The sequence below is a fragment of the Kribbella sancticallisti genome (assembly GCF_039530625.1).
Taxonomy (GTDB): domain Bacteria; phylum Actinomycetota; class Actinomycetes; order Propionibacteriales; family Kribbellaceae; genus Kribbella; species Kribbella sancticallisti.
On sequence record NZ_BAAAOS010000018.1, the window covers coordinates 241,797 to 357,139 of the forward strand.

Annotated in this window: 103 protein-coding genes (2 of these 103 cut by a window edge); 44 read left to right on the top strand and 59 right to left on the bottom strand. The window is 69.3% G+C overall.

Going from position 1 to position 115,343, the window contains the following annotated elements:
* The 6 genes in view from ABD255_RS11490 to ABD255_RS11515 are tightly spaced (at most 39 nt apart) and all read right to left on the bottom strand, a layout consistent with a single transcriptional unit that may run on beyond the window.
* Positions 1-100, bottom strand: partial view of an FAD-dependent oxidoreductase gene (locus tag ABD255_RS11490; RefSeq protein WP_344212771.1) — the beginning only. It extends 1,394 nt beyond the left edge of the window; the window shows 100 of its 1,494 coding nt (coding positions 1-100); it begins with the start codon at positions 98-100; the stop codon falls past the left edge of the window.
* Between the two features lie 39 nt (positions 101-139).
* A complete protein-coding gene (locus tag ABD255_RS11495; RefSeq protein WP_344212773.1) occupies positions 140-625 on the bottom strand; it encodes a CinA family protein in 486 nt (161 codons plus the stop codon).
* A gap of 28 nt (positions 626-653) precedes the next feature.
* The gene (locus tag ABD255_RS11500) at positions 654-998 is read right to left on the bottom strand and encodes a PRC-barrel domain-containing protein (protein WP_344212775.1); all 345 of its coding nucleotides are present in this window, start codon (positions 996-998) and stop codon (positions 654-656) included.
* Complete coding sequence (locus ABD255_RS11505) at positions 985-1,278, bottom strand: hypothetical protein (RefSeq protein ID WP_344212777.1); 294 nt, start codon at positions 1,276-1,278, stop codon at positions 985-987. The genes ABD255_RS11500 and ABD255_RS11505 overlap by 14 nt, the downstream gene beginning before the upstream one ends.
* A 1-nt stretch (position 1,279) precedes the next feature.
* The gene (locus ABD255_RS11510) at positions 1,280-1,687 is read right to left on the bottom strand and encodes a divalent metal cation transporter (RefSeq protein WP_344212779.1); all 408 of its coding nucleotides are present in this window, start codon (positions 1,685-1,687) and stop codon (positions 1,280-1,282) included.
* Entirely contained in the window at positions 1,684-2,124 is a 441-nt protein-coding gene (locus ABD255_RS11515) for a hypothetical protein (protein WP_344212781.1), read from the bottom strand. Before ABD255_RS11515 ends, ABD255_RS11510 begins: the two co-directional genes overlap by 4 nt.
* Positions 2,125-2,295: 171 nt before the next feature.
* Here ABD255_RS11515 and ABD255_RS11520 point away from each other — a divergent pair, with 171 nt between their 5' ends.
* Both ABD255_RS11520 and ABD255_RS11525 read left to right on the top strand, forming a co-directional pair.
* Positions 2,296-2,748 (top strand): SRPBCC family protein, encoded by a 453-nt coding sequence (locus tag ABD255_RS11520; protein WP_344212783.1) that lies wholly within the window; start codon positions 2,296-2,298, stop codon positions 2,746-2,748.
* Positions 2,749-2,779: 31 nt separating this feature from the next.
* Positions 2,780-3,607: an SDR family oxidoreductase gene (locus ABD255_RS11525; RefSeq protein ID WP_344212785.1), complete on the top strand. Its 828-nt coding sequence runs from the start codon at positions 2,780-2,782 to the stop codon at positions 3,605-3,607.
* Here ABD255_RS11525 and ABD255_RS11530 read toward each other — a convergent pair.
* Complete coding sequence (locus ABD255_RS11530; RefSeq protein WP_344212786.1) at positions 3,599-4,549, bottom strand: ArsR/SmtB family transcription factor; 951 nt, start codon at positions 4,547-4,549, stop codon at positions 3,599-3,601. The genes ABD255_RS11525 and ABD255_RS11530 overlap by 9 nt on opposite strands.
* Before the next feature lie 60 nt (positions 4,550-4,609).
* Between ABD255_RS11530 and ABD255_RS11535 the strand changes: the two genes are divergently transcribed.
* Both ABD255_RS11535 and ABD255_RS11540 read left to right on the top strand, forming a co-directional pair.
* On the top strand, positions 4,610-5,797 hold the full coding sequence (locus tag ABD255_RS11535; RefSeq protein WP_344212788.1) for an MFS transporter: 1,188 nt from the start codon (positions 4,610-4,612) through the stop codon (positions 5,795-5,797).
* Positions 5,798-5,838: 41 nt separating this feature from the next.
* Entirely contained in the window at positions 5,839-5,991 is a 153-nt protein-coding gene (locus ABD255_RS11540; RefSeq protein WP_344212789.1) for a hypothetical protein, read from the top strand.
* A 19-nt stretch (positions 5,992-6,010) separates the two neighbouring features.
* On the opposite strand, the gene ABD255_RS11545 is transcribed toward ABD255_RS11540, so the two are convergent.
* The 4 genes from ABD255_RS11545 to ABD255_RS11560 form a co-directional block, all read right to left on the bottom strand.
* Positions 6,011-7,318: a neutral zinc metallopeptidase gene (locus tag ABD255_RS11545; protein ID WP_344212790.1), complete on the bottom strand. Its 1,308-nt coding sequence runs from the start codon at positions 7,316-7,318 to the stop codon at positions 6,011-6,013.
* Between the two features lie 162 nt (positions 7,319-7,480).
* Positions 7,481-8,107 (bottom strand): CGNR zinc finger domain-containing protein, encoded by a 627-nt coding sequence (locus ABD255_RS11550; RefSeq protein WP_344212792.1) that lies wholly within the window; start codon positions 8,105-8,107, stop codon positions 7,481-7,483.
* 174 nt (positions 8,108-8,281) lie between these two features.
* Positions 8,282-8,755 (bottom strand): GNAT family N-acetyltransferase, encoded by a 474-nt coding sequence (locus tag ABD255_RS11555; RefSeq protein ID WP_344212794.1) that lies wholly within the window; start codon positions 8,753-8,755, stop codon positions 8,282-8,284.
* A complete protein-coding gene (locus ABD255_RS11560; protein WP_344212796.1) occupies positions 8,752-10,122 on the bottom strand; it encodes an MFS transporter in 1,371 nt (456 codons plus the stop codon). The genes ABD255_RS11555 and ABD255_RS11560 overlap by 4 nt, the downstream gene beginning before the upstream one ends.
* Positions 10,123-10,217: 95 nt before the next feature.
* Here ABD255_RS11560 and ABD255_RS11565 point away from each other — a divergent pair, with 95 nt between their 5' ends.
* The 3 genes from ABD255_RS11565 to ABD255_RS11575 all read left to right on the top strand — a co-directional run bounded on the left by ABD255_RS11565 (position 10,218) and on the right by ABD255_RS11575 (position 12,742).
* Positions 10,218-10,820 (top strand): TetR/AcrR family transcriptional regulator, encoded by a 603-nt coding sequence (locus ABD255_RS11565; protein WP_344212798.1) that lies wholly within the window; start codon positions 10,218-10,220, stop codon positions 10,818-10,820.
* Between the two features lie 201 nt (positions 10,821-11,021).
* The gene (locus ABD255_RS11570) at positions 11,022-11,753 is read left to right on the top strand and encodes a SigB/SigF/SigG family RNA polymerase sigma factor (protein ID WP_344212800.1); all 732 of its coding nucleotides are present in this window, start codon (positions 11,022-11,024) and stop codon (positions 11,751-11,753) included.
* Between the two features lie 284 nt (positions 11,754-12,037).
* Entirely contained in the window at positions 12,038-12,742 is a 705-nt protein-coding gene (locus ABD255_RS11575) for a GAF and ANTAR domain-containing protein (protein WP_344212802.1), read from the top strand.
* A 143-nt stretch (positions 12,743-12,885) separates the two neighbouring features.
* On the opposite strand, the gene ABD255_RS11580 is transcribed toward ABD255_RS11575, so the two are convergent.
* A complete protein-coding gene (locus ABD255_RS11580; RefSeq protein ID WP_344212804.1) occupies positions 12,886-14,640 on the bottom strand; it encodes a sensor histidine kinase in 1,755 nt (584 codons plus the stop codon).
* A gap of 165 nt (positions 14,641-14,805) precedes the next feature.
* Between ABD255_RS11580 and ABD255_RS11585 the strand changes: the two genes are divergently transcribed.
* Positions 14,806-15,672, top strand: coding sequence for a universal stress protein (locus ABD255_RS11585; RefSeq protein ID WP_344212806.1), 867 nt, complete (start codon positions 14,806-14,808; stop codon positions 15,670-15,672).
* A 162-nt stretch (positions 15,673-15,834) separates the two neighbouring features.
* Here ABD255_RS11585 and ABD255_RS11590 read toward each other — a convergent pair whose 3' ends face one another.
* Together ABD255_RS11590 and ABD255_RS11595 are read right to left on the bottom strand one after the other, a co-directional pair.
* On the bottom strand, positions 15,835-19,485 hold the full coding sequence (locus ABD255_RS11590) for a hypothetical protein (RefSeq protein WP_344212808.1): 3,651 nt from the start codon (positions 19,483-19,485) through the stop codon (positions 15,835-15,837).
* Positions 19,485-26,255, bottom strand: coding sequence for a DUF6603 domain-containing protein (locus ABD255_RS11595; RefSeq protein WP_344212810.1), 6,771 nt, complete (start codon positions 26,253-26,255; stop codon positions 19,485-19,487). Before ABD255_RS11595 ends, ABD255_RS11590 begins: the two co-directional genes overlap by 1 nt.
* A gap of 278 nt (positions 26,256-26,533) precedes the next feature.
* On the opposite strand from ABD255_RS11595, the gene ABD255_RS11600 reads away from it, so the two are divergent.
* A complete protein-coding gene (locus ABD255_RS11600; RefSeq protein ID WP_344212812.1) occupies positions 26,534-28,567 on the top strand; it encodes a DUF1906 domain-containing protein in 2,034 nt (677 codons plus the stop codon).
* Positions 28,568-28,698: 131 nt separating this feature from the next.
* Complete coding sequence (locus tag ABD255_RS11605) at positions 28,699-29,229, top strand: type 1 glutamine amidotransferase domain-containing protein (protein ID WP_344212813.1); 531 nt, start codon at positions 28,699-28,701, stop codon at positions 29,227-29,229.
* Here ABD255_RS11605 and ABD255_RS11610 read toward each other — a convergent pair.
* The 7 genes from ABD255_RS11610 to ABD255_RS11640 form a co-directional block, all read right to left on the bottom strand.
* Positions 29,222-29,623 carry a VOC family protein gene (locus ABD255_RS11610; protein WP_344212815.1) on the bottom strand — a complete coding sequence of 134 codons (402 nt, stop codon included), beginning with the start codon at positions 29,621-29,623 and terminating at the stop codon, positions 29,222-29,224. The genes ABD255_RS11605 and ABD255_RS11610 overlap by 8 nt on opposite strands.
* The gene (locus ABD255_RS11615; RefSeq protein WP_344212816.1) at positions 29,620-30,240 is read right to left on the bottom strand and encodes a maleylpyruvate isomerase family mycothiol-dependent enzyme; all 621 of its coding nucleotides are present in this window, start codon (positions 30,238-30,240) and stop codon (positions 29,620-29,622) included. The genes ABD255_RS11610 and ABD255_RS11615 overlap by 4 nt, the downstream gene beginning before the upstream one ends.
* A gap of 37 nt (positions 30,241-30,277) precedes the next feature.
* On the bottom strand, positions 30,278-31,495 hold the full coding sequence (locus ABD255_RS11620) for an RNA polymerase sigma factor (RefSeq protein ID WP_344212818.1): 1,218 nt from the start codon (positions 31,493-31,495) through the stop codon (positions 30,278-30,280).
* Positions 31,492-31,833 (bottom strand): YciI family protein, encoded by a 342-nt coding sequence (locus ABD255_RS11625; protein ID WP_344212820.1) that lies wholly within the window; start codon positions 31,831-31,833, stop codon positions 31,492-31,494. The genes ABD255_RS11620 and ABD255_RS11625 overlap by 4 nt, the downstream gene beginning before the upstream one ends.
* A 66-nt stretch (positions 31,834-31,899) precedes the next feature.
* Positions 31,900-32,778, bottom strand: coding sequence for a helix-turn-helix domain-containing protein (locus ABD255_RS11630; protein ID WP_344212822.1), 879 nt, complete (start codon positions 32,776-32,778; stop codon positions 31,900-31,902).
* A 51-nt stretch (positions 32,779-32,829) separates the two neighbouring features.
* Positions 32,830-33,513, bottom strand: coding sequence for a class I SAM-dependent methyltransferase (locus tag ABD255_RS11635; RefSeq protein WP_344212823.1), 684 nt, complete (start codon positions 33,511-33,513; stop codon positions 32,830-32,832).
* Positions 33,503-35,050, bottom strand: coding sequence for an ATP-dependent DNA ligase (locus tag ABD255_RS11640; protein ID WP_344212824.1), 1,548 nt, complete (start codon positions 35,048-35,050; stop codon positions 33,503-33,505). The genes ABD255_RS11635 and ABD255_RS11640 overlap by 11 nt, the downstream gene beginning before the upstream one ends.
* Before the next feature lie 109 nt (positions 35,051-35,159).
* Between ABD255_RS11640 and ABD255_RS11645 the strand changes: the two genes are divergently transcribed.
* Together ABD255_RS11645 and ABD255_RS11650 are read left to right on the top strand one after the other, a co-directional pair.
* Entirely contained in the window at positions 35,160-36,113 is a 954-nt protein-coding gene (locus tag ABD255_RS11645) for a hypothetical protein (RefSeq protein ID WP_344212825.1), read from the top strand.
* 172 nt (positions 36,114-36,285) lie between these two features.
* Entirely contained in the window at positions 36,286-37,230 is a 945-nt protein-coding gene (locus tag ABD255_RS11650) for a hypothetical protein (RefSeq protein WP_344212827.1), read from the top strand.
* Positions 37,231-37,263: 33 nt separating this feature from the next.
* On the opposite strand, the gene ABD255_RS11655 is transcribed toward ABD255_RS11650, so the two are convergent.
* The 3 genes from ABD255_RS11655 to ABD255_RS11665 form a co-directional block, all read right to left on the bottom strand.
* On the bottom strand, positions 37,264-38,232 hold the full coding sequence (locus ABD255_RS11655; RefSeq protein WP_344212829.1) for a Dyp-type peroxidase: 969 nt from the start codon (positions 38,230-38,232) through the stop codon (positions 37,264-37,266).
* Between the two features lie 198 nt (positions 38,233-38,430).
* Positions 38,431-39,753 (bottom strand): pyridoxal phosphate-dependent decarboxylase family protein, encoded by a 1,323-nt coding sequence (locus ABD255_RS11660; RefSeq protein WP_344212831.1) that lies wholly within the window; start codon positions 39,751-39,753, stop codon positions 38,431-38,433.
* Positions 39,750-41,075, bottom strand: coding sequence for an MFS transporter (locus ABD255_RS11665; protein ID WP_344212833.1), 1,326 nt, complete (start codon positions 41,073-41,075; stop codon positions 39,750-39,752). The genes ABD255_RS11660 and ABD255_RS11665 overlap by 4 nt, the downstream gene beginning before the upstream one ends.
* Positions 41,076-41,131: 56 nt before the next feature.
* Here ABD255_RS11665 and ABD255_RS11670 point away from each other — a divergent pair, with 56 nt between their 5' ends.
* Together ABD255_RS11670 and ABD255_RS11675 are read left to right on the top strand one after the other, a co-directional pair.
* On the top strand, positions 41,132-42,856 hold the full coding sequence (locus ABD255_RS11670) for a CPBP family intramembrane glutamic endopeptidase (protein WP_344212835.1): 1,725 nt from the start codon (positions 41,132-41,134) through the stop codon (positions 42,854-42,856).
* Positions 42,857-42,910: 54 nt separating this feature from the next.
* A complete protein-coding gene (locus ABD255_RS11675) occupies positions 42,911-43,630 on the top strand; it encodes an HAD family hydrolase (RefSeq protein WP_344212837.1) in 720 nt (239 codons plus the stop codon).
* A 438-nt stretch (positions 43,631-44,068) separates the two neighbouring features.
* On the opposite strand, the gene ABD255_RS11680 is transcribed toward ABD255_RS11675, so the two are convergent.
* Positions 44,069-45,028, bottom strand: coding sequence for a sigma-70 family RNA polymerase sigma factor (locus tag ABD255_RS11680; RefSeq protein ID WP_344212839.1), 960 nt, complete (start codon positions 45,026-45,028; stop codon positions 44,069-44,071).
* A gap of 381 nt (positions 45,029-45,409) precedes the next feature.
* Positions 45,410-47,485, bottom strand: a complete 2,076-nt coding sequence (locus tag ABD255_RS11685; protein WP_344212841.1) for a S9 family peptidase — start codon at positions 47,483-47,485, stop codon at positions 45,410-45,412.
* Between the two features lie 143 nt (positions 47,486-47,628).
* On the opposite strand from ABD255_RS11685, the gene ABD255_RS11690 reads away from it, so the two are divergent.
* From ABD255_RS11690 to ABD255_RS11700, 3 genes are read left to right on the top strand one after another with little or no spacing between them, the layout of a single operon-like run.
* Positions 47,629-49,476: a patatin-like phospholipase domain-containing protein gene (locus ABD255_RS11690; RefSeq protein ID WP_344212843.1), complete on the top strand. Its 1,848-nt coding sequence runs from the start codon at positions 47,629-47,631 to the stop codon at positions 49,474-49,476.
* Entirely contained in the window at positions 49,473-51,599 is a 2,127-nt protein-coding gene (locus tag ABD255_RS11695; protein ID WP_344212845.1) for an AAA family ATPase, read from the top strand. Before ABD255_RS11690 ends, ABD255_RS11695 begins: the two co-directional genes overlap by 4 nt.
* Positions 51,596-52,426: a hypothetical protein gene (locus tag ABD255_RS11700; protein WP_344212847.1), complete on the top strand. Its 831-nt coding sequence runs from the start codon at positions 51,596-51,598 to the stop codon at positions 52,424-52,426. Before ABD255_RS11695 ends, ABD255_RS11700 begins: the two co-directional genes overlap by 4 nt.
* A 53-nt stretch (positions 52,427-52,479) precedes the next feature.
* On the opposite strand, the gene ABD255_RS11705 is transcribed toward ABD255_RS11700, so the two are convergent.
* Positions 52,480-55,722, bottom strand: coding sequence for a BTAD domain-containing putative transcriptional regulator (locus ABD255_RS11705; protein ID WP_344212849.1), 3,243 nt, complete (start codon positions 55,720-55,722; stop codon positions 52,480-52,482).
* A 335-nt stretch (positions 55,723-56,057) separates the two neighbouring features.
* Here ABD255_RS11705 and ABD255_RS11710 point away from each other — a divergent pair, with 335 nt between their 5' ends.
* Entirely contained in the window at positions 56,058-56,849 is a 792-nt protein-coding gene (locus ABD255_RS11710; RefSeq protein ID WP_344212851.1) for a hypothetical protein, read from the top strand.
* Between the two features lie 33 nt (positions 56,850-56,882).
* Positions 56,883-57,758, top strand: coding sequence for a hypothetical protein (locus tag ABD255_RS11715; protein WP_344212853.1), 876 nt, complete (start codon positions 56,883-56,885; stop codon positions 57,756-57,758).
* Between the two features lie 100 nt (positions 57,759-57,858).
* On the opposite strand, the gene ABD255_RS11720 is transcribed toward ABD255_RS11715, so the two are convergent.
* The 3 genes from ABD255_RS11720 to ABD255_RS11730 are packed head-to-tail and all read right to left on the bottom strand — an operon-like array spanning position 57,859 to position 59,394.
* Positions 57,859-58,662 carry an exodeoxyribonuclease III gene (locus tag ABD255_RS11720; RefSeq protein ID WP_344212855.1) on the bottom strand — a complete coding sequence of 268 codons (804 nt, stop codon included), beginning with the start codon at positions 58,660-58,662 and terminating at the stop codon, positions 57,859-57,861.
* 16 nt (positions 58,663-58,678) lie between these two features.
* The gene (locus ABD255_RS11725; protein WP_344212857.1) at positions 58,679-58,924 is read right to left on the bottom strand and encodes a DUF3817 domain-containing protein; all 246 of its coding nucleotides are present in this window, start codon (positions 58,922-58,924) and stop codon (positions 58,679-58,681) included.
* Positions 58,925-58,926: 2 nt separating this feature from the next.
* Positions 58,927-59,394, bottom strand: a complete 468-nt coding sequence (locus tag ABD255_RS11730) for a DUF2269 family protein (RefSeq protein WP_344212859.1) — start codon at positions 59,392-59,394, stop codon at positions 58,927-58,929.
* 86 nt (positions 59,395-59,480) lie between these two features.
* Here ABD255_RS11730 and ABD255_RS11735 point away from each other — a divergent pair, with 86 nt between their 5' ends.
* Complete coding sequence (locus tag ABD255_RS11735; RefSeq protein WP_344212861.1) at positions 59,481-59,924, top strand: MarR family winged helix-turn-helix transcriptional regulator; 444 nt, start codon at positions 59,481-59,483, stop codon at positions 59,922-59,924.
* Here ABD255_RS11735 and ABD255_RS11740 read toward each other — a convergent pair.
* On the bottom strand, positions 59,921-60,571 hold the full coding sequence (locus tag ABD255_RS11740) for a TetR/AcrR family transcriptional regulator (RefSeq protein WP_344212863.1): 651 nt from the start codon (positions 60,569-60,571) through the stop codon (positions 59,921-59,923). The two genes, ABD255_RS11735 and ABD255_RS11740, sit on opposite strands and share 4 nt — an antisense overlap.
* A gap of 71 nt (positions 60,572-60,642) precedes the next feature.
* Between ABD255_RS11740 and ABD255_RS11745 the strand changes: the two genes are divergently transcribed.
* The 4 genes from ABD255_RS11745 to ABD255_RS11760 all read left to right on the top strand — a co-directional run bounded on the left by ABD255_RS11745 (position 60,643) and on the right by ABD255_RS11760 (position 63,933).
* Positions 60,643-61,527 carry an SDR family oxidoreductase gene (locus ABD255_RS11745; RefSeq protein WP_344212864.1) on the top strand — a complete coding sequence of 295 codons (885 nt, stop codon included), beginning with the start codon at positions 60,643-60,645 and terminating at the stop codon, positions 61,525-61,527.
* Entirely contained in the window at positions 61,524-62,678 is a 1,155-nt protein-coding gene (locus tag ABD255_RS11750) for a saccharopine dehydrogenase family protein (protein WP_344212866.1), read from the top strand. The genes ABD255_RS11745 and ABD255_RS11750 overlap by 4 nt, the downstream gene beginning before the upstream one ends.
* A gap of 113 nt (positions 62,679-62,791) precedes the next feature.
* Positions 62,792-63,184, top strand: a complete 393-nt coding sequence (locus ABD255_RS11755; RefSeq protein ID WP_344212868.1) for a YccF domain-containing protein — start codon at positions 62,792-62,794, stop codon at positions 63,182-63,184.
* A gap of 17 nt (positions 63,185-63,201) precedes the next feature.
* Complete coding sequence (locus tag ABD255_RS11760) at positions 63,202-63,933, top strand: MBL fold metallo-hydrolase (RefSeq protein ID WP_344212870.1); 732 nt, start codon at positions 63,202-63,204, stop codon at positions 63,931-63,933.
* On the opposite strand, the gene ABD255_RS11765 is transcribed toward ABD255_RS11760, so the two are convergent.
* On the bottom strand, positions 63,923-65,161 hold the full coding sequence (locus ABD255_RS11765) for an MFS transporter (protein ID WP_344212872.1): 1,239 nt from the start codon (positions 65,159-65,161) through the stop codon (positions 63,923-63,925). The genes ABD255_RS11760 and ABD255_RS11765 overlap by 11 nt on opposite strands.
* Positions 65,162-65,311: 150 nt before the next feature.
* A complete protein-coding gene (locus ABD255_RS11770) occupies positions 65,312-65,833 on the bottom strand; it encodes a hemerythrin domain-containing protein (RefSeq protein WP_344212874.1) in 522 nt (173 codons plus the stop codon).
* An 87-nt stretch (positions 65,834-65,920) separates the two neighbouring features.
* Between ABD255_RS11770 and ddaH the strand changes: the two genes are divergently transcribed.
* Positions 65,921-66,688: a dimethylargininase gene (gene ddaH, locus ABD255_RS11775; protein ID WP_344212876.1), complete on the top strand. Its 768-nt coding sequence runs from the start codon at positions 65,921-65,923 to the stop codon at positions 66,686-66,688.
* 95 nt (positions 66,689-66,783) lie between these two features.
* Here the strand turns inward: ddaH and ABD255_RS11780 are convergent, their stop codons facing one another.
* Both ABD255_RS11780 and ABD255_RS11785 read right to left on the bottom strand, forming a co-directional pair.
* Positions 66,784-67,737: a tetratricopeptide repeat protein gene (locus ABD255_RS11780; protein WP_344212878.1), complete on the bottom strand. Its 954-nt coding sequence runs from the start codon at positions 67,735-67,737 to the stop codon at positions 66,784-66,786.
* Complete coding sequence (locus ABD255_RS11785) at positions 67,730-69,088, bottom strand: DNA polymerase IV (protein ID WP_344212880.1); 1,359 nt, start codon at positions 69,086-69,088, stop codon at positions 67,730-67,732. Before ABD255_RS11785 ends, ABD255_RS11780 begins: the two co-directional genes overlap by 8 nt.
* Before the next feature lie 57 nt (positions 69,089-69,145).
* On the opposite strand from ABD255_RS11785, the gene ABD255_RS11790 reads away from it, so the two are divergent.
* The 9 genes from ABD255_RS11790 to ABD255_RS11830 all read left to right on the top strand — a co-directional run bounded on the left by ABD255_RS11790 (position 69,146) and on the right by ABD255_RS11830 (position 77,373).
* Positions 69,146-69,904 (top strand): MBL fold metallo-hydrolase, encoded by a 759-nt coding sequence (locus tag ABD255_RS11790; protein WP_344212882.1) that lies wholly within the window; start codon positions 69,146-69,148, stop codon positions 69,902-69,904.
* Between the two features lie 192 nt (positions 69,905-70,096).
* Positions 70,097-71,575, top strand: a complete 1,479-nt coding sequence (locus tag ABD255_RS11795) for a glutamate-cysteine ligase family protein (protein WP_344212884.1) — start codon at positions 70,097-70,099, stop codon at positions 71,573-71,575.
* 373 nt (positions 71,576-71,948) lie between these two features.
* A complete protein-coding gene (locus tag ABD255_RS11800; protein WP_344212886.1) occupies positions 71,949-72,362 on the top strand; it encodes a universal stress protein in 414 nt (137 codons plus the stop codon).
* A gap of 1 nt (position 72,363) precedes the next feature.
* A complete protein-coding gene (locus ABD255_RS11805; protein WP_344212888.1) occupies positions 72,364-72,981 on the top strand; it encodes an HhH-GPD-type base excision DNA repair protein in 618 nt (205 codons plus the stop codon).
* 269 nt (positions 72,982-73,250) lie between these two features.
* Positions 73,251-74,582 carry an RNA polymerase sigma factor gene (locus ABD255_RS11810; RefSeq protein ID WP_344212890.1) on the top strand — a complete coding sequence of 444 codons (1,332 nt, stop codon included), beginning with the start codon at positions 73,251-73,253 and terminating at the stop codon, positions 74,580-74,582.
* 10 nt (positions 74,583-74,592) lie between these two features.
* On the top strand, positions 74,593-74,874 hold the full coding sequence (locus tag ABD255_RS11815) for a DUF6412 domain-containing protein (protein WP_344212892.1): 282 nt from the start codon (positions 74,593-74,595) through the stop codon (positions 74,872-74,874).
* Between the two features lie 63 nt (positions 74,875-74,937).
* A complete protein-coding gene (yidC, locus tag ABD255_RS11820; protein ID WP_344212894.1) occupies positions 74,938-75,615 on the top strand; it encodes a membrane protein insertase YidC in 678 nt (225 codons plus the stop codon).
* Between the two features lie 159 nt (positions 75,616-75,774).
* Entirely contained in the window at positions 75,775-76,626 is an 852-nt protein-coding gene (locus tag ABD255_RS11825; RefSeq protein WP_344212896.1) for a hypothetical protein, read from the top strand.
* Positions 76,627-76,743: 117 nt separating this feature from the next.
* Positions 76,744-77,373 (top strand): SAM-dependent methyltransferase, encoded by a 630-nt coding sequence (locus ABD255_RS11830; RefSeq protein WP_344212898.1) that lies wholly within the window; start codon positions 76,744-76,746, stop codon positions 77,371-77,373.
* 23 nt (positions 77,374-77,396) lie between these two features.
* Here the strand turns inward: ABD255_RS11830 and ABD255_RS11835 are convergent, their stop codons facing one another.
* The 4 genes from ABD255_RS11835 to ABD255_RS11850 form a co-directional block, all read right to left on the bottom strand.
* Positions 77,397-78,908, bottom strand: coding sequence for a sensor histidine kinase (locus tag ABD255_RS11835; RefSeq protein WP_344212900.1), 1,512 nt, complete (start codon positions 78,906-78,908; stop codon positions 77,397-77,399).
* Complete coding sequence (locus ABD255_RS11840; protein ID WP_344212901.1) at positions 78,908-79,609, bottom strand: response regulator transcription factor; 702 nt, start codon at positions 79,607-79,609, stop codon at positions 78,908-78,910. Before ABD255_RS11840 ends, ABD255_RS11835 begins: the two co-directional genes overlap by 1 nt.
* A gap of 64 nt (positions 79,610-79,673) precedes the next feature.
* A complete protein-coding gene (locus ABD255_RS11845; RefSeq protein ID WP_344212903.1) occupies positions 79,674-80,216 on the bottom strand; it encodes a hypothetical protein in 543 nt (180 codons plus the stop codon).
* 154 nt (positions 80,217-80,370) lie between these two features.
* The gene (locus tag ABD255_RS11850; protein WP_344212905.1) at positions 80,371-80,856 is read right to left on the bottom strand and encodes a DUF456 domain-containing protein; all 486 of its coding nucleotides are present in this window, start codon (positions 80,854-80,856) and stop codon (positions 80,371-80,373) included.
* A 41-nt stretch (positions 80,857-80,897) separates the two neighbouring features.
* Here ABD255_RS11850 and ABD255_RS11855 point away from each other — a divergent pair, with 41 nt between their 5' ends.
* Positions 80,898-82,907, top strand: coding sequence for an amylo-alpha-1,6-glucosidase (locus ABD255_RS11855; RefSeq protein WP_344212907.1), 2,010 nt, complete (start codon positions 80,898-80,900; stop codon positions 82,905-82,907).
* Here the strand turns inward: ABD255_RS11855 and ABD255_RS11860 are convergent.
* Positions 82,873-83,499 (bottom strand): LysE family translocator, encoded by a 627-nt coding sequence (locus ABD255_RS11860; RefSeq protein WP_344212909.1) that lies wholly within the window; start codon positions 83,497-83,499, stop codon positions 82,873-82,875. The two genes, ABD255_RS11855 and ABD255_RS11860, sit on opposite strands and share 35 nt — an antisense overlap.
* A gap of 88 nt (positions 83,500-83,587) precedes the next feature.
* On the opposite strand from ABD255_RS11860, the gene ABD255_RS11865 reads away from it, so the two are divergent.
* Entirely contained in the window at positions 83,588-85,066 is a 1,479-nt protein-coding gene (locus tag ABD255_RS11865; protein ID WP_344212910.1) for an aminotransferase-like domain-containing protein, read from the top strand.
* An 87-nt stretch (positions 85,067-85,153) separates the two neighbouring features.
* Here ABD255_RS11865 and ABD255_RS11870 read toward each other — a convergent pair whose 3' ends face one another.
* Positions 85,154-85,402: a DUF7455 domain-containing protein gene (locus ABD255_RS11870; protein ID WP_344212912.1), complete on the bottom strand. Its 249-nt coding sequence runs from the start codon at positions 85,400-85,402 to the stop codon at positions 85,154-85,156.
* A gap of 486 nt (positions 85,403-85,888) precedes the next feature.
* Between ABD255_RS11870 and ABD255_RS11875 the strand changes: the two genes are divergently transcribed.
* Positions 85,889-87,973 (top strand): DNA gyrase/topoisomerase IV subunit B, encoded by a 2,085-nt coding sequence (locus ABD255_RS11875; protein WP_344212914.1) that lies wholly within the window; start codon positions 85,889-85,891, stop codon positions 87,971-87,973.
* Complete coding sequence (locus ABD255_RS11880) at positions 87,970-88,623, top strand: HAD family hydrolase (RefSeq protein ID WP_344212916.1); 654 nt, start codon at positions 87,970-87,972, stop codon at positions 88,621-88,623. The genes ABD255_RS11875 and ABD255_RS11880 overlap by 4 nt, the downstream gene beginning before the upstream one ends.
* Here ABD255_RS11880 and ABD255_RS11885 read toward each other — a convergent pair whose 3' ends face one another.
* The gene (locus ABD255_RS11885) at positions 88,624-89,916 is read right to left on the bottom strand and encodes a hypothetical protein (protein ID WP_344212918.1); all 1,293 of its coding nucleotides are present in this window, start codon (positions 89,914-89,916) and stop codon (positions 88,624-88,626) included. It lies immediately after the preceding gene.
* Between the two features lie 132 nt (positions 89,917-90,048).
* Here ABD255_RS11885 and ABD255_RS11890 point away from each other — a divergent pair, with 132 nt between their 5' ends.
* A complete protein-coding gene (locus ABD255_RS11890) occupies positions 90,049-90,882 on the top strand; it encodes a carbonic anhydrase (RefSeq protein ID WP_344212920.1) in 834 nt (277 codons plus the stop codon).
* On the opposite strand, the gene ABD255_RS11895 is transcribed toward ABD255_RS11890, so the two are convergent.
* The 12 genes from ABD255_RS11895 to ABD255_RS11950 all read right to left on the bottom strand — a co-directional run bounded on the left by ABD255_RS11895 (position 90,875) and on the right by ABD255_RS11950 (position 106,647).
* On the bottom strand, positions 90,875-91,933 hold the full coding sequence (locus tag ABD255_RS11895; RefSeq protein ID WP_344212922.1) for a hypothetical protein: 1,059 nt from the start codon (positions 91,931-91,933) through the stop codon (positions 90,875-90,877). The genes ABD255_RS11890 and ABD255_RS11895 overlap by 8 nt on opposite strands.
* A 31-nt stretch (positions 91,934-91,964) precedes the next feature.
* Positions 91,965-92,579 (bottom strand): hypothetical protein, encoded by a 615-nt coding sequence (locus ABD255_RS11900; RefSeq protein ID WP_344212924.1) that lies wholly within the window; start codon positions 92,577-92,579, stop codon positions 91,965-91,967.
* A gap of 4 nt (positions 92,580-92,583) precedes the next feature.
* Complete coding sequence (locus ABD255_RS11905; RefSeq protein ID WP_344212926.1) at positions 92,584-94,968, bottom strand: glycoside hydrolase domain-containing protein; 2,385 nt, start codon at positions 94,966-94,968, stop codon at positions 92,584-92,586.
* 84 nt (positions 94,969-95,052) lie between these two features.
* Positions 95,053-96,924: a beta-L-arabinofuranosidase domain-containing protein gene (locus tag ABD255_RS11910; protein ID WP_344212928.1), complete on the bottom strand. Its 1,872-nt coding sequence runs from the start codon at positions 96,922-96,924 to the stop codon at positions 95,053-95,055.
* Positions 96,924-97,442, bottom strand: a complete 519-nt coding sequence (locus tag ABD255_RS11915) for a beta-class carbonic anhydrase (RefSeq protein WP_344212930.1) — start codon at positions 97,440-97,442, stop codon at positions 96,924-96,926. Before ABD255_RS11915 ends, ABD255_RS11910 begins: the two co-directional genes overlap by 1 nt.
* On the bottom strand, positions 97,439-98,386 hold the full coding sequence (locus ABD255_RS11920; RefSeq protein WP_344212932.1) for a ferredoxin family protein: 948 nt from the start codon (positions 98,384-98,386) through the stop codon (positions 97,439-97,441). The genes ABD255_RS11915 and ABD255_RS11920 overlap by 4 nt, the downstream gene beginning before the upstream one ends.
* Before the next feature lie 40 nt (positions 98,387-98,426).
* The gene (locus ABD255_RS11925; RefSeq protein WP_344212934.1) at positions 98,427-100,100 is read right to left on the bottom strand and encodes an MFS transporter; all 1,674 of its coding nucleotides are present in this window, start codon (positions 100,098-100,100) and stop codon (positions 98,427-98,429) included.
* Positions 100,101-100,110: 10 nt separating this feature from the next.
* The gene (locus ABD255_RS11930) at positions 100,111-100,821 is read right to left on the bottom strand and encodes an LppX_LprAFG lipoprotein (protein WP_344212936.1); all 711 of its coding nucleotides are present in this window, start codon (positions 100,819-100,821) and stop codon (positions 100,111-100,113) included.
* Between the two features lie 4 nt (positions 100,822-100,825).
* Positions 100,826-103,276, bottom strand: a complete 2,451-nt coding sequence (locus ABD255_RS11935; RefSeq protein WP_344212938.1) for a DNA gyrase/topoisomerase IV subunit A — start codon at positions 103,274-103,276, stop codon at positions 100,826-100,828.
* Positions 103,277-103,576: 300 nt separating this feature from the next.
* Positions 103,577-103,762, bottom strand: coding sequence for a hypothetical protein (locus ABD255_RS11940; RefSeq protein WP_344212940.1), 186 nt, complete (start codon positions 103,760-103,762; stop codon positions 103,577-103,579).
* 120 nt (positions 103,763-103,882) lie between these two features.
* Complete coding sequence (locus ABD255_RS11945; RefSeq protein WP_344212942.1) at positions 103,883-105,880, bottom strand: ABC transporter permease; 1,998 nt, start codon at positions 105,878-105,880, stop codon at positions 103,883-103,885.
* On the bottom strand, positions 105,880-106,647 hold the full coding sequence (locus tag ABD255_RS11950; protein ID WP_344212944.1) for an ABC transporter ATP-binding protein: 768 nt from the start codon (positions 106,645-106,647) through the stop codon (positions 105,880-105,882). The genes ABD255_RS11945 and ABD255_RS11950 overlap by 1 nt, the downstream gene beginning before the upstream one ends.
* A gap of 109 nt (positions 106,648-106,756) precedes the next feature.
* Here ABD255_RS11950 and ABD255_RS11955 point away from each other — a divergent pair, with 109 nt between their 5' ends.
* From ABD255_RS11955 to ABD255_RS11970, 4 genes are read left to right on the top strand one after another with little or no spacing between them, the layout of a single operon-like run.
* The gene (locus tag ABD255_RS11955; protein WP_344212946.1) at positions 106,757-108,073 is read left to right on the top strand and encodes a sensor histidine kinase; all 1,317 of its coding nucleotides are present in this window, start codon (positions 106,757-106,759) and stop codon (positions 108,071-108,073) included.
* Positions 108,055-108,708 carry a response regulator gene (locus tag ABD255_RS11960; RefSeq protein ID WP_344212948.1) on the top strand — a complete coding sequence of 218 codons (654 nt, stop codon included), beginning with the start codon at positions 108,055-108,057 and terminating at the stop codon, positions 108,706-108,708. The genes ABD255_RS11955 and ABD255_RS11960 overlap by 19 nt, the downstream gene beginning before the upstream one ends.
* A gap of 21 nt (positions 108,709-108,729) precedes the next feature.
* Complete coding sequence (locus tag ABD255_RS11965; RefSeq protein WP_344212950.1) at positions 108,730-109,146, top strand: CoA-binding protein; 417 nt, start codon at positions 108,730-108,732, stop codon at positions 109,144-109,146.
* A gap of 34 nt (positions 109,147-109,180) precedes the next feature.
* Positions 109,181-109,603: a TIGR03667 family PPOX class F420-dependent oxidoreductase gene (locus ABD255_RS11970; RefSeq protein WP_344212952.1), complete on the top strand. Its 423-nt coding sequence runs from the start codon at positions 109,181-109,183 to the stop codon at positions 109,601-109,603.
* 82 nt (positions 109,604-109,685) lie between these two features.
* On the opposite strand, the gene ABD255_RS11975 is transcribed toward ABD255_RS11970, so the two are convergent.
* The 5 genes from ABD255_RS11975 to ABD255_RS11995 form a co-directional block, all read right to left on the bottom strand.
* On the bottom strand, positions 109,686-109,934 hold the full coding sequence (locus ABD255_RS11975) for a DUF2630 family protein (RefSeq protein WP_344212955.1): 249 nt from the start codon (positions 109,932-109,934) through the stop codon (positions 109,686-109,688).
* Positions 109,931-110,698 (bottom strand): ABC transporter permease, encoded by a 768-nt coding sequence (locus ABD255_RS11980; protein WP_344212957.1) that lies wholly within the window; start codon positions 110,696-110,698, stop codon positions 109,931-109,933. Before ABD255_RS11980 ends, ABD255_RS11975 begins: the two co-directional genes overlap by 4 nt.
* Before the next feature lie 48 nt (positions 110,699-110,746).
* A complete protein-coding gene (locus ABD255_RS11985; RefSeq protein WP_344212959.1) occupies positions 110,747-112,456 on the bottom strand; it encodes an AMP-binding protein in 1,710 nt (569 codons plus the stop codon).
* 232 nt (positions 112,457-112,688) lie between these two features.
* Positions 112,689-113,066: a transporter permease gene (locus ABD255_RS11990; protein WP_344212961.1), complete on the bottom strand. Its 378-nt coding sequence runs from the start codon at positions 113,064-113,066 to the stop codon at positions 112,689-112,691.
* On the bottom strand, positions 113,048-113,200 hold the full coding sequence (locus tag ABD255_RS11995) for a hypothetical protein (protein WP_344212963.1): 153 nt from the start codon (positions 113,198-113,200) through the stop codon (positions 113,048-113,050). The genes ABD255_RS11990 and ABD255_RS11995 overlap by 19 nt, the downstream gene beginning before the upstream one ends.
* A gap of 109 nt (positions 113,201-113,309) precedes the next feature.
* Between ABD255_RS11995 and ABD255_RS12000 the strand changes: the two genes are divergently transcribed.
* Positions 113,310-115,343, top strand: the 5' portion of a protein-coding gene (locus ABD255_RS12000) for a bifunctional acetate--CoA ligase family protein/GNAT family N-acetyltransferase (protein ID WP_344212965.1). The gene runs 687 nt beyond the window's last position; the window shows 2,034 of its 2,721 coding nt (coding positions 1-2,034); its start codon is at positions 113,310-113,312; its stop codon lies off the right edge, out of view.

Consider the following 115,343-nt stretch of genomic DNA (forward strand, 5'->3'; position numbering starts at 1 on the left):
CGATCCACCCGCCACCGATGACGACCACGTCCGCGCGCGCGTCGGCGCGCAGCGCGTCGTACTGCGGAAGCTGGGCTGTGGCCGTCCAAACCGAAGTCATGACCAGCCGGTACCCGCGAGCCGACCGGATGATGCGACGTCACCGCCGGATGGTCGTCAGCAACATCCTCAAGGCCTGAACAGTGGCAGCCTGAACGACTTCCGCGGGGTCGCCGTCGAAGTGATGCTCGGCCACCTCCTCGCCGTCGCGGGTGCTGACCGCGATGAACACGGTCCCCGCCGGCTTGCCTTCCTCTGGATCGGGGCCGCCGACCCCAGTGGCGGAGACGCCGACGTGGGCGGCGGTCAGCCCGGCGACGCCGCGGGCCATCTGCTCAGCGCACCGAGCGGAGACGACCGGGCCGGGGTCGACGTCGAGGACCTTGAACTTCACCTCTGAGGCGTAGGCGACCACTCCGCCCGCGAACCAGGCGCTCGCACCCTCCGCGGCCCCCAGGTGGGAGGCGACGGTGCCGCTGGTCAGTGACTCCGCCACGGCCACCTGGCGATCGCCGTCACGCAGCACCTCGGCGATCGCCGCGGCGAGGGCGGTGGCTTCTTCGGTCGGTTGAGCAGGACCAGGCATAGCGGTGATTCTCCACCTTCTCGGTCGGTTACTGGTGGCGTGGCATCTCTTCCAGCGGGATCAGGTGCTCGCGGCCCGAGCGGGTCTCGACCACGCCGTCGGAGATCCTGCCGACGTGCTGCCAGGGCAGGTACCAGACGGTACCCAGGCGACGGTGGACCAGACCTCGCAACAGTGCGGGTCCGACGTGGCGTTCGTAGCCGAAGAGCTTGGTGGCGCGTTTCTCCACCACGATCAGGCCATCCACCCGGAAAGCGGCCTGCATGGACGGTTGCAGCGGCCCGTCCTGGATCAGGCGGACGTCGGCGACACCGCCGATCCGCCGGCCCTCGGGGTCGACGACCTGCCGGCCGAGCAGCTCATTCAGTCGCATCGCCGGCTCCGGGGATCTTGTCGATGATGTGCTGCTCGACCCAGTCCTCGCCCTCGGTCAGGTTCAGGTCTCCCGGCACGATCGTCACGGCCGACTCGACCGCCACGATCCGGACGGCGGGAATCCGCTTCCGCCCCGAGATCAGGGCGCTGACCACCGGGACCTCGGCGGCCAGGTCGAGCTCGACGTCGTCGACCTTCCCGAGCAGCCGGCCGCTGCCCTGGTCGACCAGTTGCCGGTCGAGCAGATGGAGCTGGGCGTGCAGAACTCGTCCGGCCATCTCATTGCCCCGCTCTCGTGATGATCACCAGCCACACCGCGAACGCGGCCAGCGGCAGCCACAACAGGTAGCTCACCCCGCTGGCCAGCTCGAAGGCGAGGGCGACACCACCGATCTCCGCGATCAGCGTCAGCAGCGTGACCAGGAAGGACGCGATCAACGCGAACAACCCGGTACGCCGCCCGAGCCGTTCCCGGATCAGGTCGAACACGGGCCGGCCGGAGACCGCGACCACCCGGCCCGCCATCTCGGCGTACAGGCAGATGCCGATCACCCCCAGCACCACCACCCAGGCCAGCCGCATCCCGAACCGGGCGCCGACCAGCGCGTTCGTGACCAGGTCGCCGATGTCGACGAAGCCACCGATGGCAGTGAGGATGCCGAGGGTGACGGCGAAGAGCTTCTTCACTTGGCGCGCTCACCGAGCCGGACCAGTTGGTCGGCGGTCCTGCCCAGCTGGTCCACCTGCTGCGCGACGGCAGCCAGATCGTCACGATGCAGGGCGATCCGCAGTTCGGTGACGCCGTCCTGGGCGGCGACGAGCGCGTCGGAGTACTGGTCGTAGGTCTGTCTGGACTCGTCGGTCCCGGGTTGTCGCTGGTCGAAGGCGGAGGCGACCGTGCCGATGGCCTGCTCGGCGTCGGTGACCACCACTGTGGCGGGCTGCGGCCAGACCTTGTGGTCGAGCAGCGACTGGGCCGCCAGCCGGGCGGTCCTGACCTCGGACGCCGCCTCGCGCGCGGCACGAGCTCCCTCGGTGAGCATCTGCTGATCAGGATCACCGCACCCGGCCGGCCCGGCGAGTACGCCGATCGCCACCGCCGCCGCCGCGATCTTCCGCTTCATCCAGCCACTCCAGGGTCCGATAGTCGTGCGACCGGCTGGTACCCCGGCCGTTGGGCAGGCAATCGTCTGCGGGCTGGGCCGGATCCGGCGGACCGCACAACCTCGGGTGTCGGTACTGGCTCGTGGGGTACCGGGCCGTCACAGACGACAACCACACTGGAGGAAACAGGGATGAGCACCATCACCCAGTCGATCGACGTCGAGGTCCCGGTCACGACGGCGTACAACCAGTGGACGCAGTTCGAGTCCTTCCCGCAGTTCATGGACAGCGTGCAGGAGATTCGCCAGCTCGATGACACCCATCTGCACTGGGTGGTCAAGGTCGGCGGCGCGACCCGGGAGTTCGACGCGACAGTGACCGAGCAGCACCCGGATGAGCGAGTGGCCTGGAAGTCCGACTCCGGACCGGAGCACGCCGGCGTTGTCACCTTCCACAAGCTGAGTGACAGCACCAGCCGGGTCACCGCGCAGATGGACATCGACCCCGAGGGGTTCCTGGAGAAGGTCGGCGACAAGTTCGGCGTGATCGAGGGCCGAGTCAAGAGTGACCTCGAGCGGTTCAAGGAGTTCATCGAGGACCGGGGCGGCGAGACCGGCGCCTGGCGCGGCGACGTACCGCGCTGACGCACGCGGCCCCCGAAGGAGGACACCCCGAATGTCGAGTGTGATCATCACCGGTGCCGGCAGCGGCATCGGCGCCAGTACCGCCCTGCACCTGGATCGCCTCGGGTGGCAGGTGTTCGCGGGCGTGCACGACCAGGGGGAGGACTCCGAGATCCTGGCCAGGCAGTCCTCCGACCGGATGACGGTCCTGCCGCTGGACGTGACCGACCGGTCGTCCGTCGAGGCCTTCGTCGCGACGGTCGAGAAGGAGGTCGAGCCGCCCGGCCTGACCGCGGTGGTCAACAACGCGGGCGAGGGGATCGCCGGACCACTGGAGACCTTGCCGATCGATGAGCTGAGGCATCAGTTCGAGGTCAACGTGATCGGCTTGGTGCGAGTGACCCAGCAGGCGTTGCCGCTGCTGCGGCGAGGACCGGGCGGCAGAGTGGTGTTCGTCGGCTCGATGGGTGGCCTGGTGGCCGTCCAGTTCGCCGGCGCCTACCACGCGTCGAAGTACGCGGTCGAGGCGATCGGGGATGCCTGGCGGCAGGAACTCGCGCCCGACGGCATCCACGTCGCGATCGTGGAGCCGGGGCCGATCTCGACGCCGCTGTGGTCGAAGGCCGCCCATACGCTCGACCGGCTCCCGCCCAACGAGCGCTATCAGGAGCGGTTGGACAAGTTCAGGGAGACGTTGCAGCGGCAGGGCAAGGAAGGCGCCAGTCCGCAGTCGATCGCCGAGTTGATCGAGCACGCCGTCTCCGCTGACCGGCCGAAGACCCGGTACGCCGGAGGGTTCGCCGCGACCGTGGTACCGAAGGTGCGGCGGTTGCTGCCGGACCGGTTGTACGACAAGCTCGCGCGCCGCGCTTCAGCCTGATCCGGAGGCGACTGCCCGGCCGGTAGGTGTCTGCCAGTAGAGCACCTGCCGGCCGGAGCGGCGACGTTGGAGCAAACCCGCGTCGGACAGGATGCGGAGGTGGTCGGCCACGGTGGCCAACGAGAGGTTGGTCGCGGCGACCAGAGCCGTGGTCCTGACCGGAGCGGCGGCCTCGACCAGGATGCGGGCCCGGTTCCGGCCCAGCAGCCGGACGAGTGGTTCCGCCAGGGGCTTCACCGTGGCGAAGATGCCGGTCACGGGATAGCTGAGGGCGAAGCGGTCGGGCAGACGCCAACTGACGTTGACGCCCCGGCTGTGGGTGGCGATGAACATCAGGTCGCGGCCGCGGATGTCGGTGGGCGGGAAGTTCGATCGGTTCACCTGCATCCGGCCGTCGCCGAGCCAGCGGACGTCCGGGCCGAGCCCCCGCAGTACGCCGGACCAGCCTTGCTCGCTCAGGCTGGACGTCCTCGACACGATGTCGGCCTGCAGCACCTGGCGACGCCGGGGCCAGTCCGCTTCGATCGTGGTGGTCCAGATCCAGCGAAGCAGCTCGGTGGCCTCCACCGCGAGTCCGTTGCCGTCAGCAAGGACCTTCGGCAACGGCGTCCGTACGACGGCCAGATCCGCGCGGATCCGGTCGTCCGTGAGCGAGCTGAGCGGGCCGAGCTCGTCCTCGATCTCCAGGTCCGGCGCCAGCGGCGGAACGGTCAGGAAGTCGGCGGTCCACTTGTTGCCGAAGGCACTCTCGATCAGCGCCTTCCGGACCGGGTGTTCCCGCAACTGTTCCTCGAAGGCGGGCAGATGCGTGTCGCGCCAGGACCGGTACCACGGCTGCGACGGCTCCCTGAGCAGCTTCAGGGCCGAGACCGTCTCGGTCAGCTGGGACGTGCCGAACCGGGCGTTGGCCAGCACGTCGGCATCGACGAGGAACTCGGACATTGTTTCGCCTCCATCCGAAACTCTAGGCGACGTCACCGGCCTGGACGAGGCTGGTTCGTCATGAGCACCTATCGCGAGGTCTTCGGTCAGGCGGAGTTCCGCAACCTGTGGATCAGCACTGCCCTGGGCAACGCGTCCGCCACGATGACCAGCCTCACGCTCGCGATCGTGGTCAACGCCGAGACGGGATCCGCGCTGCTGTCGGCGCTGGTCATGTTCGGGCCGTCGCTGGCGCACGTGATCGGCGCGTCCACCCTGATGTCCGCCGCCGACACCGCCAAGCCGCGGCGGCTCCTCGTCCTCTTCGCGGTTGTCTCCACTGCCGCGATCGCCGCCCAGGCAGCCTTCGATCTCGCGGCGACGGCGAGGTTGCTGCTCACGCTGGCGGTCGCCTACGGCCTGTCGATCGCGTCGGGTGTGCGGTGGGGCCTGCTGAACGAGGTCGTCCATCGCGACCAGTTCATCCTCGGCCGCTCGGCGATGAACCTGTCGGTCGGCGCGATGCAGATCGCCGGCTTCGGCGCAGCCGGCCTGCTGCTGCAGGTGTTCGATGCCGGCCAGGTCTTCTGGCTGGCGGCGGCCTTCTCGGCTCTCACGGTGCCCGTACTGCGCTTCGGGCTGAAGGACCGCGCGCCTCGCAGGCTGACCGGGACCAGCCCTGGGGAAACCTGGCGTGGCAATCGCGCGCTCTTGTCCCAGCCGGCCACGCGCCCACTCCTGCTCGCGCTCTGCGTGCCCAACGGCTTGATCGTGGGCTGCGAGGCTCTGTTCGTCCCGTACGCCGGTGCGGCGGCGGGCCTGCTCCTGGCCGCGGGAGCCGCCGGGATGATGCTGGGTGATCTCGTGGTCGGACGCTTCCTCAGCCGGGACCTGCGCAGGAAGGCCAGCGTCTATCTGCGGATCCTCCTCGCCGTCCCGTTCCTCGCGTTCGCGTTCGACCCGCCGATCGGCGTACTGGCGACGCTGGTCGCGATCGGCAGCATCGGCTACTCCGCATCCCTGTCCCAGCAGGAGTTGCTGGTCGAAGCGACCACGTTCGAACTACGCGGCCAGGTCCTCGGCCTCGCGTCGGCGCTACGGATGACCACGTTCGGCATCTGCGCCGTAGTAGCAGGTGCCGTCGCCGACCTCGCCGCGCCGCAACCCACCATCGCAGCCTTCGCTGCCTTGTCGCTGGTCGTCTCGATCGCCCTCACCCGCCCACTCGCCCGCGTCGGCTCAGTGCAGGAAACTGTTAGAAGTGCGTGAGAAACCCACCGCACCGGACCGGCAGTCGCTACATTGCGCCGGTGCTGCCCATCGGACTACTGATCTGGATCGTCGCCATGGCCCTCACTCTCTGGGGCCTGGTCGCGGTACTCCGCTACCGCATCGCTGTCGGCGCCCTACTCCTGCTCATGGGCCTAGCCACCGGCCTGGCAAGCACCGCCTACCCGAGCTGATCCACAACCGACCGGCGGGTCACGCGCAGGTCGGCAGACCTTCGAAGAGGCCGGTGCGAAGGGCCTTGACCCGGTCGAAGGCGCCGGCGCGGTCCATCCGCTGGCCGTCATCGGCCAGGCTGCTGCTGACGATGGTGGCGACCACCTCGTCGAGGTCGCCGGGGGACAGGGGAGAGGATTCGAGATCGCCCGCGGCCAGGGCGGCGACCCAGGCCCCGGTGAAGCAGTCGCGCTGGAGTCCGCCTGTTTGACCAGTCGCGGGGAACCCGGCTTGTTGCTGCACTGCCTGGCCCCAGGCGTCACTGAGCACGGTGCCGGTGCCCAGGTCACCGATCCGCTGATGCACGGTGATGAGCGTCTCGTTCGGCCAGCCGACCGCGCCGTCGCAGTACTGCGCGAGGCTGTCCTGGCCCGGGCAGGCCGGCTCCGGTCCTGGACGGAGCGTGGGGGCGGTGAAGGTCTTGCCCGGCGCGATCCTGGGCAGCGCGGCAGTCCAGAACTGGTTGAGCCGTGTCGTCACGAACGCGACAGCTTGCGCGTACGGGAGGTCTCCGCCGGTCTGCTGCTCCTCGACGGTGCGGAACGGCAGTTCGGTCGTCACCACGCCCTTGGTGGGCAACTCCGCGCACGCCCGCGCGCCACTCTCGTAGCCGGTCTGGAAGGCGTTGACCCGGTCGAACCCGAGTCCGTGGGCCTGCGGGGCACTCGCCGCCTGCCCTGGCTGGTCACGCAGTACCAGGACCGTACTGATCGCGCTGTCGAGCGCGCCCTCGGTCAAGGTCACCGGGTCCTCGGTGGAGGTCTCGGCGTACTTCGTCCACGAACCGGCGAAGCAGTCGGCCTGGAGTTCCACCACCACCGACGGGCTGTCGACCTCGGCGCGCGCCTGGATGGCGTGGCCCATCTCGTGGGCGAGCACGATCGCGGGAGCGATCCCGCCGTACCGGTCGGCGAGTTGGGGGAACAGCGAGGCCGCGTCCCAGGCGATGTAGTCGTCCGATCCGCCGCAGTAGAAGGCGTTGCCGCGCAGGTCGTCATAGGTCTGGCGTTGCCCGCCGCAACTGAACGCCGGACTCCGCGGGGTCTTCGGCTGGAACCCGCCGCGCAACGGGACGAGGTCCCGGCCGTAGACGGCAGGCATCTCCTTGCTCCAGTACCCGTTCAGGCTCGCGACCGCCGCTCCGGCGACGTCGTCGACGCCTGAGGTGGGCGTCGCCTGGTCCGGTACGACGGGGCCAGGGCGGTTCGCCGCGACCACCGCCACCACCGCGACGAGCACCGCCACGATCGCCAGCAGCAACCAGTTTCCGGTCGGTCGACGAGCCATCATCCGTACCTTTCGTCAATGCTGAGCCTTCGGTCGACGACGGTGACGAGCGAGCCGAGGAGTACGACAGCCGCCACCTGCGTAACGAGCCTGGGGCCACGTCCGTTTCGAGGTCACCACGCGCAGGTGCCCCGACACCGCGGGATTGAAAAGCCCGTCAGGTCAGCGCTTCGGCCGGGCGGCTCGTTTGGCGACGTAGCGGTCGATCTTCTGCGCGGTGCCGCAGAGTTCCATCGAGCACCAGCGGCGGCTGCCGTTCCTGGACTGGTCGAGGAACAGCCAGGGGCAGCCCGCACACCGCTTCAGCTTGCTGGTCAACGGGCTGTTCAGCAATGAGTAGGCGCTCTCGGCAACCGGCCACAAGGGCGATTCCAAGTCGGTGAACTCCCAGGCCGGCGCGGGCTGGCTGCCCGGGGACAGCGTCGCCTGCTGAATCGCCGTGGACACGAACGGCCGAAGCCGGGCCCAACCGTCCTCGGGACTGGTGCGATCGACCAGCGCCCCGAAGACCTCATTCAGCGCGTCCCGCAACTCCGCACCACGCCGTACTGCGGCTGCCGCGCGCCGGGGCTGCTCCGCGGCGGCCTGGCGAAGTGCGGTGACGTCCGGAACGACGCCGATCCGCGACGCCCAGCCGAGCAGGCCCGCGTAGTCGATCACGTGGTCGAAGCGCTCCGGCCCGAGCGGATCGTCGACGGTGTTGGCGAAATCGAGCGCGAGGTGGCCGGCCACGATCGGCAGTTCGCGGATCTCGGCGGGCCGGACGCTCGACCTCTGCACTGTTTCCATCAAAAGACAATTTACCAGGAATGAGATCCGCCCCGGCGGGCACCTGTTTCCAGTATGAGTAGGTTGACTGGAAACAGAAGGCTCGGTTTGGCGGTGCTCTGCTGCCGCTCCGATGACCGGCTACCGGCTCGGCTACCTAGCAGCTGGGCTGATAGCCGTCGCCGGAGGGCTGGTCTACTTGCTGCTGGTCAGGAGATCGGCGTAGGCATCAGCCGACCAACTGGCCACGACCTTGGGTCGCAGGGCGGCGCCCAGGCGGGCGTAGAAGCGGTGGGCCTGGACGTTGTCGGGCCGGACTCCCCAGCCGATGGTCAGTTGCTCGGGGAGCGCGTGACGGGCGAGTTCCAGCATCAGCGCGCGGCCGACCCCGGCGTCGCGGAATTCTTCGCGCACATAGAGATCGTCGAGGGCGAGGATGTCCTGACCGGTCCACAGTTGCGGCCGCCGCAGCGCCGAGACGTACCCGGTGGGGTGCCCGTCCCGTTCCGCCAGCAACACGATCACCTCGTCCCGGCCGAGGAACTCGCGCCACTGCTCCGGAGTACTGCGGACGTACTCGCCCTCTTCCTGGTGGTCGGCGAGTTCTCCCAGCAGGGTCCTCACGGTGGCGGCGTCGTCCGGACGCGCACGGCGGATGCTGTCGGTCATGAGGCCGTCTCCGATTCGGTCGGTACCGCGGTCGGTACCGCGAACAGCACGATCACGGCCCCCACGGCGGCGGTGATCGCGGTGAAGGTGAAGGCGCGGCCGAATCCCGTGTCGCTGGTTCCGGCGATGCTCGCGGCCGCGATGCTGGACACCGCCGCCACGCCGAGCGCGGCGCCGAACTCATGGAAGGTGCTGAGCAGGCCCGAAGCCAGGCCGGCCACCTGGTGATCGACGTGCGCGAGGGCGGTCGTGGAAGCGGCCACGAACGCCGCTCCGATGCCCGCCGCGGCGATGCTCATGCCCGTGACGATGACCACCGGCCCGTCCAGGATCGCGGGGATCGCGGTGCCGAGGGCGGCGATCACCAACCCGGCCAGCGCGATCAGCCGGGCGCCGTGCCGTCCGATCACCTGGCCGGCGGACTGTGCGCCGATCATCGTGGCGATCGCGACCGGCAGGAACAGCAGGCCGGTCCGGAGCGCGCCGTAGCCCTGGTGGTGCTGGAGGTAGAACGAGCCGAGGAAGAAGACCGAGATCATCAGCGCGGTGGCGACCAGGATCAGAAAGGTGCCTGCGGCAACCGGTCGGTAGGTGAGGATGCGCAGATCCATCAGCGGAGACCGGACGACGCGCTGCAGCCACGCGAAGACGGCGTACAGGACGACGGCGGCGGCCAGGGTGCCGAGGGTGGCGGCGGAGAGCCAGCCGCGGTCACCGGCGTTGATCAGGGCGTAGATCGCGGCGCCGGTGCCGGCCGTGACCAGCAGCGCGCCCGGTACGTCGAGCCGGGCCTTGCCTGCGGCCGGGCGATCCACCGGCAGGGAGCGGCTGAGGGCGACGAGGACGACCAAACCGATCGGCACGTTCACGTAGAAGACCCACTGCCAGCCCGGCCCGGCGGTCAGCACGCCACCGAGCAGTACTCCGATCGCGGCGCCGCCACCGCCCAGAGCGGACCAGATCCCGAGTGCCTTGTTCCGCTCGTCGCCGTCGAAGATCTTGGTGACCACCGACAAGGCGGCGGGCGACAGGATCGCGGCGCCGATGCCCTGGGCGACCCGGCCTCCGATCAGCAGTTCGGCGTTGCCGGCCAGCCCGGTGGCCAGGGACGCGGCGATGAAGATCGCCAGCCCGGTGAGGACCACCCGCCGGCTGCCGAACAGGTCCGCGGCACGTCCGCCGAGCAGCATCAGGCCGCCGAACATCAACGTGTAGGCGCTCACCACCCAGGTCAGGGTGTCCCGGGCCAGGCCGAGGTCGGCACCGATGTGGGGGAGCGCGATCGCCACCACGGTGACGTCGAGGATGAGCATGAACTGCGCGGTCCCGAGCAGGGCCAGGGTCCGCCACCGGCGTGGGTCGGGCATGCCGGATACCTCCTGAATGCTAAATCGAACACTGATGTACGGGTTATCTGCGCTACCATAACTCGTACACCGGTGTTCGACAAGAGGAGATGCCCGTGACTGCCACGCCGACCAGATCCCCGGCCAAGCGGGCGGACGCGCAGCGCAGCATCGCCGCGATCCTGGCGGCCGCGGTCGAGTGCCTGGGCCGCAATCCCGACGCCAGCGTCAGCGAGATCGCCAAGGCCGCCGGCGTCGGACGGGTCACCCTCTACGGCCACTTCCCGAACCGGGTCGACCTGGTGGACGCGGCGTTCGCGCGTGCGGTCGAGGAAGGCCACGCGGCCTTGTCCGAGGTCGATCTGGAGGGCGACCCCCGCGCGGCGATGGCTCGGCTGATCGAGTCCAGTTGGCTGCTGGTCGAGCAGTCCCGCTCGCTCCTCCTGGCCGCTCAGGCAGTGCTGCCCCCGGGCCGGATCCGCGCACTGCACGCCGGGCCCGCGGAGCGCGTCCAGCGACTGATCGAACGAGGCCAGGCCGAAGACCTGTTCCGCACCGACCTCCCGACCTCCTGGCTCGTCGGCATCATGCACAGCGTGATGCACAGCGCCGCCGACGAGATCAACGCCGGCGGCCTGGTCCCTGACCAGGCCGCCCCCTTCATCACCGCCACTCTGCTGGCCGCTTTCACCCCTCCCGGCCACCGCACACCGGCTTGAACAACTTGGAGCGCATGAGTTTCGGGGGAACGGGTACGGACTGACCAGGCAATTGACCGTGGTCCGGAGATGTGCCACGCCGTGACATGACGTCGCGAGGTCAAGAAAATGCTTTCTTCTGTCAGTACCACCGAAATTCCGACGCAGTGTTCGACTGCCGAGGAGCGGGCCGCCCGAGAAGCAGCTACCAAGGAGCTGCTCTTGCGCAGGGCACGAACTTCCGACGAGAGCGAGCGGCGGGCGCTGCTCGAGGAGGTCGTCGAACTCAACATCGAGATCGCGCGGGGGATCGCCCGCCGGTTCCGGAGCCGCGGAGCCGAGATCGAGGACCTGGAGCAGGTCGCCTGTCTGGGCCTGATGAAAGCCGCTCACTACTACCGGCTGGACGCGGACACACCTTTCATCGGGTACGCCATCCCCACCATCCGGGGCGAGGTGAAGCGCTACTTCCGCGACTGCGCCTGGACGGTGCGGATCCCGCGCCGGCTACAGGAGTTGCAGGGCACGATCGCGGCCAAGCTTCCCGACCTGGTGCAGGAACTGAACCGCGAGCCCACCCGGGCGGAGATCGCGGAGCACCTGGGCGTGGAGCTGGAGGAGGTCGAGCAGGCGATGGCGGCACGGGGCTGTTTCAACGTGCTGTCGCTGGATCGCCCGTCCGACCTGGACGCCGACCTCACCCTGGCGGACGTAGTACCGGCTGAGAAGGATCGGTCGGTCGATCAGCTGGAGGCCGTCGACATGCTGGAGCCGGTGCTGGTGGACCTCGGTCCGCGGGAGCGCCGGATCCTGCAGTTGCGGTTCGTCGAGGGCTGGACCCAGTCCGACATCGGCAAGGAGATCGGCGTCAGCCAGATGCAGGTGTCGCGGATCCTGCGCAAGATCCTCGACGACCTGCGCGAGAAGCTCTCCCCGCTTCCCGCCGCGGCCTGACGAAACCCGTACCGCCGTGCTGTGGCGGTCCCGGTCGGCGGTGTGACCAGCTGTCTGGTCAGCGGCTGACCGGGGCCGGCCACAGCCCGACGATCGCGTCGATCAGGCCGGTCGCCGACGCCGCCGCCAGGCCGGTCGCGGTCGAAGTACCGGCGGTCTGACGGGACGGTCGAAATAGTTATCGAACACCAGGTTCGGGGTGGGCCCGGAACGGTCATCATGGCCTCGTGGGCGATTCCAGAGAAGCGGGTTCCCATGGTGCTCGACCACGCCTGGAGCCTGCTGTGTACAACCACGAAGAGTTGCCGACCGCGGACACGTTCGCGCGGCTCGCGACCGAACTGCACGACTCCGAGGGAGTCGAGGAGACGGTCGACACCGTCGTGCAGTTCGCCGTCCGGGCGCTGGCCTGCTGCCAGGCCGGCATCGTGCTGGCCGTCCGCGGCCGGCGGCCCGAGATCGGCGCGGTCACCGACCCGCTGATCGAGCGGATCCACGCCGTGCAGATCGCGGCCGACGACGGACCGATGATCGCCGCCCTGCAGCGCGAGGAACTGATCCGGATCGCCGACGTCAGGACCGACGGGCGCTGGCCGCACTGGGCCGCCCTGGTCTGTGCGTCGGGCATCCGGACCGTCCTGCACCTGCCGCTGATGGTGGGGAACCGGGCCAGCGGCGTACTGAGTCTGTACTGCGAGACACCGGACGCGCTGACCGGCGACGACGAGGCGGTCGCGCACATCCTGGCCCGGCACGCCTCGGTCGCGGTGGCGTCCGCGCAGCACGAGGCGAGCCTGGCCCAGGCGGTGGACGCGCGGAAGCTGATCGGGCAGGCGATGGGCATCCTGATGGAGCGCTACGGCCTGAGCGACGACCGGGCCTTCGAGGTGCTCAAGCGCTACTCCCAGGACAGCAACACCAAGCTCCGCGACGTGGCGCAGCAACTCATCGACACCAGGAAGCTCCCGGTCAACGGCCAGTTGCGCTGACCGCCGGACGGATCGGTGCGTCCCGCCGAACTGGGTCCATAAGGCTCTCCCGTTTCGGGACTTCCTGCCCTGGAAGGCGGGGGGCACCGCCGATGAGGATGGTGGTAGCCGACAGAGGCCCGACCAGGGGGCGGGGCGGTTGGTCAGCTGGAGGGTGTGTTGAAGGGCGCGCACAACTCCAGCACGGTGCCGTGCGGCTGAGTGGACTCCAGCCGCACGGCACCACCAAGTGAGGCCGCTCGCTCGCGGAGGTTGCGCAGACCGCTCTCGCGGTCGCCGGGACCGATCCCGACGCCGTTGTCGGTGACCCGGGCCGTGACCGCCTCGCCGGTCACCTCGACTTCGACCTTCACCATCGTCGCCTGGGCGTGCCGGACCACGTTCGACAGCGACTCGCGGACGGCCGCGAGGATCTGCGGCCGCACGACAGCCGGTACTGCGCTGTCGAGCGGCCCGGTCAGCACCAGCTGCGGACGGAAGCCGAGCGCGGCGGCGTACTCGTCGACCAGGCCGCGGACGTCGCCGCGCAGCGAGGTGGCGCCCGGCTGGTGATGCAGCTCGAAGATCGCGGCCCGCAGATCCCGGATGGTCCCGTCGATGTCCTCGACGGCACGGCCGATCCGGTCCTGGACGTCGGGCCGGACCATCCGGCGCATCCCTTGCAGCTGCAGGCCGGTCGCGAACAGCCGCTGGATCACCAGGTCGTGCAGATCGCGGGCGATCCGGTCGCGATCCTCCAGGACGGCGAGCATCGACTTCTGCCGCTGCGCCTGGGCCCGGTCCAGCGCGAGCGTCGCCTGGTCGGCGAACATCCGGACGAGATCGGTGCCGGGCGTCACGCTGAGCGGCTCGCCGCGGCGCGCCGCGACCATCAGGATGCCACCCGTACTGTTCGCTCCGGCCGGAAGCGGAGCCAGGATGGTCCGCCCGAGATTCGCGAGCCCCGGCACCGCGGACAGCCGGCCGAGGGACTCGGCGAGCAGCGCGAGATCCTCGATCACGACCTGCTCGTCGCCGTGCAGGACCTCACCCAGGATCGGGCGGTCCCGCGGGATCCGCCGGCCGAGCTGGTCCTCGAACCCGGGCGGTGCGTCCATCGCGGTGATCACCAACTCGTCGCCCTCCACCACCAGGACCGCGCCGACCACCGAGCCGGACACCTCGCGGGCGCGGGTCGCGATCAGCTGCAGGACGTCCTGGGGATCGAAGTCGCCGAGCATCATCTGGGTGATCTCGGTGGTCACCTCGTGCCAGCGGCGGCGACGCTCGGAGTCGGCGTACAGGCGGGCGTTGTCGATCACCACCCCGGCCGCCGCGGCCAGCGCGGTGACGGCGCGTTCGTCGTCCTCGGTGAACTCCGCGCCGTCGGCCTTCTCGGTCAGGTAGAGGTTGCCGAAGGCGTGCTCGCGGGTGCGGATCGGTACGCCGAGGAAGCTGCGCATCGGCGGGTGGTTCGGCGGGAAACCGTAGGACAGCGGGTGGTCGGCCAGGTCCTTCAGGCGCAGCGGCTCCGGCTGGTCGATCAGCAGGCCGATCAGTCCGTGCCCCTGCGGCAGCGGACCGATCGCGGCGATCTCGTCGTCGGTCAGGCCGTGGGTGACGAACCGGACCATCCGGTTGCCGTCCGCGCTGATCACCCCGAGCGCGCCGTACCGGGCGCCGACCAGGTCGCAGGCGGCCTTGGCGAGCCGGTCCAGGATGCTGGTCAGGTCCAGGTCCGCGCCGATCCCGACGACGGCGTCGAGCAGCGCCCGGAGCCGCTCTTCGGACTCCATGATCTCGTCCACCCGGCCGAGCAGTTCCTGCAGCAGCGAGTCCAGCCGGACCCGCGACAGCCCGGCGAATTCGAGCGCCCCCTCGTCCCAGCCTCGTCTCGCGTCGTCCGACCGCCCGCCCATGAGCCCACCGTACGTAAGCACGCGCCGGTTGGGAACAGCTCCGGTCGCTCTGCGTGATCGGCCAGGGCGGGGGGGGAAGGGACGAAAGTCCCATCGATCAGAGCCGCCCGGCTCTGCCGCCGGACCGGGCGCGCGCGGGAGGCTGAAGAACGTTGGGAGGGCGGGATGGAGAGCTGGACCAGGACCGGACCTGTCGTCGTCGAGGTCGACGGCCAGGTCGACGGGCGCCGGATCGTGGACTACGCCTGCCGTGAGGCGATGCGGTCCGGCGCCGAACTCGTCCTCGCCGCGCCGTACCAGCCGTACGAGCTGCTGACCTCCGATCGGCAGTCACCCCGCGACGCCCTCCGTACTGCGACCGCCTGGGTCCGCCAGCTGGCCGGGACCGATCTGCGGCTGGGGGCCGTCGCCGTCGAGGGATCACGGCTGCAGGTGCTGGCCCGGGTGGCCAGGAACGCGCGGCAACTGGTGGTCGGGCGCACGCCGGTCCGCCGTCCGCAACGCCTCGTCACGGCGCACGGCAACATCTTCCTGACGGCCAGGACGGGCTGCCCGGTGGTGGTCGTGCCGACCAGTTGGCGGCCGTCGGAGCTGGACCAGAAAGTCGCTGTCGGCATCGACGGTACCGAGCTGTCGCTCGAGGCCGCGGAGTTCGCCTTCCAGGCCGCGGGAGAGCGACGCGGCGAGCTGACCGTGGTGCACGCCCAGCACACGCCCCGCGATCACCGCGATGGCGTCGGGCTGAGCGTGCAGGAGACGCTGGCGGGCTGGGCCGAGAAGTATCCGCGGGTCAAGCTGACCCGGTTCCTCACCTCCAGACCTGTCGTCGAGGCGCTGGTCCAGGAAGGGGCTCAGGCCGGCCTGGTCATCGTCGGCGCTCCGGCCGGGGCACTGCCGATCGGTGATCCGGTGGCTCGCCAGGCGGTCAGCGGACTGTCCTGCCCGGTCGCGGTCGTTCCTCATCACGTCGTCGCGCCGGAGCGGATCGTGCTCTCGGCGCACGCCGCGCAGTCGGCGGAGAACCCTGCGTGACGGTGCGCCCCGGCGCGCGGCTCGAGCTTGAGGTGGCCGGCCGGTCGGCGCGGTCCGGCGATTGGCGGCGGGGGAGCTCGACATGGAACGCCGCACCGAGGCAGCCGTCTACGCGGTCGAACGCGCCAGGCGCCATCCGCCGCGGTGAGAGTGGACTCGTGCTCAAGCGCTGACTTCGGCGACCACCTGGGTCTGGGCGCCGGTGGGGGAGCGCATCGTCAGGGTGACGATCATCGGCGGCGCCAGCCGGATGAGCAGTTGGTACTCGTGCGGCGGGTCCTGCGTGGCGCGGAGGGCCTGGATCAGGTCGGCGCTCGGGAACGGGCCCGAGCGGGTCGGGATGTCGTCCAGTTCGAACCGCGCGCGGACGGGAGGCGGCAGCGGGCCGATCGGGAACGGGCGCCGGGTCTGCTGAGCCTGGACCGCGAGGACGAAGGGCGGCTGTGCCTCGATGTCGGCGTCCGAGCGGAGCCGGATCACCACCCCTCGACCGATGATCTTGATGATGTCGAGCAGGTCGAGCGTAGGCGGGTCGGCGACGAACGCCGGCACCGACACCTGTTGCTCGGTGACGCGGCCGAGGGGGTCGACCAGCCGCATCGTCACAGCGACCGGCTGGCCGCTGTCGGGCCGAGTCAGCCAGACCGCCAGTGGAGAGCGCCCGCCCGTCCGTACTCCGCGGACGAGCGCCGCCCCCGGGTCCGCGTTGGCCGGTGGAGCGCCGGCCACTGAACCCTCGGGCACCAGTTGCAGCGGCAGCGGATCGACGCCGGCCACTCCGGCCGCGCCGGAGATCTCGACCGACACCCGGTGGTTGCCTAGCGCAACCTCTCGCGCGGGGGCCGAGGTGGAGGTCGTCACCAGGATCAGTTCGCCCGTACCGATCGGCGTCGCCACCAGCGGCGCGAGGTCGGGCGCCGATCCGGGCAGCACCGTCAGAACCACCGGCTCACAAGCCGTCGACGGCAGACCACGAACCGCCTCCACCGGTACCGCGTCAACCGGTACTGCGACCGCCCGCACGAACCAGTCATCCCACGAAGGCCCAAACGCGCCGGTCCAGCCGGCCGTGTACATCAGCTCACCGGTGACCGGATCAGGCGGCTGTCCGGCACCGGGCGGAACCGCGGGCACCACCGCGAAGGCCGGTCCCATCGACTCGAAAGATCTCGCCGCCACCTCAGACCGCGCGCGGAACAACCGGAACTCCCGCACCGGCACCCGGCTCGCAGCCGTCAGCGACAACGCCACACTCCCCGCCACACCGATCACCGAGCTGACGACCGGAGCCGCCGGACGACGCAACCGTGGCGCCGCGACCGCCTGCAAGTGCTCGTGGGCCGGCACCCCGCCCGGCCAGGCCGACTCGACCCCCGAGGTGGACAGCGTCGTGACGGTGAACAGGTGGATGTCGGTCGAACCCTTGGGCAGAGTCACGTCGCTTTCGCGCGCCGAACCCGGAAGGACCATCAACCGACGGAAGAATGCCCGACGGCGGTCAGCCGGGAGAGCGTCGTACGAATCCCACAACTGCTGCAGCCGTACGCCGGGGAGCGTGCCCTCGGCGGCTCGCGGCGGTAGGCCGACCGACTGGCGCAGAGCCGTCTCGGCGACCTCCCAGACGATGATTCCCTTGTCTGCTTGAAGCTGTGCTCCGGCGGGCACGGACCAATGCACCCGCGCGTGTGAACAGCCCTGAGCATCCGGGGCGCTGCCCATCGGCACGCCGGGTGGCAAGGGCGGTGGGATGGGCGCGACCGGCACCGGCGTCGCAGTACTGGTCAGGGCCGGGCTCGCGGCGGCCGGACTCAGGTCGGAGGTGATTCCGATCAGCAACTGGGTTCGCGTCCACAGGGCAACGCCCCAGCGCGCGGTCGCCCCGAAATCCAGAACCGGTATTGCGACCCGCAGCCGGTACCGGCGTCCTTCCTCGCCCTGCGCCGGACCAGCCGGTACTGCGTTCTCCCCGGCCGAGTCCAAGTGCTCCACCTGTACTCCGGCGCCGCCCTGCAACTCCTGGCCGACGAAGGTCAGCGACACATCCCGCCGGAAGCACCCGGCGGGCGCGGCACCGAACGGCGTGACCCCGGCCGGTGGCGCGCTGGTTGACGACGCCATCGGGAACAGCACCACGCGCAGGTCGACCGCGACCGGCGTCCGCTCCTCCCAGTTGACCGCCAGCTCCACCTCGAGCGTCGCCGGGCACAAGGTCGAGCCGGCGAACTGGGAGCTCAACGCCATCGCGATGATCCGTGGTCGTGGCGGCGCGGGCTCGTTGCCGGCGTAGAGGGCGTCCTCCCACTTCGACCAGACCCCGAACACATCCTGTACTGCGACCGGATACCCCGGGCTCCGGCCACCACTTCCGATCGGGATCTCGGCGATCGCGTCGACGATGCTCGTCCGGCGGAACTCCGGCTCGTCCTCAGGCCCATCCGGAACCGGTAGCAGCGGGCGGAAGTCACCCGCGGGGCGCAGTGGCAGCAGGCACTCGGCAGTGGTGTCTGCCGGGGACTCGAATCGCGCCAGCGAGCCGCCGGTGCCTTGGCCGAGTGCGGCGGTCGCCTCGGGCCGGAACCAGGAGATCCGGACCGTCTCGCGCCACGGCCTGTCCGGAGCCTCGGGCGCCACCAGCCCGTCGCGAACGGCGGAGACGTCGACCGGCGTACGGGTGTTGGCGTGTTGCGGGGCAGAGGGGACGTAGGCCGCCAAGGTGGCGGGTCCTGTGCGGCTCGGGGTGTCCGAGTACTCGGCAGTGACCATCAGGTCGTCACCACCGACGGCGGGCAGGTCGAAGCGTGGTTCCTCCAGGTAGCTCGTGCCGAAGCCGAGTGCCAACGCAAGGAACGGATCCGCGCTGGCAGGCAGTGTCAGCAGCGAGAGCAACGGCAACTCCGCCGTAGCCGCCAGAGACGAGCCGGTCGGGCCGTCGACGGGCCCGGAGTCGAGCACGTGCTGCTGCTCGTAGGGCGGAGTCGCCGGACGGTAGATGCGTTCGATCCGTGGCAGGGTCTCGTTGCGGATCTCCTTGAGCAACATGTCGTAGTCAGGGGGAGACCAGGCGGGCGCAGTACGGCTGGTGGCTGTGACCGGGTACCAGCCGACCGGCGGACCGCCACGCTTGAGCCGCCGGAGTGCAGCCTCGACTGGATCCACCGGGTCATCGAACAAGCCCTGCGGGCCGGTGTCGTACGACGTACCGGGCCAGGGCGAGTCCACTGGCAATCCAACCCGCTCAAAGGGCTTCCACGCGTCATCGTCATCCAGCACTTGCTGAAGAAGCTCGATCCGTACGTCGGGGCTGTGCCCGTTCACCAGCAGCGCGCGAGTACCACCAGGGCAGCGCACCACCAACCGCACCCGCGCACCCCCGACACTGCTGATCGCGTCCGCTCCGACGGTGAACGGCAGGGCGAGCGCTCCGCGGGTGACGAGGAGTCCAACAGGACGAGCCGGGTTGATCGGATTGCACTCGACCTCGACGTACGCCGCGGTCCGGCCGCCCCAGAACAACCCCAGGCCGCCCTTCACCGGCTGCTGCTCGACGTCGACGCCTTCCGGCCGGTCCCGGCGCGGCCGCCGCCAGACCACGAACGGCTCAGCCGGTACGCCGAGCTCCCTGGCGCAGCTCCACCGCAGATTGATCTCGGTCGGCCGCCTTTCCCGCAGGGACTTCAAGTGCTCCAGCAGCCGGTCGTCGATCACGACGTGGTGCTGTCGCACGAGCTGGAGATGCTGCTCGGCGATGACCGGCCAGGGGATCTTGGCGGATTCGGCCCGGAACCAGTACGGCCAGGCGATGCGACGAGCCATCAGTCCTCCACCTCCCAGGGCGCCCGGTGCAGGGCGATGCGCAGCGCTTCGGCCCGCTGCGTCGGAGTACCGGCGAGAGCGTCACCGGCGACTACGAGATCGAGCCGCAGCTCGGAACCGCGGGATCCGGGGGCGAGCAGCAGGACGGCTCGCGTACCGCCCGTGCCCTTCACCAGCTTGGTGATGCCGGCTCTTGGTGGATCGCCCGCCGCAGGGGGTGCTGCGCTCGGCTTGAGTGACAGCCAGTCGCCCTCGACAGCAGCCCACCACTGGTGGCTGGGACCTGCCGATGGGTCAGGTGGACCGGCCACAACGGTTGGCATCGGCCGCGAACGCCACATGGCCTCGCTGCACTCCACCACGACCGCGACCGGCTGCGGCACGGCCTCACCGGACCACAGCACCTGGACCCCCGGATAGCGCGGCACCTGCGGGATAGCGAGTCCTGCGCCCTGATAAGCCGCATCCAGTACGTCGCCCGCCGGGGCCAGCGGCAGCGTCGACAGTGCGGCCGGCGTCGACACATGCCGGTGCTGGCGAGGTGCGAGTCGGACCAGCTCAGCGAGGTCGTTGACGGTGTCGAAGCGGGAGGTGGTGAAGCCGACGCGGTGCACCCGTCGTCCGTGTGCGTTGGCCGGAGCTCCCTTCGGCACGGCCTCGATATCGACCAAGTAGTCCGTGAGCGGTTGCAGCACATAGGGAAGCGTCAGGATCGTGCCATGGGTGCTGCTGCCGCTTCCATTGGTGCAGGGCAGCTCATCGAGCAGCTCGGTCACGGCCTGCTGCCATGGGGTCATCACTGCACCCAGCTCTGGCGTCAGAGGACCCCCGACGCCAGTGAGGTCGTAGGGCAACGTCAGCGATGCTCCAGGAGGCCCGCCACCCGGCGGCTCGGGATGGAAGCCGGACGAGGCCTGGACGCTGACCCGCAACTCCTCGCCGTAGGCGTCGAAGAGCGCGGTCACGTTCTGGGTGGCGAGCGCGATCCGGATCGGCTCGGCGCAGAAGATGCCGGTCTCGTTCATCGCCGGAGCCGTCGCGAGCAGCCAAGGCCCGAGATCGGCCGGTACCTCGCTCGGCCCGTCCGCGGCGAACCGGAAGTCCCGGGTCACCTCCGCCTCCCAGTTCTCGGGTTCGCTCGGCGGCGGCTTGGTCTCGCCCGGCACGAACTGCGCGCGGTACTTGACCCGGACCGTGTAGTTCACCGACGGGACCAGCAGGGCGACGTCGGTCGGGTCCTGCGAGAGGGTGGATTCGAGCAGGTCGCGCTCAGTCGTGATGACCTGGGTGTCGTAGTCGAAGCGCCGGCGCTCGGCGATCGTGACACCGGCGGCGGCCACCACCCAGTACGGCGTACCGGAGAGGAACCGCTCTCGGCGGTCGGCGCCAAGTTCGACCTCGGCCACGCTGCCGGGGACGTCGACGACAACCCGGCACAGCAACAGATCCCGCTCCTCGGCGGCCACGCGGGCGGCGATCCGTCCAGCGCGTTCGAGGGGGTTCGCCCACGGGCCCGTGGAGTCGGTCCACTCGCCCGGCAGCGGGTTGGACGAGGTGACCATGCTGTCCGGTGTCACCGGTTGCTCGGCGACGATCGAGCCGTCGCCGTCGCGGCAGGTGATGATCAGGCCCTCGTTGAGCATCCGCTCGGAGACCAGCAGCAGCAGTTCGAGCGCCTCGAGGCCGCCGTCGACCCGCAGCAGCAGGGAGTTGCCGAACTCCGACGGCTTGAAGCCCGTCTCCTCCCAGACCTGCCTGACCAGTTCACGTTCTTCCTCGCTCCCGTACGGCGCTGGGTCCGGCTCGTCGCCCGACGGTGAGCGCAGGATCCGGCCCTGGCACTGAAGGGGTTTGCCGGCCAGGTCCTTGTCCCACGCAGTGTCGACCCAGTGAGCGCCGAGGTCGGCCAGCGACGTACCGGTGGCCAGCAGGTCGACGACCTCTTGCAGGGCTTCACCGCTGGTCGGCAGTGCCGTGTTGCCGAAGGTGAGCGGGTTCCCGTCCTGCCAGACCTGGATGGAATCGACCTCCTCGATCCGACCGGTCGGGCACGGTACGGCGTCCCCCACCACGACAGCGGGGTCCGTGCCCTGCAGCAGGTCGGCCAGGACGTTCCCGGTGCGCCAGGTCTCGGTGACACCGAGCTTCGCGTCGACCGGAGTACTGCGGAAGTCGCCGGGCTCGTCAGGCCAGGGAATCCCGGCCAGTTGCCAACCCGTCGGACTCGGACCGGCTGGCTTCTTGTCGAACGTCCACATCACCGGAGCCGGTCGTGCGGGCGTGCTGCAGATGTGGCCCCAGCGTTCCTTGACCGTCGTGGTGAGGCTCTCGCCGTACGGGACAGCGCGTGGCGCCGGGGTCGGCAGCCAGCTCAGCAGTGCGAGGGCTGGGCCGAGTTGCGACTGCCCGGGCGCACTGCGAGCCCACCAAGTCGCAGGAGTCTTGCCTGCCGGCGGATCAGGCTGCAGATCGCCGAGCAACTCGACGCTGGTCAACTGGAAGCGCCACCAGTTGTCGCCGCGGCGTACCCAGGGGTCAGTGCCGACGCCGGAGACGCCGCGGGCCTCGCCACCCAGGATCACGTTGCCGGGCATGACCGTCGGTGGGGTCTTGAACAACACGACGGGCACAGCGTCCAGCGGCACGGTCGGGACCTCGTCGCCGGCGCTGGCCGCGGCGTCGCCCAACGCGCCGTCGACGGCCCGGTCGGTCGCACTGCCCTCGACCAGGGCAGGGGAGCGGCTGACCAGCTTGACGCCGGCCACGAGTTCCGGCGGCACCGGCGGATCCGGCGTGCCGCCGCCGATCTGGAGCTTCACGCAGCCTTCGACCGAGAAGAAGAAGAACTCGACCTTGCCGCAGACCCGGCCGGTGATGCTGGTCGTGTCGGTGGTTCCGATCTTGCCGATCAGCACGGTGAGTTCGGCCCGGGCCGAGATGCCGACGATCCACAGCCGCAGCTCGCCGCGGGCGTAGATCATCCCGCCGAGACCGAACGGCTCGAACGAGATGAGCGCGTCGAACCCGGCCGCGACCTCGAAGTACAGGCCGACCGCCTTGCTGCCCATCAGCACGCACTGCAGGTGGAAACCGACGGCGATGGCCAGGCCGTCGGTGGCGATCGGCAGCTTCGGGTTGGCCAGCGTGGTCCCGTCGCCGTGGATCATCAGGTAGCCGGTGCCCCGGAAGACGTCGAGCACGGAGACCGTCACCGGGTCGGTGTAGGTGCCGAGGTCGATGAACCAGTTCTGCGCCTGCGACAGGTGGAAGAAGGCCGTCACCGGCACGCGGATCTTCAGCAGCTTCAGGATCGTGTACTCCGCGACCACGCCGATGGTGATCGTGCCGCGGCCGAAGTCCAGGTCGAGCACGGCCAGGAACGTCGCGCTGCTCTGCGCCTTCAGCACCGGCGGCAGCTTGAGTACGTCGGCCTTCATCATCAGCATCAGCCGCGGACCGGGAACCTCGACCAGCACGATGCCCTTGAGGTGCAGCAGGAAGCCGCCCTCGGCCGTGCCGAGCATCATGCCCGCCGCGATCGCGAAGCTGCCGGGGTTGAGCTCCCACCCGGCCGGATGCATCACGTTGAACCCGCGCGCGGGCGTTAGCTGACTCTCCAGCCACTTCAACGCCGGCGCCTGTACTCCGGACTGCTCCAGCCGGCGGTAGTTGACCCCAACCCCGCCGAGGAAGCCGAAGATGCCCAGGCCCGAGTTGCCCAACGGCAGCGGCACGGGGAACTCGACCTCGGCACCGACCAGTACTCCGGTCGTCCCCGCGCGGCTCTCCAGCGCGAGCGTGGCGCTGGCGCGGAGGCCGACAGACGGGAAGGTGAGATCGAACGCGCCCTTGAAACCGAGGTCGGTGATCTCCAGGTAGCCGGTGCCGTGGATCGCGCCGGGGATGTCGAGCGTGGCGCCGAGCTTGGTCAGTTGCGGCGCCTCGAACGCGTCCAGCCGCAGGCGCACCCGGACGGTGTCGACGGTGACGATGCCTAGGTCGACACCGAGCCCGACCTCGACCTCGAGGTACGTCGGGTTCAGCCGGCTCACGCGGACGCCGAGCACCCGCAGCAGCGAGTCCAGCGGCGGCGCGGCCATCAAGGACCCGGCCGGTACGTCGAGGGTGTAGCCGCGCCTCGGGTCGAAGACGGGCAGCGGTACATACTCGACCGGCCCGTCACCGTCGTCCTCGGTCGCCCACGTACTGCGAATGCCGACCGCCTGGTACCGCGTCACGATCGGCTTCTGCGGATCCACCTTGATGAAGCCGAGGTCGAACGAGAAGGCGGTCTCCAGGTCGAGCAACACGCTCACCTGGGTGGTGTTCGGCCCGCTCCCGGTCGCCGGATCCACCAGTCCGTCGGTGACCACCAGTTGGCCGCCGCGCAGTACGACGTACTGGGTCTGGATCTGGCCGCCGGCTCCGAGGCCGACCGCGGCACTGCCGAGCACGACGAGCGGTACGAGTTCGCCCGCTGCCGGACTGGGCGGGGTGGCCGCGGCGAGAAGCGGGGACAGGGCCGCGACGGCACCGAGAATGTTGAGCGCGGTGTTGGACCCGGCGGCCGATCGCTCGACCTTGGCGAGGCCGTCGAGATCGCCTTCGATCGCGCGGAACTCAGCACTGGTCTCCCACGACGAGCGGTCCTCGGCGACCTTCAGCCGGACCAGGAAGGTGCAGATGCCGTCGCTCGGATTGGTCCGGGCCGGGAGTTCCTCGTCGGTGTGCTCGTCGAGGCGGGCCTCGGCCGCGGTCCGGACGTCGAACTCGCCGTAGATCTCGGCGCGCACGAACGTGCCGCGGATGAGCTCGACCCGCACCCCGAGCTTGCGGAAGCAGTCGGGCGTGAGTTGGCGCTGCGGCTCGGGGTCGACCTCTTTCGTCTCGACCTCCTCGCGCTTGAGTTCGGCCGTGACGGTCTCCGTGCTGGGCGTCGCGAGCGCCGGCGTCGCGGTCGCCCGCCGCCAGGCCGAAGAACCCGGCGCCGGCAGGCCGGGGCCGCCGAGCGCCGCGGCGGCCTGACCGTGCGCCGTGCCGGCGCTGACGTTGGTGAAGCCGAGCGCGGAATGGTCTTCGAGTAGGTGGATCAACGCGTCCCGTCGTCGCTCGCTCAAGGCCAGGTTGAAGGAGACATGACCGGCGTCGTCGAAGCCCTCGTACGACGCGAACCCCTCGACCGTCAACGGAGTCGCCTTGGGGAGTTGCGCGAGCCGGGCGATCGAGTCCGCGCCGAGGAACGGCTGCGCGCTGCCGAAGCCGTTCCGGGAGGAGGCGGGGGAGTCGGCGAGGCTCGCCGGATTCATCGACCAGTCGGTGCTCTGACCGGGCGGGAACTCGGCGGCGGTCGGCCGCTCGAACAGCGTGTAGGCGCTGAACGGCTCGACGGCCGCGGGCGTGACCGTCCTGGTGGCCGTGACGGTCACGGTCGCGCCGGCCGCGACCGGGATCTCGGCCGAGGAACCGTTGGCGGTGCCGCCCGGCCAGGTCCAGACGATGTCGCCGCCGCCGTCGGGGCTCAGCTCGACCGTGGCGTGTGTGGCCGTCTGCGCGGTGACGACCAGGCGGTGCCCTGTACTGGTCGTGGTCCTCGGGACCACCTCGCCACCGGCCGTCGGCGTCGGAGTGACCGCGGCTGTCGACTTCCGGACGGTGAGGTTCCTGATCAACTCGTGCAGCCCGGCGTCGGTGACCTTGATCTCCAGCGCCATCGTGCCGGTGCCGGGCAGCAGGATCGTCCGTCGATCCAGCGTGGTCGGGTCCGCGCCGTTCACGGTGACGCGATACGTGTACGGCGCCAGTCCGCCGCCGGCGCCGATGTACAGCGTCGCGCTGTCGGGGAGTTCGACCGGATTGAGGACCGGGTCGCTGTCCTGCACCGGATACCACTCACCCGCGGGGCCCTGGAACGCCAGCCGCACGGTCGGCGACTGGCCGCGATTCACCACCTCCGCCTCGAACAGGCCGGTCACCCCCGCGTGCCGGCCGAGCCCGATCCACAGATCCCGCACCCCGGCGCTCACCGCGAGACCTTCGAGACCGGTCGGCGCGACGAACAACCTGACCTCGGGCAGATACAACCCCTGCCAATCGGTCGGCTGCGTCCGCGCATTGGCCGGTACTCCGGCCGGGCCGGCCTCACCGGTCAGGTCGAGCGTCGCGCTCCGGAAGGCGAAACCGACCACCTCGCCCGGGCCGATCAAGGCGTGCGGCGGCTCCATCCGGATGAAGTCGAAGATCTGGTCCTGCGGCGGCGCCCCGCCGACCGTGCTGCTGAGCAGCTTGACCTCGAGCCCTTGGCCGGCCGGGCGCAACAGCCGGACCCGCAGCGCGGGGAGGTGAAACCGGACATCAGGGTTGGCCGGGTCGGCCCGCAGTTGACCTTGGGCATCGAGCAGCGCACCCCGCAGGAACGGCAGCCGCGCGATCGCCCGGGGCGTGTCGACGACCAGCCGGACCGTCCCGTCCGGATCACCGCCTGGCGCGTCCAGCCGCAAGGAGAACTCGACCCCGACCCGTGGATCGGGGAACGAGATCGGCGTCCCGGTGCTGTTCACGGCGGCCGGGCTCCGGCTGAACGAACCGGTCGCCGGATCGAGACTGAGCGGCAGGTCCCCACCCACCGTCGTCTTCCACACCCGCCAGCTGAACCCGTCGTCCTCGACGCGTTCTTCCTGGGTCGGCGTGTCGACGCTGTCGAGCACCGGCTCGAGCGCGTCGAGCCCGCCACCGTTCTTCAACGACGCAGGCGTGTCGTCCCAAAGACTCATGTCGTTCCCCCCAAAGCCCCTGGGAATCAGGACACCAGTTCTCGCCGGATTTGGTAACCCTTCGGACACGGTGAGCCGCTGATCACCGGCTCTGCAGGAAGTTGCAATGATCCGGCGGGTGCCGCCGGGACAGGCGCCGATAGCATCCGTGCATCAAGGCGAGTCGCCGGAGCTATTCGACAGCTTCGTGGGGCTCGCCTTGGATGAGGTCTGGGGCTGGGGACATGGGGCGGGCGGTCATGTTCTGGAGCAGCCGTCCGTCGTTGTGAGGAGTTTTGGTGAGGCTTGTCAGGCCTGTTGTGGTGGCGTCGGTCGTGGCGTTGGTGGGAGGAGTGGCCGCTGGAGTGGCGGCGCAGGGAGCGGATGAGCAGACCGTTTCCTATCGCGGATACGAGGTGACCGTCCCGGCGAGCTGGGAGGTCGTGGATCTGGCGAAGGACCCGAAGGCTTGTGTGCGGTTCGACAAGCCGGCGGTGTATCTGGGACGCAGTACTGCGAACGCGGACTGCCCGGCGCACCTGGTCGGACGCAGCGAGGGTGTCATCCTCGAGCCGCTGACCAGGGCGGCCAAGTCGGGTGACGGCGAGTTGCAGGTGGCTGTGAAGGACGCCGGCGTCCTGGCGACCGCGTACTACGCTCCAGGCGCGGAGCAGGTCGCCGCCAAGATCATGAAGAGCGGCAAGGTCAAGTCGAAGGCCCAGGCCCTCCAGGAACCCCGTCAGGCTCAGGCCGTCGCGACGCCCACGATCGTTGCCACCGGCAGCATCGGCGCTCCTGGCTTCGACACCTGCACGGCGCCGAGCCAATCCGCCATGGACGCGTGGAAGTACCCGTCGTCGATCTATCGGGCCGTCGGTATCTACATCAGCGGCGGCCTCCGCGCCTGTGACCAGCCGAACCTGACCCCGGAGTGGGTCGCCGCGAACGCCGCCAAGGGCTGGCAGTTCCTGCTGATCGATGTCGGCCTGCAGGCTCCCTGCAGCACGCTCAGCAGCAAGATGTCGGCTGTCCCCGCCACCGCTCTGGCCCAGGGCAAGGCCGCCGCGGTCAACGCGGTCGCCTCCGCCCAGGCGCTCGGCTTCGCGCCGCGCAGCGCGATCTACAGCGACATCGAGAACTACGCGTCGACCGCCTCCTGCAAGGCGGCCGTCCTGTCCTACCTGAGTGGCTGGACGCAGGAACTCAACGCGCGCGGCTACGTCGGCGGCACGTACGTCGGTGCCGGCTCGGGCGGTGTCGACCTTTCCAGCGCCTACACCAGCACGGCCTACACGCGGCCCGACAACATCTGGTTCGCTCACTGGGGCTCCACCCCGGTCGGCACCAGCCGGTTCATCCCGAGCACCTACTGGCCGAACCACCAGCGGGTGCACCAGTACGCCAACGTGAAGGAGACCTACGGTGGCGTGACGATGAGCATCGACAGCAACGCGCTGAACCTCACCGCACCGCCGGTCCCGGTCACCGGCTTCGACGCCAACGGCTCGAACACGGCCGCCGCACTGCGTTGGACCGTGCCGACCGGCACCAAGCTGGCCCAGGTCATCGTTCGCCGCAACACCGGCGCGACCCCGCCGCCGCTCCCGACCAGCGGCACCGCGGTCTACGCCGGCACAGCCAGTACTGCGACCGCCGCGGGCCTGCTCAATGGGACCAGCTACACGTTCCGCGCCTGGATCAAGGACACCACCGGCAAGATCGGTCCCGGATCGGACACGTACCTGGCCGGCACCAAGTCCACCATCGCCGCGAGTGCCTCGTCGATCATGTACACCGGCGGAGTCACCCTCAGCAGCAGAGCGACTCGGGCCGACACCGGGGCAGCGGTGCCCGGCGTACCGATGACGCTGTACTCGAAGGCGAAGAACGCGACCAAGTGGACGACTGTCACCACTGTCACCTCGTCGGCGACCGGCGACGCCACCTCGCTGCAGAAGCCCCCGGTTTCCACCTACTACATGTGGGGCTACAACGGCTCGCCCGACCTGCTGGGGTCGCGGAGTACCGCAGTACTGGTTGAGGTGCGTCCGGCGATGTCCGGCTACCTGACTCCGGCCGCGATCAGGCTCGGCGCGAGCTCGGTGCTGTACGGCTACCTCAACCCGCCGCACGCCGGGATGACCGCCTACCTCCAGCGCAGGTCGGGAACCACCTGGGTGGCAGTGACCACCGGCAAGCTGGCGACGAACGGCAAGTTCGCCTTCGCCATCAAGCCGGCCACCAGGGGCATCTTCACCTACCGAGTCGTCTGGCTGGCCGACGCCGACCATCAGGGCACCCAGACCCCCTCGAAGGTCCTCACCGTCAGCTGACCCGGTTCGGGCGCGCACCTCGCCGGTGCGCGCCCACCGGGATCGGTCAGCCGCGGCTGGTGGTTCGCGTGTGCAAGGGATCGGCGTGGGTACCCGGCGGGGTGTACATCCACTGCTGAAAGGGGTTCGAGATGGCTGACAGCAAGAAGATCGCCTTCCTGGTCGCCGCCGAGGGAATCGAGCGGGTGGAGCTGACCGAACCGTGGAAGGCAGTCACGAAGGCCGGCCACCAGCCGGTGCTGCTGAGCCCCGAGACGGGCGAGGTGCAGACCTTCGACCACCTGACGGCGTCGGAGAAGTTCCCGGTGAACCAGGCGGTCGGTGACGTGTCGGTGGAGGACTTCGCCGCGCTGGTCCTGCCGGGCGGCGTCGCCAATCCCGACGCGCTGCGCACCGACGAGAAGGCGGTCGGCTTCGTGAAGTCGTTCGTCGACTCCGGCAAGCCGGTCGCGGCGATCTGCCACGCGCCGTGGACGCTGATCGAGGCCGATGTCGTCCGGGGCCGGACGGTGACGTCGTGGCCGAGCCTGCAGACCGACCTGCGCAACGCGGGCGCGGAGTGGACCGACGAGACCGTCGTCACCGACGGCAACCTGATCACCAGCCGCAAGCCGGATGACCTGCCGGCCTTCACCAAGACCCTGCTCGAAGCGCTCAACTGACGAGACTCCAAAGGTGGCCGTCGGGGTCGGCGAAAGTGGCTGTATAACCCCACGGCTGCTGGGTCGGCGGCGTGACGGCTTCGGCACCTGAGTCCACTGCGCGCTTGAAGGCCGCATCGACCTCGGCCTGCGTGCTCAAGGTGATGCTCAGCAGACATTCGCTGACGTCCTTGGCCGCGGTCTCACGGCCCGCGGTCACCCAGCCGAAGCCGCCGGTGGGAATGAACATCAGGTTGACCCCGTCACCGAGCACGAACTGCAGCGGCTCGGGGATACCGTCATCCGCCACCTCGCCGACGGGTTCGAGGCCTAGGGCCGCCTGGTAGAACTCGAACGACGTGGGCCGGTCGTGGATCGGCAGGCACAGCGTGTACGTGCTCGTCGTGAACGTCATCGGTTCTCCTTGGTGAAGTGGGCGGCGCCATCCAGGCGGCCCGCGGGGAGGTCGCGGCCGCAGATGGCGAGGAGTAGGTCCTGGGCCGTGCCCGACACCGGCCGCCCGGAACCGTAGGTCCAGTCGAGGTCGGTGGCCCGGAGTTGGATGCCGGTCAGGTCGGTGCCGAAGAACTTCAGCTGCCGGCTCGACAGCTCGCCGAGCACGACCTCGATCCGCTCCGCCGGTACCTTCCGGTCGTGGCCTAGGGCAACGGTGATGTCCAGGCCGTGGATCACATCGTGCGACAGCGCTCCCTCGAACCCGCCACCCGGTGGCTTCCACGGATGGTTCACGTTGGCCGCCAGCGACTCGACCAGGTCCGTCGGCGAGAGCTCGGCCGCGTCCCGGCGGGCCAGGCGGTCCGCCATCGGGTTGAACCTGCCACCGGACTTGGCCAGCTCCAGCAGGAAGCGCGGAGCGGAGTACCGGAACGGCATCGTGATGTGCGCGACCACCTCCCGCACGCGCCAGCCTTCGCACAGTGTCGGGTGGTTCCAGCCGTCGGCAGGCAGTTGCCGGAGGAATTCCGTCAGGTCACTCCGCTCCCCGGCGATGAGACTTCTGATCTCTGTCATACCCCACCGACGAACGGGCTGGGAGCAGACAGACACCTCAGTGACCGATCTCCTCGATTCTTCTGGTCAGGAAAGCTCGCTCGGCGTCGGTCGGCGCCTGGCCGAGCGCTTCGCGGTAGGCGGCGACCGCCTCGGCGTCTCGACCCGCCCGGCGGAGGAGGTCGGCCCGCGTCGCCGCCAGCAGGTGATAGCCGGCGAGCGCCTCGGCGAGTTCGTCGACAAGGAGCAGTCCCGCCTCCGGTCCCTCGGCCATGCCGATGGCGACGGCCCGATTCAGCGTGACCACCGGCGTCGGCGCGATCAGGCTCAACCGGTGGTAGAGCCCGGCGATCTGGGCCCAGTCGGTGTCGGCGGCGGTCTTGGCGGTCGCGTGGCAGGCGGCGATCGCTGCCTGAATCTGGTACGGCCCGGCCTGCCGCCGGGGGAGTACCTCGTCGAGGATGGCGATTCCTTCGGCGATCTTGTCCGCCTCCCACCTCGTGCGGTCTTGCTCCTCCAGCGGAATCAGAACTCCCGCCGGGTCGAGTCTGGCGGCGCTTCGGGCGTCGTGGAGCAGCATCAGCGCGAGCAGCCCGAACACCTCGGGCTCGGCCGGCATGAGGTGCACCAGGACTCTGGCAAGGCGGATGGCCTCGGCGCTGAGGTTCCGGCGTACGAGGTCGGCTCCGGCGCTGGCGGAGTACCCCTCGTTGAAGAGCAGGTAGAGCACGGCCAGTACGGCAGGGGTGCGCTCGGGCAGGAGGTGCGCGGGTGGCACGCGGTACGGGATGGCGGCGTTCTTGATCTTCTGCTTGGCCCGGGTGAGCCGTTTGGACATGGTCTGCTCGTTGACGAGGAAGGCCCGCGCGATCTCCGCGGTGCTGAGTCCGGCGAGCGTTCGCAGGGTCAGCGCGACCCGGGCCTCCAGCGCCAGCGCGGGATGGCAACACGTGAACATCAACCGCAACCGATCATCCGGTACCGCGCTGTCGTCGGCTACTGCCGGTTCGTAGGACATGGCCGCCACCTCCCGCAACTTGGCAGCACCTACCGCGTCACGCCGCAGCCGATCCATCGCGCGGTTGCGAGCCGTCGTGGTCAGCCACGCGCCCGGGCGGTCGGGGACCCCGTCGCGGCGCCAGCGCTCCAGCGCCGTGGCGAACGCGTCCTGGGCGCACTCCTCGGCCAGATCCCAGTCGCCGGTCACCCGGATCAAGGTGGCGACCACCTGGCCCCACTCGTCCCGGAAGGCCCGCGCGACGGCCTCCTCGATCACGCGACGCCGGGTGGCGGTCCCGCCAGCAGCGGACGGATCTCGATCGTGCCGTAACTGGCGGCCGGATGCTTCGAGGCGATCTCGATCGCCTCGTCGAGGTCGGCGCAGTCGATGATGCAGAACCCGCCGACCTGCTCCTTGGTCTCGGCGAACGGGCCGTCGGTCAGCAACACCTCGTGCTCGCGGACCCGCACGCTGGTGGCGTCGCTGGGCGGGGCGAGTCCGGCGCCGCCCTGCACCACCCCGCGGCGTTCCATCTCCTCCGACCAGCCGCCGCATCCGTCGTTCGCGTGCTCTGCCGCGGACTCGTCGCCGCAGATCAGCAGTAGGTACTTCACGATTCCTCCTTACACCCGACCGACGAACGGCGCCGCCCGATCCGGACACCTCCTGAAATCTAGCGTCTAGGGCCCGGAGTCGAGCTTGCGGAGGATCGCAGTGAGTTGCTCCTCGGCCTGCTGCGGCGGCGGGCCGGAGACGGCGAGGTTGTCGAGAACGTGGGTGTAGGCGTCGATGTCGTCGTTCTTGTCGAGGTACAACGCGCTGGTGAGGTGCTCCAGGTACACCACGTCGGGCAGGTCGTGCTGTGGGAAGCGCAGCACACTGAACGCGCCACCGGTCGCCGCGTGCCCAGCGCTGCCGAGCGGGATGATCTGCAAGGTGATGTTGGGCCGGCGGATCGCCTCGATCAACGAGGTCAACTGGCTCCGCAACACCTCCGTGCCACCGATCGGACGCCACAGCACGGACTCCTCGACAACCGCCCAGAGGCGCAGCGGCGGATCACGGTCGAGCACGGCCTGGCGGGTCTTGCGCAGCGCGACGACCTTGTCGATCTCGGTCTCCGACCGCTCCGCGCCGCTGGTCAGCCGGGCGACGGCCCGGGTGTACTGCGGGATCTGCAGGAGCCCCGGCACGAACTGGATCTCGTAGGTCCTGATCAGCTCCGCGGCGGCCTCGAGCCCGAGGTAGGCGTCGAACCAGTCCGGTGTCACGTCGCTGTAGCGATGCCACCAGCCGCGGTCGTTGGCGTCGCGGGCCAGTTCCAGCAGCCGAGCACGCTCGCCGGCCTCGCTCACGCCGTACAGGCTGAGGAGGTCCTCGACGTCCCGCTCCTTGAAGCCGACCCGGCCGAGCTCCATCCGGCTGATCTTCGACTCTGACGCCCGGATCGCCCACCCCGCATCGGACCGGGTCACCCCGGCCCGCTCCCGCAACCGCCGCAACTGGGCCCCGAGCAAGATCCGCAACACGGTGGGCCCAGCCTCACTTCGCCCAGCCATACCTCCATTCTAGCTTCTTTTCGAACATATGTTCTAGTCGGGTTCGAACGCTCAGTCGCGCAGGTACTCGGCGCGCCACCGGAAGAGGGCGGGGTCCGAAGGGCTCGGCGACTTGTCCAGCTGGATGAGGCGGAGCTCGTCGGTGGCGAAGGCCTCGATGGCGGCCTGGGTCAGGGGCCAGGGAGGTCCCTCGACGGCCGACTCCGGGGTGTCGTCGTCGCGGGCGGCGGCGATGACCAGGAGGGTGCCGCCGGGACGGACCAGTTCGCCGACCTGACGGGTGGCGGTGGGTTGGAGCGGGATGGGCAGGGCCTGGACGGTGTAGATCTCGACGACCAGGTCGAAGGCGCGGTGCCACTCGGCCGGCGGGTTCAGGAGGTCGGCCACCTGGTACGTCGCCTTGGAGTTCGGGTGGGCTCGTTTCGCGGTCTCGACGGCCGTGGGGGAGATGTCGAAGGCGATCGTGTCGAAGCCCGAATCGGCGATCAGTTCCGCGTCCCAGCCGGTGCCGGCGCCGACCACGAGGGCACTCTTGCCGGCGCCGTCGGGCTCTGACACCTCCACCCAGTCGGTGAGCAACACGTGCGCGGTACCACGGTCCCACGGGACGACGGCCTGGCCGTTCTGGGCAGCGGAGTACAGGCGCTCGAACCAGCCGGTCGCGTCGTCCTGCTCGAGAGACGCCCGGGCCAACTGCCGGGTGGCGACGTCGGGATCGACCGGTTCACTGCTCATCGTCAGGCCCTTCGGTGGGTTGATGGATTGCCCGGACTGCCTGCACAGTGTCGACCTGCGCGGGGGTCTTGTCGTCGCGATAACGCAGCACCCGGGCGAACCGCAGCGCCATCCCACCGGGGTACCGCGTCGAGGTCTGCACCCCGTCGAACGCGATCTCGACCACGATCTCCGGCCGCAGGTAGACCGTGTACTCGTCGCGCCGGGTCTCGAGCTGCTGGAACCGCTCGGTCTGCCAGCGGAGCAGTTCGTCGGTCAGCCCCTTGAACGTCTTGCCCAGCATCACGAATTCGCCGGTCTCCTCGTCCCGGGCGCCGAGATGGAGGTTCGACAACCACCCCGTACGCCGCCCGTGGCCCCACTCCGCGGCGAGCACGATGAGGTCGAGGGTATGCGTCTGCTTGACCTTGACCCAGCCGGACCCGCGCCGGCCGGCCTCGTACGGCACGGTCAGCGACTTCACCATCACGCCCTCGTGGCCCCGCTTGACCGCGTCGGTGAAGAAGGCCTGACCCGCCTCCGCGTCCTCGGTCACGAAGCGGGGGATTCGGCGCTCCTCGGGCACCAGGGTGCTCAGCCACTCGTGCCGCTCGGTGCTGTCCAGGCCGAGCAGGTCGTGCCCGTCCAGGTGCAGGATGTCGAAGAAGTACGGCGTGAGCGGCACCGTCTCCGGGCCGGTCGCGGCGCGCGTCGCAGTACGGGAGCCGGTGATCTGGAAGGCTTCGGGTCGGCCGTCGGGGCGCAGCGCGATCAGTTCGCCGTCGAGCACCACCTTGTCCGCCTGCAGCTCGAGCACGGCGGTGACGACCTCGGGCACGCGACCGGTGATCTCGTCGAGCGTGCGGGTGTAGACGACCACCTGGTCGCCGTCGCGGTGGACCTGGATCCGGATCCCGTCGAGCTTCCACTCGATCGCGGCCGGCGTGCCGGTCTTGGCCATCGCCTCGGCGACGGTGGTCGCGGACTGCGCGAGCATCGGCTGCACCCCGCGCCCGACCTCGAGGCCGAACTGGTCGAGCCCGGCCTCACCCTCGGTCAGGACCGCGACCGCCACCGGCGCCGCGGCGCCCCGCAGCATGGTCGCCGCCCGGATCTTGTCCAGCGGGATGCCCGTCGCCTTGGCGACCGCGTCCGCCATCACCCCGTCGAGCGCGCCCTGCCGCAACTCGCCGCTGACGAGCAGCCGCAGGAAGCGCTGCTCATCCGCGGTCGCCCGGCCGAAGAGCGCGTCGACCGCGGACCGCCGCTTCGCCTGCGACCCGGCGCCGGCGAACTCGGACAGCTCGGCGAACGCCTGGTCGACCTCCTCGATCGTCAGCGACGGAGTGTCCGCCGGCCCCGGCGCGTCGGTCAGCGTCCGCCAGCCCACGCCCGTACGGCGCTGGCGCAGCTCGCCGGAAAGGTACGTGACGACGATCTCCGTCTCCACCGGATCGGTCGCGGTGGTGAGCAGCGTCGCGATCAGGTCCGCCTTGGCCCGGCGCGACCTGGTCTGACTCAGCGAGGTCGAAGTGGCGACCACATCTGCGAGCAACATGCTCCCAGTCTCACCCACGCCACCGACAGATCCCGGCACAACTTTTCCGCCCGTGTCCGCATCAAGGCGGGTAGGAGCTTGACCAGTACTGCGAACGAGAGGCTCGGCGATGTCCGGTCGGAAGCGTAAGGCGGGAGCAGCGGTGGCGGCAGCCCTGCTAATAGCGGGAATCATCCCTGGCACCGCGGCAGCGAAGACGACCCGGGCCGGCGCTGTCGCCGAGGCCTGCTTCCTGGTGCTGGGCTCGGTGACGCCTGGCGGTGATCACACCTCCACCGTGTTCAGAGCGACGTCGCCGATCACCGTCGAGCCGCGCCGGGTGTACAAGGACATCTATCCGGACGGCCAAGTGCGGCTCAGCGCGTCGATGGCGTCCGACCCGGACGTCACCGGCTATCAAGGCGCGGTCTCTGGCAATGTCGTGATGGGCTCGACGATGTACAACAGTAGCTACCGCGTCGGACTGGACGGCACGGTCAAGTCTGAGGACAAGGGCCTCACCCCGGTCGGTGGTGGCTGGGGTGACATGACCGCCTTCGAGACGGTCAGGTACTACCCGTTCACGCCGAACGGCGTCTTCGGCGTGACGACGCAGTACGCGCTCCGCGCCGACGGCACGCTCTTCCGGTGGGTGGTGGACCACAAGAACGGCGGGACCTGGACCCAGAAGCAGACCGCGCCGGGGTTCGCCGCCGTGAAGACGATGGCGATGATCAGCCAGACGGCCACCTACGACACCTTCCTGGCGAACACCCGGGGAGGCGCGCTCTACACGATCCGCATCCCGCGGACCTCGCCGATGAAGCCGATCGTGAAGCAGGTCCGCAGCTCCACCTGGCAGGGGTTCGAGTCGCTCCAGCTCGAGAAGTGCGGCCAGTACGGCACGCTGCTCGTCGGCATCGACAAGGACACCAAGTCCGCCTACCTGTACGCCGTCGGCCACGCGAACGGCACCGCCACGGTGATCAAGGGCCTCGGCAAGGTGCCCGGCACCTTCGCCGACCCGGTCTACTTCCGGCACGCCCTCAGGCCCAACGACGCACCAATGCTCTACGGAGAGTGAGTGCGGACGTACGACACGGTGGTGGCCGAACCGTGCGGCGCCAAGGGCTCGCTGGTGCTGGGCATAGACAAGGCGACAGTCCCCAGGCCAGGAGACTCTTCGGCGAGTAGAGCTGAACTTTCCTTCCCTGGCAGGCGTCTCCGATACAGGACTACTACTGGGGGTGTTACTGATGAACAAGCTTCTTCGGTCGAGAGCGACGGCCGCCCTGGCCGTCGGTGTGCTGGGGGCGGGGGTTCTTCCAGGACTGGCGTACGGCGCGACCACGACTACCACAACGAGCAGCGCGGCCTGTGGGATCTCGGCCGGGTCGATCACCGCGGCGGGTGACCACCGGATCCAGAGCTTCGTGGCGACCCGGCCGATCACCCGGACCGAGAACCGCTTCGTTGCTCGAGGCATCCACCCCGCCGGGCAGGCGAAGTTGACCAGCAGCTGGATCCACGGTCCGGCCGAGGAGGGCAACAGCATCGGCCACGACGGCAACGTCGTACTGGGGACCGTGCTCTACGAGAGCGGGTACCTGGTGCCGCGCGGCGGGGGAACGCCGCACAAGTACCAGACCCGGATCGGCGGCGGCTGGGGCGCGTTCAAGTCCCTCGAGCATTCGGAGGTCCTGCTGTCGTCGACCAGCCTGCGGCAGAACGAGTACGGCCTGCGCACCGATGGGACGCTGCAGCGCTGGAACCGCGGCAGCGACAGCCTGGGGCGGCCGGTCTGGCGGGCGAGCGGCTCGGCTCCGGGATTCTCGGCCGTGAAGACGATGGCGTTGATCAGCCAGACGAAGACCTACGACACCTTCCTGGTGAACACCCGCGGCGGCGCCCTCTACACCGTCCGGATCCCCACCGTGTCACCGATGAAGCCGGTGGTGAAGAAGGTCCGCGCCGCCACCTGGCAGGGCTTCGAGACGATGATCGCCGCGCGCTGCGGCGCCGCCGGCACGCTGCTGCTCGGCATCGACAAGGACACCGGGTCCGGCTACCTGTACGCCATGGGTCACGCCAACGGCACGGCCACGGTCATCCAGGGCCTGGGCAAGGTCCCCGGCACCTTCACCGACTCGCTGGACTTCGCCTGGCACGGCTACTCCGACCCCAAGCTCTTCGGCGAGTAGCGAGGAGCCCTGCTCCCTGGCGCTTCGGGTGCGTCAGGGAGCGGGGGGCAGGTCGTCGAGGAAGGCGGCCGACGGGGTGAAGAAGAGCGTGCCGGTGACGGCTGTGGAGAAGTCGAGGATCCGGTCGTAGTTGCCCTCGGGCTCGCCGAGGAACATCCGCCGCAGCATCAACTCGGTGACGGCCGGGTCCTTGGCATAGCCGATGAAGTACGTGCCGAACTCCTGCGCGCCGACCGAGCCGAACGGCATGTTGTCGCGCAGGATCTTGAGCTCGTTGCCGTCCTCGTCCTCGATCACGGTCAGCGCGATGTGCGAGTTGGTCGGCTTCACGTCGTCGTGCAGTTCGATGTCCTCGAGTTTGGTCCGGCCGATCACGTGCTCCTGCTGCTCGACCGTCAGCGAGTTCCACGCCTTCATGTCGTGCAGGTACTTCTGCACGATCACGTAGCTGCCGCCGGCGAAGGACGGGTCCTCGGCGCCGATCACGACCGCCTCGTCGGCGTCCGAGCCACTCGGGTTCTCCGTCCCGTCGACGAAGCCGAGCAGGTCGCGCATCTCGAAGTACTTGAACCCGTGGACCTCGTCGACCACGGTCGCGGCGCCGTCGAGCTCCTTCATGAACTGGGTGGCCAGCTCGAAGCACATGTCGAGCTGGTCGGCGCGGATGTGAAAGAGGATGTCGCCCGGCGTCGACACCGCCCGGTGTTTGGCGCCCTGCAGCTCCTTGAACGGGTGCAGCGCGGCCGGCCGAGGCCCGCTGAAGAGCCGGTCCCAGGCGTCGGAGCCGATGCTGGTGACGCAGGACAGGTTGCCGGCCGGCACGCGGAAGCCGACTGCCCGGGTCAGGCCGGTCGCCCGCTCCAGCAGCGACCGGGCCGCCTCCTCGCCGCCCGGCTCGACCCGGACCACCAGGAAGATGGCCGCACCGGTCAACGGGGTGAGCACGGACTGCGGCAGCGCACGGGTCGAGGCCGCGGGTCCAGGAGTCGGATCAGTCACCATCGAGGGTCTCCTTCGAGAGGCGTCGCAGCTGGATCGGGGCTGCCGGCGACATCTTGGCAGCAGGTTGTTCGTGGGCGGCTTGGAAGGGTCGCCTCAGTGCGGCGGGCAGTTGAGCTCAGGACGGTCGCATCAGGCGGTCGAGGAAGGCGATCAGCAGTGCCTCGCGCAGGCGTGGGGGAGCGACGTCCAGCAGCGCGTTCACCGGCGCCATTCGCTCCGGCAGCGCCTCACCCGTCCCGAGACCGGCGAGCTCCAGCAGACCGTCGAAGGCGGCGTCGTCCAGAGTGGCCGGATCGAGTGCCTGGGCCGCCGCCGCCAACTCTTGGGGACCTGCACCGGCCCGGCGGCTTGCGCAGTACGGACTGAGGCTGTGAGCGCCTCGATCAGCTCGTCGAGTCGCGGAGCGGTGGCTGCGCTCATGGAGAGGTGCAGCGACGGCGCCTGGTCGCGGAAGCTCAGTTGCGGCTGGACGAACCACCCCTGCGCGGCCATCTCGTCGGCGATCGTGAAGACGTCCGCGCGCTCATCGCTGCGCAGAGCCACCAGCGTCGTCTCCGGGGGAGCGAGCACCGTCAGCCCGTCGATCGCTCCGGCCGCCGCGGCCAGCCGGAGCGTCGCGTCGTACGAGGTCCGCGCGAGGCGCTGGTAGCCGTCGTCACCAATGTGCTGGAGGACGGCCCACGCGGCGGCCAGGGGAGCGCCGGACTTGGTGGACTGCATCGTCGAGTTGAGCATCGTGTAGCCGGGCCAGTCCGCGTGGGCGAAGTACTGCGGTCTGCGCAGTCCCGCCGTGCGATGCAGCAGGATCGACGCGCCCTTCGGGGTGTACGCGTACTTGTGCAGGTCCACCGAAACGCTCGTCACCCCCGGTACTGCGAAGTCGTAGTCCGGCACGTCCACACCATCAGCCCGCAGATACGGCAGCACCCAGCCGCCGATACAGGCGTCGACGTGGAACCGGATCCCGCGCGCGGAGGCCGCCTCGGCGATCTCGGGAACCGGGTCGACCACCCCATGCGCGTACGACGGCGCGCTGGCCACCACGAGCACGGTCGTGTCGTCACAGGCCGCCGCCATCGCGTCCGGCCGGGCACGGTAGCTCCCCGGCTCCACGTCGACCACCACCGCCCGTACGCCGAGGTAGTGCGCGGCCTTGTGGAACGCGGCGTGTGCGGTGGACGGCAACACCATGCTGGGCGACGCCACCCCCGGCGAGGCGTCCCGAGCGGTCTGCACAGCCAGCAGGATGGACTCGGTCCCGCCGGAGGTGACGGTGCCCACCGCATCCGGTCCCTGCATCAGCCGCGCCGCCCAGCCGACCACCTCGTTCTCGAGGGTGCGCAGGCTCGGGAACACCGTTGGGTCGAGCCCGTTCGCCGAGCCGTACAGGGCTAGCGCCTGCCGGCCGACCTCGTCCGCCTCGGCGAGGCCGGAGTCGTACACATAAGCGAGCGTGCTGCCGCCATGGGTCGGCAGATCCCCTTCCTGCAATGCGCGCAGCCGGTCCAGTACGTCGCTCATCGGGCCTCCAGTACTTCGTCCGCGGTCAGCCGGTATCGCTGCAAGGTGAACAAACTGACGGCGATCAGCAAAGCAGGCACCACCGACAGCCCGACCACGATCGCCGTCACCGCCGATTCGGGCTGTACCGCGTCGCGATTCGTGGATGAGACATACCCGCCGGCTGCGAGCACCAACGCGTAGACGCCGGGTCCCAGCGCGAGACCGAGCGTCTCACCGGCCGTCCAGATCCCGGTGAACACCCCTGCCCGGCGGATCCCGCTTCTGGCCGCATCGACGGCGGCGACATCCGGCAGCATCGCCAGTGGGAACACCTGCGCGCCGGTGAAGCCGATGCCGACGACGGCGATCGCCAGGTACACGGTCCAGGTCGGCACCTGCTCGGCAGCGGTCAGCCCGAGCGCGCCGAGTCCGAGGATCACCGAGGCCACGGTGAATCCGGTCTTCTTGCCGTACCTCTGGCCGAAGGCGAGCCACAACGGGCTGACCAGCAGGGCAGGGCCGACCACGCAGACGAATCCGATCGACGCGGCGCCGGGATCACGCAGTACGTAGCGGGCCAGGTAGTCGATGCCGGCGAGCATCGAGCCGATGCCGAGCGCCTGCAGCATCAACGTGATGAGGAGCCAGCGGAAGTCCGCGGCCTGCGCGACCACCCGCAGTTGCTCGCGCAAGGTGCCGGTGGTCTCGGCCGGGCGACCGATGGGGGCCGCGCGCGTTCCGTAGTACGCGCCGATGGTGCCGACGGCGAGCAGGACCGCGATGGTCAGCCCCATCACGCGGTACCCGTCGCGGCCGCCGATCGCGTCCCGGATCGCCGGCGCGCTGCCGCCGCTGATCAGGATCGCGACGGTCAGCACGGCGACCCGCCAGCTCATCAGCCGGGTTCGCTCGGCGTAGTCGTCGGTGATCTCGGCCGGCATCGCGATGTAGGGCACCTGGAAGAACGCGTACGCCGCCGCGCAGCCGACGAACGCCACCAGCACCCAGGTCGCGTCGACCACCCGCGAGCCCAGATCCGGCGCGGCGAACAGCAACGCGAAGCAGCCCGCGAGCGCCAGCCCACCGCGCAGCAGGAACGGCCGGCGCGGCCCGAGCGGCGACTCGTACCGGTCCGAGATCCGCCCCGCCACCGGATTGAGCACCACGTCCAGGGCCTTCGGCAACAACACGATCGCCCCCGCCAGCACGGCCGCGATCCCCAACGTGTCGGTCAGATACGGCAGCAACAACAGCCCCGGCACCGTCGCGAACGACCCGGTCGCCACCGATCCCACCGCATACCCCACCCGAACCGACCGACCCAACGGCGGAACACCCATGCCCGGAAGCATGCCAGCACCCCCACACTTTTGCCCCCATCTCATAAAGTCACCCCATGGATCCCCACCCGGACCAGCCCACCCCCGCTGCCGACCCGCCGCCCTCCTCAGGCGACGGTCAGTCACCGCCTGCCCAGGACGCCACCCAGGAGCAGCCCGCCGGCGCCCGCCCCCAGGACGACGACCTCAACGCCGTCCGTCCGCAGGACGAGCCCAACGGCGGCTGGCACGCCCCCGGCCAACCCCCGTCGCCCGAGCCCAGCGGCCAGTTGCCGGGTCAGCCGCCTTACCCGCAGCCGGGTCAGCCGTCCTATCAGCAGCAGCCGGGGCAGCCGCACGCTCAGCAGCAGGCGGGTGGCGGACAGGTACCAGGCCAACCAGGCTTCTGGTCACCCGAGCAGCCGCCACCGTGGGGAGCCCCCCAGCCACCACAGGCCACGCAGCAGCCACCGCTCTACGGCACACCACCACCCCCGCCCTACGGCGGCCCACAGCCCCCGCAGTACGACGGCACCCAGCCCTCGCCCTACGGCGGGCCGCAGCCTCCGCCCTACGGCGGCCCGCCGCCAGCGCCGTACGGGCAACCACAGCAGTACCCCCAGCAGCCCTCGCCATATGGCCAACCGCAGCAGCCCCCGCCATACGGTCAACCGCCAGTGCCGTACGGGCAACAGCCCTACGGCCAGCCTCCGTACGGCCAGCCTCCGTACGGCCAGCCTCCGTACGGCCAGCCTCCGTACGGGCAACCGCCGTACGGGCAACCGCCGTATGGCCAACCCCCGTTCGGCGCCTACGTTCCGTACGGCGTCCGGGAGCCTCAGGTAGTACCAGCCCCACCGAGCACCCCGTACCACCGTCTCGCGCGGACCGCCAAGCACACCTGGTGGCGCCCGATCGTCAGCGGGTTGTTCCTGATCGCCGGCGCGATCCTCGCGACGGTCTGTGTCGTGTTCGCCTGGGAGCTCATCCACGCGTTCGTCACCGGCGAATTCTCCGAGCCCGAGGGCAACGACTTCTTCGACAGCGACCTCGAGAACCTGTCCCTCACCCTCGTGATGCTCGCCGCCCTCACCCCGGTAGTCCTGCTCTCAGCCCGCTTCGTCCAGCGTCGCCCCGCGCTGAGCCTCGCCTCGGTCCTCAACAAGATCCGCTGGCGCTGGCTCCTGCTGTCCTGCCTGCCGGCCGCCGGCTACCTCCTGCTCAACTACGCCCTGAACATCGCCGTCGAAGCGATCTTCCCCGCCGACGACACGATCCTCGCCGACGAAGGATCCTGGGTGGGTTTCGCCAGCTTCATCGGTCCGGCGCTGCTGATCCTGCTGCTGGTCCCGTTCCAGTCCGCCGCCGAGGAGTTCATCTTCCGCGGCTGGGTGATTCAGGCGATCGGCGCGTACGGCCCGGACAACACCCGCGGCTCCCGCTTCGTCCAACTCCTGAAGCAGGTACTGCGTACGCCGTGGCCGGCGTTGCTGGTCAGCGCGGTGCTGTTCTTCCTGGCCCACGGCTACACCGGCTGGGCCCGGCTGGACATCTTCCTGTTCGCGATGACGATCGGCTGGCTGACGATCCGCACCGGCGGCCTGGAGAGCGCGATCTCACTGCACGCGCTGAACAACATCATCGCCTTCATGTTGCCCGCGGCAACCGGTCAGCTCAGCGGCTGGGACGACCAGGGCGGCGCCCCGTGGACCCTGGTCGCGATCGACGCCCCGTGCCTGGCCCTGTACGCCGTCGTCGTCCTCTGGCTGGCCAAGCGCAAGAAGGTCGCCCACCTCAGCTGACCGGAACGAAAATCCGGAGGAGTTCTGTCGGTCGGATCTGGCAGGGTTGCCGCCGTGACGAACGTGAAGAGTGAACCGATCGAGGCCGTCCTGTTCGACTGGGGCGGCACGCTGGCGACCTGGCACGACATCGACCTGTACTCCGTCTGGCGATCCGTCGCGGAGCTGATCGACGACGCCCGGGCCGAAGACCTGGCCGCCCGGCTGGTGCGCGCCGAGGAGTCCGTCTGGCTGCGCTCACGCGACGAGCATGTCAGCAGCACCCTCGAGGAGGTCTGCCTACTGGCCGAGGTCGAGCTGACGCCGGCCGCGCTGACGGAGTACGAGCGTCAGTGGCATCCGCACACCGAGCTGGAGCCGGACGCGGTGGACACCCTCAAGAGCCTGCGCGACCGAGGCCTGAAGATCGGCGTCCTGTCGAACACGATCTGGTCCCGGCAGCGGCACGAGGACATCTTCGCCCGCGACGGCGTCCTCGACCTGATCGACGGCGCCGTCTACACCAGCGAGGTCCCGTGGACGAAGCCGCACCCCGAGGCTTTCCTGGCCGCGATGCGAGCCGTAGGCCTCGACAACCCAGCCCGCTGCCTCTTCGTAGGCGACCGCCTCTTCGACGACGTCTGGGGCGCCCAGCAGGTAGGCATGCGCGCTGCCCACATCCCCCACAGCGCCATCCCGGTCAGCCAGGTGGGCCACACCGAAGGCACCCCCGACGCGACCATCCAGCGTCTATCAGAACTCCCCACCCTGATAGATCGCTGGGACAACAGCTAGTCCGTAGATCGCTGGGACAACTAACCCGCCGTCACAGCGCGTACCCACCCCACCACATCCAGCAGCCCGCCGACACGATCAGCCGCCCTCAACCACACCTGCGAGCTTGCTCGCGGCTTCAACCCGGCACTGGGTATAGGTAGGCAGCGATCCTGGCCGCAGGTCTGTTGTTTGTTCGTCGGCTTCGGCTGAGCACGCGAGCAAGCTCGCAGGTGTGGGTGGGGTGGGCTGACTGGCTTCGGCTAAGGCCGGCCGGTTGGTGTCAGCTGCAGCCGACCGGCGACCGTCCCGTTCCGTTCCGAGTACAAGTAGCCCCCCAAGCCGAACCACCGGCGGGGGGACGAGTGGACCCCCGGCCGGGAGGCCGGCTCGGGGGTACAAGCGGACCCCCGGCCGGGAGGGCGGCTCGGGGGTCCTGGGGGTTTCGGTAGAGGCGGGTCAGGCAGCCAGGGTCGGATCTGCCAGCAGGCGGAGGCGGCCCAGCGCCTCGCGCTCGATCTGGCGGACTCGTTCCGCGGAGATGCCGTGGACCGCGCCGATGTCGGCGAGCTTGGCCTGGCGGCCGTCGTGCAGGCCGTAGCGGCGCCGGATCACATCGGCCGAGCGCGGGTCGAGCTGGTCGACCAGGCTGAACAGGCCCGAGCGGTCCGAGGCGTCGGCGACCAACTGGTCGGGCCCGGGCGCGGTCTCGGCCGCGATCAGGTCGCCCAGCGAGGTCTCACCCTCGTCATCGATCGGGTTGTCCAGGCTGATGTGGTCCCGGCCGATCCGGATCAGGTCGGTGACCCGCTCCACGTCCAGGTCCAGCTCCGCCGCGATCTCGTCGATCTCCGGCTCGCGCCCGAGCTTGCGCTCCAGCGTGCGCCGCGCCGACCCGATCTGGTTCAGCTGCTCCACCACGTGCACCGGCAGCCGGACCACCCGGGCCTGCTGCGCGATACCGCGGGTGATGGCCTGCCGCACCCACCAGGTCGCGTACGTCGAGAACTTGAATCCCTTGCGGTAGTCGAACTTCTCCACCGCGCGGATCAGGCCCGTGTTGCCTTCCTGGACCAGGTCCAGGAGCGGCATCTGGGACCGTCCGTAGCGGCGGGCGATCGATACCACCAGCCGGAGGTTGGCGGTCACGAACCGCTGCTGCGCGCGCTGGCCCTCTTCGGCCAGCCACTCCAGCTCTTCCTCCGTCGCATATTTGGGCGCTCCGCCCTTCTTGCGTCCAACCCGCCCCTCGGCCAGCAGTTGCTCCGCGAGGAGACCTGCCTCGACCGTCTCAGCGAGCTCGACTTCTTCTTCCGCGGTCAGCAAAGGAGTGCGAGCGATCTCTTCAAGGTAGAGACCGACGCTGTCCTTACCGTCGATTCCGTCGTCCGTTGAACGGACACGAGCCGTGCGAGCCACCGAAACTCCCTTCGTCGTTACATGGAGAGCAACGCTCGAGTGAGGTTCAAGATTCCACGATGAGTGTGTAAACAGCCTGAACGTTCCCTGAGATTTCCCGGCATCGCCGACTGGCCGAAACCTCGCCGGATTCCCGCTCCCAGGACCGCTTGTGCGCGCTGCGGGCACGCTCCGCGCACAATCGGCTTGAAGTACAGGGATTTCCGGCCCGGAAAGGCCTCTGAAACATTTCTCAGCTTTCCTGCCGCACACCCGGGAAGCATCGATATCACCGCCTCGAATGTGTTGCAGGACACACATCTGTCGCTCTCCTGAGTGACAACGCTCCGGTTGCCCGCAGCCTTCCCCGGCAAACCCGGAGAAGTTATGCGGACCGGCGGCTCAGGCCAGCCCGAGGGTGTCCAGTTCCCAGGCGAGGGTGAAGGCGATCTCGCGCCAGGCGTCGTACCGGCCGGAGCGGCCGCCGTGGCCGGCCTCCATCTCGGTCTTGAGCAGTACGTCGACCTCGCCGCTCGCGGTGGCGCGCAGCTTCGCCACCCACTTGGCCGGCTCCACGTAGAAGACACGGGTGTCGTTGAGGCTGGTGATCGCCAGGATCCGCGGGTACTGCTGGGCCGTGACGTTCTCGTACGGCGAGTAGGACTTCATGTACCGGTAGACCTCGGGGTCCTCCAACGGGTTGCCCCACTCCTCCCACTCGATCACCGTCAGCGGCAGCGACGGGTCCAGGATCGTGGTCAGCGCGTCCACGAACGGCACCTCGGCGACGATCCCGCCGAACGCCTGCGGAGCCAGGTTCGCCACCGCGCCCATCAGCAGCCCGCCCGCGCTGCCACCCTGCGCGACGATCCGCTCCGGCCGGGTCCAGCCGTCCTTGACCAGGTGCTCGGCGGCCGCGACGAAGTCGGTGAAGGTGTTCCGCTTGGTCAGCATCTTGCCGTCGTCGTACCAGTGCCGGCCGAGCTCGCCGCCGCCGCGCACGTGCGCGATCGCGAACACCACGCCCCGGTCGAGCAGCGACAGCCGGGCGATCGAGAACCACGGGTCCATCGACGACTCGTACGAGCCGTAGCCGTAGAGCACGATCGGAGCGTTCCCGTCCTTCGCGACGTCCTTGCGCGCGACCATCGAGATCGGCACCTGGGTGCCGTCCGGCGCGGTCGCCCACTCCCGGTACTGCGTATAGGCGCCGAGGTCGACCCCGCCGAGTACGGGCTGCTGCTTGAGCAGGCGGCGCTCACCCGTCGCCACGTCCACGTCGTACGTCGAACCGGGGGTAACGAGCGAGTTGTAGCCGAACCGGTAGCGGTTGTCGTGCCACTCGTCGTTCCGGCCAGGGGAGACGGTGTAGATCGGCTCGTCGAAGGGCAGCGTCTCGGGCGCCCCGAACGAGCCGTCCCGCTGCCGGCGCATGATCGCGAGTTCGGTGAGCGCGTCGCGGCGGCGGTAGAGGATCATGTGCTCGGCGAACGCGTCGACGCCCAGCAGCCGGCTCGACTCGTCACCCTCGATCAGCGTGGTCCACTCGCCGGGGGCGTCCAGGGGTGCCGTGGACAGCGAGAAGTTCTTCGCGTCCGCGTTGTGCACGATCAGCAACTGGTCGCCCGCGTGCTCGACGTCGTACTCGATCCCCTCGCGCCGGGGGACCACCACGACGGGCTCACCGGTCGGGTCGTTCGCGTCGAGCAGCCACGCCTCGCTGGTCAGCTTGCTGCCGAGGGAGATCTGGATGGCCTGCTCGTTGCGGGTCAGGTCGACGCCGACCCAGAACCGCTCGTCGGGCTCCTCCATCACCAGCACGTCGTCGGACGAGCCGAGGGTGTGCCGCCAGACCTGGTACGGCCGCCAGGCGTCGTCGACCTTGGTGTAGAAGATGGTCGAGCCGTCCGCGGACCAGGCCGAGCCGTAGTGCACGCCGGGCAGCTCGTCCGGCAGCAGGTCGCCCGTGTTCAGGTCCTTGATCCGCAGCGTGAACCGCTCGTCGCCGGTCAGGTCGACCGAGTACGCCAGCAGCCGGCCGTCCGAGGAGACGTCGACCGTGCCGAGGGAGAAGAACTCGGAGTCGCCGGCCACCTCGTTGCCGTCCAGCATCACCTCTTCGCCGGGGATCTCGCCGTCGGTGGCGGGCGGCTCGTCGCCGTCCACCTTCACCCGGCAGCTGATCCCGTACTGCTTGCCCTCCACCGTGCGGGTGTAGTACCAGTACCCGCCGCGCCGGGCCGGCACGCTCAGGTCGGTCTGCAGGGTCCGGTCCGAGATCTCGGAGAAGATTGCCTCGCGCAACGATTCCAGGTGGGCCGTCCGGGCCTCGGTGTAGCTGTTCTCGGCCCGCAGGTAGTCGAGCACCTCGTCGTTCGTCTTGTCCCGCAACCACTCGTAGTCGTCGACGAAGACGTCTCCGTGGTGGCTGCGTTCGATCGGCTTGCGGGTGGCGACAGGGGGATTCAACTCGGACATGCCGTGAGACTACCCGGGGCCCGCGGCCGGCGTACGTCGTACTCCGGGGCCGGCTGAGCTGTTGACCGGCGGGTGCCCCAGGAGGACGCTGAAAACTGGGGCTAGGGGGTTTCGGAATGACCGGACCGGGGGGTTCTGGTCAGGTGGCGCACGACCGTGTGCTGCCTGACTGCGACGTGATCATGAAGGGCGGGATCAGCAGCGGGATCGTCTACCCGCGGGCTGTCTGCCGTCTGGCCGAGCGGTACCGGCTGCGCCGCCTCGGCGGAGCGTCGGCCGGGGCGATCGCGGCGGTGCTCGCCGCGGCGGCCGAGCACGGCCGGGGGAGCGGGGGATTCGACAAGCTGAACCGGATTCCCGACGAGCTCGGCTCCACGCTGGCCGACCTGTTCCAGCCGTCGGCGGCGACCAAACCGACCTTCACGGTGCTGACGGCGTGGCTCGAGCCCGGCTGGTCGGTACGCCGGAAAGGACGGAGGGTCTGGGGACTCATCGTCCGCGAGACCGCCGGGATCTTCGCGGGGACGCTCGCGCTCCTGCTGCTGCCCGCGATCATCATCACGCTGATCAGTCGCGGCCGGCCCTCAGGCCTGGGGGACTGGCTGGGGACGGCGATCAGTGGCCTGGTCTGGCTTCCGCTGGCGCTGATCCTCGCCACCGCGGTGTCTGTGGTCGTCTTCGGCCGCCGCGCCCTGGCCGCGTTGGAGAAGAACGGCTACGGCCTCTGTGATGGCCACAGCAGGGATCCGAAGGTCGGCAAGCCGCCGCTGACCGACTGGCTGACCGACAAGATCGATGAGATCGCTGCCCGGCCCACAGACGGCCCACCACTGACGCTCGGCGATCTGTGGGGTCAGCGCGCGGTCGAGTTGGAGCAGGCGATCGTCGCGAAAGGCGCCGGCCGGGTACTGCCGGAGGAACGCCTGGCAGCTCGTGAGGCGCGGCTTCTCGAGCTCGAGGTGATGACGACCAACCTGACCTTGCGCCGGCCGTACCGGTTCCCCTTCACGGACCGGATCTTCTACTTCTGCCAGGACCGGCTGCGCGACTACTTCCCCGACCGGGTGGTCGAGCAGCTCGTCAAGCGGTCCACCGCGGCCGAGGACCGGATCGACAGTCGCGAGGGTGTCGAGGTCACCATCTCGATGCGGTGTCCTTGCCACCAGCAACCGGTTCGGCGGCTACCGGAGGCGTGGGATCTCCCCGTCGTGGTCGCGGCGAGGATCAGCCTGAGCTTTCCGGGACTGATCAGCGCCGTGCCGCTGTTCTGCGTGGACTGGTCCCGGGCATTCGGCAAGCGCGGCCTGGTCGAGGTGTGGTTCTCCGACGGCGGCATCTCGAGCAACTTCCCGATGCACTTCTTCGACAGCCTGTGGCCGGCCCGGCCGACCTTCGGGATCAATCTCAGTCCGCCGCACCCCGATCTGCCGGGGCTGGTCTGGCGGGCGTCCCGGGCCGCCAGCGGCGTACTGCCACCGGTGCAGCCGGTCACCTCGATGACGTCGTTCCTGACCGCGATCGTGCGCACGATGCAGAACTGGATGGACACCACGCAGCTCACCCTGCCCGGCTTCCGGGACCGGGTCGCGGTCGTCCGGCAGAAGGACGGTGAGGGCGGGATGAACCTCAAGATGGAGCCCGAGGTGATCAAGGAACTGGCCGATCGCGGCGCGGAGGCGGCGGCGCTGTTCGACGACTTCGACTTCGACGATCACCGGTGGACCCGGTACCGGGTGGCGATGTCCGAGATCGACGAGGTACTGACCGGGATGAACGCCAGGTATGCCGACGGGTACGAGGCGTTTCTGAAGGAGCACGGCCCCGCGACCGGCAGGTACAAGATCGGCGGCGCGGCGCGGACCGCGGCGGAGCTCGCGCTGACGGACCTGCTGATGCGGCAGGCCAAGTCCTCGGCCGCCCAGGACCATCCCGCCGGCGCCGGCGACGTCCCTCACCCGCGGCCGGCCGTCCGTCTGGTGCCGCGCCAATGATCCGCCGCGACCGCCTGAGCCCGCCACCGGCCGTACTCGCCGACCAACGCCTGCGCGCTCTCGGCCAGCTGCGGAATTACCACCTGAGCAAACACATCCAGAGCCGCTACCCCCTGGAGCCCGATCTGGTCCAGCATCCGATGGTCGCCGCGGCGTTGGCCGAGTTGTTCAGTGGCAAGTGCGCGTACTGCGAATCCCCGACGCCCGAGCCGTTCGTCGAATGGCACCGGCCGCCACAGGAGGCCATGGACCTCGACCGGAAGGTGGCTCGCGACCACTACTGGTGGCTGGCCTACGACTGGGAGAACCTCTACCCGATCTGCTCGTATTGCCGCAGCAACAAGAGCACTTGGTTCCCGGTGCTGGGCAGACGCGCCGAGCCGGAGGTTCGCGGGCCCGAGTTGCTCCTCGAGCGAGCGCTGCTCGTGGATCCATGTGTCGACGAGCCAGAGCACTTGTTCCTGTACTCCGAGACCGGCGACATCCTCGGCACTGATGAGCGCGGCACGACCACCATCAACATCCTCGAACTCAACCGAGGCGACCTGGTCAGGGGCAGGCAGGACGCGGCGCGCGAGGTCCTCGCCGCGCTGGAGCCGTTCGGCCTGCCCAAGGGTTCTACCTCGATCGCCGTCGAGCTCAGACGCCTGGTTGCTGACGACCAGCCGTACGCCGGTATCCGCCGCTGGGCGTTACGCAAGCACTTCCTCGACCGTGGTTCCGGTTTGGAGACCCTGCGTCACTACGGGCTCGACGACCCGATCGCGCTGGACTTGGTGGGCGGTGTGGTGGCCAGCCATGAACCCACCGACTATCCGAGTGAGCCGGTGACCTCCTCCGGCGACGAGCAGTTGGACACGGTCCGGCTGGAGCGGATCGACATCCGGAACTTCCGGGCGATCGAGCACGTGGTGCTGGATTTCCGGGCGGCGTTGCCGGACCGGGAGCCGTGGTTGTTGCTGCTGGGGGAGAACGGTGTCGGCAAGAGCAGTCTGCTCAGGGCGGTCGCTCTCGCGATGGCCGGCGAGGAGGAACGAGTACGCCGGGAGCCGGACGCCGGTGAGGTCGTCCGTCGGGGATCACGTGCGGGCGAGGTCCGGCTGGGCTTCTCCGACGGCCGCGAGGTCGTGCTCAGGTTCCGCCAAGGGCAGGCGACCTTCGATCTCCAGGGCGATGTCCCTGCCCTGATGGTCCTGGGGTACGGCCCGACGCGGCTTCCTCCGCCGAAAGGAACTGATCGGCAGCCCACCCGGCGGGTGGACGTGGACAACCTGTTCGATCCGTGGTCGCCGCTCAGCGACGCGGAGGCCTGGCTGGCGGATGTCGCCCAGGTCCCCTCGGACCAGTTCAACCTGCACGCCACCGACCTGAAGACGTTGCTGCCGATGGAGGTCGAGGACCGGCTGCTCCGGCGAAGCGGCCGGCTTTACGCGACGTCGTACGGCGAACGGGCGCCGCTCGCGGAACTGAGCGACGGCTACCGCTCGGTGATCGCGTTGGCAGCCGACCTGATCCTGCACCTGGCGTCGTACTGGCAGAGCATGGCGACAGCCGAGGGCCTGCTGCTGATCGACGAGCTCGAGGTCCACCTGCATCCCCAGTGGCGGATGACGATCGTCTCGCTGCTGCGCCGGGTCTTCCCGCGGCTTCGCGTGATCGCCACTACCCACGATCCGCTGAGCCTGCAGCAGACGGAGCCGGGGGAGGTGGTTCTGCTTCGGCGTACCGGCCGGACCGGGGTCGAGGCGGTTCCGCGCGACGTACCGAAGGGATTGCGGGCCGACCAGTTGCTGACGGGCGACTGGTTCGGGCTCACGACCACCACGGACGCGGAGACGGCCGCATTGGTCGACGAGCACAGCAAGATCCTGCTCGAACGTCCGTCAGCGTCCAAGCAACGCAGGCGGGCCGATCTGGAGGAGCAGTTGCGGGGCCGGCTGGGCCAGTTCGCCGAGACCTCCGTCGAGCGCCTCGCCCAGGACGTCGCCGCCCAGATCATCCGGGAGGAGGCGGTCGAGCTCGGTGAGGCCGGGCCGGCAGAGCGTGCCCGCATCAAGAACAGCGTCGCCCAGGCGGTCCGCCGACGGACCGTCGGGCAGAGGGCTGGGGAGGAAGAGTCATGATGCTGTACCGGCGGCCACCGTGTCCGTCCCAGTTCGGGACCAAGGTGGCCGAAGAGGCCGCGCGGATCAGGGCCGCGGTCGAGCGTGGTGAGAAGCCCGAGATCAGCAAGGGCCTCTGGCAGGACTTCAAGGACGCCTTCAGCCTGGCCCAGCGAGGCAGATGCGGGTACTGCGAGCTGCCGGTGATCGCCGGCCAGCACGGTGACGTCGAGCACTTCGCGCCGAAGAACGAGGTCCGTGAGTTCGTCGACTGGGAGGCCGAGCGCGGCCAGGAGCTGGCCGACCTGGCGAAGCTGTCCGGCCGCAATCCCTCCAAGCGCTGGGAGCTCGGCTACTGGTGGCTGGCCTACGACTGGAACAACTACCTGCTGGCCTGTCAGATCTGCAACGCGGCCTGGAAGGGCAACCTCTACCCGGTGAAACAGCCGCCGGCCCGCGCGACGCCGTCGGAGACCGCGAAGGAGATTCCGCTGCTGCTGAATCCCTTCGGGAAAAGGGATCCGACCCGGCACCTGCGCTTCACCATCGACGGGTCGATCGAGCCGTACAAGAGCAGCGTCTTCGGCCTGGAGACGATCCGGACTTGTGGTCTCGGTCGGCTCGGACTGATCCAAGAGCGATCCCATGCCGCCAACTCGGCCTACGGATCGGTGAACGAGGCACGGCAGGAGCTGGCGAACGGAGTCAAGCCCGAAGACAGCCGCGGATTCAAGGACCTACACCGCAGCGGCCAACTCGGCGCGGCCTTCCCCGGCATGGTCCGAGCCATCATCCGGCAGGAACTGGACGTCACCTGGTCCCAACTCGACAAGCTGTTCGGGCCCTGACAGCGTTACGAGGGCAGCTGTGTCACCGGCCAGGCGGCATCACACCGGCGGAATCAGCCGCCCTCGGCGACTCGGAGTACGGCTGAGGCCTTCTGTTCGAGCAGGTTGAAGCCGCAGGATCCGGCGATCGAGAGGGCCTGCTTGGCAGCGTGGTTCGCCGAGGTCGGGTCACCGTCCGCGAGCCGGGCGGTAGCGAGACCGACCAGCGCTCGTGTCTCGACGAACGGGTAGGTGTCGCCGGCGATCGCCAGACTGTCCTCGAACCACTGGGCGGCCGCGGTTGCGTCGCCGAGCGCGAGGTGGGCATGGGCCACGGTGGCCGCGGTCTGCGCGGTCGCCTTCCTGTCCCGCACCGTGTTCGCCAACTCGTGCGCGGTCGTCGCGACCTGCAGCGCGGTGACGGCGTCTCCCCGCTGCCTGTGCAGCCTGCTCCACTCGTCCAACGTCGACAGTTCGCCGCGAAGGTTGGAGCCCTTTCGATACGCCGCGAGCACCTCGGTGAGCAGTTCGGCGGCTCGCGTCTCCTCACCACGCTGACGAAGCGCGCTGGCCAGATTGCCGCGGTTGGCCAGCGCCGACGTCTCCCTGCCGGTCGCCTCGTTGATGTCCAGAGCCGCGCTGAGCAGGTCGGTGGCCTCCTCGAGTTCGCCTTGGCACAGCCTCATCACTCCGAGCCCGTTGAGCGCGACCGCTCGTACGTGACCCCAGTGGTCGTGCTCGGTCAGCTCCAGCGCACGATCGAGCCACTTGTTCGCGTCGGCGAGCCTGCCTTGCTCGAGGTGAAGCCACCCGATGTGGTGGGACAGGTACGCCACGGCCGTCGTCCATCCCGTGGCGACCGCGAGCTGTTCGCCGGCCAGACAGTCGGACAGCGCCTCCCCGTCGCGGGCGACCGACCAGAGCGCCTGGCCACGGCTGATCAGCATCGCGGTCCGTGCGATGTCATCGCCGGCCTTGGTGGCCGCGGCAAGCCCTGCCTCCGCCGCGGCCAGCCAGCCGTCGACATGCCGCCGGAGCAGGAAGTAGCCACGGAGTTGGTCGGTGATCCGCCAGGACAGGGCCGGGTCGCCGGAGCCGGCCGAGTTGTTGACCACGGCAAGCAACGCCGGTACTTCGGCATCCAGCCAGGCGAGCGCGTCGGTCTCGGTGGCGAAGAACGCCTCCCGATCCGGATGTTCACCGAGCCGTACGAGCTGGGGGTAGGCCCACTCCATCGCTGCCGTCACGGCGTCGGCGTACCAGTCGTACAGCCGGGTGCGCGCGGTGTCCGCCTCGGCATCGTCGTTCAGCAGCCTGCGAGCGTAGAGCCCGATCAAGTCGTGGAATCGGTAGCGATCCGGCGCGTACTGCATCAGCATGTTCGCCTCGAGGAGATCCTCCAGCAGTCGATCGGCCTCGGCCGGCGGCACCGCGAGCAGAACGCCGGTGGCGTCGACGCCGAAGTCGTCTCCGGGATGAACGCTGCACAGCCGGAAGGCGCGTTGGGCCGGCGCGCTCAGGTCGGCGTAGCTGAGCTGAAAGCTGTTGAGCACGCTCGACTCGCGGGTCGACAGCTCGGTGAGTCTGTGGTTCTCGTCGCGCAGTCGGCGGGTCAGATCGTCGATCGTCCACGCCTGCCGGGTGGTCAGCCGCGCACTCGCGATGCGCAGCGCCAGCGGCAGCCCCGTGCACGCCTCGGCGAGCGCACTCGCGGCGCCGGGATCGGCGTCGACCCGATGCGCTCCCGCCGTCGCGGCGATGAGGGTGATCGAGTCCTCCGGATCGAGCGGTTCGAGGTCGACCACGGTCGCACCGGCGAGACCGTGCAGCCGGCGCCGGCTGGTCACGATCACGTCGCTGCCGCCCGCACCTGGCAGTAGCGGCTGGATCTGGTCCGCGTCGAGAGCGTTGTCCAGCAGGATCAGCATCCGCCGGTCGGCCAGCTCGCTGCGCAGCAACGCCGCCGCCTCGGTCTCGTCGGTCCCGACCTCCCTGCTCGGTACGCCGAGTGCGCGCAGGAACCGGCCGAGTACCTGCATCGGTTCCGGCACGGTCGCGGTCGCGCCGCGCAGATCGGCGTAGAGCTGGCCGTCCGGGTACTGCTCGCGCAGCCGGTGCGCTGCGGCCAGCGCGAGGGCGGTTTTGCCGACCCCTGCGATGCCGGCGATCAGGACGATCCGAGCCGAGGCAACCCCCGACTCCTGACCCCGCCGGGAGAGCGCTGCCTCGATCCTTGCCAGCTCACCGCCCCGGCCGACGAAGTCCGACGGTGCTGCCGGCGCCTGCTGGATCGCGGTCCGCCCCGTCGCCAGCCGGACGCCGCGCCGATCCTGCTGCCGCAGTACGGCGAGGTGGGCCGACCGCAGTGCCTCGCCAGGGTCGATGCCTAGCTGGTCCGCGAGTCCCCGCCGGATCCGGTCGTACGCCGCGAGCGCCTCCGCCTGACGGTTGCTCGCGGCAAGGGTCAGGATCAGCTCGACATGCAGCGGCTCGTCCAGCTCGTGCCGATGCGCGAGCGCCCGCAACGGCTTCAGCGCCTGCTCCGGCTTGCCGAGGTCGCGAGCGAGCGTGGCGAACCTCTGGACGGTGGTGACGTACTCCGCGACCATCGCGGTGTAGAGCGGGCTCGACGCCACTCGCTCCGCGTCGATCTGACCACGCCACAACGCGATCGCTTCGGCGAGCCGGGCCGATGCCCTTTCCGGTACGTCGTACGCCGCCCGCGCGGTGAGGTCTCGGAACGCCAGCAGGTCAAGCTGATCAGTGCCGACCACGAGCCGGTACCCGTTCTGGCCGCCGACGAGCACACTGCCGCTGTTCGCGTCGGTCTCCAGTAGCCGCCGCAACCTGGCGACGTGGGTGTGCAGCAGGCTCTGCGCGGGCTGGGTTTGGGCCGGCCCCCACAGAAGCTCGATAAGTTCGTCCTGGCCAACGACCGCACCTGCTCCGAGCGCGAGCCGCGCGAGCAGCGTGCGTTGCCGGTCGGAGCCGATGGCGACCTGGACCTCGCCGTGCCAGACCTCGATCGGGCCGAGCACCCGGATCCGCAGGCGACCGCCGCCGACCGCGGGCGCGTCGACGCGAGCCGCGTAACGGGGCCCGGCGGCAGCACGCAGATCCGCGCCGTCCGGCTCGGTCAACCCGAGTGCGGTGACGATCGCTTGGACCGAGCCCTTCTTCGGGCTTCTCGTCCTGCCCTGCTCCAGATCGCGGATCGCCCCCGGGCTCACGCCGGCCCGGTCGGCGAGTTGCCGTTGTGTCATCCCGATCCGCTGCCGATGGGCGCGAAGCAGTCCGCCGAAGGTGGTCTCCGTCATCCGCACCTGCACGGGGGCGGGCAGACCATCGGCCCGCGATGTCGAGGCACCGGGCGATGCTACTGGCTCGAAGTGTCACTGCTCGGCCACGGTGAGTGCCGAGGCCGGGCGGTACGGGCGCAGTACGGGCAGAGCGGCGCCAGTGACCATTCCTACCCTGGGCGCCGCCAGCGCCCCAACAGCCGATCGACGACGTCCATGGTGACTGGTTCGTCTCTCGGCTGCCGCTGATCCAGAAGGGATCCTCCGCATTGCGCAAAACCATCGTGTCCGTCGCAGCACTTGCTCTCGCCGCGACAGGCGTCATCGTTGTGACCTCATCGTCCGGAGCAGCCGTGGGAGACGTCCCCGCGGAGTGCTACGCCGGTACGACGGCCTACCGCTCCGACGGGCAACGACTCTTGTACCGGTACGACGACTCGAAGCCCAGCGTCGAAGCGATCCAGGGCGACAAGCTGCCCTGGATTCCGACGGCGCAGCAGGTCACCAGCGAGGCCGGCAGCGACACCAGCCTCACCCAGAGCGGGCTCGCCACGCACCCGACTGACGGCTACCTCTACGGCCAGTCGCGCGGGGCGATCCTGACCGACGGTGTCTGGAAGATGAGCAGGAACACCGCCACCCGGATCGCGGCGGGCTTCGGCAACACCCGGATCATCGCGTGGAACCGCCCCTACCTCTATCGCGTCACCGGCAACTCGCTCTACCGCTACACCATGAGCACCGTCAGCAGTGTGCCGACGAACAAGGTGAAGCTCCCCGGTACGCGGTGGGACACGGTCAACACGCTGATCTTCGAGCGCACCGGGGGAACCGGCGCGGCGGCGGTCGACGTGCTGCTCGGCACCAAGGCCAACGGCGAACTCAAGGAATGGCGGGTCAACCGCGCCACTCCGACGAGCGGCATCGCCTCGACGGTACTGCGAGCGTCCGGCTGGTCCTCCATCACCAGCCTCACCACCGGCTACTGCGAGGACCACCCCAACGGCAGGCCACTGCTCGCGATCAACGCCGCCGGCGCCGCCTCGGTCCACTTCGACGCCAACGCGAAGGATCGCAGCGGCACCGACATCAAGGGCGGCTCTCTCGGCTCCCTCGGCTGGACCGCCAAAGCCTACGGCCAGTAATTCCACGTTCGAACTCCCAAAGGATCAAAGACCTTGCGTAAAACCATCGTGTCCGTCGCAGCACTTGCTCTCGCCGCGACCGGCGTCGTCGTTGTGACCTCGTCCTCCGGAGCGGCCGTGGGAGACGTCCCCGCGGACTGCAGCGCCTTCACCTCGGCGTACCGCACCGACGGGCAACGCCTCTCGTACCAATTCAAGTCCTCGAAGCCCAGCGTCTCGTCGTACCCGGGCGACAAGCTGGCCTGGATTCCGACAGCGCACCAGCAGATGGGCGGGTCAGGTAGTACCGATAGCTTCAGCAGCACCGAGTTCGCCACGCACCCGACTGACGGCTACCTCTACCTCCTGTCGCGGCAGGGCGTGCGAACGGACGGCGTCTGGAAGATGACCAAGAACACCGCCACCCGGCTCAAGACAGGCTTCGGCAACACCCGGATCCTCGCGTACGGCTACCCCTACCTCTACCGCGTGACCGGCACGTCGCTTTACCGCTACACGGTGAACGCCTCCACCGGCATGCCGTCGGCAGCGGTGAAGCTGCCCGGTACGCGCTGGGACACGGTCAACACGCTGATCTACGAGCGCACTGGGGGGACCGGCGCTGCGGCGGTCGATGTTCTGCTCGGCACCAAGACCAACGGTGAGCTCAAGGAATGGCGGGTCAACCGCGCCACTCCGACGAGCAGCATCGGCTCGACGGTACTGCGGACGGTCGGCTGGGCTTCCTTCAGCAGCCTGAGCACCGGCTACTGCCAGAACCATCCCAACGGCAGGCCGCTGCTCGCGATCACCGCGGCGGGCGCCGCCTCGATTCACTTCGACGCCAACGCGAAGGACTGGAACGGCACCGACATCAAGGGCGGCTCTCTCGGTTCCCTCGGCTGGACCGCGAAGGCCTACGGTCAGTAACCGAGACGCCGCCAGGCAGGTCATGATCGTTGGGCCCTAGGAGTCACCTGACTGCTAGGGCCTAACACCTGTTCCCAAGTAGTGACGCCCCGCAGCGGACCTAGATCTCGTATGTCGCGACGACAGGTGCGTGGTCGCTCCAGCGTTCGGCGTACGTCAGGGCGCGGTGGATGGTGCAGGAAGTGGCGGCTTCGGCTAGTTCGGGGGAGGCGATCTGGTAGTCGATTCGCCAGCCGGCGTCGTTGTCGAAGGCCTTGCCGCGCCAGGACCACCACGAGTACGGGCCGGGGCCCTCGCCGCCGAAGCGGCGGCCGAGGTCGACCCAGCCGGACTCGAACAGGCTGTCCAGCCAGGCGCGTTCCTCGGGCAGGAAACCGCTTTTCTTGCGGTTCGCCTTCCAGGCTTTCAGGTCGACCTCGCGGTGCGCGATGTTCAGGTCGCCGCACATCAGCACGTGCCGCCCGTCGGCCCGCAACTCGGCCAGCCGGATCGTGATCGCATCCAGGAACGCGTACTTCTCGGCCTGCCGCGGCGGCGTCTCGAACTCGCCGGTGAACACGTACGTGCTGATCGCCGTGAGCGTCGATCCGTCGTCGAGGACCACGTCCGCCTCGACCCACCGCCCGCACCCGGCAAATCGGTCGGGGCCGATCTCGGACCGCTCGGCCTTGATCGGCCGCCGGCTTGCCACCGCGACCCCGGCACGTCCCTTGTGGCCGTCGATGGACGGCTCGGCGTGGGCGATCTGCCAGTCGCCGCCGAGGTGGTCGCGGAGTACTTCGTCGGTCGCGCGGACCTCCTGCATCAGCAGCAGGTCGGGGTCGGTCTCCTCGAGCCAGGGCGTCATCCCTCGCCGGTACGCGGCTCTGATCCCGTTCACGTTCACCGTTGCGACCTTCAGCACCCGAGAACCCTAGCGCTCACCGCAGACTGCGCAGCGCCAGGTAACCCCCGATGCCCGGAACGAACGACAACCACTTGGCCCGGGTCTGCGCGCCCGCCGCGGAGAACGCCGTCACGATCGTCACCAGATAGGCGGTTCCGTGTGTCGGGCCGAGTGCCGACGAGACTGCCGGCCAGTGCACGGTCAGCAGATTCGCGAAGAGAAGACAGACGCTCAGGGCCTCGACAGCGGCCGCGATCTTCAGCGCGGTCAGACTCGTCATCGTCAGACCCCCGTCGTCGAGCCGGGCCGGACGATCATCAGGACGACGACGACAGCCCACAACAACGCGAAGATCCCGGTCGTCATCGACAGCGCCTTCGCCTGCGGCAGCAGATCCTCCCGTACTTCGCGCGACGCGTCCGCCGCGGCCAGCACCCGCCCCTGCCCAGGCAGTACGACGAACGCGAGCACGCCCGCCGCCGCAAGAGTCAGCACCATCGAGATGATCAGCCAGTAGTCGCCGAGCACCCCGAGTCCCGCCCCGACGGCCAGTCCGAACACGGGCACGGTCAGCCCGCCGATCGCGTATCCCCGGCTGATCCGGTGCAGCATCCGCAGTACGCCGGTCTCGGGGTGGTCGGAGGCGAGCGTGCGGCGGGCCAGCGGCGGGAACATGCTCGCCGCGACCGTCACCGGCCCGACGAAGACGATGGCGGCCAGGACGTGCACGCTGAGCAGGAACTTGTTCATCGGTCTCCCCGGAGCGTCGGTTTCAGGCAGACTGTAACTCAAGTATCAGCCAGACTGAAACCAGGTGCTGCTGCGATGATGCTCCGGTGACCCAGCCGCCGATCAGTCCTTCGTTGCTGCTGATGATGCTCGGCCGCCGGCTCCGCGAGCAGGCCGAGACCGACCTGCGAGCGCAGGGGTTGTCGATGCGCCAGTTCTCGGCGCTCGGGCATCTGGCCCATCAGCCCGGGCTGTCGTACAGCGAGCTCGCCCGGCGCGACCGCATCACGACTCAGAGCATGCAGGCCACGCTTCTCCAACTCCAGGAGATCGGGGCGGTGGAGCGCCTCTCGGCGCCGGGACGCGGCCGGACTGCCGATCTTCAGGTGACCGAGTCGGGGCAGGCGCTGCTGGAACGCGGCCGCGCCGTCCTTCGCGCCGTCGACCGGAAGCTGGCCGATGCCTTGGGCAACGAAGAAGCGGGGCAACTGGCGGGCTTCACGCTCCAGGCCCTGACCGCGCTCTCCGAGCAACAGCCGTCCAGCGACTAAGTGGTCGTGCTGAGGATGGCGTCCAGCGAGCGCTCGCAGAGGTCTTCCAGGTCACCGGGGGAGACGGTGGGGTTGTCGATCCAGGTGAGCAGGGTCTGTTCGACATAGCCCTGCCAGCCGTGGCAGGCGAGTTCGACCATGGGGGTAATGCTGATCCCGCGCTGTCCGACCGCGTTGATCACCCACTTGCTGAAGACCTGCCGAAGCTCCGAATGCAACGCCCGTACTGCGGGATCGCCCGCGGCTGACATCAGCAGAGTGGCTCGGTAGAGCTGCGGTGCCTCCAGTACGGCGCGGACGAAAGCCCGGATTCCGCTGCGGAGTTGCTCGTCCGGCGGCAGGGAAAGATCCGGTGCTGTCCGCAGCATCACCTCGGCGGCCGCGGCCTCGATCACGGCGTACTGGAACTTCTTCTTCGAGCCGAAGTAGTGAAACAGCAGGGCGGGGGAGACGCCCGCCTCGGCGGCGACCTGCTCGACGCTCAACTCTCGGTGCGGGTCGGCCTCGAGCACCCGCCGCGCGGCGTCGAGGATCTGCGCCCGCCGCTCATCCGGCCGCAACCGCGGCGACCGCTCCGCCGCGGCCGTCACCGACACGCCGGCCCGGCCATGCTCAGGTGGAAGCTGGGTCGGCGAGGTGTGGGTCATACGGGCAGTCTATTGAGTATTGGCTCAACAGGCACTTACTGTTGAGCGCCCACTCAACAGCGGAGGTCGCGATGGCTGGCAAGGTCGTACTCATCACTGGCGCGTCGCGGGGGATCGGCGCGGCCGTGGCTCGCCGGCTGGCGAGCGAGGGGGCGACGTTGGCGCTGGTCGGCCTCGAACCAGACGAGCTGAAGCAGGTCGCCGAGGACTGCGGCCCGGACGCCGGCTGGTGGGAGGCCGACGTCACCGACACGGACTCCCTGCGCACCGCCGTCGAGGCGATCGCCGAGCGCTACGGCCGGATCGACGTCGTCGTCGCGAACGCCGGGATCGCCGCGCCGGGCTTCACCCGCAGCATGGACCCGGCCGTCTGGGAATGCGTCCTCGACGTCGACCTGTACGGCGTCTGGCGAACCGTCCACCTCACGCTGCCGCATCTACTGGAAAGCAAGGGCTACCTGCTGCTGGTCTCGTCGCTGGCCGCCGTCGTGCACATCCCGGGCCTCGCGGCGTACAACGTCTCCAAGGCGGGCGTCGAGGCGATGGGCAACAGCCTCCGCGCGGAGTTGAAGCATCTCGGCGTCGACGTCGGTGTCGCGCACATGACCTTCGTCGACACCGACATGGTCCGGGGCATCGACGAACACCCGGTGTTCGGCAAGGTCAGGACCGGCTTGCCGATGATCGGCAGGACCTACCCGCTCGAGTTCGCGGTCGACAAGTTCACCCAGGGCATCGGCAAGCGCTCTCGCGTCGTGCACGTTCCCGGCTGGATCGGCCCGCTGAAGATCTTCCGCGCGCTGATCCCGCACCTGGTCGAACTGGGGGCCCGGTTCAACGTGCCGAAGGCCGACCGCGCCGCACTGGCCGACATCGAGGCACGCGGTGCCGCCGCGTCGTCCCGCGCCTCGGGTGCCGGCGGCCGCGCGGACACGGAGAAGGCGGCCAAGCGATGAAACGCGAGTACGACGTGGTCCTCTTCGGCGCCACGGGATTCACGGGCACCCTCACCGCGGAGTACCTCGCCAAGCACGCTCCAGCAGACCTCACCTGGGCGTTGGCCGGCCGCAACCAGACCAGGCTGGAGGCCGTCCGCTCGAAGCTCGGCGTCGACGTGGACCTGCTCATCGCCGACGTCGAGGACCCTGCCACCCTGCAGGCGATCGCCGAGTCGGCCAGGATCGTCGTGACCACGGTCGGCCCGTACATCCGGTACGGCGAACCGCTGGTGGCCGCGTGCGCGGAAGCGGGCACCGACTACCTCGACCTCACCGGTGAGTCCGAGTTCGTGGACCGGATGTACGTCGCCCACCACGCGAAGGCGGTCGAGACCGGCGCGCGGATCATCCACTGCTGCGGCTTCGACTCGATCCCGTACGACCTGGGCGTGCAGTACACGGTCGAGCAGTTGCCGAAGAACGTCCCGATCAAGGTCGAAGGGCTGGTCCGGGCGGGCGGCAAACCGTCGGGCGGCACGCTGCACACCGTGATCACCTCGTTGGCCCGCGGCAAGCAGCACCTGGACGCCCACCGCGCCCGGCGCCGCGCTCAACCCCGCCCCGAGGGCCGCTCGGTCAAGGTCGTCGCGGGCAGGATCCACCGGCTGCAAGGGTTCTGGGCGGTCCCGCTGCCGACGGTGGACCCGCAGATCGTCGCCAACTCGGCGGTGCTGCTCGACGAGTACGGACCCGAGTTCCGGTACTCGCACTACGCCGCGGTCAAGCGGTTGCCGATGGTTGCCGGCGGCATCGCCGGGGTCGGGCTGCTGGCGCTCGCGGCGCAGGTCCCACCGGCGCGGAACGCGTTGCTCGACCGGATCAAAGCCGGCGACGGTCCGTCGGAGCAGCGTCGCGCCAAGTCGTGGTTCACGGCGCGGTTCGTCGGCGAGGGTGGCGGCAAGCGGGTCGTGACCGAGGTCGCCGGTGGCGATCCCGGCTACGACGAGACCGCCAAGATGCTCGCCGAGTGCGCGCTCTCGCTCGCCCTCGACGACCTCCCGACGACCTCCGGCCAGGTGACCACCGCGGCCGCGATGGGCCCGGCACTCCGACGCCGCCTGATGGCCGCCGGAATCACCTTCCGAACGATCGCCACCGACGAGTACTGACCCCGCGCACAGCGTGCGGGTGGTCAGGGGCGGGCACTGGTTGCCCCGGAATGATCCCGGACTCGGCGCTCGATGATCGTGGCGCAGACCCGCCGGGTGGCAGGCTGGCAGGTATGAGGACGATTCTGAACCTGATCTGGCTGGTGCTGGCCGGCTTCTGGCTGGCCGTCGGTTACGTGATCGCCGGCCTGATCTGCTGCATCCTGATCATCACCATCCCGTTCGGCATCGCGTCCTTCCGGATCGCCGGCTTCGCGCTCTGGCCCTTCGGCCGGACGGTGGTGGACCGCCGCGGCGCGGGCGCCGGCTCGGTGCTCGGCAACGTGATCTGGGTGATCTTCGCCGGCTGGTGGCTGGCGCTCGGCCACCTGGTCACCGGCATCGCGCTGTGCGTCACGATCATCGGCATCCCGCTCGGCCTGGCCAACTTCAAGCTGATCCCGATCTCGCTGCTCCCGCTGGGCAAGGAGATCGTCTCCACCGACGAGGCCTTCGGCGTCCGGTGAGCGCTGACAGTGCTCGGATGAGAACGCTGACCGTGCTCGGATCCTGCGGCGCCTGGCCGGAGCCGGGACGGGCCTGCGCGGGGTTCCTGCTCGACTACGACGGCTTCAGGCTCGTACTCGACCTCGGTTACGCCGCGCTGCCGGAGTTGCTGAAGCACTGCCCCGAGGGCGACGTCGACGCGGTGATCGTGACACACCAGCATCCCGACCACTGCGTGGACGTGAGCGCGCTGGCGCGGGTCCGCTACTACCTCGCCCGCGAGGCCCCGCCGATCCCGCTGTACTGCCCGCCCGGCGTTCTCGACGTACTGCGTGCGCTGGAACCGCACCCCGATCCGGCGACGGTGTTCGACGTACGGGACCTCGGCGAGGCCCAGGAGATCGGGCCGTTCCGGCTGGAGACCGCTGTGACGCCGCACTACGTCACGAACCTCGGAGTCCGGCTCATCGCGCCGGACCTCACGGTCGCCTACACCGGCGACAGCGGTCCTGGTCCCGAGGTGGCCACTCTCGCGAAGGGTGCCGATCTCTTCATTACGGATGCGACCTTGCAGGGCCCGTCGCCCGCCACCACCCCGCGGTACGTCATGACCGCGACCGAGGCGGCACAGGGCGCGGCGGGAGCCAAGCGCCTGCTGCTGACGCACTTCTGGCCGGGCTCGGATCGTGCTGTCTCGGTGGCCGAGGCGAGTGAGGTGTTCGACGGCGAGGTCATCGCCGCGGAGGAAGGTCTGGTCCTCAGTCTGTGAGTCTGGCGTGCCGGAACTTCGAGCGATGGATCAGGATCGCCTGCAGGAACATCCCGCCGACGGCGATCCAGAGCGCAGGGCGATGACCCAGGTGGTCCGCCAGCAAGCCGCCGAGTGGTGCGCCGATGACGATCGCCGCCCGGTTCAGCGAGCGCATGGTCGCGTTCATCCGGCCGAGCAGCCGTGACGGCGTGATCGACGACCGATAGCCCATCTCGATCGGGCTGTCGAGACCGATCGACAGCCCGAAGCCGAACTGGGCGAGGCAGAGCAGGACCAGGCCGCCCGCGCCATCGCCGGCCAGCGGGATCGCGAGATAGGCGACCGGCGTGAGCCAGCGGCAGGCGATGATCGACGGCCCCACGCCCAGCCACCGCCCGAACGGGCCGGAGGCGGTCGCGCCGATGACCGAGCCGACACCGCCGCAGGCGAACGTGACCCCGAGCAGCAACGCGCTGAACTGGAGCGTGTGCAGCACGAAGACCAGGTAGACCGTGGTGATCATCCCCTGGCAGAGGAACCACAGGTGTGAGGTCAGGGCGAGCGGTCCGAGGGTGCTGCTGCGGTAGACCCAAGTCAGCCCTGCCCGGATCTCCTGCGTGAGGTTCCGCGGCTGATCGTTGCCGGTAGCAACTTCTGGGTGGAGCGGCTTGACAGTGGCGAGCAGGATCCCGGAGACGAGGTAGGACACCGCGTCCACCAGGATCGCCACCGGCGCGCCGACGAGCTTGATCAGTGCGCCCGCCGCGACCGGGCCGCCGGTCTGGGCCACCGCGCTCGACTGCTCCAACCTGGCGGAGGCGGAGGTCAGCAGCGGGCCGGGGACCAGGGACGGTGGAAACGACTGGTGGGCGGCGTCGTAGACCAGAGACAGCGTGCCGAACACGAGAACGACCGCGATCAGGAGTGGCAGCGTGAGGAGGTCGAGAGCGGCCGCCAGGGGAATCAGCCCCAGCACGACAGCTCGGGCGAGGTCTGTGCCGACAAGAAGCGGCTGGCGGCGGTGCCGGTCGACGTACACGCCGGCGAGCAGGCCGAAGAGGAGGTAGGGGAGCCAACGGGCCGCGTTGAGGATGCCGACCTCGGTGGCGCTGGCCTGAAGGGTGACGACGGCAACCACTTGCAGGGCCAGGCCGGTGACGGACGAACCGACCATCGAGACCGCATCGGCCATCCAGAACCGCACGTACGCCGGATACTTCAGCAACGGATACCGGTCGGCGCTCACCCGCCAGACCCTACGGCCAACCGCGAAGGACCCTGCCGCCGTGGGCACGGGCCAGCCGCACTGACGCCGATTCTGGCGACTGGCCCGTGCTCAAAGCGACAGGGTCCCGGCCCACCGCTCGAAGCACCGCCCGCGCCGGAGGCGCGGAGCCTACTTCTTCTTTTGTGCTTCTTCGACGATCCTGCGGACGTTCTCGATCGAGCCGCAGTCGCTCTCGATCAACCGGGCCCGCTCGGCCGAGAAGTCCTCACCCAGCCGATCCCGCACCTCCTGGCCGACGTCAGTCTTCGCCGGATTGAGCACATCGCGCTCCTCCTCGTCCAAGTGGTGAGAAAGCGCCTCCGAGAGTTCATGCGTTTTCTCGCTGAACTCCTCGCTCGCCGGGTCCTCGACCTCCATCAGCGCGAGCAGTGCCTCGTTGCCCTCGTCGTGCTCGTGCTCGGAGTGCTCGACCTCTTCGGAGTCGATCGCTCGCTTGCGGCTCAGCGCCGGATAGACCTTCGACTCCTCGGCCTCGGCGTGCGCGATCAGCACCGTGGCCAGATCCGCCAGCACCGCGGCCCGGTCGGCCCGCACGTCACGCAGTTCACGCAGGGCCTCCTCGAACCACCGGTGATCGGCGAGGATGATCTCGACGACGTCGCCACCGGTCTGCTGCAGGATCTTCGGCATTCTCGGTCCTCCACGTTCAGGGGGAAGGTGAACGGTTCCGGTACCCGCGCCCGGCGACCTCATGCGCGCCCGGGTTAGCCTGCGCTGATGGTCACTCAACGCGCCCTCGTCCGCCGCCCGGGCTCGCGCCTGGCCGACGGCCTGATCACCCACATCGAACGCGTCCCGGTCGACGTTGACCTCGCGATGACCCAGTGGCAGCAGTACGTCGACGCGCTGGCCGAGGCCGGCTGGGAGTGTGTCGAGGTGCCGCCGATCGAGGAATGTCCGGACAGCGTGTTCGTGGAGGACACGATGGTGGTGTTCCGCGACCTCGCCGTCATCGCCCGGGCGGGAGCCGACGAACGCCGGCCCGAAGCCGCGGAGGCGGAACGCGCCGTCGCCGCGCAGGGGTATCGGATCGCCCACGTCACGGCGCCGGGCACCTTCGACGGCGGCGACATCCTGAAGGTCGGCACCACCGTGTACGCCGGGCTGGGCGGCCGCACCAACCAGGCCGGCATCGACCAGTTGCGCGGATTCCTCGAACCACTCGGAGCCGAGGTCGTCGCAGTACCGGTGCGCAAGGTGCTCCACCTGAAGTCGGCGGTGACCGCGTTGCCGGACGGCACGGTGATCGGGTACGAGCCGCTCACCGACGACCCGCGGGCCTTCCCCGAGTTCCTGGCGGTTCCCGAGGAGGCCGGCGCGCACGTCGTCCTGCTGGGGGAGAACCGCCTGCTGATGGCGGCCTCCGCGCCGAGGTCGGCCGAGCTGTTCCGCGAACGCGGCTACCTTCCGGTCGTCGTCGACATCAGCGAATTCGAGAAGCTCGAAGGCTGCGTAACCTGCCTGTCGGTCCGCCTCCGGGCCTGAATAAGCCCACAGCCAACCGGCGGCAAGCCAGACCGGCGGCGAGCCAGACCAGCGCCCACCGGCGGCGAGCCAGACCAGCGCCCAGCGGCCGCGAGCTAGACCAGTGCCCAGCGGCGGCGAGCGGCGTTGGCCAACTCGCGGTCCTTTTTCCTCCCGCGGGTGGTCGCCTGCTCGCAGATCTCCAGCAGCCGGCCGCGGTACACGCCGGTGTCGGGATGGTCTGCGCCGAGCCCTTCGATGCTGTCGGCAAGCGTCATCTCGAGCACCTGGATCGCCCGGGTGAGCTGGTCGGCGAACATGTGTGCCCGGCCGAGCGCGGCCCGCGTACGCAGTACCTTCGGGTGCTGGCGGCCGAGCAGCATCTCGTCGTGCGTCAGCAACTCCGACAGCAGCTGAACCTCCTCGCGAGGCCCGCCGACCATCAACTGCGCACCGGTGATCGCCTCGATCGCGATCCGGGTCAGCTTGTGGTCCGGCCCGAACACCCGGACCAACTGCGGCGTGACGAGCTCGAACCACGGGATCGCCGCGCCGTAGTCGCCGATCGCCAGCCGAACCTGGGCGACACGCAACCGGACCTGCAGAGTCGCCGGGTCGTCGGCCTTCAGCACCTTCTCGCAAGCGGCGAGCGACTTCTCGTACAACGGGAGCGCGCCGGCCGAGTCGCGGGCGGCCCAGTGCATCTCGGCCTGCTCGTAGTTCGCGTCGACCAGTTCGGGGTGGTTCTTGAACTCCGACGGCGGTGGCTGCTCCGCGGTCGCCGACTTCACCGGCGCCGGCATCGGCTGGTCGGGCACCAGGCGGCCGACATAGCTGCGGCCGCCGGTCTTGATGATGCGATAGCGGCCGAGTCGCGAGACCGGCACCAGCAGGAACGTGGCGAACAAGGTCCGCACCGACGAGCCGCAGTCCAGGCAGACGTCGCGGTGGCCGTAGAAGCGGGTGCCCCGGCCGCTCAGGCCGGTCGTCGTGTCGGGGGTTCTCCAGGGGACGGATGACGCGGTACAAGCTTTGCAGAACGGGTAGACCCCGCCGCGGACCTCACTCATTCGCCCCATCTTGGTCGTTTTCGGTGTCTTTGTCCTCTCCGGGGCTCACGGCTGCCGGTTTTGTCAGCTCCGGATCCTCCACGGCGAAGGTCCGGACCGGCCCGGCCGGCGTCTCGGCCGTCTCGAACCGGACCGTCACCCGACCGCGCCCGGATCCCCAGACCCACCCCGCCCCGTACTGCGAATGGACCACGTCCTGGCCCGGGTAGTACCCGACCTGCCGGTCGCGTGGACGCTCGGGCAGGTCCACCAGCTCGATCGGCGCCTCGTCGTGCTCGCTCTCGGTGAAGAGGTCGTCCTGGATCCAGTCCGCGAGCGAGGACATGCCCACGCCGAGCAGGCGGATCCCGCCGGAGATGTCGCTGTCCTCGAGCAGCCGGCGGGCGACCCGGGCGATCACCCGGGGATCGTCGGTCGGACCGGCCAGGGTCGACGATCGGGTGTGGGTGGTGAAGTCGTGCATCCGCGTCTTCACCGTGACCGTCCGGCCGGACAGCTGGGCCTTCCGCAACCGCTCGGCGACCCGATGGGCCATTCGGTCGCCGATCGCCGCCAGCAGGGCGCGGTCGACGAGGTCGGTCTCGAAGGTGTCCTCGATGCTGATCGACTTCGTCTCGCGATCGCTGACCACCGCGCGATCGTCCGAGGCCGTCGCCAGCCGGTACAGGCTCGAACCGTGCGCCGACCCCACCTGCCGGATCAGCTCCTCCTCGTCGAGTTGCTGCAGGTCGCCGACCGTCCGGACCCCGGCCATGCTCAGCCGCTGCGCGGTGGCCGGCCCGACCCCCGGGATCACGGTCACCTGCATCGGCGCGAGGAACTCGGCCTCGGTGCCGGGCGGCACGACGACGACGCCGTTGGGCTTGTCGAGGTCGCTCGCGATCTTCGCGATCAGCTTCGAGGTGCCCGCACCGACGGACGCGGTCAGCCCACCGCTGGCTTCCCGGATCGCCTCCTTGAGGTCGCCGGCGATCGCCTGCACGTCGTCGACGGTCAGGTTGCTCAGCCCGGCCGCGGCGAGGTCGACGAACGCCTCGTCGAGGGACAGCGGCTCGACCAGCGGCGACAACGCGCGCATCTGGGCCATCACCGCCTGGCTGGTCGCGCGGTACACCTCGAATCGCGCCCCGAGATAGGCCGCGTGAGGGCACCGCGATCTGGCCTCGGCCGTCGACATCGCGGAACGCACGCCGTACTTGCGAGCCTCGTACGACGCCGTGGACACGACGCCGCGCAGGCCGATCCCGCCCACGACGACAGGCTTGCCGCGCAGTGAGGGCTTGTCCCGCTGCTCGACGGCCGCGAAGAACGCGTCCAGGTCGACATGCAGGATGGAGGGATCGGTACGCACCGCCACAGTCTCCCCGGCAGCACCGACAGTTCCGCGCCCGGCTGGCAGGATCACTCCATGAGCTTCCCCGCCCACTGGAACGACGACGACGCCACCGATCACCAGGTCCACTGGTACGACGAACGCACCGCGATCATCCGGCAGGCCCTCCGGACGAACTTCGAAGGCCCGTTCATCTATCTCCTGCTCGGCACCGAGCGGGCGCTCCTCCTCGACACCGGCACCGGCCACGCCGACCTTCGCGCTGTGGTCGACAAGCTGCTGGCGGGCCGAGATCTCGAGCTGGTGGTTGCCCACACCCACGGTCATGGCGACCACATCGGCGGCGACTCGCAGTTCGACACCGTCGTGGGCACGGCACCCGAAGATGTCGCCGCGTACTTCGGCATCACCGCCTGGCCGGAGCAGATCGTCCAGTTCGACCTGGGGGAGCGCGTTCTCGACGTCATCCCGATTCCGGGCCACCACACCGCCGACGTCGCCTTGTACGACCGTACGACGCGGCTGCTGCTGACGGGTGACTCGTTGTACCCGGGCCGGCTGTACGTCACCGACTGGGCCGCCTTCCGGGCGAGCATCGCACGCCTGGCCGGGTTCGTTGCCGCGGGCAATCCGGTGGAGCACGTGCTGGGCGCGCACATCGAGATGACGGACCAGCCCGGCATCGACTTCGAGATGGGCGCGGACCAGCACCCGGGGGAGCACGAGTTGGAGCTGGCGCCCGCAGTACTGGCTGAGCTTGCCGAGGTGCTGGTGGAGGCCGGACCGGTGCCCCGGCGGATCGTGCGGGACCCCTTCATCGTCTTTCCGAAGTAGTCAGCATCGTCTTCCCGAAGTAGTCAGCATCGTCTTTCCGAAATGACCAGCATCGTCTTTCCGCAGTGATCAGCGGGTGAGCCGCGACGCGATTCAGCTCACAGGTCGGGCGGGGTTCAGGCAGACTGAGGCCAGGTACCGGTAGGTAGCAGCGCACCGAAGTACTGACCGTGCTCCACAGGGGAGGCGCAGATGGGCGAGGAAGTCGACCGGGTCGAGTTCACCCGGGCGGATCGGACCGCGTTCCGCAACCAGGTCCATCGCAACCTGGACGCGTTCGCGCGGATGCTGCGCGAGTCGCGGTTCGAGGCCGAGCGGCCGATGACCGGGATCGAGATCGAGCTGAACCTGGTCGACGAGAAGTGCGATCCCGCGTTCAAGAACGCCGAGGTGCTGCACGCGATCGAGGACGACGCGTTCCAGACCGAACTCGGCCAGTTCAACATCGAGATCAACGTGCCGCCCGGCCAGATCGACGGTGCCGGGCTGGAGACGATGGAGTCGTCGATCCGCGACAGCCTGAACGCGGCCGACGAGAAGGCCGCCCGGACCGGCTCGACGATGGTCACGATCGGCATCCTGCCCACCCTGATGACCGAGCACATCTCCCGCGAGGCGATCAGCGCCAACCCGCGGTACACGCTGCTGAACGACCAGGTGTTCCAGGCCCGCGGCGAGGACGTGCAGATCGGCATCGACGGGATCGAGCGGCTCCAGGTCACCGCCGACAGCATCGTCCCCGAAGCGGCCTGTACGTCGACGCAGTTCCACCTGCAGGTGACCCCGGAGGCGTTCCCGCGGTACTGGAACGCGGCGCAGGCGATCTCCGGCGTGCAACTCGCGGTCGGCGCGAACTCGCCGTTCCTGTTCGGCAAGGAGTTGATGCGCGAGACCCGGATCGCGTTGTTCGAGCAGGCCGCGGACACCCGCACGCACGAGTTGAAGACGCAGGGCGTGCGGCCCCGGGTCTGGTTCGGCGAACGCTGGATCACCTCGATCTTCGACCTGTTCGAGGAGAACTCGCGCTACTACCCGGCGCTGCTGCCGGTCACCTCGGAGGAGGACCCGATCGCGGTACTGGACCGTGGTGACACCCCGGCCCTTTCGGAGCTGAGGCTGCACAACGGGACGATCTATCGCTGGAACCGCCCGGTGTACGACGTTGTCCGGGACAAGCCGCATCTGCGGGTGGAGAATCGCGTGCTGCCGGCCGGCCCGACCGTCGTCGACACGATGGCCAACGGCGCCTTCTACTTCGGCCTGGTCCGGGCGCTGGCCGACGACGAACGGCCGATCTGGTCGCAGATGTCGTTCAGCGCGGCCGAGGAGAACTTCCACGAGGCGGCCCGGCAGGGTATCGACGCCGAGGTGTTCTGGCCCGGCGTCGGCACCGCCCGCGCCACCGAACTGGTGCTGCGACGCCTGCTGCCGTTGGCATCGCGCGGACTCGACGAGTGGGGCGTGGCCGCGGACGTCCGGGACCGGCTGCTGGGCATCATCGAGCAGCGCTGCCTGACCAACCGCAACGGCGCCTCCTGGCAGGCCGACGAGTTCCACCGGCTGTATACCAAGGGATCCCACGGCCGCCGTGACGCTCTGCGCGGCATGCTCACCCGCTACCGCGACCACATGCACGAGAACACCCCGGTGCACGAGTGGCCCATCGATTAACCGTGTAAGTCGGCAGACAACGTAGGACAGAAACGGAACCGGGGTCAGCCCGGTGGAACCCGTGCGCGCTTGCCTCCGGCAACGGCGTACCGATCCCTGCGCCTGTTGGGACCTCGCCGGGCGGACGGGAGTAGCGCGCCGGGTCGCAACCCTGCAAAGGTGTGACCGCCGCGAGGTTAGACGGCGCGTACGCGGGTATGGAGTCGTGAACTGCTTGCGGACAGTGCCGACTCGATTCGGTCGTGTTGCGGGCGCAACTGCGGATGCGTCACGGTCGCGACACAGATCGTGCATTTCCACAGATGCCGGAGCGGGTTCAGGGCAGTATCGTTCGGAACGGGTCGACAGTGGCACGCGGAGGTGAGGCAAGTCGATGACGACCATCGTCGTGGGTTATGTGCCGAAGGCCGAGGGGCGCGCGGCGCTCAGACGGGCGGCAGAGGAGGCGACGCTTCGCGACGCCAAGCTGGTGGTGGTGAACTCACACCGGGGCGGGCGCAGCTTCGACAGCGACGAGGCCGCGGCGAGTGATGCCGCGTTGACGGAGGTACGGGAGCAGCTCGACTCGACCGGCGTGCCCTATGAGGTCAGGCAGCTGGTGCGTGGACTCGATCCGGCGGAGGACCTGGTGGCCGTCGCCGAGCAAGTCCAGGCCGAGTTCATCGTGATCGGCCTTCGGCGCCGGTCCCCGGTCGGCAAGCTCATCCTCGGCAGCAATGCCCAGCGGGTGCTGCTCGACGCTCCGTGTCCGGTGCTGGCCGTCAAGGCCGACGAAGGGGAGGACTGAGGTGACTTCGACACGCAGCAAGAAGCTGTGCCTCGCACAGCAGCCCGACGCCGACGAGATGCTGAGCAGAGACCCGTTCGCGTTGCTGGTCGGGATGTTGCTCGACCAGCAGATCCCGATGGAGCGAGCGTTCGCCGGTCCGGTGGCGATCGCGCAACGGATGGACGGCCCGTTCGACCCGTCCACGGTCGCCGCCTACGACCCGGACGGCTTCGTCGAGGTGGTGGCCGGCCCGCCCGCCGTCCATCGGTTCCCAACCGCGATGGCGGCCCGGATCCAGACACTGGCCAAGCACCTGGACGAGGAGTACGGCGGTAACGCCTCGTCGGTCTGGGCCGATGTGAAGAGCGGGGACGACCTGCTGGCCAGGCTCTCCGCCCTGCCGGGCTTCGGCGCGCAGAAGGCGAAGATCTTCGTCGCCCTGCTCGGCAAGCAGCTCAAGGTGCGCCCGCGCGGCTGGCGGGAGGCGTCCGAACCGTACGGCGAGGACGGCGCGTACAAGTCGGTGGCCGACGTGATCGACGTGGCGTCGCTGGTGAAGGTGAGGCAGTTCAAGCAGGAGCAGCAGGTCGAGAAGCGGGTGGTGGCCCGGCCGCTGCGGCAGACCAGGAACAGTTGAGCGCTGAATCGTCGAGGGGCGCCGGTACCAGTACGGAGGGTGGACTGGTACCGGTCATGGCCGGTATGGCACGCCGTTGTGGGGGGTCGTGGGACGTTTGGACTTGGCCGCCGGATTACAATGGAGTGTTGCTGCCGCCTGACCAGCGAGTGGCCACCGACTCGCAGTAGAAATCTGCCGTAGAAACCATGCACCAAACGCACCACAGGCAACGTCGTACCGCCGTACCAGTAACCCTGCAGACTGAATCGTCAGACGAGAGGTAATTCGTGTCGTCCAGCTCGTCCGAGAACCTTCCCGCCGAGTCCACCCGGGCCGTGGCCGCCACCGCCCGGAGCACGACTCAACGGACCAGCGCCAGTGTGTCCGAACCTGCCGCCAAGAAGGTAGGCGTGAAGAAGACTGCCGCTCCCGCCGCCAAGAAGGCCGCTGTGTCCCCCAAGGAGGACGGTATTCCCGCGAAGAAGGCCGCCGCGAAGAAGGCGCCGGCGAAGAAGGCCGTGTCCGAGGCGGGTCTGTCCATCGACCCGAAGACCGGTAAGCCGCGTGCGCTCGACGAGGTCGACGAGTCGGACTTCCAGCCGGACGCCGTGAAGCCGCTGGAGAAGGAGCTCACCGAGGACCAGGGCTTCATCGTCTCCGAGGCTGACGAGACCGACGAGCCCGAGCAGCAGGTGATGGTCGCCGGTGCCACCGCCGACCCGGTGAAGGACTACCTGAAGCAGATCGGCAAGGTCCCGCTGCTGAACGCCGAGCAGGAGGTCGAGCTCGCGAAGCGGATCGAGGCCGGCCTGTTCGCCGAGGAGCAGATCGGCGACGCCGAGACCAAGCTCAAGGACAAGGTCAAGGACGAGTACGAGTGGATCTCGGAGGACGGCCGCCGGGCCAAGAACCACCTCCTCGAGGCCAACCTGCGGCTCGTCGTCTCGCTGGCCAAGCGCTACACCGGCCGCGGCATGCTGTTCCTGGACCTGATCCAGGAGGGCAACCTCGGTCTGATCCGTGCGGTCGAGAAGTTCGACTACACCAAGGGTTACAAGTTCTCCACCTACGCGACCTGGTGGATCCGGCAGGCGATCACCCGCGCGATGGCCGACCAGGCCCGCACCATCCGGATCCCGGTGCACATGGTCGAGGTCATCAACAAGCTCGCCCGGGTGCAGCGCCAGATGCTGCAGGACCTCGGCCGCGAGCCCACTCCGGAAGAGCTCGCCAAGGAGCTCGACATGACCCCGGAGAAGGTCATCGAGGTGCAGAAGTACGGTCGTGAGCCGATCTCGCTGCACACCCCGTTGGGTGAGGACGGCGACTCGGAGTTCGGCGACCTGATCGAGGACTCCGAGGCGATCGTGCCGGCCGAGGCCGTCTCGTTCACCCTGCTGCAGGAGCAGTTGCACGCGGTACTGGACACCCTGTCCGAGCGGGAGGCCGGCGTCGTCTCGATGCGGTTCGGTCTGACCGACGGCCAGCCGAAGACCCTGGACGAGATCGGCAAGGTCTACGGCGTGACCCGCGAGCGGATCCGCCAGATCGAGTCGAAGACGATGTCGAAGCTGCGGCACCCGTCGCGCTCGCAGGTGCTGCGGGACTACCTCGACTGATGAGTTCCTGATGGGCAGGGCACTCGCCGGCGTCTGGACGCTGGCGATGCCTGCCCTCGGGCCGCCTGGCAACCTGCACGCCGGCGGCCTGCTGGCCGTCGCCGTTCTCACGGCGGCGGCCGTTGTGTTCGCGGTCCTGCAAGTCTCCCGTACGGCGGCGCACCGCCCGCTGTCGTCGCCGTTGCCGGCGCGTGCCAGCGCCACCCGGGCCAGTTCCCGCCGTACCGCCTATCTGCTGCTCCGCGATCCCGACGCCGCCGGCCGGCCGCGTCCACGAGCACCGGGAAGGTAGCCGGCCGCCAGTTTCTGGCGGCCTCCCGAGCTAACCCTTCCTTCTCACTCGTGGAGTACTGCCATGCCTTCCTTCCTCGACCCGCCGATCAGCGGCGCCTACCACCTCGTCAACGGCCTCGCGACCGCGATCGAACCCCTCACCGGCCCGTACGCCGCCGCCGTGGCGATCGTGCTCTGTACGGTCCTCGTCCGCCTGTTGCTCCTGCCGCTCAGCCTCGCCGCGATCCGCGGTGAGAAGTCCCGGGCCACTCTGATGCCCGAGATCCGCAAGATCCAGGAGCGGCACAGCAAGAACCCCGAGCGGATCCAGCGTGAGGTGGCCAAGCTGCAGTCCGAGTCCGGCACGACTCTGCTGGCCGGGTGCCTGCCGATGTTCGCGCAACTGCCGTTCTTCTGGGTGATGTACAGCCTCTTCACCACGGCGATCGTGGCGGGTCAGGCGAACCAGTTGCTCGCCGGCACGATCTTCGGCGCGCCGCTGGGTCTCCACTGGCCGCTGTTCGCGTCGACCCCGGCGTACCTCGGCCTCGCGGTACTGCTGGTCGTGGTCGCCTTCCTCTCGTCGCGCCGGCAGGTGCGGCACTTGGACGAGACGGCGTCGCCGATGGCACGGCGGCTCGCTCGGCTGCTGCCGTTCGGGACCCTGGTCACCGCGGCGTTCATCCCGATGGCTGCCGGCCTCTACCTGCTGACCACGACGACGTGGACCCTGGCGGAGCGCACAATCCTGCTGCGTTAGCCCTTGAGGCGAGCCTCGAGGCCGTCGAGGATGCGGTCCAGGCCGTACTTGAAGTCCGCCCGCCTCACCTTCGCTGGGGCCACGTCGAGCAACTTCCTCACCAGTCGTCACCGCGCTCTGAACTCAACGTCCGGGTGGTCCGGGCGGTACCTTGCTGCGGTGGAGGAGGATTCTGTGCTCGAACCGCTACCGGGCTCGCCGGCCCCCACCACCGTGCTGCCCTCCGTTCTGCAGGCAGCCGCTGAGCGGGCCGGCACGACCACCGAGTCCTGGCCCGAGTTGTTCCAAGGACTACTGTCGCCAGACCTGGTCCAGCTACTGCTCGTCGCGTTTCGGCACACCGAGGTAGAGATCATCGGCCGTCACGGGTTCGCGGAACTGGAGCGACTCGACGCGGTGACGGTGAACGACGGACTGCTGCGGTTGACGCCGTTGGGGGTCCGCGGCCTGTTCGCCGGCGGCCGCTGGGCGGACCCGTCGGCGTGGTTGCTCGACCCGGGGGAGTGGTGGGCCAACCTGTCGGCGGCGGACCTCGCCGCTTTCCTCGAGGCCGCCGCTCAGTTGAGGTTGGTCGACCAGGCCTGGACCGTTCAGCGCTGGTTCGACCAGGCACCGCCGCTGCAGTTCGCGTTCCAGTTGGTGCTGGCCGGCCGGATGGTCGAGGGTGCCGCCCGAAATGTTGCCTTCGGCTACTTGTTGCGGATCGGGCTGGCGGCGGCGCCGGCGGTCGAGGAGTGGCTGGTGGTGCCGGCGATGGCGGCCTGGGCCCGGCTGTGGTTCGACCTGATGGGCGCGCCGCGGCCCGGCGTACCGACTGATGAGGAGCGCGGCTCTGGCCGCCGATCAGATCCGGGCCGTCGACGATCTGCGCGCGCTGCTCGATCGGTATGCGGCGCGACCGCCCGAACCGCCGTTGCCCAGCACGACGATCGACGAGTTGATCTACGCCGTACCGGTGCGGCTCGCGACGGTCCGGGTGGGCGATCTCCTGCAGCGGCTGCTCGATCCTGAACTGCCCGGCGAGCCTGGGGATCGAGACGAGCTCGAAGAGCTGCTGACCACCTGAAGGATTTGCCGGACTGGCAACAAAACTTGTCGGACTGGATATTCGGGTGGACCATCGGCGGTATGACGACGGATGAGGAAATGTGGAACGAGCGGTACTCCGAGAGCGCACAGATCTGGAGCGGGCGGCCGAACGTGGTACTGGTGGAGGAAACCGACGGGCTGACGCCGGGGCGGGCGCTCGATCTCGGGTGTGGTGAGGGCGCGGACGCGATCTGGCTGGCTCAGCAGGGGTGGCAGGTGACCGCGGTCGACATCTCGACGGTCGCTCTCGAGCGTGCGGCCAAGCATGCCTCGTCCGCGGGTGTCGGGGATCGGATCGACTGGCAGCAGCACGAACTCGGCAAGTCCTTCCCTGACGGCACCTTCGACCTGGTGTCCGCGCAGTTCCTGCACTCGATGGGCAACCTGCCGCGCGAGGAGATCCTTCGTACGGCGGCCAGGGCCGTCGCGCCGGGCGGGATCCTGTTGATCGAGGGTCACCTCGGCTTTCCGAGTTGGGAACACGACCACCACCCGGAGATCCACTTCCCGACTCCCGCTGAGGTGATCGCCGACCTTGACCTTCCCGACGGCGAGTGGGAGGTGCTGGTCAGCCGCGAGCACGAACGCGAGCAGGCTGATCCGGAAGGCCGGATGACCACCCGTACCGACTGCACGGTGAAGGTCCGCCGGCTCTCCGGCGTCAACTGAAGCGGGCCGGCGGGCGGTCCGCCTCAGTTGAAGGATGCCAGCGGGAGGTGGACGGTGAAGGTCGCGCCGTGCTGGGGGGTGTCGGTGACGGTGACCTTGCCGTTGTGGGCGGCCACCAGCGCGGCGACGATCGACAGGCCGAGGCCGGAGCCACCGGTGGAGCGGGTGCGGGCCGAGTCCGCTCGGTAGAAGCGTTCGAAGACCCGCGCCTTCTGCTCGTCGCTCAAGCCGGGCCCGGTGTCGGCGACCTCCAGGATGGCTTCGTTGTCGCGGGTTCCGACCGAGATCGTGATGGGTGCCTCCACCGGCGTGTGGTGCAGCGCGTTGCTGACCAGGTTCCCCAGCACCTGCCGCAGCCGAGCCTCGTCACCGGCGACGACCGGCGCACCCGAGCCGGGCAGGATCCGCAACTGCACCGATCGCCCAGGCTGGACGGCCTGTACGTCGTGCACGGAGTCGCCCGCCAACGTCAGCAGATCCACCGGCTGATGCTGCAACGGCCGCTGCTGGTCGAGCCGCGCGAGCAGGAGCAGGTCGTCGACGAGCAGCCCCATCCGCTTCGCCTCGTCCTCGATCCGCTTCATCGTCGCGGGATCGGCCGCCGCGCCCCGCTGCCTGGTCAACTCGGCGAACCCGCGGATCGACGTCAGCGGAGTACGCAGTTCGTGACTGGCGTCGGCGATGAACCGCCGCATCCGCTCCTCCGACTGCCGGGCGTTCTCCTCCGACCGCAACGCGATGTCCTCGGACCGGCGGGCAGCGTCCTCGGACCGCCGGGCCGCGAACTCCGACGCGGTCCGCTGCGCGAACGCGGTCTCGATCTGCCCGAGCATCTGGTTCAACGCCAGCGACAACCGCCCCACCTCGGTCCGGGGGTCGCGTTGCGGCACCCGCCGACTCAGATCCCCACCGGCGATCGCCACCGCCGTGTGCTCCACGTCTTCGAGCCCTCGCAAACTCCGCCGTACTACGTACGTCCCGACGCCCGCCAGCAACACCAGCAGGATCACCCCGGCCGCGATCTGCACGCCGACCAGGCGCTGCAACGTCCGGTCGATGTCCCCGAGGCTCTGCGCGACCATCAGGTAGCCGCCGTCGCCGCTGGGGGAGGCGATCACCCGAAAGGTCTCGCTACCCGAGGCCGCGGGCACGTTGAACGGTTTGTCGTCGCGCGCGACGACCTGGGCGAGCGTCAGACTCGGCAGGTTCGGCTGCGCCTCGGTAGGCCGGAGGGGCTGCCTGAACGGCGGGTCGATCTGACTGCCGTTCGCGTCGAACCGCTGGAAGACGAAGGCACTGGGCAGCTTCGACCCACGATTCCTGTCACCGATGGGGCCCCTGGGCGGCGGGTCCTCCTTGAGTTGCGCCGCCGCGGCCTGCAACTGGGTGTCCGTCCGATCGAGCAGGTAGCCCCGCAGGATCGTCGTCGCCACCAGGCCGGAGGCCAGCAGGGCCGCGGTCACCAGCGTCAGCAGGACCAGGACGATGGTGATGCGCAGCGGGTACCGCTCGGTGAAGCGACGGTGGCCCTGCATTAGGCCGGGCCTCGTGGGGTGCGCAGGACGTAGCCGACGCCGCGGACCGTGTGCAGGAGTTTCTGGTCCCCGGTATCGACCTTGCGGCGGAGGTAGGACATGTAGGACTCGACCACCCCTGCGTCGCCGGCGAAGTCGTAGTTCCAGACCGCGGACAGGATCTGGCCCTTCGACATCACCCGTTCGGCGTTCTCCAGCAGGCAGCGGAGCAGCTTGAACTCGGTGAGGGAGAGTTGCACGGCCTCACCCGCCTTGAACACCTCGTAGCTGTCCTCGTTCAGCTCGAGGTCTGCGTACCGCAGTACGGCGGGTTCGGTGGCCGACTGCTCGCGGTGGCCCGAGCGGCGCAGCAGCGCGCGGACGCGGGCGACCAGTTCGTCCAGGCTGAACGGCTTGGTCACGTAGTCGTCGCCGCCGGTGTGCAGGCCGAGGACCTTGTCCTCGACGGCGTCGCGCGCGGTGAGGAACAGCACCGGTACGTGCCGGTCCTCACCGCGCAGCCGGCGGACCACCTCGAAACCGTCCAGGCCGGGCATCATCACGTCCAGCACGACCAGGTCGGGCTCGACTTCCCGGGCCTTGCGCAGGGCCTCGGCGCCGTGTGTGGCCGTGGTCACGTCGTACCCGGCGAAGCGCAGGCTCGCGGACAGCAACTCGACGATGTTCGGCTCGTCGTCGACCACCAGGAGATGCGGGCTCATGACCCAAGTCTTACCCCCGCACCCGTGGTGTCGCTGGGAGGTTCCTGGCAATCCGCTGTGAGTGTCAGCGCGGCCCGCGCCCGTGGCCCCACTTCTGCCGCGCCGCGTCGCGCTGCGTTCCGTCGCTGACCCTGGTCGCGGTGGCCTTGCCGTCGGCCACGACCGCCGACACGGACACCGTGTTGCCGGTCTTGATGCTGGTGATGCCGTCGCGGGTCGCGTTGACCAGCGTCTCGGTCGTCACCTCGTAGTCGCGGCTGTAGCCGTCGGCGCTCTTCACCGTGATCGAGTCCTTGCTGACCGCGGTGACCTCGCCGGTCTGGGTGGCGACGGTCTGGTAGCCGCCGCCCTCCTTCTCGACGGTGAACTCGCCGTGCAGCGACCGGCCTACGCCGAACTCGCCGTGCCGGCCCTTGCCTTCGGGCTTGGCCGGATCGGCCGAGTTGGGCGCCGACGGCGACGCGGACGGGCTCTGGCTCGGGCTCGGAGTCGGGTCCGCGCTGGTGGTGGCCCAGGCGACACCGCCGGCGGTCGTGGTGACCGCGACCGCGGCTACTGTGCCGGCGATCCGCCAGCGTCTGTCGGTGAGCTTCTGGTTGGACGCCATGCTGTACTGCCTCCCGGTACTGCGCGCCAGGCGGTCACCTGGCGCTGGTCATCCCACGATCCCGGGCGGACCTGAGACGAGCCTGCGCCGAACCTGGCAAAACCCTGGCAACTCGGGCCGGCTTGGGAGCGGTTCAGGCCGGCTTGGGAGCAGTTCAGACCAGGAACAGCACCGCGCCCAGCCAGACGGCGGCGGCGAGCGACGTACCGATGAACTCGATCAGGATGGACAGCCCGGTTGCCCGGAGCGCGTGTTTCGTCGAGGCCCAGGCGTGCTGGTGGGTGCCGAGGCGCTGCCGCTCGGACAGGTAGACGCCGAGCGGGAACCCGGCGAACATGCCGACCACCGGGATCACGAAGAACCCGACGAGGCCGAGCAGGACGCCGACCAGCATCGATCGTCGCGGCACCCCGGATTCGCGCAGCCGCCGCTCCGGCACGATGTACTTGACCACCTGGCTGGCTCCGATCAGCACCACGGCCGCCGCCAGCACGGTCCAGCCGGTGGGGCTCTGTTCCTCCAGGGACCAGACCAGGATGGCCGCGAGGCTCAGGATCGCGCCGGGCAGCACCGGGATGACGATGCCGATGATGCCGACGAAGATCGCCACTCCGACCAGTAACGTCGCAACGCTGTTCACGCGCCCACTCTGCCGTACATCGCCGGTCTTAGGGTGGACGCATGCCTTATCTGCACGAACTGGTCACCGCAGTCGCCGCTCCCTGGGTCGTGCTGTCGCCGCGCTCGGGGCAACTCACCGGTGCCGGCGCCGAGGGCGTCTACGCCCGCGACCGCCGCATCCTGTCCCGCCTGGAGGTGACAGTCGACGGCAGACAGCCGCTGCCCGCGCAGTTCGAGGAACCGTCGACCGCGACCACCCGGTACTCCGCTGTGCTCGAAGGGCTCGGCGATTCCGGCCACGACCCGACGGTGACGCTGCTGCGGACCCGCGAGGTGGATGGGGAGGGGATGACCGAGCGAATCACCCTGGTCAACCGCTCGCACGTCACCGTCGACTGCGAGCTGGTGGTTGCCATGAGCACTGACCTGGCAGGCACCGCGGCTGTCCGCAGCGAGGCGGCGGCGGACCTCCCCGCGCTCGAGGCGATCACGGACGACGAGGGCGTGCACTGGGAGGACGGCTCGGGAACGCGCGTGAGCGTGACCTTCGACCCTGCCCCGAACCTCAACCAGAGCTGGAGGTTGAAGGTCGAGCCCGGCCAGGAGACAACCATCACCCTCACCCTGACCGCGACCTTCCCACCCGCCACCGGCTTCACCATCCAGCCACCCGAAGCACGACCGAGCTATGACGGCATCGGCATCGAGTGTGACGACCTGCGCGTCGTGCGCTGGTTCCGCCGTTCCCTGGAAGATCTGGCCGGTCTCCAATTGTCAGCTGACGAGGGAGAGCGGTATCTCGGGGCTGGGCCGCCTTGGTATCTGACCTTGTTCGGGCGGGACTCGCTGATCTCCTCGGGCATGCTCATCCCGGTCGACCCGGAGCTCGCTGCAGGGACGCTCAAGGCTCTCGCGAGCTATCAGGGCACCCGCGTCGACACCAGTGCGGCGGAGCAGCCCGGCAAGATCCCGCATGAGCTTCGCTCCGAGGTCGCCGACCACGGCGGCGGGCTCGTCCTCCCCGCGGCGTACTACGGAACCCACGACGCCACGCAGCTCTGGATCACCACCCTCCACAAGGCGTGGCGCTGGGGTATGCCGAGCGACGAGGTCCGCCGGCTACTGCCCAACCTGGAGAGGGCACTCGCCTGGATGCGGGACTACGCCGACCCGGACGGCGACGGCTTCCTCGAGTACATCGACGAGTCCGGCCATGGACTCGCCAACCAGGGCTGGAAGGACTCCAGCGACTCCGTCCAATGGCCCGACGGCACGGTCGCCACCGCCCCCATCGCCCTCTGCGAGGTCCAGGGCTACGCATACGCCGCCGCGATGGCCGGCGCGGACCTGCTGGACGCCTTCGACCTGCCCGACGGCGACGCCTGGCGTGCGTGGGCGGCGAACCTCAAGGAGCGTTTCCGCAGCAGCTTCTGGGTCGACGGCTACCCAGCGATCGCCCTCGACGGTGAGAAGCGACCCGTCGCAGGCCCTGCCTCGAACATGGGCCACCTGCTGGGCACCGGTCTCCTGGACGAGTCCGAGGAAGCCGCCGTCGCCGATCACCTGGCCGGCGCCGACCTCGACAGCGGCTTCGGCCTCCGCACGTTGTCGAAGTCGATGACCCACTTCAACCCGCTCGGCTACCACACCGGAAGCGTCTGGCCGCACGACACCGCGATGACCGTCCAAGGCCTGTACGCCTCCGCCCACGCCGCCACAGCGACGTCGTACGTGCGAGGGCTGGTTGATGCGGCTGAGGCTTACGACTATCGACTGCCTGAACTCTATGGCGGCGCAGGCGCCGAGCAGGAGAGCAAGCCGACGCCGTACCCGCTCTCTTGTCGTCCTCAGGCGTGGGCGGCAGCCTCGGCAGTGGCAGTGCTGGTCGCAGCCTTGGGGATCGCTCCGAACGTCCCAGGGGGCACGCTCGACATCACCCCGGCCCCTAACCTGCCCTGGCAGCGACTCCGCCTCGACGGCCTTCGGGTCGGCGAAAGCACCCTGTCCATCGACCTGAGGGATGGCGCGCTCACCGTCAGAACGCACCCGCCACGGCGAGCAACGCGATAGCCAGATAAATGCCTGCGACAACAAATTTCTGGAGCCGCCGGTGCCGGCCGGTACCGCGGAAGCGACGGCCGATGGCGTCGGCGCCGACGGCGTAGCACAGGTCGAGCAGCAGCCCGATCGCCAGCACCGCCAGACCGAGCAACAGCATCTCGTTGCGCACCTGCTCGGTGCCGGCGTCGCGGCTGGTGAACTGGGGGAGGAAGGCAAGGAAGAACAACGCGGCCTTCGGGTTCAGCAGGTTGACCAGGACGCCGTCCCGGAAGACCCGCCCGAGCGAGCTGACCTCGATGGTGCCGACACCGCCGGATTCGGTCGAACGAAGCGTCCGTACGCCGAGCAGCGCCAGGTAGGCCGCGCCGGCCAGCGAGATGACGGTGAAGACCACGGGCGACGCCTGCACCACAGCGGCCAGGCCGAGGGCGGCGAGCAGGATGTAGACGACCGAACCGGTCTCGATCGCGAACGCCGAGACCACCCCGGCGCGGCGTCCCTGGGTCAGGCTGCGCAGCGAGATGTAGATGTTGTTCGGCCCCGGCATCCCGACCAGCACCACTGTCGCCCCGACGAACCCGAGCGCCTGCCCGATTCTCATTCCGTTGCCTCCACTCTCGAACTGGACTGCCTTGTCCGGCTAGCCTGGCGAGATTGGAAGCAGTCCACACGAGCCAATAGGGGGAGAAGTGGACCGTTCTGCGGATCCGGCCGCCCTCGCGGACCTGATCGGGCACCGGTTGACCGACCACTCCGGCGGGTTGTACCGCCGCCTGGCCGACGCGATCGCCGCTCTGATCGGCTCGGAGGAACTCCCCGTCGGCGCCCGGCTCCCGGCCGAACGCCCGCTGGCCGAGGCCCTGGCGATCAGCCGGTCCACCGTCGTCGCGGCGTACGACGAACTGCGGGCCCGCGGCCTGGTCGAGAGCCGCCGCGGCAGCGGTACGACGGTCGCGCGGTCCGCAGGGCGCGGGCGGTCCGGCGCCGACAAGCGAATGCCCACCGGCTACGGCGAATCGCTGTTCCACCGGATCGCCGTCGGCGCGGGCGAGGTGATCGCGATGACGTACGCCGTCGACCCCGGCATCCCCGAGTTGGCGGCCGAGGTGGAGGACCTGGCCAGGACCGACCTGCCGCTGCTCCTGCAGGGCGTTGGCTACCACCCGCGCGGTCTCGAAGTACTGCGTGAGCGGGTCGCCGACCACTTCACCGCGTCGGGTCTGCCCACCAACGCGGACGAGATCGTGGTGACCAGTGGCGCACATCAGGCGATCGCGCTGGTGACCCAGATGTACCTGCGCTCGGGAGCGGCCGTGGTCATCGAGCAGCCCAGTTGGCCGGGATGCTTCGACCTGTTCGGGGCCGCCGGCGGACGCGTGGTCGGAGTACCGCTGGATGACGCCGGGATCCGGCCCGACCTGCTGGCGGCCGCGTTCGCCGAGCATCAGCCGGCGATGCTTTTCGTGATGCCGACCTTCCACAATCCGACCGGTCGCCTGATGTCTCCCGTACGCCGCCGGCAGGTGGCTGAGTTGGCCGCCAAACATGGTGTCGTGGTCGTCGAGGACAACGCGTATTCGGCCTGGGATCCGTCCGGTCCGCGCATTCCACCACCACTGGCCGCGTTCGCTCCGAAGAATGCCGAGGTGCTGACGATCGGGTCGGTGTCGAAGGCCGTCTGGGGTGGTTTGAGAATCGGCTGGATCCGGGCGCCGCGGCCGCTCGCGGAACGGCTGGCCCGGCACAAGGCGCTCGCGGACCTCGGGAGTCCGGTGATCGATCAGGCACTCACCGCACGGCTGCTGCCGCGACTGGGCGAGCTGACCGCGGCCCGCGCGACGGCTGCGACCGAGCGGAGGCGATTGATGGGTCAGTTGCTGGCGGAGCAGTTGCCTGAGTGGCGCTGGGAGGCCCCTGAGGGCGGCTCAGCGCTGTGGATCCAGCTTCCGGACACCGACGCCCGGATCTTCGCGCAGGTGGCGCTGCGGCACGGCGTGGAGGTGGTGGCAGGCCGGGCGATGGATCCGACGGGGGAGCACGACGATCACCTGCGGCTGCCCTACAGCTATGCCCCGGAGGTGATGGCCGACGCGGTCGACCGGCTGGCCCGGGCCTGGCAGGAGTTCCGCCGGCACGGACCGGCGCCCGCGGTACCGGTGATCGTCTGACATGACGGATGGCGGCCACCCTGTCCGGGTGACCGCCATCGAAGCGTTAGGTGCGGGAAGCGCCCTCGTTGGCGCCGCGAGGCCGGGTTACCGGTCGCCCTCCGCAGGGACCGACTCGGCGGGAGTGGCTTCGAGCCGGCCCGTCTCGTCGTGGATGGTGATCGCGATGTTGCGCAGCTTCTCCGCGTGCTCCCGTCCGTGGTGGGCGCAGAAAAGCAGCTCCCCACCGCTGGTCAGGGTCACCCGAACGTAGGCCTGCGCGCCGCAGCGGTCACAACGGTCCGCAGCCGACAGGGTCGAACTCGGGGCGAGTGCTGTAGTCACTTGAGGCCTCATCTCATCTAGTTCCGTACTCACCAGATAGCAACATCCTGACATGCGGATCGCTTCCCGGTAGGTGCAGCGTGTCCGAATGTGAGACGAACCACCTGTTCCCTTATGACGCATATTGACGGGGAATCGTTTCGGATTCGGGTGATCTGCTGTTTCCAACGTGGGTCGGGCGTGTCTACTTTCACTGTGCGCTACGTGGCGGTCACTGGGTGCGCACGAACGGAGTGTCGGAGAACACGTCGATCGAGTCCGGATCGATATCTGCTGGAACACCTTTCTGTGCAACGGTATCCGTCCCCGCAACGGGATCCGTTGCTCGGGCAGTACCCAGCCGCCAATGCGATACACCAGTGCCGATACACCAGTGCCGAGACACCGGCGCCACCGGGCGGCCTTCGCGAGTTTTGGGGGTGCGGCTGCGTAGGCTGTCTGCGTGCGGTGGTTCCGGCTTCCGCGCGTTGTCTGCTTGTGAACCAGTGAAGGAGCCCAGTGGCCGCCCCGACGCCTCGCAGTACCGAGCTCGACCCGACGTACAACGCCCGTCACCTCCTCGTCCTGGAGGGGCTGGAGGCCGTGCGGAAGCGGCCGGGTATGTACATCGGTTCGACCGACAGCCGCGGTCTGATGCACTGCCTGTGGGAGATCATCGACAACGCCGTCGACGAGGCGCTGGCCGGTCACGGCGAGCGGATCGACGTCGTCCTGCACAAGGACGGTTCGGTCGAGGTCCGGGACAAGGCCCGCGGCATCCCGGTCGACATCGAGCCGAAGACGAAGCTGAGCGGCGTCGAGGTGGTCTTCACCAAACTGCACGCCGGCGGCAAGTTCGGCGGTGGGTCGTACAACGCCTCCGGTGGTCTGCACGGTGTCGGCGCCTCCGTCGTGAACGCGCTGTCCGCGCGGCTCGACGTCGAGGTGGACCGCGGTGGGTCGATCTGGACCACCTCGTTCCGGCGCGGCGTGGCCGGCGAGTTCGACAGCGAGGGCGCGGCCGCGAACTTCACCCCGGCCAAGGGGCTGCGCAAGGCCGGCCGGGCCAAGAAGGGCGTCACCGGCACCCGGATCCGGTACTGGGCGGATCGGCAGATCTTCACCAAGGACGCGACCTTCAACTACGACGAGTTGGTCACCCGGGCCCGGCAGACCTCCTTCCTGGTGCCCGGCCTCGAACTGGTGGTGCGGGACGAGCGCGGCGACGAGCCGACCGAGGAGTCGTTCAAGCACGAGGGCGGGATCAGCGAGTTCTGCGAGTTCCTGGCCACCGACCAGAAGGTGACCGATGTCGTCCGGCTGTCCGGAACCGGCCACTTCACCGAGACCGTGCCGATGCTCGACGATGCCGGCCACATGACGCCGACCGACGTCGAGCGCGACCTCGAGGTCGACATCGCGGTCCGCTGGGGCGACGGCTACGAGACCGAGTTGCGCTCGTTCGTGAACATCGTGTCCACCCCCAAGGGCGGCACCCACGTGGCCGGCTTCGAGCGCGCGCTGCCGAAGGTGTTCACCAGCGCGCTGACCGGGACCCGGCTGCTGAAGAACGGCGAGGAGGTGATCAAGGACGACGTGCTGGAGGGCATGACGTCGGTGGTCACCGTCCGGCTGGCCGAGCCGCAGTTCGACGGCCAGACCAAGGAGGTGCTCGGTACTCCGGCCGCTTCGCGGATCGTGGCGAAGGTGGTCCAGACCGAACTGGAGAGCTTCCTCACCTCGACCAAGCGCGAGCACAAGGCGCAGGCGCGCGCAGTACTGGAGAAGGTCGTCGCGGCGTCGCGGACCCGGGTGGCTGCCCGGCAGCACCGCGAGTTGCAGCGGCGCAAGACGGCGCTGGAGTCGTCGGCGCTGCCGGCCAAGCTCGCGGACTGCCGCAGCAACGATGTGGACCGGTCCGAACTGTTCATCGTCGAGGGTGATTCGGCCCTCGGTACGGCGAAACTGGCGCGGAGTTCGGAGTTCCAGGCGCTGCTGCCGATCCGGGGCAAGATCCTGAACGTGCAGAAGGCGTCGATCGGCGACATGCTGAAGAACGCCGAGTGCGCCTCGATCATCCAGGTGGTGGGCGCGGGGTCCGGGCGGACCTTCGACCTCGAGCAGGCGCGCTACGGCAAGATCATCTTCATGGCCGACGCCGACTCCGACGGCGCCCACATCCGCTGCCTGCTGGCAACGCTGTTCTTCCGGTACATGCGGCCGCTGGTCGACGCGGGCCGGGTCTACACCGCCGTGCCGCCGCTGCACCGCTTCGAGTTGACCAACCCGAAGAAGGGGCAGGACAAGTACCTGTACACCTACAGCGACGCGGAGTACCAGCGGAAGTCGGCGGAGTTGATGAAGAAGGGCGTCCGCTGGAAGGAGCCCCCGCAGCGCTACAAGGGTCTGGGTGAGATGGACGCGGACCAGTTGGCGGAGACCACCATGGACCCCCGCCACCGGACCCTGCGCCGGATCACTGTCGACGACGGCGAGGCCGCCGCCGGGGTCTTCGACCTGCTGATGGGCAACGACGTGGCTCCGCGCAAGGAGTTCATCGTCCAGGGCGCCTACGAACTGGACGAGAACCGCATCGACGTATGACCCCGAGGCTGGCCTGCTTCGATCTGGACAACACCCTGATCGATCGGGACGCGGCGTTTCGCGCCTGGGCCCAGTGGTGGGTCCAGCGCGAGGGCCTCGGCGCGGAGGCGCTCGAGTGGTTGCTGGCGAACGACGAGGCCGGGTTCCGGCCACGGCCTGAGTTGTTCGCCGACCTGAAGGAGCAGTTCGGGTTGACCGCGGAGGTGTCGGCGCTGGTCGACGCCTACGATCGCGAGCATCCGCAGTTCACCTGGGCCGAGCAGCCGGTGCTGGACGGCCTTGCCTCGTTGCGTACTGCGGGCTGGCGGGTGGCCGTGGTCACGAATGGCGGAACCCTGCAGCAAGGCCTCAAGCTCGAGCACACGGGGATCGGCGCGGCCGTGGACTTCAGTTGCGTCTCCGAGTCCGTGGGGGTGCGCAAACCCGACCCGGGGATCTTCGCCATCGCGGCGAAAGAGACCGGCGCCACCCTGGACGGCGGCTGGATGGTCGGCGACCACCCGGCCTACGACATCGCCGGTGGGATCGCGGCCGGGCTGAGCACCATCCAGATCGGCGACCACCACTCCGCCGCCCTTGCGGCGGAGTGGGTCGCCGATCATCGGTTCGGCTCGGTGCTCGAGGCCTTTCCGGTGATTCTTGCCAGTTGATCAGTTCAGGCCGTTGCGCAGCATCGCGTGCGCGCCGCGGACGATGGCGTCGCGGTTGGCCTCGTACGTCGGGTCGGTGATGGCGGTCTTGTTCGCGGTGTCGAACTGCAGGACCGGGACGTGCAGGTGCCCGGCGGGCATCGACGGGTCGAGCAGATCCCGCTGGAGGGTGTTGCGGTAGGCGACCTCGTTCGAGAGGTAGCCACCGCCGGCGCCTTCGGAGGCGATGGAGCCGGGCGTCGGGCCGAGCGGGCGGCGTACGGGCAGGGTTTCGCCGGCGGGGATCTCCAGCACCGAGGTGTTGATCCGGGTCCGGAACGGCGTGACGTCGGTGGCGGCCATCGCCGCGCTGGGCAGGCTCGCGGTCAGAAACTCGGGTCCGGGCGGCATGCTCGGGGAGACGACCGGCGCGTTGATCGTGCCGCCGCCCCAGAGGTTGTTGTTGTCACCGATCGAACTGACCGACCGGCGGCGGCCGTTGTAGACCTCCAGATCGAAGATCCCGACCCGGCCCTGGCTGGCGGTCACCACCTGGTCGGCGTGCTGCGCGCCGGCCTGGTAGTGCGGGATCAGCGCGTTCTCGACCATGTTCTCGTCGAAGTCGGTGTACCGGACCGGGAAGACGACGGTCTGCACCTCGTACGTCTTGCCGTTCACCTTCCAGCGCTGCCCGTCCAGGCTGAGCGCGTTGGCGCCGGACGGGTTGCCGATCCGGATGTCCGCGTCGAGGGTGAACGGATCGAACCCGGTGACCAGGACCTTCCGTACTCCGGGGCTGAACCGGCTGCTGGTGATTCCACGCGACGAGTACTCGAGGCTGCGGATCAGTTCGGCGCGTTCCGCAGTACCGAGGTCGAAGGCTGGCTGCCACTGGCGCAGGGCGAGGGCCATGGAGATGCGGGCCCAGTAGAGACCGCGATCATCGGTGGAGGGCAGGGCGGGAGCCGTCTGCGGGTGGTGCGCCCGGTGGATTGCGGTGCGCCAGAGCACCTCACCCTGCACGCGCACCAGGGCGGAAGCCGCGGCCCGGTTCGGGACTCGGCAGAGCAGGTGGCTGAACAGGGCGACCTGGCGGTCGAAGCCGGAGCGGGACAGGATCTCGGCGGGCACGGACGGGCCGCCGGCGACGCCGTTGTCGAGGCGCTGCTCCTCGACGGTGCCGGTGACGGACTGGTCGAGGCAGGTGCTCGTCGCGGGCGCGGAGGTCGCCGTCGGAGCGCTGGTGAGGACGGTGGTCAGCGCGAGTGAGCCGACCAGGACGAGGCGGGGAACAAGGCGTGGGCGGAGTCTCATAAGGGCTGTCTATCAGATCGGGGCCGACTCTCCGAGAGATCCGAACAGCCTTGTCTATGGCAGACAGTATGCAAGGGATTACCTTCTGAAGTGACGCCCGCCCCAGCGCCACGCTCTGTGAGGAGTCGGTTTGTGACCACCCCGTCCAGGAACAGTCCGCCCGAGACCAGCCCGCCCGAGACCAGCCCGCCCAGGAACTCTCGCCGCCGCTTCCTGGCCACCGCTTTGAGCACCACGCTCGGCGCAGGCCTGGGTGCGGCGACCCTTACCGCCTGTGCCTCGTCCGACGATTCCGTTCCCGCAGTGGGTCCAGCCAACAGCCTGCCGCCGACCTCGGTCCAGCCACCCGGCGGGCCCGGACCGGAGGCCGAGCCGCCCGTTGCCAATGGCAATGAAGCTCTGCAGCGCCTGGTCGAGGGCAACCGGCGGTTCACCGAGAACCATCTGCACCACGTCGACGAGGGCACCGAACGCCGGATCGCGGTGAGCAAGAGTCAGCACCCGTTCGCGACCGTGCTCGGCTGCGTCGACTCGCGGGTCCCGATCGAGCTCGTCTTCGACCGGGGTCTCGGCGACCTCGTCGTGGTCCGCAGCGCCGGCGGGGTCCTCGACCAGTCGGTGACGGGCAGCCTCGAGTTCGGCGTGGCCGAGCTCCACACGCCGTTGCTGATGGTGCTCGGCCACCAGCGCTGCGGCGCGGTCGACGCCACCATGAAGGCGCTCGATAGCAAGCACACTGACGCCGAGGGACAGATCGGCTACCTCGTCGAGGCGTTGGCTCCGGCGGTCCGGCAGGTCACCGGCAAGCCCGGCGACCGCCTCGCGAACGCAGTACACGCCAATGTCGATCTTGTCCTCGCCCAACTGCGCAAGTCGCCTGTGCTCGGCCCGCTGGAGAAGACCGGCAAGGTCAAGCTCGTCGGCGCGTACTACGAACTCGACACCGGCAAGGTGATCATCAGCTAGGCCCGTACTGCGCTCGGCTTGCCGGCGAGTAGACGTTGTCGAAGCGAGTCAGCGACTCCTCGCCGGTCAGGCGCTGCGGATTCCCCTGCGCCTTCGGTGGCAGGAACTCCACCAAGGGCGCCTCCACGTCGTCCAGCGCACCGGTCAGCTCGCGGACGGTCGTCTTGCACGTCAAGGTGATCCTGCCGCCCGCAGCCACGGGTGAATGGGCCGTCCAAGTCGCCGCCAGCTGTCCCGCGCGGGTGGTCCGCCGGCTCAGGCCGGTCACCTTGCGGCCGAGGGAATCCGCGGCGCCGGACACGGTCACCGACTCGAAGACGCGCCGATCAAGGGTGATCCGGATGCGCGAACCAGCCGGGATCACCCCTGGGCCGCCCGCATGCGCGGTGACGAGCGCCGGGTACCAGGCGTAGTACTGAGCGTCCCAGGACGTCTGTTGCCAGCCTGCCCCGAGCCGCACACCCCATGGCAGGCCGGCCTTGGCAGCGGGTTTGCTCAGGACTCGGGCGGTGATGGCACCGCCCGGCTCAGCAACCTGTACGCCGACCGGTTGCGGGTCCGCCACCAGATCAGCAGGGTAGCGATCAGGAGCCAGGCCGCCCGCGTGGATCACGAACTGCCCTGGCGGTAGCTGCGGCAGGCGGAACTCCAGTTGCCGGCCATGGGTCGCGCCGAAGGCGGCAGAGCGACTTTCGAGGGCGATCAGCTGGCTTCCGTGGACCAGTACCGGGCGCGGCGCGACGGAGTACAGGCGGCTGTCGTAGCTGAGGATCAGCGCGGCTCCGGCCGGTACGCCGCCCGGCGCGACGGTGAGCTCGACGCCGAGGTCAGCCGGCATCTGAACCGCCGAGCCGTCGGGTCCGTGGACGAGCCGGGCGGCCGGACGACCTTGGATGGAGGTGATGCCCCGCCGAACCGGAGGTGGCGTCGGCGTGGACGGAGGAGCTGCCTTGGCATCGGCCGGATCGAGCAGAGGCGCCGCCAGGACCGCAGTACCGGCTAGGGCGCCGGCCAGGACGGTACGGCGTTGCAGGCCGTCGGTTGAGGTCATCGGCTGCCTTCTTCCAGGAGGACGGGACGCATCATCGAGGAGGACCTTCGAAGATGGGCAACAAGTACGACGTCCAGACCGCGTGCTGGACGAGCAGAGTGGCGATCCAGACGACCACCGGCGTCAGAGCGCGGACCGACCAGGGCAGCCGGTTGACCAGGCAGGCCATCACGATCATCACGATCCCGGTCAGCACCCCCGGTACGACGAAGGCGGCGGCCTGCTCCTTCAACGGCCAGCAGGAGGCGTAGGTGCAGTTGTCGCCGGGACCGGTGAAATAGAACGTCAGCTGGCTGACCACGCCGGTCCAGCCGGCCACCACCAGACCGCCGACGCCTTGGACCACCGCGCCCCGTATCGATCCACGACTCGCCCAGAGGCGGGCAGTCGGCAGGCCGGCGGCCGCGATCATCGTCACGGAGGAGATGAGCACGCACCAGGCCCACTGACTGTCGAGGCCAGAGCCGGAGTAGGTGACGCCGTGGCCGAGCTGACTGGGATCGACCCGAGGCAGGGACGAATGAAACCCGAGGCTGAGATAGCCGAACACCACCAGGCCGACCGCAGCGACCACCAGGACCACGACCTCGGCTCGGTCCCTGGCCTTGGTCACCACGTCGTCTTCCCTGGTCGCATGGAGAGTCACTCTCTCACCCCTGGGCCGCCATCAGCCGGGCGAACGCCTGGCCGCAGATCCGCGCTTCTGCCGCGTTCGGCAGGGCATCGGCCTTGGCGGCCTGAAGCAGGAAGCTGTTGGTGATCGGGAAGTTGACGCCGCCGACGTCGATGCCGTCGGACAGCTTGACGAACGCGGCGATCACGTTGGCCTCGGAGTCGCCGAACCGGTCGGTGTAGAACTTGGCGACCCGTTGCTGGTCGCTCAGTTTCAGCAGGCCGCGCAGTGCGCCGGACATCGACAGTTGGTTGTCCTTCATCGACCGCGCGACCAGATAGGCGTCGCAGTCCGCGACCACGTCGGCCCAGCCGAAGCCGCCATCGCCACCAGGTACTCCGAGGCGCGCGCTCAGGTATTGCAGTTGATCGAGCGACGGGTTTCCTTGCCGGGCCCGGTAGAACGAACCCCACAGCTGCAACAGGTCCAGCGCCCAGCCGCCCAGGTCGCCCAAGCCGTAGTCGTCATGAGCGGTCGGAACTCCCCAGACCTCGTACCCGCGGACCGTGGCCGCGTAGTGCGGGATGTCCCGCGTGGAGGCGGGCTTGTTCGGGGTGAGCTTCTGCAACTCCTCCTCGGAGGCCATCCGGGCCAGGACCGCGTCACCTTGGTCCAGGGTCGGCGTGTACTTCGGCCACAGCCCGCTGTCGCCCTCTCCCCAGTACTCCGGCTTCTGCAGCCAGTGCGCGATGTGGGACGGGATGAAGGCGGAGTACGGCCTCAGGTTCGTGAGGAGGCTGCTCGATTGGATCAGGCCGCGTTCGCAGGCGACCTCGGCGCGGACCACCCACTCGAAGAAGGCGTCGAAGCCGGTGCCACTGGGCGAGCCGTCCCGTTCGACCGGCGGCGAGACGACCGAGGCCAGGTTCACCGGCGTGGACCGGGTCGAGACGACGTCCTTGTCGATCCCGATCGTCCGGGTGCTGCCCGGCAGTTGGGTCTGGATCTCGACGATCTGGTTGTAGTGCCACTGGGCCGGCATCGGGAAGCCCATGTTGCCGGAGAAGCCGGTGGACATGCCGGCGACGAAGGCGGCCTCGGCGAGTTCCTCCTCGTCGATGATGATCGAGCAGACGTTCCGGGTGCCGTAGACGCCGACCTTGAGATGCGCGGTGAGCGAGGTCTCGAGGGCCTCTTGCACGCCCTTGAAATAGTCCGCGACCGGCCCGTAGATCGTCTCGCCGAGGGCGTCGAAGTCGACCGAGAAGAAGACCAGGGTGTCGGTCGGCAGCCCGAGGGTGAGACACCGCTCGATCGCCTCGATGCCGTGCGTGCGGCCGTTGGCCCGGGTCATCACCTCGGGCTTGTCGTTGAACCGCTGATGGATCGGCAGCAGCTTCAGCCCGGCCGCCTTGAGCCCGTCCAGTTCGGGCGCGGTGATGAACTTGCCGGCGCCGACGGTGTAGCGGCCGACCACGGTGTAGCCGGCCGACACAGCCCCTGCGGCCTCTGCCGGGGTGAGCTGCATGTTGGTGTCGAAGCCCTTCGTGGCGATGCTCGTGTCACCCGACGAGACGAGCAACGCGCACCAGGTGCTGTAGTTGCCACCGCCGGTGACGGGGAGCTCCATGAACGACTGGAAGTTGCGGGTGTGCTCGGCGGTCGCCGCGTCGAAGGTGCCGGTGAAGGGACTGTCGTACCGGTTGAAGCGCAGTACGGCCTGGTAGAGCCGGACGAACCGCTTGGCGCCGTCGACCGATCCTTGCGACACGGTCGCCTGCGCCCGGATCCCGTCGCGGGTGCCCGGACCGAAGTTGCCGTTCGCGACGCCGTCGGCCATCCCGATCTCGTACTGCAGCCCGAACAGCATCGCGGTCTGGACCTGGCGGCCGTAGATCCCGTCGCAGGGCACGATCGCGAAGTCCGCGCGGTTCAGGTAGGTGCCGTTCAGCCAGCGCTGGACCTCCCGCACCTGGTCGGTGCCGGAGCCGATCCGGACGTAGGCGTCCATCGTCAGCAGCGAGGCCATCAGCTTCACGTCGACGTACGGGCTGGCCGCTCCGAGGCCGAGGTCGTCGCGGACCCAGCCGACCGCCGTACTCAGCGACGCGAAGGTGATGGCGGCGCCGTCGTAGAAACCGGGGTATCCCTTGCACCACAGGGCCGCGCTCAGCAGCCGGAGCAGGTTCTCCTTGGTCGTGCTGCCGTCGATCCGCCCGATCTGCGCCTTGTACGCCGCCGTCGTGGCCGGGCCGAAGCCAGACGTCACCGGCGAGATGCCGAGCTCGTGCTGCAGTCCGCGGCGCAGCCCGTACATCACCGGCCAGCCGGTCTGCCCGTCCTCCTCGAGTGGTACCCAGCCGTTGACGCCGCCATAGGTCTGATTGAGCCAGTGCTGCGCCGCTAGTACCTGGGGATCCACTGATGCACCTTCCAGCCGAGGGTCGACTGAAGTTAGCCGGTCGACCACTCGCGGTGCGAGACAACTGCAGCTACGTGCAACTGTTCAGTCGGTCACCCAGGGGAGTTCGGTGACGCGGAGGGTCGTGCAGCCGTACGGGATGAAGGTCAGGTCGTCGAGGTTGGCGTCCGACGTCGCCGGGTTCGGTGGGGGAGCGGCGGCGGCGCCGTGTTCGATCTCCCACGGAATGCGGCGGCCGCGGAGGTGGAGCCGAATCGGCGCGGCGGCGGGGGAGAACGGGTTGGCCCCGACAGTGCCGCGAGTGAGCCGGACGTGCTGCGCTACGTCGTCCGGGTCGATCGCCAGCGCGTAGTTCCACGGTGTCGTCGGGTGGACCTCCCAGGTGGCGTGCGGTTGCTCGCCGCCGATCTGGCGCCAGTCCTCACCGAGAGCCAGCGAGAACACCAGCGGCCCACGCTCGACCGCCAGCGCACCACTCGGCCGCACGACAGCCCGTACTGCGGCGTCGAGGTGCAGCCGGAGCAAGTGTTCACCCGACGCCACGAACTCGTGCACAGACCCCGCCGTCAGTGCGACCGGTTCCTCGTCATCGATCGCCAGGCTCGCCTCGACGGCCCAACCCGGTACCCGGAGCCGGACTGGGCCGGAACCACGGACGCTGATCTCGACCTGGTCCTCGAACGGATAGTTGCCCGCGACAACCACACTCAGCGTGTCGGTCTCGAAGGAGCACGGCGCGTACGACAGCGCGGTGACACCTCCGTCCGGGGACCGCATCCACAGGTGGCTGGAGAAGCGCGGCCAGCCCTGGTGACGGTTCGCAGTACAGCAGCCGAAGTGTGGTTCGAGGCCGAAGACGTTCGCGTCGGGGCCGTTGTTCGTGTAGATCCGGTCCTCGGTGACGTGGCAGATCACCTGGTTGGCCTGCTGCACGTACTGATGTGTCCACTCGTCCGGCGAGACGCTGGCCGGCAGCGCGTTGAAGGCGAGACGTTCGAACCGGTCCGTGAGCTCCTCGACCACGCCCCAGGTCTCCAGCGCCACCTCGAGCGACGCCAGGTACTCGACCACGGTGCAGGTCTCGGTCCCTTGGCTCGGGTGGAGTCCGGCCAGGTGCTCGTCGCAGCTGAACAGTCCGCTCGCCTGGCCGTGCCGGGCGTCGAGCGAGGCGATCATCGTCAGTAACAGCTCGGCAGTCGCGGGCTCGTGCCGCGACCAGACCGGCATCGCCTTCAGACCCATCGCCACGTTGACACCGTGGGAGGACAGGTGGTTGTCGTTCATCCAGGTGCCGTCGGCCGCGTCCTGGTAGGCGAGCAACGTTGCTTCCGGCACCTTCTCGGGGAAGGGCAGCGCGGCGGCATAGGCGAACCAGTCGAATCCTTGCTGATGGCACTTGGCCGCGAGCGGCAAGAGCCAGTCCTCACCGGTCAGGTCGTGCAACTGGTTGATGACCCAGACGAGATCGGTCCATCGCGACCCGGCCCACTCCTGCAGCGGCCACTCGTCGAGCATGCCGTCCAGCAGTCGGCAGAACCGTAGGGCGGCCGGGAGAACCCGCGGATCACCTGTCGCATCCAGGTGCTGCAGCAGCGCCTTGAGCACGATCACCCGCGGCCACACGTCATGGTCCGCATACGTCGCCTCGCCCGAGCGCGGCCCGAACCAGCCGTCCGGGTGCTGGTGGTCCAGGATGTGGTCGACCCAGTGCCGCACCTTGGTCTTCAGCCGCTCGTCGTCGAGCAGATAGGCGAGCGGAGTGATCCCGTCGAGCCAGTACGGGCCGCGCTCCCAGCCTTCGGCGTCGCCGCCGATCCAGCCGCTGCGGGCGACGTCCGGCCAGAACTCGTCCAGCCGGCCCGCCATCGCTGCGGCCTGCAGGCGCAGTCGTTCGAGCAGCCAGCCGCCGGGCCGGACCGAGTCCAGAGGCAACGGCTGGAGGGCAGCCGGGCGCATCAGCTGATCTGGGTGAGACGGCCGGTGTCGACGTCGTACATGAAGCCGCCGACCAGGATGTCGTCGCCGATCAGCGGGTGCTCGCGGACGGCGGCGACGTCGCGCCGCAGCGCTTCGAGCTGGTCGGGGATGACGTTGAGCGGCAGATACCCGGCGGGCTTTCCGGCCGCCGTCTCGACCTTGTCGCGCAACTCGTCCTCGGTCATCGCGGCCATCGCACAGCGGGTGTGCGGGATGACCATGATCCGGCGGACGCCGAGCAACTGGACGCCGAGGACCAGGCCGGTCATGGTCAGCTCGGTGACCCGGCCGCCCGCGCTCCGCAGTACCTTGGCGTCGCCGGGCTTGAGCCCGAGCATCTCCAGCGGCGGGATGCGCGAGTCCATACAGGTGACCACGCCGATGCCGGCGTGGGCGATGCCGTCGAAGCCGCTGTAGGCGAAGTGGTCGGCATAGTCGGCGTTGGCCGACAGCAGGTCCTCGAACCCGCTGAGCGGCGGGGTGGTCTCCGCGCTCATCGCGGAGCTCCAGGGTTCACGGTTCCGGCACGCAGGATCGTCATGTCGAAGGATTCCTTTCCGCAGGACTCCGGGCGGGGTGGATCGGCGGTCTCACTGGTCACCTCGACCGTCCAGACCCGGCCGTCGAGATGGCCGACCGTGACGGTGTCCAGGTTCTCCGCGAGGACGCTGAGCGCGTCCAGTGCGACCTCGCCAGTGAGGTTGCGGACGGCGATCTCGGCGACCTGACCGCGCCCGGTCCAGCTGGACCGGCCGCGTTGCTTGCTGAGGACGGTATCGCCGCGTTCGGCCGCGGCGAGGATGGCGGCGGCCGTCTCCACGTCGAGCCGGCCATACATGATCCCTGCGGGCAGCAGGGTAGCGGTTGGTGCGAACCGGTGCCCACCGAGGTGGCTGGACTCCCAGACCCGCCCGGGCACGCGGTCTGCCAGGCCGGCGGCGATCGGCCGCCCGAGCAATGCGCAGCACTCGTCGCGCTTGCCGTTGGTGCACACCAGCAGCACGGGCTCGGTGACGGGGGAGAGGTCCGGCAGCGATGCCATGACGGCATCGCGGTCACCGTGAGCTACCGCGTCGAGATCGAGCGCAGCGAGCGTGAGCGGGTCGGCGACGGACCCGCCGAGCAACCACGTCCGGCCGGGGAGGGTGCACGCGACGTACACCTGATGTGAGCGCGGCGGGTGGTCCGCGTGCTTGCCGGGGGAGCGGATGAGCCCGAACCGGACATCGGCCTTCTTCGCCGCGGCGTCGATCTTCGCGCCGAACTCGGGGTCCAGATGGCTCTGGATCGGCGCCTTGCGGCCCCAGGGACCGGGCTGCTCCAGCACCAGCCAGCCGGAGGCGACGGCCGCCGTACCGGCCAGTGGCTCGTTCAGGTCACGGCAGATGGTCGAGCACAGGCCCGGCCGGCCGATCGCGTCGAAACTTGGGCTCACAGCCATCACCGTACGCGAGCGGCGACGCTTCTCCTCATGACGACTCTCACCTGTGGACAGGCTCACTTTTCACGCGCTGCCGTCCGAGCAGCGGCACCGCCAGGATCGCGGCGGCGAAAGCGCAGACAGCCGCACCGGCGAAGATCGTGTGCACTTGTGAAACGGCCGCGTCCCGGAGCGCGTCGATGTACGGACGGCAGGTTGCCGGCGCCGTGGGGCAGAGGTCGTTCGGGGACGGAATGTCGGCCACGAGCGTGTAGTACCGCCTCAGACCGATCGCTGTCAGTGCCGAGACGCCCACGAGCATGCCGACCATCCGGGCCACCACCACGAGCGCGCTGACCAGACCGTGGCTGTCCGCACGCGTCGCGCCCAGGATGGCGGTGTTGACCGGTGACAGGGCCAGCCCGAAGCCGAATCCGCACACCAGCAAGGCGATGGTCGCGGGAGCGTGGTCGAGGGCGTCTCGCTCCCAGAAGGCCATCACCACGAACATGGCGCCGGCCAGTCCGAGTCCGACGCCGGTGATCAGCCCGAGCCCGTAGCGCCGGGTCAGCCATCCTCCGACGACCGCCCCGAGCGGTAGAGCGATGAGGAAGCGCAGCAGCACCAGGGCAGCAGCCAGTTGGCCGCCGCCTTGCGTAGTACGGGCGAAGACCGGTATGTCGACCAGGGCGGCGATGAGGGCGGCTCCGACGAGGAAGCTGACGAGTAGAGATCCCCAGGCCGCCTTCGCGCCGAGCAACCCGGGCGGGACGATCGCGCGCGGAGTACGGCGTTGCCACCAGGCGAAGGCGATAGCGAAGACTGCCGCGGCCACCAGCAACCACGGACCGGCGGGGGCCATCACCTCCCGCTCGGGATCAGCCGTCGCGAAGGCCAGGACCACGCCTGCGAGCGCCAGCGCCAGCAGAAGCGCTCCGGGCAGGTCCACCTGCTTCACCAAGCTTGCAAGGCTTCCTCGGCTCTTCAGCAGAACCAGAACTAGCCACAACACCGCGAGAACCAGCGTGACCAGACCGATCGGCGTCAGGAGCCGGGAGTCGCCGCTGAACGGTACGAAGGGTAGGCCAAGGGTGATGCCACTCGCTAGTCGCTCCGGGGCTGTCAGCGTGAGGCCGAGCGCTATGCAGGCCAGTAGGCCGACCGCAGCGGAAAGAGGTGGTCGTTGTCGACCGCGGAGCAGTAGCGCGAGCACAACAGCCACGGCCAGGTTCAGCCAGAAGATGTAGCGCCAGTCGGCTACCGCGAGAACAGCGGCGCCCAGTAGCGGACCAAGGACAGACCCAAGCTCCTGTACTGCGCCGACCACGCCGAGGGGGAGTCCACGTCGCTCAGGCGGCCAGAGATCCGCCACCAGAGCAAGCGTCGCCGGTACGAGCCCACCACCGCCGACGCCCTGGAGGAACCGCCCTGTCACGACCAGGGAGAGGTCGTAGGCGCCGGCCGTGATCAAGGAGCCGACGGCGAACAGCAGCAGCGCACCGACCAGTACGGGTGTCCGTCCGACCACATCGGCGATGCGGCCGATCAACGGCAGCACCGCGATGTAGCCGAGTAGGAAGCCGGACACGATCGGCGCGGCCCGCTGCAACTGGTCCGCGGACAGGCCGACGCCGGCCATCATGTCCGGCAACGCGAGCACCACGACGTAGGTGTCCGCCGCCGCGAAGGCGACCGCGACCGAGGCAAGCGTCAGCCGCGCCCGGGCACCGCTCACAGGGCACGGCTCACGGCTTGGTGATCTCTACCTGCTCGCCGTACTTGTCCAGGGTCACGTCGTAGCTGCTGGTGGCACCGTCGTAGAACGGCCCGGTGATCGTTGCCGACACCAACTGCTTGGTGGACTTGTCGATCTTGAAGCTGCTCGGGAACGCCGAATCGGCCGGTGCCTTCGGGAAGATCCCCTGCAGCGACTTGCCCTCGACCGTTCCGGTGATCTCGGTGAGCACCTTCGAGCCGTCCCGCGTCTCGCCCTTGATCGCCGGGTCCTTCAGCGTCGGAAGCAGCGAGGTCAGGCCCTTCGACGGATCCAGCAGGATCGCCGGGTCGGGCGCACCCAGACCGGCCAGTTGGGCCGCCGGCAGCTCGATGAAGCTCGGCGAGAACGGCAGCTTGGCATAGACCTTGCTGCCGACCGCCACGACCTCGGCGTCGATCGGCGAGCCGGCCGCCCGCACGGTCAGCTTGCCCTTGAAGGCCGGAGCGTGGGTCGCGACGCCGTCGCCGCTTGCCAGCGTCTGGCCGCTGTCCGGCAGGTCTCGGCCGGTCAGCACGATGTGCACGCTGGCGGCCTCGTCGATGGTCTTCTTGGCGTCGGTCAGCAGCACCACCGGGTCCTCGTCGGTCCTGCCGTTGCCGCCGTCCTCCTTCTTGTCGCTGCAAGCCGCCAGCGACACGGCCAGGACGAGCGCCGCGCCGAGCGCAGCCAGTCTCTTCATGTGCTCAGCCTGCCAGGTCCGAGGCCACGGCGGCGATCGGCTGCGCCACCGGCACGCCGGAGCCGTCGCGGCGAGGGTCCAGCGGAGGCAGGTCGACGGGAGCTCCGCTGTTCGCGCTGGCGCGGACCGGAGCGGTTCCGACAAAGGCGAGCAGCAACCCGTCCTCACCCTTGAGCAGCCGGTGACAGCGGACACCGCCGGTGCCGCGGCCCTTGCTCGGGTACTCGCTGAACGGTGTCACCTTGACCGCGCCGACCTCGGTCCCCGGCAGCGCCGAGGTTGAGCCGGAGATGGTGACGAGCTGGGACTCCTTGGCCGGGTCCACCGCGCCGAAGTAGGTGACCTTGGCTCCGGCCGTGAGTCGCACGCCCGCCATGCCGCCCGCAGTACGGCCCTGGGGGCGCACCGCGGAGGCGCTGTAGTGCAGGAGTTGCGCGTCGCTGGTGACGAAGATGAGCTCTTCCTCGCCGGTGGTCAGCTCGACCGCGCCGACCACCTCGTCGCCGTCGTTGAGCCGGATGATCTCCCACGAGTCACGGTTGCTCAGGTGGTCCGGCACGACCCGCTTGACCACGCCGGTCGCAGTACCGAGGGCGACGCCGACCGAATCGGGGTCCATCGTGGTGAGCGCGAGTGCCTTCTCGCCGGGCTCCAGCGAGACGAACTCCGCGACCGGCGCGCCACCTTGCAGGTTCGGGGCGTTGGCCGTGGTCGGGACGGCCGGCAGGTCGAGCGACTCCAGCCGGATCAGCCGGCCCGCGCTGGTGACCAGGCCGTACTGGCCGCGGGCGGTGCTCTTGATCGCGGAGACGATCGCGTCGTGCTTGGCCCGGCCGTCGCCGGTGCCGAACGGCTCGACGCCGTTGGTCCGGGCGAGGAGACCGGTGGAGCTCATCAGCACCCAGCACGGGTCGTCGGTGACCTCGAGCGGCACGGCCGCGGTCTTGGTCGCGCCCGACGACTCCAGCAGCACCGTGCGCCGCGGGGTGCCGTAGGTCTTGGCGACCTCGGCCAGCTCCTCGGAGACGATCTTCTTCAGCAGTGTCTCGTCCTCGAGGATCGCGGTCAGCTTCTCGATCAGCCGCTCGAGCTCACCCTTCTCGGTCTCCAGTTCCAGCTTGGAGAACTTGGTCAGCCGGCGCAGCGGCATGTCCAGGATGTAGTTGGTCTGCACCTCGGTCAGGTCGTAGATCTCCATCAACCGGGCGCGCGCGGCGGCGGCGTCGTCACTGGACCGGATGATCTGGATCACCTCGTCGATGTCCAGGATCGCGATCAGCAGACCGTCGACGATGTGCAGCCGGTCCTGCGCCTTCTTCCGGCGGAACTCGCTGCGCCGGCGGGTCACGTCGTAGCGGTGACCCAGGTAGACCTCGAGCAGTTCCTTCAGGCCGAGGGTGCGGGGCTGGCCGTCGACCAGGCAGACCGCGTTGATGGAGAACGAGTCCTCCAGCGGGGTCAGCTTGTAGAGCTGCTCCAGCAGCGCCTCGGGGACGAAGCCGTTCTTGACCTCGATCACCAGTTGGGTGCCGTGGGCGCGGTCGGTCAGGTCCTTGACGTCGGCGATGCCCTGCAACTTCTTGGCCTGGACCAGCGTCTTGATCTTCTCGATCACCTTCTCCGGGCCGACCGTGTACGGCAGTTCGGTGACCACGATGCCCTTGCGCCGCGGGGTGACGTTCTCGATCCGGGCGGTGGCCCGCATCTTGAAGCTGCCGCGGCCGGTCAGGTAGGCGTCCTTGATGCCTTCCAGCCCGACGATCTTGCCGCCGGTCGGCAGGTCCGGGCCGGGGATGAACCGCATCAGGTCGTCGAGGTCGGCCGACGGCGTCTTGATCAGGTGCCGCAGCGCCTGGACCACCTCGACCAGGTTGTGCGGGGCCATGTTGGTGGCCATCCCGACCGCGATCCCGGCCGCGCCGTTGACCAGCAGGTTCGGGAAGGCAGCCGGCAGCACCGACGGCTCTTCCTCGCGGCCGTCGTAGTTCGGCTTGAAGTCGACGACGTTCTCGTCCAGGCCGTCCGTCATCGCCAGCGACGGCGGCGCCATCCGGCACTCGGTGTACCGCATCGCGGCCGGGCCGTCGTCGAGCGAGCCGAAGTTTCCGTGCCCGTCGATCAGCGGCACCCGCATCGACCAGGGCTGGGCCGTCCGGACCAGGGCGTCGTAGATCGCGCCGTCTCCGTGCGGGTGATACTTACCCATCACCTCACCGACGACACGGGCGCTCTTCACGTGCCCGCGGTCGGGGCGGATGTTGTTCTCCGCCATCGAGAACAGGATCCGGCGCTGGACCGGCTTCAGCCCGTCCCGGGCATCCGGCAGCGCCCGGGAGTAGATCACCGAGTAGGCGTACTCCAGGAAGCTGCTGCGCATCTCGTCGGAGACGTCGACGTCGAGGATGCGCTCCTCGAAGTCCTCGGGTTCGGCGGTGGTCTTGGTACGGCGTGCCATGCGGGTCTACAGGCTCCTCGGTCCAGCAACTCTTTCCAGACGCGCCGCGGCGGTCCGGCGGCAGGGCCCATTGTCCCTGGTCACCGGCTCCGCAGCCGGGAGCGACCCGGTGTCGGCGGCGATTGACGGCCAACCGTACGCCCCACCGGGGACAGGAAGCGGCAGCCGCTCCCGGAAATCGATCCCGGAGCGGCTGCCGCCCTCTTCACCGTTCTTCGCCGCGATGGCGCCCTGGCTGCTCACCGGCGGCACCCGCGGCGGACCTGATCCGTGGCCGGCTCAGGTCTCCTGGTCCGGTGGTTACCAGATCTTGTCGTCCGGGGTCGGCTCGCTGGTGATCCGGACCGAGCCGGTGTCGTCACCGGTGATCCGGACCGAACCCGGCTCGTCGGCCGTGATCCGGACCGAGTCGGCCGCCGCGGCGACCGGGACGGCGAGCAGACCCGCGGCGAGCAGACCGCCGATGACGACGCTGCGCTTGCGCATGGATACTCCTTTCCTGACTGCCGGCCCGGCTGGGCCGGCCCCGCGATCGTGGTCCCGCGGCGGGTCGCCCGGGCGCAGTTAGATGGCGCTCTAATCGTTGGCGGGGCGGGTATCGGTCTGCTACTCCACCGCCGCCGCCGGGTGCGACTGCCGCAGGATGAAACTGGTCGGCGCCAACGCGGCTCCGACCGCCAGCCCCAGACAGACCACGCCGATCCCGAGCAGCGTCACCCACGGGATGGTCGTGGGCACGTCCGTCATCCCGTCCGTCATCGCGTGACGGATCAGCACCCCGACCGTCACCGTGATCACCGTGCCGAGACTGAGCGCGACCGCGCCGACCAGCGTCGACTCCCACAGCACCATCCGGCGGATCTGTGCCGGCGTCGCGCCGAGCAGCCGTGAGGTGATGAACTCGTGCCGTCGCTGCAGGCTGCCCATCAGCAGCGTGTTGGCGATCGCGATGGCGCTGTAGAACGCGGCCGGACCGAGCAACAGGATCAACCCGAACTGGTTCCCCTTCCGGAGGTCGTCCTCCTGGGTCCGCTCCCACTCAGCAGCCGGTACCGCGTCGGCTCCGGTGCCCGCGAGTTGCTCGTCCAGCGCCTTCACCAGCGCGGCCGGGTCCACTCCATCGCCGGGCTGCACGAACCATCGGCTCGGGGTCGCCTCCGGGGCATGCTTGCGGGCGAACTCGAGTGGGACGATCATCGCGGCGTTCACCTCGGCGGCGGTCCGGAGGATCGCGACCACCCGGAGTCGCGCGGTGGACCTGTCGGTGAGGGTCACGCTGATGTCGTCACCGAGGTCGTAGTTCTCGAAGCCCGCCATCTCCTTGCTCAGGGCAACCGTGTCGCCGCGCAGGTCGCCGAGATCGCCCGAGGCCGGCACCAGCGCCCGGGTCCGCGCGGCCACGGCCGGGTCGACCCCTTCCGCGTCGTCGAGTTCGGCGTCATCGCGGTCGGTCCGGATGACACCGAACGGGATCGCCCCGTCGACCAGCCCGACGCCCGCGGTCGCACGAATTCGCTCGTCGATCGCCCGCCCGGCCGAGGCGCCTGAGCCGGTCGCCTCCGGGGCGGTGACGACGATCGGCGCGCGGACGGTGTCGCGGATGGTGACCGTGGAGGCGTCCGCGGCGAAGCTCAGCGTCAGGACCATCGAGCCGGCGATGGCCGAGATCCCGAGGATCGGCGCCGCGAGAGACGCGCTCCGCCGGGGTGCGGCGACGACGTTGCTCCTCGCGAGGCGGCCGGACACGTCGGTCCAGGCCACCAGCGGCAGCGCCCAGAGCCGCCCGATCCACGGCACCACCAGCGGCGCGAGCAGGGTGAGCGCGATGACCAGCAGCATCGGCGTGAACATCGACAGCGGGATGACAGCCTCGCCCGTCCCCGGCCGGATCAGCGCCAGCAGCGTGATCGACCCGGCCAGGAACAGCAGCCCGAACACGACCCGCACCGGCCCGATCCGCGGCGGCTCCAGCGCCGCCTCCCGCAGCGCGTCGACAGGTCCCACCTTCCCCGCCCGCCGAGCGGCCGACCGGGCCCCGAGCATCGCCACCACCAGCCCGGCGACGATCGCGATCGCGAGCGGCACCCAGGGGCTCGCCGGTTCCAGCTTCACCGGGGCGAGTTCGGAGTACGACGCCTTGGCCAGCAGCAGGGGAGTGGCCAACTGAGCCAGTACTGCGCCCGTCACGGCCGCGGCAAGCGCAACCACGAACGCCTCACCGAGCACCATCCGCCGGACCTGCCGAGGCGTCGCCCCGATCAGCCGGAGCAGCCCGACCTCGCGACGGCGCGACGCTACCGCGAAGGCGAAGGTGCTCGCGATCACGAAGACCGTGATGAAACCGCAGAGCACCCCGACGATGCTGAGCACGACCTGCAGGCCGGAAACGTCCGCAGTGTCCACTGGGACCCGGACGGTGGTAGGCGGATCCGCGTTCGGCAGGTTGACGGTGATGCTCGAGCCGGTCGGGCCGTCGTACGCGACGGTGGCGGCGGTCGCGGTGGCGGCCAGGCCGAGCAGGAACACGCCGACGGCGAGGGCGACGAACGACCCGGTGTACAGGGGCAGGTGGCGGCGTACGGTCTGACGGCTGAGGAAGAACATCAGCGCTCCAGCCGGCTCATGGCGGCGGCGATCTGGGCCGGGTCGCCGTGGTCGAGGGCACCGGCGACCAGGCCGTCGGACAGGAACAGCACCCGCTGGGCATGAGCCGCGGCGACCGGGTCGTGGGTGACCATCACCACGGTCTGGCCACCGCGATCAGTTGCTTCCCGCAACAAGCCGAGGATCTGCCGGCTGGTGCCGCTGTCGAGTGCGCCGGTCGGTTCGTCGGCGAAGAAGACGGCCGGCTTGGTGATCAGCGCCCGGGCGATCGCGACCCGTTGCTGCTGGCCGCCCGACAGCTCGGCCGGCCGGCGCTTGGCCTTGCCTTCGAGGCCGACCCGGTCGAGCACACCGAGCACCTCGTCGCGCCGCGGCCGGCGTCCGGTCAATCGGACCGGCAGCGCGACGTTGTCGTAGACGGTGAGCGAGGGCAGCAGGTTGTAGGCCTGGAACACGAAGCCCATCTGCTGTCGGCGCAGCTTGGTCAGCGCGACCTCGCCGAGTCCGTTCAGGGCGACGCCGCCGAGCGTGACGGTGCCGTTGGTCGGCTTGTCGAGCCCGGCCGCGCATTGGAGCAGGGTCGACTTGCCGGAGCCGGAGGCTCCCATCACGGCGGTGAAGGAGCCGCGCGGGAAGTGGTACGTGACGCCTCGCAGGGCCTCGACGGAGCCGGCCTTGGATCGGTACGTCTTGCTGATGCCGTCCAGAAGCAGGGCGGGCGGTTCGCTCGGTGCGACGGTGGGGCGCGTCGGCGCGGTGCTGGTCATGGTGTCAGCAAACCCGGATCCGGACGCCCTTTCCCTGGTCCGGGAGAGAGACTTGCGGTAGCGCGCACGCTACCGACTCGGGGCCTTTCGCGGCCCTAGGGTTGAGCGGGTGGAGAGACCGGACACGGCGTGGACAGCGCTGGCCACGAGACGCTTCCTCGTCTCGTCGTGGCCCTGGCGCAGCTACGCCTACCTGCTGAGTTCGGTGCCGGTGAGCGTGCTGACCATCGCCGTCCTGGTGGTGTCCGCGGCACTGAGCGCCGTGCTCAGCCCGGTCCTGATCGGGATCGCGATGATGACGGCGTTCCCGTTGTTCGGGGTGGTGATCGGCGCGGTCGAGCGGTGGCGGAGCCGGCTGATGGTGCCCGGCGGCATCCCGAGCCCGCACGCGGCGATCCCCGACTCGTACACCCGGCGCGAGCGCCGCCGGTACCGCCGGCGGGAACGGGCGTCGCTGCGCGCCCTCGGGTACGGCGTACTGCACGGCATCTTCATCTGGCCGATCAACGCGTTGCTCGCCGGGATCAGCGTGACCGTCCTCGGAATCACGCTGGCCGCGCCGGTGATCGCGAGCACCGAAGAGCTGGGGATGGGGCCGTGGATCCTGGACAGCGTGGGGGAGGGGACCTTCTTCCTGCTCGTCTTCGGGCCGGTCTTCTACGTCGTCAGTTCTTATCTGCTCGGGGTTCTGGCGGCGGCCGAGGCCTCGCTGGCGACGGCGCTGCTCGGGCCGCGGGAGGACGAGTTGCGGCGGAACGTGGCGGAGTTGCGGCGGTCGCGGCTGGATCTGGTCGACGCGTTCGAGACGGAGCGGGCGCGGATCGAACGGCATCTGCATGACGGGGTTCAGCAGCGCCTGGTCGGATTGACGATGACGCTGGGGCTGGCTGAGCTGGATCTGCCCGAGGGCGAGGGACGCCGGTTGGTGGTGAAGGCTCACGGTGAGGCCGAGGCGGCGCTCGCGGATCTGCGGGAGGCCGTGCGGGGGATTCATCCGCGGGTGCTGGTCGACCACGGGCTGGAGGCCGCAGTACGGGAAGTGGCTGATCGGAGCCCGCTGCCGGTGAGCGTGCGGATGGCGTTGCCGGACAGGTTGCCCGCGCCGATCGAGGCCGCGGCGTACTTCGTGGTCAGCGAGGCGCTCGGCAATGTGGCGAAGCACGCGCAGGCCGAACGGTGTGAGGTGGAGGGCTGGGTCGCCGGCGACCGCTTGGTCGTCACGATCACGGACGACGGCATCGGAGGCGCGATCCTGGCCCCGCCGCCGGGCTCCCCCCGGGCGGGCGGTGGTTCGGGTGCGGGTGGGACGGGGCTGGCCGGGTTGGTGACGAGGTTGGACGCCTTGGGAGGGACACTCGACCTGAGCAGCCCACCTGGTGGGCCGACCCGCTTGAGGATGGAGTGCCCGTGCCGGCTCGACGACTGAGCATCGTCCTGGCTGAAGACTCGTTGCTGCTCCGCGAAGGTCTGGCGAGCATCCTGGACCGTGCCGGTCACGAGGTCCGCGATGCCGTCGGCGACGCGGACACCCTGCTCGCGGTGGTCCGCAAGGAACCACCCGACCTGGTGATCACCGACGTACGGATGCCGCCCGGGCACAGCGACGAAGGCCTGCGGGCGGCCGCCGAGATCCGGGCGGACTTCCCCGGTATCGGGATCCTGGTGCTGTCGCAGTACGTCGCCGACGCCTACCTCTCCTCCTTGCTCGAGACAACGACCGGCGGGATCGGGTATCTGCTGAAGGACCGCGTCGGGCACGTGACGGAGTTCCTCGCGTCGCTCGACCGGGTGGCGGACGGTGGCACCGTCGTGGACCCCGAGGTGGTCCGCCAGTTGCTGGCCCGGCGCCGTGACGACGGCCCACTCGCGGCGCTGACACCCCGCGAGCTCGAGGTGCTCGCACTGATGGCGGAGGGACGGGTCAACTCGTCGATCGCGGACCAACTGGTGGTGAGCGAGGCCGCGGTACGCAAGCATGTCGGCAACATCTTCGCCAAGCTGCACCTGGACGACGGCCTCGACCGCCGGGTGTCCGCGGTACTCACCTATCTGCGGAGTTGAGCGGCGAGAGAGGATGCCCGTATGAGCTGGGCTGACGAGAGTGACATCCGCGAGATCCTCGCCGACTGCCAGACCTGGGCAGTGGTGGGCCTGTCGAACAACACCAGCCGAGCGGCGTACGGCGTGGCGCGGTTCCTGCAGTCGCACGGGAAGCGGATCGTGCCGGTGCACCCGTTCGCGCAGACGGTGCACGGCCAGCAGGGCTACCTGACGCTGGCCGACATCCCGTTCGAGGTGGACTGCGTGGACGTGTTCGTCCGGTCCGAGTTGGCCGGGCCGATCGCGGACCAGGCGGTGGGAATCAACGCGCGCGCTGTCTGGTTCCAGCTGGATGTAGTGGATCCGGACGCCTACGCCCGGACGACCGCGGCAGGTCTGACGATGGTGATGAACCGCTGCCCGGCGATCGAGTGGGGACGGCTGGGTCCGGCTGCCTGACCTGGACGACACCTACAGCTCGAGAGGCCAAGATATGTTCAGCATCGACACCTCGACCGACTTCGGCGCCCGGATCACGAAGCAACTGGACAACGAACAGGTCCTGTGGCTGACCACGGTCGGCAAGTCCGGCACCCCGGCCCCGAATCCGGTCTGGTTCCTCTGGAACGGCAAGGAGGTGCTGATCTTCAGCCAGTCCGGCAAGGCCAAGGTCCACAACGTGGTAGCCAACCCGCGTGTCGCGCTCAACTTCAACGCCACCCACACCGGCGGCGACGTCGGCGTCCTCACCGGCGACGCGGTGGTCGACGAGTCCCACTCCACCGCCGAGGAACTCGACACCTACAACACCAAGTACGCCGAGGGGCTGGCCGGCCTCAACATGTCCACGGACCAGTTCCACGCCGACTACCCGGTGCTGATCCGCATCACCCCGGACAAGCTTCGCGGCTTCTAGTACGGCGCCGGGATAGTACGGCGCCCGAAGCAGGCCCCGCGGAGGCGTGTCCGCCGCGGGGCGCGGGTCGCTACGGCGCGACTCAGTTCAGGTAGCCCTCGACCACGTCGGCCGAGCGGGCCTTGGCGGACTCGGGGTCCTCGCCGAACTCGCGCTTGGCGCGGCGCTGCCGGAGCAGGTCCCAGCACTGGTCGAGCTCGACCTCGAGCGCGCGCAGCCGGGTGCGCTCGTCGTCGTCGCTGGTGCTGCCGGAGGCGTGCTTCGTGCGGAGCTCGTGCTCCTCGGCCACGAGTTCGTCGATGCGGCTGAAGAGGCTCTTGTCATCGGTCATACGGAAACGGTACGCCCGTCCGGCAGCGAGGCACGCGCCAGCAGTTCGGTGGTCATCAGAATCGCGAGTGCCTCTGCCGCGACCAGCCCGATCAGTACGACGAGCTGCAACGCCGCCGCCGCGGTCGGTGACGCGCCTCCCAGCACCATCCCCACGAAGGCGCCGGGCAGCGTCACCAGACCGACCGTACGGGTCTGATCGAGCGCCGGCAGCAGAGCGTCGCCGGCCGTCGGGCCGGCCACCAGCTTGAACGCGTCGGGCGCCATCAACCCGATCGACAGCCCGGCCTCGTACTCGCCGAAGCGACCCCCGTACTCCGACAGCAACCGCCGCCCGGCGAGCGTGGTCGCGTTCATCGCGCCGCCGATGATGATCCCGCCCATCGGCAGCAGCGTCTCCGGATTCCGCGGCACCACCCCCGGCAGCAGGAGCAGCAGCAGGACGACGCCCGCCCCGCCGCCGATGGCCAGCGCGCAGAACGCGAACTGACCAGGGACCGCCGCCGTCGACCGGATCCGGCGGGTGCTGGTGATGGTCGCGACGACCAGCATCACCGCGATGAACGCGAGGGCTCCCAGGGTCGACTGCAACGCGAAGCCGACGACCAGCCCGACGGCCGCGAGCTGCAGAACCGCCCGCAGCGCGGCCGTGACGATGCCCTTGTCGTGCCGCAGCGACGCGTACCGGGACGCGAGGACGGCGATCGCCACCAGCAACGGCAGGACGACGATCGCCGCGATGCCGAGCCCGGTGTCGTGTGACATCGGACCATTCCAGCACGGGGTACGGACAAACCCGTGGAACCGCCCGGGTCAGGACTCCTTGAAGTCGGCCTCGTCGTAGGCGTGCTCGGCCGGCTCGCCGCTGTCCACCTTCGCGGCCTCGTCGGCGCGCAGCTCGACCCGGCGGATCTTGCCGGAGATCGTCTTGGGCAGCTCGGCGAATTCGATCCGCCGGATCCGCTTGTACGGCGCCAGTTGGTCCCGGCAGAACCGCAGGATCTCCGCGGCCAGCTCCCTTGACGGCTCGTGCCCGGCAGCCAGTACGACGTACGCCTTGGGTACGGCGAGCCGGACCGGATCAGGTGACGGGACCACCGCGGCCTCGGCGACGGCCGGGTGCTCGATCAGGACCGACTCGAGCTCGAACGGCGAGATCCGGTAGTCGCTGGCCTTGAACACGTCGTCCGAGCGGCCGACGTAGGTGATGTAGCCGTTCTCGTCCCGGCTGGCGACGTCGCCGGTGTGGTAAAAACCGCCGCGCATCGCCTCGTCGGTGAGGTCCTTGGCGTCGCGGTAGCCGCGCATCAGCGGCACGGGCGGGGGAGCGAGTTCGATGCAGATCTCGCCGTCGTCGCCGATCTCGTCGGTGGCTGGGTCGACCAGGGCGATCGAGTAGCCCGGCAGTGGCCGGCCCATCGACCCGAGCTTGACCGGCTGACCCGGCGGGTTGCCGATCTGCGCGGTCGTCTCGGTCTGGCCGTAGCCGTCCCGGATGGTGATGCCCCAGGCGTTGCGGACCTGCTCGATCACCTCGGGGTTGAGCGGCTCGCCCGCCGAGATGCACTCGCGGATCGCGACCTCGACGGCCGAGAGGTCGGCCTGGATCAGCATCCGCCAGACGGTCGGCGGTGCGCAGAAGGTGGTCACGCCGTACGTCTGCAGGACCTGCAGCATCTTCTCCGCGTCGAACCGCGTGTAGTTGTAGAGGAAGACCGTCGCGCCCGCGTTCCAGGGCGCGAACACGTTGCTCCAGGAGTGCTTGGCCCAGCCGGGTGACGACACGTTGAGGTGGACGTCACCGGGCTGCAGGCCGATCCAGTACATGGTCGACAGGTGACCGACGGGATAGCTGACCTGGGTGTGCTCGACCAGCTTCGGCTGACTCGTCGTACCCGAGGTGAAGTAGAGCAGCAACGAGTCGTCCGCAGAGGTGTCCACCTCCGGCACCGGGCCGTCGTACTCACGTGAATCGTCGTAGTCGAGCCAGTTGTCCACAGCTCCGCCGACGCTGACCCGGAGGCAGTGATCGGCGATACCTTCATAACGCGGAGCATCCGAACTGCTCGTCACCACAACCCGTACTCCGCCGCGCGTGATCCGGTCCGCCAGGTCCGCGTCGGTCAGCAGGGTGGTCGCCGGGATCATGACGGCGCCTGCCCGGATGCAGGCGAGCATCACCTCCCAGAGCGGGACGGTGTTGCCCAGGACGATCAGGACCCGGTCGCCCGGCTGGAGCCCGGCCTGGGTGAGCCAGCCGGCCACCTGGCGGGAGCGCTCGGCCATCTCCGCGTAGGTCAGCGAATTGACCTCACCGTCCTCCTCGACGATGGTCAGCGCTGGGACCTCCGCCTGCTCGACGGCGAGCGCATCGAACCAGTCACGGGCCCAGTTGAACCGGTCGAAGCCCGGCCAACTGAAGTCGCGGTACGCGGTCTCGTAGTCCTCGCGATGCGCGACCAGGAAGTCGCGGGCCGCACGGAACGTCCGGGTGTTGTCCGAGGTGCTCTGTTCCTCGCTCATGCCCGCACTATTGCCCAGCCCGGTGCCTGCGGCAATCGGGACGCGCGGCGCTGACGGCGGGCAGCGGATAGCCGACAGCGGCGAGCTGACCGGACGATTCGTGGCGATTGGACAGGCGGCCTGGCTTCGAACTACAGTCGAACACATGTTCGAACCCTGGTCTTTCCCGTGGGTCCGCTGGCCTCGCCGCCGCCGGACGGCCTCAACCTCAGCTGGAGGTCCGCCTTCGCCGTCAGCTGAGGTTGACGGCCAGGACTGTTCCGACGAGGACGACCGGGACCAGGGTGAGACCGCGCCACAGGAACGACCACCAGGAGATGTGGACGCCGGCCGCGACACAGCGGTCGCGCCAGAGGAGGGTGGCCAGCGAGCCCCAAAGGGTGAGCAGGCAGTCGCAGTTCACCCCGATCAGCAGCAGCATCATCCGGTGGCCTTCCGCGGCCGCCACAGGTTCCATCGCAAGATAGGCCGGCAGGTTGTCGACCGCGTCCGCGCCGAGTGCGGCCGTGCCGGTCAGACGCAGGTCCGCGGCCAGCCCACTCGGAGCGAGACCTGCCACGTCGCCGAGTAGTCCCTCGAGCCCGTGGGCGGTCAAGGCCACGGGCCGCACGCCGGCATCCTCAGCCCGCCTTCGCCTTCGCCTTCGCCTTCGCCCTCGCTCGTGGTGATGCGCCGGTTGCTGAGCGGATGGTGGTCGACGTGTTCGAGAAAGTCCATCGGCCGATCGATCATCGAGCCCGACATGCCACCTTCCTTGAGAAGGTGACAGCTTCACCGAGGACGGACAGGTGCGCGCTCCATGATGACAGCGGCAGCAACGGCAGCCGACCGCGCCGTTGAGTACGCTGGCGGCGTGACAGCGCCGGAGCAGCCTCAGCGACCGGTTCAGTACGTCGTGGAGTACCCCGAGGGGTATCCGGCGGTGTACGAGGCCGATGTGGTCCTGCGGGACGGGGCGACAGCCCACCTGCGGCCGATCACGCCGAGTGATCCGGATCTGCTGGTGGCGTTTTACGCGCGCGTCTCCGAGCAGTCGAAGTACTACCGCTTCTTCGCGCCCTATCCGCAACTCTCGGACCGGGATGTGGCGCGGTTCACCCAGGTCGACTACGTGGACCGGCTCGCGCTGATCGTCACCGTCGGCGACGAGATGATCGGCGTCGGCCGGTACGAGCGGACCGGTCGGCGAACGGCCGAGGTCGCCTTCCTGATCGAGGACGCGCACCAGGGGCGGGGCCTCGGGCAACTGTTGCTCGAGCACCTGGCCCAGGCCGCCCGCGAGCACGGCATCACCCGGTTCATCGCCGAGGTGCTGCCGGACAACCGGAAGATGATCACCGTCTTCACCGAGGCCGGCTACAAGGTCGCCCGGGAGTTCGAGGACGGCGTGATCATGGTCGAGTTCGACATCGCGCCGACCGACACCTCGTTCGGTGTGATGCAGGCCCGCGAGCAGCGGTCCGAGGCGTTGTCGATCGCCCGGCTGCTGACGCCGGCCGGAGTCGCCGTGATCGGCGCCAGCCGCCGCGAGGGCACGATCGGCAACGCGCTGCTGCGCAACCTGCGCGACGGCGGCTTCCCCGGCCAGTTGTACGCGGTGAATGCCGACACCAAGGCGAGCGAGATCGACGGCGTCCCGGCGTACCCGACGATCCGCGACATCGAGGGGACCGTCGACCTGGCCGTGGTCGCGGTCAAGGCCGATCAGGTCGCCGACGTGATCGTCGACTGCGCGTTCAAGGGCGTCCGCGGTCTGGTCGTCGTGTCCAGCGGGTTCGCCGAGATCGGCGACGAGGGCCGCAAGCGGCAGCGGCACCTGGTCGGCCTGGCCCGGTCGTACGGGATGCGCGTGATCGGCCCGAACGCGCTCGGCGTGATCAACACCGCGCCCGGCGTCTCGCTGAACGCCACCCTGTCGCCGCTGATGCCGAGCCGCGGCCGGGTCGCGTTCTTCTGCCAGTCCGGCGCCCTCGGTGTCTCGATCCTCGCGGACATGGTCGGCCGTGGACTCGGCCTGTCCACCTTCGTCTCGGCCGGCAACCGCGCCGACGTGTCAGGCAACGACCTGATGCAGTACTGGTACTCCGACGAGGCGACCGAGGTCGTCCTGCTCTACCTGGAGTCGCTCGGCAACCCGCGCAAGTTCAGCCGCGTCGCCCGCCGGCTGGCCGGCCGCAAGCCGGTGATCGCGCTGAAGACCGGCCGCGCCACCCAGGGCGTGCCGCTCGGCCACACGGTCCGCCGCAGTCAATTGCCGTCGGCAACCATCGACTCACTGTTCCGGCAGAGCGGCCTGATCGGCGTGGACACCCCGGGCGAACTGTTCGACGTCGCCCAGTTGGTGGCGCACCAGCCGCTGCCGAAGGGCCGCCGGGTCGCCATCGTCAGTAACTCCGACGCCCTGACGCTGCAGGCCCTGGACACGATGGCGGGCTGCGGGCTCGCGGTCGCCGGTGAAGCGCACACGCTCAACGCCGAGGCCTCGGCTGCCGACTTCGACGCGGCCCTGCGAGAGGTGTTCGCCGACGACCAGGTCGACTCGGTCGTGGTGATCTTCACCCCGCCGGTCCAGTCGAACGGTGCCGAGGTCGCGCAGGTGCTCGCCGCCGCGGCCGCCGGTTCCGAGAAGCCGGTCCTGTCCACGTTCCTCGCCTCCCGCCGGGTGCCCGAGGAACTCCGGGTCGCCGACGAACACGGCGGCGCCGCCCGCGGCTCGATCCCGTCGTTCTCGTCTCCGCAGTACGCCGTGGGCGCGCTCGCCAAGGCCACCCAGTACGCCGAGTGGCGGCGTCGCGCCGACAGCAGGATCCCCGAGTTCCCCGACATCGACACGGTCGGCGCCGAGGACTTCGTCGCGGAGTTCCTGCAGCGCCATCCGCACGGCGCC

Coding starts and splice junctions, on each gene's coding strand:
- ABD255_RS11495 (WP_344212773.1), bottom strand. CDS start 625: ATGCCTGGTCCTGCTCAACCGACCGAAGAAGCCACCGCCCTCGCCGCG.
- ABD255_RS11500 (WP_344212775.1), bottom strand. CDS start 998: ATGCGACTGAATGAGCTGCTCGGCCGGCAGGTCGTCGACCCCGAGGGC.
- ABD255_RS11505 (WP_344212777.1), bottom strand. CDS start 1,278: ATGGCCGGACGAGTTCTGCACGCCCAGCTCCATCTGCTCGACCGGCAA.
- ABD255_RS11515 (WP_344212781.1), bottom strand. CDS start 2,124: ATGAAGCGGAAGATCGCGGCGGCGGCGGTGGCGATCGGCGTACTCGCC.
- ABD255_RS11520 (WP_344212783.1), top strand. CDS start 2,296: ATGAGCACCATCACCCAGTCGATCGACGTCGAGGTCCCGGTCACGACG.
- ABD255_RS11525 (WP_344212785.1), top strand. CDS start 2,780: ATGTCGAGTGTGATCATCACCGGTGCCGGCAGCGGCATCGGCGCCAGT.
- ABD255_RS11530 (WP_344212786.1), bottom strand. CDS start 4,549: ATGTCCGAGTTCCTCGTCGATGCCGACGTGCTGGCCAACGCCCGGTTC.
- ABD255_RS11535 (WP_344212788.1), top strand. CDS start 4,610: ATGAGCACCTATCGCGAGGTCTTCGGTCAGGCGGAGTTCCGCAACCTG.
- ABD255_RS11545 (WP_344212790.1), bottom strand. CDS start 7,318: ATGGCTCGTCGACCGACCGGAAACTGGTTGCTGCTGGCGATCGTGGCG.
- ABD255_RS11550 (WP_344212792.1), bottom strand. CDS start 8,107: ATGGAAACAGTGCAGAGGTCGAGCGTCCGGCCCGCCGAGATCCGCGAA.
- ABD255_RS11555 (WP_344212794.1), bottom strand. CDS start 8,755: ATGACCGACAGCATCCGCCGTGCGCGTCCGGACGACGCCGCCACCGTG.
- ABD255_RS11560 (WP_344212796.1), bottom strand. CDS start 10,122: ATGCCCGACCCACGCCGGTGGCGGACCCTGGCCCTGCTCGGGACCGCG.
- ABD255_RS11580 (WP_344212804.1), bottom strand. CDS start 14,640: ATGGGCGGGCGGTCGGACGACGCGAGACGAGGCTGGGACGAGGGGGCG.
- ABD255_RS11585 (WP_344212806.1), top strand. CDS start 14,806: ATGGAGAGCTGGACCAGGACCGGACCTGTCGTCGTCGAGGTCGACGGC.
- ABD255_RS11590 (WP_344212808.1), bottom strand. CDS start 19,485: ATGGCTCGTCGCATCGCCTGGCCGTACTGGTTCCGGGCCGAATCCGCC.
- ABD255_RS11595 (WP_344212810.1), bottom strand. CDS start 26,255: ATGAGTCTTTGGGACGACACGCCTGCGTCGTTGAAGAACGGTGGCGGG.
- ABD255_RS11605 (WP_344212813.1), top strand. CDS start 28,699: ATGGCTGACAGCAAGAAGATCGCCTTCCTGGTCGCCGCCGAGGGAATC.
- ABD255_RS11610 (WP_344212815.1), bottom strand. CDS start 29,623: ATGACGTTCACGACGAGCACGTACACGCTGTGCCTGCCGATCCACGAC.
- ABD255_RS11615 (WP_344212816.1), bottom strand. CDS start 30,240: ATGACAGAGATCAGAAGTCTCATCGCCGGGGAGCGGAGTGACCTGACG.
- ABD255_RS11630 (WP_344212822.1), bottom strand. CDS start 32,778: ATGGCTGGGCGAAGTGAGGCTGGGCCCACCGTGTTGCGGATCTTGCTC.
- ABD255_RS11635 (WP_344212823.1), bottom strand. CDS start 33,513: ATGAGCAGTGAACCGGTCGATCCCGACGTCGCCACCCGGCAGTTGGCC.
- ABD255_RS11640 (WP_344212824.1), bottom strand. CDS start 35,050: ATGTTGCTCGCAGATGTGGTCGCCACTTCGACCTCGCTGAGTCAGACC.
- ABD255_RS11645 (WP_344212825.1), top strand. CDS start 35,160: ATGTCCGGTCGGAAGCGTAAGGCGGGAGCAGCGGTGGCGGCAGCCCTG.
- ABD255_RS11650 (WP_344212827.1), top strand. CDS start 36,286: ATGAACAAGCTTCTTCGGTCGAGAGCGACGGCCGCCCTGGCCGTCGGT.
- ABD255_RS11655 (WP_344212829.1), bottom strand. CDS start 38,232: ATGGTGACTGATCCGACTCCTGGACCCGCGGCCTCGACCCGTGCGCTG.
- ABD255_RS11660 (WP_344212831.1), bottom strand. CDS start 39,753: ATGAGCGACGTACTGGACCGGCTGCGCGCATTGCAGGAAGGGGATCTG.
- ABD255_RS11665 (WP_344212833.1), bottom strand. CDS start 41,075: ATGGGTGTTCCGCCGTTGGGTCGGTCGGTTCGGGTGGGGTATGCGGTG.
- ABD255_RS11670 (WP_344212835.1), top strand. CDS start 41,132: ATGGATCCCCACCCGGACCAGCCCACCCCCGCTGCCGACCCGCCGCCC.
- ABD255_RS11685 (WP_344212841.1), bottom strand. CDS start 47,485: ATGTCCGAGTTGAATCCCCCTGTCGCCACCCGCAAGCCGATCGAACGC.
- ABD255_RS11695 (WP_344212845.1), top strand. CDS start 49,473: ATGATCCGCCGCGACCGCCTGAGCCCGCCACCGGCCGTACTCGCCGAC.
- ABD255_RS11700 (WP_344212847.1), top strand. CDS start 51,596: ATGATGCTGTACCGGCGGCCACCGTGTCCGTCCCAGTTCGGGACCAAG.
- ABD255_RS11705 (WP_344212849.1), bottom strand. CDS start 55,722: ATGACGGAGACCACCTTCGGCGGACTGCTTCGCGCCCATCGGCAGCGG.
- ABD255_RS11725 (WP_344212857.1), bottom strand. CDS start 58,924: ATGACGAGTCTGACCGCGCTGAAGATCGCGGCCGCTGTCGAGGCCCTG.
- ABD255_RS11730 (WP_344212859.1), bottom strand. CDS start 59,394: ATGAACAAGTTCCTGCTCAGCGTGCACGTCCTGGCCGCCATCGTCTTC.
- ABD255_RS11740 (WP_344212863.1), bottom strand. CDS start 60,571: ATGACCCACACCTCGCCGACCCAGCTTCCACCTGAGCATGGCCGGGCC.
- ABD255_RS11745 (WP_344212864.1), top strand. CDS start 60,643: ATGGCTGGCAAGGTCGTACTCATCACTGGCGCGTCGCGGGGGATCGGC.
- ABD255_RS11750 (WP_344212866.1), top strand. CDS start 61,524: ATGAAACGCGAGTACGACGTGGTCCTCTTCGGCGCCACGGGATTCACG.
- ABD255_RS11755 (WP_344212868.1), top strand. CDS start 62,792: ATGAGGACGATTCTGAACCTGATCTGGCTGGTGCTGGCCGGCTTCTGG.
- ABD255_RS11760 (WP_344212870.1), top strand. CDS start 63,202: ATGAGAACGCTGACCGTGCTCGGATCCTGCGGCGCCTGGCCGGAGCCG.
- ABD255_RS11770 (WP_344212874.1), bottom strand. CDS start 65,833: ATGCCGAAGATCCTGCAGCAGACCGGTGGCGACGTCGTCGAGATCATC.
- ddaH (WP_344212876.1), top strand. CDS start 65,921: ATGGTCACTCAACGCGCCCTCGTCCGCCGCCCGGGCTCGCGCCTGGCC.
- ABD255_RS11780 (WP_344212878.1), bottom strand. CDS start 67,737: ATGAGTGAGGTCCGCGGCGGGGTCTACCCGTTCTGCAAAGCTTGTACC.
- ABD255_RS11790 (WP_344212882.1), top strand. CDS start 69,146: ATGAGCTTCCCCGCCCACTGGAACGACGACGACGCCACCGATCACCAG.
- ABD255_RS11795 (WP_344212884.1), top strand. CDS start 70,097: ATGGGCGAGGAAGTCGACCGGGTCGAGTTCACCCGGGCGGATCGGACC.
- ABD255_RS11800 (WP_344212886.1), top strand. CDS start 71,949: ATGACGACCATCGTCGTGGGTTATGTGCCGAAGGCCGAGGGGCGCGCG.
- ABD255_RS11815 (WP_344212892.1), top strand. CDS start 74,593: ATGGGCAGGGCACTCGCCGGCGTCTGGACGCTGGCGATGCCTGCCCTC.
- yidC (WP_344212894.1), top strand. CDS start 74,938: ATGCCTTCCTTCCTCGACCCGCCGATCAGCGGCGCCTACCACCTCGTC.
- ABD255_RS11830 (WP_344212898.1), top strand. CDS start 76,744: ATGACGACGGATGAGGAAATGTGGAACGAGCGGTACTCCGAGAGCGCA.
- ABD255_RS11835 (WP_344212900.1), bottom strand. CDS start 78,908: ATGCAGGGCCACCGTCGCTTCACCGAGCGGTACCCGCTGCGCATCACC.
- ABD255_RS11840 (WP_344212901.1), bottom strand. CDS start 79,609: ATGAGCCCGCATCTCCTGGTGGTCGACGACGAGCCGAACATCGTCGAG.
- ABD255_RS11845 (WP_344212903.1), bottom strand. CDS start 80,216: ATGGCGTCCAACCAGAAGCTCACCGACAGACGCTGGCGGATCGCCGGC.
- ABD255_RS11855 (WP_344212907.1), top strand. CDS start 80,898: ATGCCTTATCTGCACGAACTGGTCACCGCAGTCGCCGCTCCCTGGGTC.
- ABD255_RS11860 (WP_344212909.1), bottom strand. CDS start 83,499: ATGAGAATCGGGCAGGCGCTCGGGTTCGTCGGGGCGACAGTGGTGCTG.
- ABD255_RS11870 (WP_344212912.1), bottom strand. CDS start 85,402: ATGAGGCCTCAAGTGACTACAGCACTCGCCCCGAGTTCGACCCTGTCG.
- ABD255_RS11880 (WP_344212916.1), top strand. CDS start 87,970: ATGACCCCGAGGCTGGCCTGCTTCGATCTGGACAACACCCTGATCGAT.
- ABD255_RS11885 (WP_344212918.1), bottom strand. CDS start 89,916: ATGAGACTCCGCCCACGCCTTGTTCCCCGCCTCGTCCTGGTCGGCTCA.
- ABD255_RS11895 (WP_344212922.1), bottom strand. CDS start 91,933: ATGACCTCAACCGACGGCCTGCAACGCCGTACCGTCCTGGCCGGCGCC.
- ABD255_RS11910 (WP_344212928.1), bottom strand. CDS start 96,924: ATGCGCCCGGCTGCCCTCCAGCCGTTGCCTCTGGACTCGGTCCGGCCC.
- ABD255_RS11915 (WP_344212930.1), bottom strand. CDS start 97,442: ATGAGCGCGGAGACCACCCCGCCGCTCAGCGGGTTCGAGGACCTGCTG.
- ABD255_RS11920 (WP_344212932.1), bottom strand. CDS start 98,386: ATGGCTGTGAGCCCAAGTTTCGACGCGATCGGCCGGCCGGGCCTGTGC.
- ABD255_RS11930 (WP_344212936.1), bottom strand. CDS start 100,821: ATGAAGAGACTGGCTGCGCTCGGCGCGGCGCTCGTCCTGGCCGTGTCG.
- ABD255_RS11935 (WP_344212938.1), bottom strand. CDS start 103,276: ATGGCACGCCGTACCAAGACCACCGCCGAACCCGAGGACTTCGAGGAG.
- ABD255_RS11940 (WP_344212940.1), bottom strand. CDS start 103,762: ATGCGCAAGCGCAGCGTCGTCATCGGCGGTCTGCTCGCCGCGGGTCTG.
- ABD255_RS11945 (WP_344212942.1), bottom strand. CDS start 105,880: ATGTTCTTCCTCAGCCGTCAGACCGTACGCCGCCACCTGCCCCTGTAC.
- ABD255_RS11950 (WP_344212944.1), bottom strand. CDS start 106,647: ATGACCAGCACCGCGCCGACGCGCCCCACCGTCGCACCGAGCGAACCG.
- ABD255_RS11965 (WP_344212950.1), top strand. CDS start 108,730: ATGAGCTGGGCTGACGAGAGTGACATCCGCGAGATCCTCGCCGACTGC.
- ABD255_RS11970 (WP_344212952.1), top strand. CDS start 109,181: ATGTTCAGCATCGACACCTCGACCGACTTCGGCGCCCGGATCACGAAG.
- ABD255_RS11975 (WP_344212955.1), bottom strand. CDS start 109,934: ATGACCGATGACAAGAGCCTCTTCAGCCGCATCGACGAACTCGTGGCC.
- ABD255_RS11980 (WP_344212957.1), bottom strand. CDS start 110,698: ATGTCACACGACACCGGGCTCGGCATCGCGGCGATCGTCGTCCTGCCG.
- ABD255_RS11985 (WP_344212959.1), bottom strand. CDS start 112,456: ATGAGCGAGGAACAGAGCACCTCGGACAACACCCGGACGTTCCGTGCG.
- ABD255_RS11995 (WP_344212963.1), bottom strand. CDS start 113,200: ATGTCGGGCTCGATGATCGATCGGCCGATGGACTTTCTCGAACACGTC.